This window comes from Blautia sp. An249 (assembly GCF_002159835.1).
In the GTDB taxonomy this organism is placed as follows: Bacteria; Bacillota; Clostridia; order Lachnospirales; family Lachnospiraceae; genus Blautia_A; species Blautia_A avistercoris.
On sequence record NZ_NFJL01000015.1, the window covers coordinates 1 to 87,045 of the forward strand.

Genomic DNA, 87,045 nt, shown 5'->3' on the forward strand with positions numbered 1-87,045 from the left:
GTCAAGAACTTTTTTAACTTTTTTCAAAGCTTTTGTTCTCTGTTTCGCTCAGCAACTTTGTTATCTTACCACAGCTTTCCAAGCTTGTCAACAACTTTTTCAAACTTTTTTCTGTGGTTTTTTATGAAGGATTCTTCATAAAAAACGGAGAAGGAGGGATTTGAACCCTCGCGCCGCGTAAACGACCTATACCCTTAGCAGGGGCACCTCTTCGGCCTCTTGAGTACTTCTCCGGATTCCGAATTCTGAAATTCGTTCTTCAATTTTCATCACGGAAACCCTTGTTTTATCAAGGTTTTCTCACATGACGCAAAAATTATTATACTTAAGAAAGCATAACTTGTCAACGGTTTTTTTTAATTTTTTTCATTTTCTTCTATAACCGTTTCGATTCTTCTTTTTACTTCTTTTGCTATCTCTGTGGACTTCATATCCTTATATTCTTCATAAGGAATCGGCTTCAGAAAATGCACCTGCACCGTAAGCTTCTTAATGGATCCGGTATCAAAGGATTTATAGGAATCAATTAAAGCTACAGGGACGATGGGACACTTTGCTTTGGTGGCAGCTTTAAAGCTTCCTCCCTTAAAATCCAGAAGTTTGTTCCCATTACGACTTCTGGTTCCCTCTGCAAAGATTAAGAAGTTACGTCCGGCCTTTACCTCTTTTGTTACCTTAATAATAACTTCCATAGATTGACGAATATCTTCTCTGTCTATAGAATATGCCTTCATACAGGCAAAAACCTGCTTCAGGAAGGGAATATCCTGAATTTCTTTCTTATTTACCACAGAGAAAGGAACCGGACATGCCTGAATAATTGCCAGCACGTCATAAAGTCCCTGGTGATTGGGATAAAAGATAAAGCCGTTCTCCGGAGGAATATTTTCTACTCCGTGTGCGTCAATTGTAATACTGCCGCCCTTATTGGCTCTTCTGTCTATCATTTTTAGTAATTTATATCTTTGCTCCTCAGTATATTTATCAACATGCGCTGCATAATAATTTAATTTAATCCAGCCGTAAGGAACAAAAATTAAATTTCTTAATACCATCATCAATATTCTTTTCATGAGATCTGTCTCCATTCTTTTACAGCATTTTCATAGAGATTGTTTCCCTGAGAGTCAATTACCACAATAACCGGAAAATTTTCAATTTCCAATTTCCGGATCGCTTCTGTTCCTAAATCTTCGTAGGCAATTACCTGAGAAGAGAGGATCCTTTTGGAAAGTAAGGCTCCTGCTCCTCCAACTGCTGCAAAATAAATCCCCTGATTTCTCACGATTGCATCTGTTACTTCTTTTGTCCGTTTTCCCTTACCTATCATGCCGGCCATCCCCAGGTCCAAAAGCCGGGGAGCATACTTATCCATCCGGCTGGCTGTGGTGGGACCGGCGGATCCAATGGGTCTTCCTTCTCTGGCAGGAGAAGGCCCCATATAGTAAATTGTTGCTCCTTTAATCTCCAACGGCAATTCTTCCCCTTTATCCAGAGCCTCAGCCATCCTTTTATGGGCTGCATCCCTGGCCGTATAGATAGTTCCCGTCAGATATACGTAATCCCCTGCCTTTAAATTCTTAATCTCTTCTTCTTTTAATGGTATCTCCAAATGTTTTTCCATTTTCATTTCCCACCTGTTTAAAGTATTCTACTGATATGTCTGTTTACATGACAGCAAATATTTACAGCCACCGGCAATCCTGCAATATGAGTAGGATAGGTATTAATGTTCACTGCAAAAGCAGTTGTAGTCCCTCCTAAACCTCCTGGGCCAATGCCAAGCTGATTGATCTTAGAGAGCATTTCTTCTTCCAGTTCCTTTACATAAGGAATGGAAGAGCGCTGATCTGCCGGCCTGGTCAGAGCCTGCTTTGCCATAATCGCGCACTTTTCAAAAGTTCCTCCGATTCCTACTCCCACTACCATTGGAGGACATGCATTAGGCCCTGCTTCCTCTACGGCAGACAAGATCGCCTTCTTTACTCCTTCTATTCCATCAGCAGGTTTCAGCATGAATATTTTACTCATATTTTCACTTCCGAATCCTTTGGGAGCCAGGGTAATCTTCACCTTGTCCCCGTCGGTAATGGAATAATGAATAACAGCAGGGGTGTTGTCTTTGGTATTTTCTCTGTAAATCGGATCTTTTACCACGGATTTTCTCAGATACCCTTCCTGGTATCCTCTCCGTACCCCTTCATGAATGGCCTCCTCCAGACTTCCCCCTGTCAGATGAACTTCCTGGCCCACTTCTGCAAAAATGACGGCCATTCCCGTATCCTGGCAGATAGGGATTCTGTCTGTTTCAGCAATCTCTAAATTTTCCTGAAGCTGTGACAGTACCTGTTTTCCTAATTCTGACTTTTCTTCGTTTACTGCCTTTTGGAAAACCCGGCACATATCCTGAGAAAGACTGTGATTAATCTGGATACACATATCACGAACAGCCTCTGTAATTTCTTTTACCTGTATATCTCTCAACTGGATACCCTCCGTTTGCTGACAGGGATCGAAGCATCCCTGCTTATAATTTTTCTGAAATTCTTTCCTCATATCCGGGATTCTGCTTTATGAATTTCTCATAAGCCTTTGAATAGTCCTGATAAGGTTCGGTATTCATAAAAGATGCATACGCTGTGCTTGCCTGTTCGCTTATCTCCTGAGTAATTTCTTTTGAGGACATAATATAATATTTTTTATCCGATTTTTTCACCATATAGGTTCCTATGCACGGATATTCTTTCTTCTTATCCAATACTAAATTATAGGTTATATATACATAGGAATATTTCCCATAATCCTCTATAACCCCGCATTCCAGTAAATCAACCTTATCCGTCTGATGCGCCTGTATGTATTTTATAGATGCCTCAATCTCCGCTTCCGTCTCCTTATCAGACTCTTTACTCCCGAAGCATTTCCTGGCATTTTTTGCACTGTCATCCCCATATGCCTCTATCAATGACTTAACCACACCTTCCGGGGATTTCTGGTTCACACCGCATCCTGAAATCCCCGTCAGTAAGATGAACATTAGAAAAACTGCTGCTATTCTTCGTCCCTTTTTCATAATAATTATTTATCCCCTTGTACTTCTTTTGTTTCTGCAGATTCATTGGGTTCATTTTTATCATCTATTTTTTCCCGTACTTTGGCAATGCTGGCAACGGTAACTCCCTCAGTAAGATTAATCAGTTTTACCCCTGATGTAATTCTTCCTAATATAGATATATCGGAGCACTGCAGACGAATAATAATCCCCTCCGTAGTAATTAACATTACCTCATTTTCTTCGTTTACTGCCTTTACTCCTACTACATTTCCTGTTTTTTCCGTTATTTTATAACATTTTACGCCTTTGCCGCCGCGGTTCTGTACGGTAAATTCTCCTACGGAAGTCCGTTTACCCATGCCGTTTTCGGATACGATTAACAAATAATGTCCCTGGGAATTTAACTGCATTCCCACAACTTCATCCCCGTCGGACAGATTCATTCCCCTAACGCCCATGGAGACTCTTCCTGTTACTCTGACGTCTGTTTCTTTAAACCGGATACACTGGCCGTCTTTCGTTACCAGAATAATATCTTTTTTATTATCCGTACATTTTACTTCAATCAGTTCATCTTCATCCCGAAGAGAGATGGCAGCCAGTCCGGTCTTTCTTACATTGGCATAATCCAGAATCGGCGTCTTCTTAATCAGCCCTTTCTTGGTAGCCATTACCAGATAGCGGTTCTTCTCGAATTTATTAATCGGAATGACAGCCGTAATATTTTCTCCAGGCATAAGCTGAAGCAGATTGATAATGGCGGTACCTCTGGCTGTCCGGCTTGCCTCCGGGATTTCATAGGCCTTCAGCCGGTATACCCGTCCCGTATTGGTAAAGAACATTAAATAATGATGGGTCGTTGTCATCAGAAGTTCTTCGATATAGTCGTCTTCTATGGTCTGCATACCTTTAATGCCTTTGCCGCCGCGGTTCTGGCTGCGGAAGTTATCTACCGTCATACGTTTAATGTATCCCAGTTTCGTCATCGTGATTACCGTATTTTCATCAGGAATCAGATCTTCCATGGAAATATCGTACTCATCAAAGCCTATTGAAGTTTTTCTTTCATCTCCGTATTTATCCGAGATAGCCAGAATTTCTTCTCTGATCACCCGAAGCAACAGATTTCTGTCTGCTAAGATGGCCTTAAACTTTCTGATTTTCTCCATCAGCTCTGCATATTCTGCTTCCAGTTTCTCCCGCTCCAGACCGGTTAAAGCACGAAGACGCATATCAATAATTGCCTGTGCCTGTACTTCATCCAGGCCAAACTGTTTAATCAGTTCTTCTTTCGCAATCTGAGGTGTCTGAGAACCTCTGATAATCTGGATAACTCGATCGATATTATCCAGAGCTTTTAAGAGTCCCTCTAAAATATGAGCTCTTTCCTGCGCCTTGTTTAAGTCATACTGCGTCCTTCTGGTTACTACATCTTCCTGATGGGACAGATAGTTCTCCAGCATTTCTTTCAGATTCATGACCTTTGGCTCATTGTTTACCAGAGCCAGCATAATCACACCAAAAGTGTCCTGAAGCTGAGTGTGTTTATAAAGCTGATTGAGTATTACATTGGCGTTGGCGTCTTTCTTTAAGTCAATGCAGATCCGCATACCCTCCCTGCTGGAGTGGTCATTGAGATCGGTAATCCCTTCAATCTTCTTGTCTCTTACCAGTTCGGCAATTTTTTCTATCAGCCTTGCTTTATTTACCAGGTAAGGAAGCTCTGTTACGATAATCCGGCTCTTTCCGTTTGGAAGGCTTTCAATATTAGTAACTGCTCTTACCCGGATTTTGCCTCTTCCGGTCCGGTAAGCTTCTTCAATCCCTCTGGTTCCTAAAATCGTGGCTCCTGTGGGGAAATCCGGCCCTTTAATCACGCTTAGAAGTTCTTCTATGGCAGTTTCTCTGTCTTCTTCTACAATGTTATCAATGATTTTTACCACTGCCTGAATGACTTCTTTCAAATTGTGAGGAGGAATGTTGGTTGCCATTCCTACTGCAATTCCTGATGTCCCGTTTACAAGTAAGTTGGGGTATCTGGCCGGAAGAACCACAGGTTCTCTCTCTGTCTCATCAAAGTTTGGTACGAAGTCTACCGTATTTTTATTAATATCCGCCAGCATTTCCATTGAAATTTTACTTAAACGGGCTTCTGTATACCTCATGGCCGCCGCTCCGTCCCCGTCCACAGAACCAAAGTTTCCGTGACCGTCTACCAGAGGATAACGGGTGGACCATTCCTGGGCCATATTTACAAGAGCTCCATAGATGGAACTGTCTCCATGGGGATGGTATTTACCCATGGTATCACCCACAATACGCGCACATTTACGGTGTGGTTTATCCGGGCCGTTATTTAATTCTATCATAGAGTACAGCACTCTTCGCTGTACCGGTTTTAATCCGTCTCTTACATCCGGAAGAGCTCGTGCGGCAATAACGCTCATCGCATAATCAATATAAGATGTCTCCATGGTCTTCTTCAGATCGACGTCATGGACTTTATCAAAAACATTATTCTCCATTCTTTCCTCCATCTGCATTCATCTCCGGACAGCACATTCTGCCCAGAGTTAAATATCAAGATTTTTTACATATCTGGCATTTTCTTCGATAAATTCTCTTCTGGGTTCTACTTTATCCCCCATTAAAGTGGTAAAGATCAAATCGATTTCCGAGGTGGCCTCTTCGTCCATAGTCACACGAAGCAGGATTCTCTGCTCCGGATCCATTGTAGTCTCCCAGAGCTGGTCCGCATCCATTTCTCCAAGCCCTTTATACCGCTGAATTTTATTATTGTTGTCTCTTCCGATTTCCGTCAGAATCTGATTCAATTCTTCATCACTGTATGCATACCAGACTTTTTTATTTTTTTCTATTTTATATAACGGAGGCTGTGCCAGATAAACATAGCCCTGTTTAATCAGTTCCGGCATAAAACGATAAAGGAAAGTCAGAAGCAGGGTGGCGATGTGGGCTCCGTCCACATCCGCATCTGTCATAATAATGATTTTATGGTATCTTAACTTTGAAATATCGAAATCTTCATGAATTCCTGTTCCAAAAGCTGTAATCATAGCCTTAATCTCTTTGTTGGCATAAATTTTATCTAACCGGGCTTTCTCCACATTTAATATCTTTCCCCTGAGGGGCAGGATTGCCTGGGTCACGCGGTTTCTGGCAGTTTTCGCAGAACCTCCCGCAGAATCACCCTCTACGATGTAAATTTCACAGTTTTTCGGATCCTTATCGGAGCAGTCTGCCAGTTTGCCGGGAAGGGACATTCCTTCCAGCGCTGATTTTCTTCTGGTTAAATCCCTTGCCTTTCTTGCCGCGTCTCTGGCCCGCTGTGCCAGAACAGATTTTTCAATAATTACTTTGGCAACGCTGGGATTCTGCTCTAAAAAGATTTCCAGCTGATTACTTACAATATTATCCACTGCGCCTCTGGCCTCACTGTTTCCCAGCTTCTGCTTAGTCTGCCCTTCGAACTGAGGCTCTTCTATCTTTACGCTTATAATTGCCGCCAGACCTTCCCGAATATCATCTCCGCTTAAATTGGCTTCGTTATCTTTCAGAAGTTTATTCTTTCTGGCATAATCATTAAATGTTTTTGTAAGTGCATTTCGGAAACCAACGATATGAGTTCCGCCTTCCGGCGTATTAATGTTATTGACAAACCCATAAGAATTTTCTGTATAAGAGTCATTATGCTGCATAGCAACTTCCACAAGTACGCCGTCTTTTTCTCCGCAGCAATAAATCACTTCTGGATAAAGTTCTGTTTTACTTCTGTTAAGATACGAGACGAATTCTTTAATTCCGCCGTCGTAATGAAATACTTTTTCCTTCTTTTCTTCTCTTTCGTCTTTTAAAATAATTCTCAGACCCTTTGTTAAAAAGGCCATTTCTCTCAGACGCTGTTTCAGAATATCATAGTCATAAACCGTCTCTTCAAATACCTCTGCATCGGGTTTAAATATAATGCTGGTACCTGTCTTATCCGGCTCGCATTCCCCCACTACCTTCAGCTTATAGATGGTGTTGCCTCTTTCATAACGCTGACGATATACTTTTCCCTCATGATAGATAGTAACTTCCAGCCATTCTGACAGCGCATTTACTACGGATGCTCCTACCCCATGTAATCCTCCGGACACTTTATATCCGCCGCCGCCGAATTTACCGCCGGCATGCAGAATGGTAAAAACAACTTCTACGGCTGGAATTCCCGCTTTGTGATTAATTCCCACCGGAATACCTCGTCCATTGTCTGTGACTGTGACAGAATTGTCTTCATGAACGGTAACTGTAATTTCATCACAATAGCCTGCCAGTGCCTCGTCTACCGCATTATCTACGATTTCATATACCAGATGATGCAGACCTCTGGATGACGTACTGCCGATATACATTCCCGGTCTTTTACGTACCGCCTCCAGACCTTCCAGGATCTGAATCTGATCCGCACCATACTCTATATTTTCTGCGCCCATAGTTTTCCTCCTGTTTTTCTATGTTCTATCCATGTGAAAATTAAATTTCTATTTATTCAGATTCTGTTTTTAAACAGACTAATACTTATTTAGTATACCATAAAACAGGGCTGTTTTCCATTAAAAAATAAGGATAACTTCTTATTATATTAGCCGTTCTCTCAGGAAACAGACATAAAAATACCGCTGCAGGAAGAAGATGTTTCTTCTCCTTCTGCGGCGGCAAATATTTCTTTACTGACAATTCAGATACTGATAAATTTCTCTTTTTGACAGCCCTCTGTCTTTAGCCACGGATTTCATAGCCTCTTTCTTTTCCAACCCCTGGTCCAGATACAACTGCATATGTTCTTCAATACTCATGGTTTCCCATTTTTTTCGCTTATTTTCCTCAATCTCTTCTCTGCTTCTGCCTTCCACTATCAGAACACATTCCCCCTTCGGTTCCTGGGTTTCATAGAACTGAATACATTCCTCAATGGACGTATGAAAGGCCGTTTCATGCTTCTTGGTCAGTTCCCGGCACAGAGTCATCTTCCTGTTTCCCAGAGCCTCTTTCAGCTCTTTTAACGTGCGTAAAAGGCGATGCGGCGCTTCATAGAGAATAATTGTTCTTGTCTCCTGCTGCAGTTCCTCTAAAATCCGGCTTCTCTCCTTCTTATCCGCAGGCAGAAACGCTTCAAAGGAAAATCTTCTGGACGGAAGTCCCGATAAAGTAAGGGCGGTTATACATGCCGCCGGTCCCGGAAGAGAAGTCACCTCAATTCCGGCCTCATAAGCCATCCTGGCCAGTTCTTCTCCCGGATCGGAAATCCCGGGGGTTCCTGCATCCGTTATAAGGGCAATCTCCTGTCCCTGCTGCATCTTTTCAATCAGCAGCCGGGCTTTCTGAAATTTATTGTGCTCGTGGTAACTGGTCATAGGCGTATGAATATCAAAATGATTCAATAGCTTTCTGCTGTTTCGGGTATCTTCCGCGGCAATTAAATCTGCCTCCTTTAATACCCGGATAACACGAAGAGTAATATCTTCCAGATTTCCGATTGGAGTGGCGCACAGATAAAGTTTTCCGGACATTACAGCTCTCCTTTCTTTCCCGTCCTTATCCCATACGGTAGTGTTCCAGAATTTCCCTGGTATACACCCCGGGACTTTCATAGACAATCAGCGGCTTTTCTGTCTTCAGCCTGGGATTTCCGCCTTTCATAGCTTCAATCAATACCATATTCGGTTCTTTATCCACATAGGGATAAACCAGTCTCATCCGTTTCGGTTCCAAGTGATATTTCATCAATGTGTGAAAGATTTCCGGAAGACGAAACGGCCGGTGTATCATGTAAAATTTTCCCCTGGATTTTAATATTTTAGAGGTTTCCCTTACAATATCTTCCAGGGTACATAAAATTTCATGTCTTGCTATGGCTTTGGGCATCTGTGGGTTCTGCAGCCCATGCTGTCCGATCATGTACGGAGGATTGCAGGTAACCACATCAAAAGAAGCTGCACCAAATAACCCGGCAGCTTCCTTTACATCCCCTGTCACAATCTCAATTTCTGACTGCAGACGATTATACTCCACACTTCTTCTTGCCATATCCGCACATGTTTCCTGTATTTCCAGTCCGGTAAAATGCTTTCCCGGGGTCTTCGCTTTTAAAAGGAGAGGGACAATCCCTGTTCCTGTACAAAGATCCAGGACTTCCTCACCCGGACGAATCCTGGAAAAACAGGATAATAAAACAGCATCCAAACCAAAGCAGAAGTTTTCCGGATTCTGGATGATCCAGTATCCGTTCTGTAAATCATCCAGACGTTCCTTTTCCTGCAGTATGTTATTGATCATCCAGTTTCGACGTCCCTTCTTTATCTTCCAGACCCTCCAGCTCTTTCAGCTCTTCTTTTGAGATTTTCATCTTCTCTTTGCGCTTTCTGGGACGGAATTTTAATTCGTCCACGCTGTACTCCTGGATTTCTTTTTCATCATTGACCTCTACAACGACTTTCACCCTCTGGCGCAGCACGTTTACACTGTGAACAGTTCCGGTCAGTCCGTCGGGTGTGGTTACCGTATCTCCGTTTCCCGGAAGTTTCTTATTGAGTTCTTCATAGGTTTCCTGTTCATTTTTCAGACAGCACATTAAACGGCCGCATACTCCGGAGATCTTAGTCTGATTCAGAGACAGATTCTGTTCTTTTGCCATCTTAATGGATACGGGAGCAAACTCTGACAGATACGTATGACAGCATAACTGTCTTCCGCAGATTCCGATACCCCCAAGGATTTTCGTCTCATCCCGGACTCCAATCTGACGCAGCTCTATCCTTGTTTTAAAGACAGCAGCCAGGTCTTTTACCAATTGCCGGAAATCAATCCTACCATCAGCAGTAAAATAAAACAGTACCTTGTTATTGTCAAAAGTATATTCCGTATCGATCAGCTTCATTTCCAGTCCGTGTTCCTGGATTTTCTTCTGACAGATTTTAAATGCTTCTTTTTCTTTTATGCGGTTTTTTTCTTCCTGCAGATCGTCTTCCTTCGTTGCCACCCGCAATACTTCTTTCAGCGGATGAACCACCTTGGAATCATCCACTTCCCTGGGTTTCAGAACGACTTTTCCGTATTCAATTCCTCTGGCTGTCTCTACAATTACGTGATCATTGGTATTTATCTGATAATCTTTTGGATCAAAATAATAAATTTTTCCCACATTTCGAAATCTCACGCCTACTACTTTTGTCATTCTTATTTCTCCCTGATTGTCAGGAACAGAAGTTCCAGCGCCAACTCTAAATTCACATTTGCATGAAGACGTACCTTTGTTTTCTCAAGAGCTTCTAAAATCTTCTCAATCGTTTCATAAGACTTTTCGCTGGCCTGTTCCTTGATATAATTAATTTCCTGTTTAAATACCAGATTGTCAATTTCCTGTGTAGCCTTAAACATCAGAACATCCCGGAACCAGAACTGGAATATTTCCAGATAATCATCAATAGACTGCTTATCGGATACCATGTTTTTCAATGCTTCTGCCAATTCAAAAGCTCCCAGTTTGCCTGCATATTTTAAAATCTTCAAGGCATTTTCTGTTATTCTTGCAAAATCTTCACTTTCTGCTGCTTCCTGCGCCCTGCCGATACTGCCCTGAGCCAGAGAAGCGTCAACTTCCGCCTGATAATCCGGCACGTGAAGTTTGTCCATTAAATAATTTTTAACAAGGCTGTTGTCAATTATTTTCAGATTCAGTTTCACGCATCTTGACTGAATCGTAGGAAGCAGCTCGTTAATATTCGATGTTAATAAAATAATAACTGCATAAGCCGGGGGCTCCTCAATTGTCTTCAGAAGGGCATTCTGCGCCTGAGGAGTCATTTTCTCTGCATCCGGAATAATATATATCTTATAAGGACTGCAGTAGGGTTTAATGGAAATATCCCCTACCACCTTTTCTCTGATTTCCTCAATACTGATGGATGACTGATTTTCATGGGTCAATACGATTATATCCGGATGATTCTTACCTACGGCTTTTTTACAGGAATCACATTCCATACAAGGTTCAATTCCTTTTTTCTCGCATTGTAAAGTCATGGCGAATGTTGTTGCCAGAAGCTTCTTTCCAGCCCCTGCTTCACCGGTGAATATATAGGAATGAGAGACTTTTCCTGTTTTAATTGCATTTTGCAGATGTTCAATAACTTCTTCATGTCCAATAATGGATTGGAAACCACTCATAAGAATCACCTCCTGTATCTTATTCCTACCTAGTATATCATAAATTAAATCCCTTTAACAGAACAAATGTCCTATTTTTCAGAATTAATATACTCTGCAATTTCTCTTACGCACTTATCCAAATCTATATTTTCAAACCTCTTTCTGATCCCCGCATTTTCTATTTTTTCTTCAGAAAAGTCTTCTTCATCTGCCAGAAATCTGCGGCACATTTCCTGGTATTTAGGCGTCTCCTGTTTCCCTTCTCTTTTTAAAGCCCGTTTCAGACGTTCCCCGTTCTCTACCTCAATGTAGACAGGACAGACCTTCTCTTCCCCATAATAGTCTTTCATTTTTATATAAGACTCCAGCGTTCCGATTGCAATATAATCCTGATTTTCCAAATCCATCTGCCCATCGTCAGCCGTAAAATAGGTCCACACTCCATGCACCGTATCATAAGAACGGGATTCTATGATTTTCCCTTCTCTCTGAAATTTCTGAAATCTCTCTTCATCTACAAAATAATATTGCTTTCCGTCCACTTCCCCATACCGGATAGGCCTGGTAGTATATAGAATCAGCCTGTTCAGCTCCAGTTCTTCCATGGAAGAAAGTATTCCGTAGATTTTATCTTTTCCGGACGCACTTTTTCCCATTATATAGAAAATTTTACTCATGTTTCTAATCCTTCTTTTACTACACGTATTGTCTCATTTTTAAAATCTGATAATCCTTCCAATTGGAATCCCAGCTTTTTGTATCTTCTCATATCCCGGAGAAATTGTAAAGAGATCTTCTCTCCCGGAACTAAAAGAGGAATCCCCGGGGGATACAGGTAAACAAATTCTCCGGAAATTTCCCCCTGACTTTCCAAAAGGGGGATCCTTTCAGAAGGGCTTTCCATAGCTTCCCCGATTTCCATCAGAGAGTTCTCTCTTCTGAACTCATAGAAGTATTCCTTCTCTTTTCTTTCCAAACGGCTGTCGATTTCCAGAAGAGCATGAATAAGGCGATCCATTCCTTCTTTTCGATCTCCCACAGAAGACAGCGCCAGAACGTAATTTTCTGCCTCCATCTCCATTTCCAGATGATAGTTTTCTCTCAAAAGCCGGGACAGCTCTTTTCCTGTAATCGATACTCCTTTTACAGATATAACAAATTTAGAAATATCCATATCTGCCACTGCTGCCTTATTCACCACATCTGTTTTCGTAATCAAATGCAGCCTCTTTAACCCGGAAAGCTTTTTCCTTGTCTCCTGAATCAGGCGAACATATGCAGCGAACTTCTCTTTCCCATGTTCCATTAAATCACAGATACAGGAATCCATACTTGCCATTAAAAGGTAAGAAGGACTGCTGCTCTGATAAATCTCCATAAATTTCTGTAATTTTTCTCTGTTTACTCTTTCGGAATTTCGGTGAAGAACCGCTGTCTGAGTAAAAGAGGGAAGGGTCTTATGAAGACTTTGGATCACCAGATCAGCCCCTGAAAGAACAGCGGAGTCCGGAAACTGATCAGAAAAAGAAAAATGCGCGCCATGGGCTTCATCAACAATCAATACCTTTTTATGAGTATGGACAATTTCTGCAATCTTTTTCACATGGGATACCCTTCCGTCATAAGTAGGAGAGGTAATGACCACCGCTTCGATTTCCGGCTGCTGATCAAGGATCTTATCCACATCTTCCGGTGAAATTCCTCCATTTATCCCGAATGTTTTCTCCACTTGTGGATAAATATAGGAAACTTTCAGTCTTCGTATGGCTGCTGCATGGTAAACGGCCTTGTGGCAGTTCCGGGCAATGAGAATTCTTCCTCCCGGTTTTACTGCGGCTGAGACAGCAGCCAGAAGGGCGCCTGTACTTCCATTGATACTGTAAAAAGTTTCCCTAACATGAAAAAGACGTGCGGCTCGCTCCTGAGCCGCCCGTAAAATTCCTTCACTGTGATGCAGGTTATCAAATCCATGGATCTCTGTAATATCTATGAATTCCCCGCAGTTCTCCATATTCATTGATTCCGGATTTCTTTTATGACCCGGCATGTGGAAAGGATAGTTCTCTTTCTGACTGTACTCTTTCAATTTGTCATACAAAGATTCCATTCTTATAAATTAAATCAAATTTATACTTTAAAGCGGTATCCCACACCCCAGATAGTTTCGATATACTGTGGTTTCGCTGTATTAAATTCGATTTTCTCCCTGATTTTTTTTATATGCACAGTAACGGTTGCAATGTCTCCCACCGATTCCATATCCCAGATTTCCCGGAAAAGTTCTTCTTTGGTAAATACATGGTTGGGGTTCTCAGCCAGGAATGTAAGCAGATCAAATTCTTTAGTAGTAAAAGAAGTCTCTTCTCCATTTACCCATACCCGGCGGGCTGTCTTATCAATCTTAATTCCCCTTATTTCTATAATATCATTTTTCACCGCGTTGGATCCGATCAGACGATTATACCTGTCCAGATGGGCTTTCACTCTGGCTACAAGTTCACTGGGGCTGAATGGTTTCGTCATATAATCATCTGCTCCCAGCCCAAGACCTCTGATTTTATCAATATCGTCTTTCTTGGCAGATACCATAATAATGGGCGTATTCTTTTCTTCTCTTACCTGTCTGCAGATTTCAAATCCATCCACTTCCGGAAGCATTAAATCCAGAATCAGAAGATTATAATCTTCTTCCATGGCTTTTTTCATACCTATATCGCCTCTGTTTGCGATTTCCACTTCAAATCCGGAAAGCTCCAGATAATCTTTTTCCAAATCAGCAATTGCCTCTTCGTCTTCTACGATTAATATTTTATTCATTGATTGGCACCTCCTGGTATTTTCTGATTACAAAGTACATAATTGTACCAATTCCTTCTCTGCTGGTAGCCCAGACTTTTCCTCCGTGATCTTCCAGAATCTTCTTCACTATGGAAAGACCTATTCCGCTTCCCCCTTTTGAGGAATTTCTGGAAAAATCAGTACGGTAGAATCTGTCAAAAATAAGCGGCAGATCTTTTGAGGCAATTCCTTTTCCGTTGTCTTCCACCTCGACCTGAATGAAATCTCCCACATCTTTTACCCGAAGCTGGATAATTCCTCTTTTCTTATCCATATATTTAATGGCGTTGGAAATCAGATTATGTATTACTCTTCTTATCTGCTCTCCATCAGCAATAATAAGAACATTTCCATCCACATAATTGGCGTATACAAGCTCAATATTTCTGGTCTCCAGCTCTGCCTCCAATTCCTCCGCACAGTCGCTGAAATAATCTTCTACATTCAGTTTACTGAAAGTATAGGGAATGCGGTTGGTATCAATTTTTGAATAAAAGGTCAGCTCATTAATCAAATGATCCATCTCATTGGTTTTATTATAAATAATCTTTACATATTTATCCATTTTTTCAGGAGTATCGGCAACTCCGTCCATGATTCCTTCCACATATCCTTTAACAGCGGTTATCGGGGTTTTCAAGTCATGAGAAATATTACTGATAAGCTCCTTACTTTCTCTGTCCATCATAATTTTTTCTTCTGTGGATGCTTTCAGCCGTTTTCTCATGTCTTCAAAATCCTGACATAATTCTGCAAATTCATCGGTTCCTTCTGCTTCGATTGTAAAATCCAGATTTCCCTCTTTTATATTATGGGTAGCTCTTTTCAGTTTTACAAGGGGGGCCGCCACGCTTCTGTAAATCCACAATCCCACTGACAATCCTGTAAAAACTAAAATAACAAAGGCGGAAAAAAACAAGTCCTTTACCATAAGCTGTATTCTGGCCTGTCCGTCCTGTGAGGATTCAATTACGATGTCATAATCTCCGTCTTCTTTGCTTTCGCTGTTAAAATGATTCACCTGTACCTGGCTGATCCCGTAAAATGTTGCAGAAAATAAAAGCAGCGGAACCAGAATTACCATCAGAAATCCCACTACAATTCTTGTCTTTAATTTCATACCATCACACCATTCTTTGCTTCCATAACGTCCTCTTTGAATTTATTATAGCATACGACACTTCTCTTTTCTCTTAATTTTCTATAAAATGTGATAATATTAGTTTATAAATATCAATAAAAAGAAAAGCTGCCGCCAAATTCCGATCAGCAACAGCTTTCCATCCTGATTATAAATACTTCTTTAAAGTTTCTGCCTTGTCAGTTTTTTCCCATGGCAGATCCAGATCGTTTCTTCCAAAATGTCCGTAAGCAGCCGTCTGCTTATAGATTGGTCTTCTTAAATCCAGCATTTTAATAATTCCTGCCGGACGTAAATCGAAGTTCTCACGGATAATTTCTACCAGTTTGGTATCAGAAAGTTTTCCTGTTCCGAAAGTATCCACTCTTACAGAAGTAGGATGCGCTACTCCGATTGCATAGGAAAGCTGGATTTCACATTTCTTTGCAAGGCCGGCAGCTACAATATTTTTCGCTACATAACGCGCCGCATAAGCTGCAGAACGGTCAACCTTTGTACAGTCTTTTCCGGAGAAAGCTCCGCCGCCGTGACGTCCGTATCCGCCGTAGGTGTCTACAATAATTTTTCTTCCTGTTAATCCGCTGTCACCGTGAGGTCCGCCGATTACAAATCTTCCTGTAGGATTAATAAAGAATTTGGTATCTGCGTCTACCATATCCTGAGGAATAACGGGATCAAATACATATTTTTTCACATCTTTATGTATCTGTTCCTGCGTCACATCCGGATCATGCTGGGTAGAGCATACAACGGCATCCAGACGAACAGGTTTTCCCTCTTCATTATATTCTACAGTTACCTGTGTTTTTCCGTCGGGACGAAGGTAATTTAAAGTTCCGTCTTTTCTGACTTTTGTAAGCTGTCTGGCAAGCTTATGAGCCATGGAAATGGCATAAGGCATATATTCTTCCGTTTCGTCTGTTGCATATCCGAACATCATTCCCTGATCTCCGGCGCCGATTGCATCCAGATCCGAGTCATCCATCTGATTTTCCTTTGCTTCCAGGGCTTTATCCACGCCCATAGCAATATCGGAAGACTGTTCGTCAATTGCTGTCAGAACACCGCAGGTATCTGCATCAAAGCCGTATTTTCCTCTGGTATATCCGATCTCACGAACCGTGTCTCTTACAATTTTCTGAATATCTACGTATGCATTTGTTGTAATCTCTCCCATTACCAGAACAAGCCCTGTAGTCGTTGCTGTTTCACAGGCTACACGGCTCATGGGATCCTGTTCCATTAACGCATCTAAAATCGCATCGGATATTGCATCACACATTTTATCCGGATGACCTTCAGTTACAGATTCAGAAGTAAATAAAATTTTCTCCATGTCTATTCTCCTTTATATTTTAATACTTGAACAATTTGCGCGCCGGGCGCGGTCACATTTCCTATTACATAAATAAGTCCGTCATAAGACGGACTTAATACTCATTTTCTCAGTTATTAAATCCTCTTATTGTTCGAATTATCGCTCAGGTTGGCACCTTCCGCTCAGGGGGTTGCCGTGGGTTCACAGGTCCTATGTACCTCCGCCACTCTGAATAAGAGAACTATTTAATTTATGACTTACCCAACTCTCAGACGGAATTTCTGAATTTCCTTCTCGCTGGATACTTTTTCAATTTCAGCTCCAAGGCTTCTTAATTTCTCCTCAAAACTTTCATATCCTCTCTGGATATATACAATATCATCCACAATGGTAATTCCATCGGCAGCCAGTCCTGCAATCACAAGCGCAGCTCCTGCTCTTAAATCCGGCGCGCTTACTCTTGCCCCTGTCAGCTTCTGAACGCCATCAATAATGGCTGTATTGCCTTCTACTTTAATATTTGCTCCCATTCTGGAAAGCTCATCTGCATACTTAAAACGATTTTCAAAAATGCTTTCTGTTACAATACTTGTCCCTTCTGCCAAAGCCAGGGTCACGGCAATCTGGGGCTGCATATCTGTAGGATAACCGGGATACGGAAGTGTTTTCACATGGGTACGGCGAAGACGCTTATTGGCAACCACACGGACTGCATCATCAAATTCTTCTACCTGACATCCGATTTCCTCCAGCTTCGCAGTGGTTGCTTCCAGATGTTTGGGTATTACATTGCGTACCGTTACATCTCCCTGAGTAGCCGCTGCCGCAAACATAAACGTTCCCGCTTCAATCTGATCCGGAATAATGGAATATTCGGTCTTATGGAGCTTTTCTACACCTTTGATACGAATTACATCGGTACCGGCTCCTTTAATATTGGCTCCCATACTGTTTAAAAAGTTGGCCACATCCACTACATGGGGTTCTCTCGCCGCATTTTCAATAATGGTTCGGCCCTGTGCCATGGAAGCTGCCATCATAATGTTAATGGTTGCTCCTACTGAAACCACATCCATAAAGATATGGCTTCCTTTTAATTCTTTTGCTTCCGCTACAATTGCTCCATGCAGAATGCTTACTTTCGCACCTAAAGCCCGAAAACCTTTCAGATGCTGATCAATCGGACGGCTTCCGATATTGCATCCTCCCGGAAGAGGAACCTCTGCATGTTTATACTTTCCAAGTAACGCACCTAATAAATAGTAAGATGCACGAATCTTCTTTATATACTCGTAGTCAACACTGAGTTCTCCAATTGTAGAACCGTTAATTTTTACAACAGATCTGTCAATTCTTTCTACATGTGCTCCTATTTTTGCGATGGCTTCTAATAATACATTAATGTCTCTTACGTCAGGTAAATTTTCAATCAGTATCGTCTCATCTGTCATAATTGCCGCTGCTAAAATAGCTAACGCCGCATTCTTGGCTCCGGCAATATCAACTTCTCCCACAAGCGGGTTGCCGCCTTTGATAACATATTGTTCCATAACACACCTCTATGATTATTTAACTCCTACATCCTAACTGACTGGAAAAAATATTAACTTTCATGACATATTTATTTTATATTATAACATTCTTTTTAAATTTGTAAATAATAATTAATTTTCCCCTGCCAATCCGGGTCCATCTGTTTCTACAGGCGCCATGTAGAATTCCTTTTATTTGTTATTTCTGTTTTCTAGTATCTCCAGAAGCGCCTGCAAACTTTCTTCCAAATCTTTCCCCTCTTCGCTTACTTTAATATCTGCATAAGATTCATACAAAGGCGTTCTCTCATCATATAAATCCTCCAGGGATTGTCCGTCTTTTAATAAAACGCCCCGGCCTTTTAAATTTCCAAGCCTTTTCTGGAGTTCTTCCAGTGAAACATGAAGATAAACAACCGTTCCAATCTTCTTTAAATGTTCCATTGCCTCTTTGCAGTAAACGACGCTGCCGCCTGTGGCAATTACTGTATGTATTACATCAATCGAAGCATTTACTCTGTCTTCGATATTCTGAAATCCTTTGTATCCTTCTTCTTCTATAATTCTGGAAAGTTTTCTTCCTTCTTGTTCCTGAATCAGCAGATCAGAATCTAAGAACTGAAATCCCAGAACCTTAGCCAATACAACTCCAAGAGTGCTTTTCCCCACTCCCGGCATTCCAATAAGTACAATATTATTCTGTTTCTTCATCATTCTGTTATTCTTTCTTTCCTGATTTCAGGCGTTCTCATAATAGCACGCCTTTTTTTATTTTGCAACTGTTACCTTTTATTTTGTTTTTTTCTTCTCTTTTTCTTTCTGACACTATAGCCAAAATCCCCTAATCGTTTGCCGATTCCATAATATTCTCCATGAGAATACACTAAAGGCCTGGACTTATTGAATTCAAACTTATTTTTTTCATTTAAATAAGATTCTTCTGCATGTACAGCCAGAACTTTCGCTATAAACATATGATGAGAACCCAATTTCCTGATTTCTTCTACTTTACATTCAATAGAAACCGGGGATTCTCCGATCATTGGAGCCTTTACAAAAGACCCTTTCTCCTTCGTCAGATGAAGTACTTCAAATTTATCCACGTCTCTGCCGGATTTCACACCGCAGTAATCTGTAGCATATGCCAGTTCTTCCGTAGTTAAATTTATTACAAATTCTCCCGTCTTTTTCAGAAATTCATAAGAATATCGTTCCGGACGCACAGATATGGACACCATGGGCGGGTTTGTACATACTGTTCCCGCCCATGCAACGGTTATAATATTATCTTTTCCCTGTCCGTCTGATACGCTTACCATTACTGCGGGAAGCGGATACAGCATATTTCCTGACTTCCATTCCTGTTTTGCCATCTTGCTGTCCTTTCCTTCTGCTTTATGAATTTAAGATTTGCGCTGCTTCCATCAGGGCAGGAATTAACTGTTTCTTCCTGGATACAACCTTTTCCAGCAGGAAAGATTCTCCTTCCGGTTCTTTGCCAAAGGCAATGGCCGCCATCTTCTGACTGTCTTCTCCGCAATACAGCAGTTCTGTGGATTCATTAATGATATTTGTCAGCATAAAATAAATTTTCGATACCCCGTTATTTCCGCATTCACTTTTCATAAGGGGAAGGATTCTGAGTTTCACTTCTTCCAGTTCTTCTTCGTCCATAGAACTGATCTGGCCTACTCCGAATGTAATATCACCGTCAGCAATAAATTTCTTATAATCCTGATAGAAAATTTCTTCCGGTGCTTTTCCCCTTAAGTTACTTCCGGCCGTAAACATTTCTTTTGCAAATTTCTCAATGTCAATTCCGGCTATCAGCGCCAGAGCTCCTGCAGCCATCTTATCTGCCAGAGTACAGGTTGGAGAACGAAACATCAGGGTATCTGAAATAATAGCGGAACATAATAATCCAGCAATGTGCGCCGGTATTTCCAGTTTCTGTTCCCCATACATCTGATATAAAATCGTAGCGGTACAGCCTACCGGCTGATTGCGAAACATAAGAGGCGCCATAGTTTCCAGACGTCCCAGTTTATGGTGATCAATAATTTCCAGAATATCTGCTTTTTCAATATTATCCACAGCCTGATCTTTTTCATTATGATCCACCAGGATCAGTTTCTTTTTATTCATGCCGAGAAGATTTCTTCTGGAAATCGTTCCCACACACTTTCCTCTTTTATTCACAACAGGGAATGCACGGTGACGATATTTCGCCATCACTTCCTGTATATCATCAGTAAAATCTTCCGTATGGAAACTCACCAGATTCTCTGTTTTCATAATATATCCAATGGGTATACTCTGATTAATCAGCCTGGCAACGGTAAATGTGTCATAGGGCGACATAATTATAACTGTTCCCGTCTCATTTGCCATCTTTTTCACTTCTTCCGATATTTCAGAACCCAGACACACAACAATACATCTGGCTTTACAGTTCATAGCCTGAATCTGTACATCATCCCTGTTTCCAACGATCAGAAGATCTCCTTCTTCAATATAGGCCTCCATAATTTCCAGACTGCCGGCTGCTACCATAACTTTTCCATGTTCAAAGTGTTTATCCTTATCTCCCACAATAATCAGTCCGTCTACCGTATCCGCAATCCAGTAATACTGAGATTTTGCATTGCCCAGAAGGTAACTGTCCGTAGTATCCATATAGGTTTTTGCAATGTCTCCGATTGTGACAATTCCCTCCAGAGCCTCTTTTTCATCTCTTACAGGAAGTGTTACCAGTTCATTTTTCATCATAATATCCCAGGCTCTTTTCAGAGAAATATCTTTATGGGCTTCCGGACTGGTCCTTATATCCATATCTTTTACCTGGGTACCCACATTTGATATATATCCCGGAGGATCCACCTGGAAACGATTCAGTACGTATTCCGTTTCCTGGTTAATCTGCCCTGCACGCTTCGGCACATATTTTTTATCTTTTGGAGCCGTACGGTTTTTAATATCTGCATAAGCAATCGCAGAGCATATAGAATCCGTATCCGGATTTTTATGTCCTATAACAAAAATTTTCTCTGTTTTCATATTCCACAACCTTTTTAATCTAATTTAATATTTGCAAACAAAGATCCCAGAGATGTTGTCGCCTCTTCTGTTTCCGGCAGTTCGAAAACTTCTTCTTCAATTTCTTTTGCCGTAACGTCTTCCAGTGCTTTCATACTCAGGCTGATCTTTCCGTCTTTGATTGCTGTTATCTGGACTTTCACTTTATCGCCCACAGAGAGTACTTCCGAAGGTTTTTTAATTCTTTTCTGGCTAATCTGAGAAATATGCACCAATCCTGACAAACCATTTCCCAGATTCACAAATGCCCCGTATGGCTGAAGGGTTTCCACTGTTCCTTCTGTTACCAGCCCTGTCTCTAAATTGGAGATCTTTTTTCTCTGCTCTTCTTTTTCCTTCTCCAGAAGAAGTTCTCTGGCAGAAAGTATCAGTTTTTTCTTATCTTTGTCTACTTCTAAAACCTGAACCCGGATGTTTTTGTTGAGATAATCTTCCAGCTCTTCCACATAGCTTAAACTCAGTCTGGATGCAGGTATAAATCCTCTGACTCCTTCTACATAGGCAATCACTCCACTCTTTACAATTCCCTTAATGACCACATCCAATACGGTTTCATTTTCCTGAAGATCTTTTAATTTATCCCAGGCCAGAACATCATCTGCTTCCACTTTTGACATTAAAATATTTCCGTTTCCGTCATCTTCACGAATAACCGTTGCTGTGACCTCATCTCCTGCATGAACCTGCTCTCTCACAGAAAATCCAGGTTCACGGCTGTAATCTTCCGCTTTAATAATCCCTTCCGCATAAGATTTCAGATCCAGGATAACTTCTTCCTCTGTGGTTCCGATAACCGTACCTGTTAATATATCTCCCTCTGCAATTTTTTTATATGAGGCTTCCAGTTCCTTTTCGTAGTCTTTCATAGTTTCTGACATTTTATCTTCCTCCTGACCTGTTATTTGTTTTTACACTCAAGATCACATGACTTTCATTTTCCTAAATAAAGTATACAAAAGCTTCTGCCAATGAACAAGAGAAAAAATACAAACTTCTGTATTTTCTAATACAAAAAATGTGATATAATGTTCAAAATGTGAAATCGTATGAATAGATACGGATTTTAAATCTACATTTATAGAAAGACTGAAACAATTAAGGATGTGATTTTATGAAAAAGGAAGCTGTCTCGCTCCAACATATAAAAAAGGCCAACGATTGGGATACTGTGATTTTTTTATACAAATCCGCTTTAAAAGAAATGCGTACGAAAATTGATATTTTAAATGATGAATTCCAGCATTTTCACAGGTATAATCCCATCGAACATATAAAATCCCGTATTAAAACACCTGAAAGCATTGTAAAAAAACTGAAACGCTGCGGACATGAATCCAGCGTTGAAAATATGGTCCGCTACATCAATGATATAGCCGGTATCCGCATCACCTGTTCCTTTACCTCGGATATTTACCGGCTGTCTGAGATGCTTACCAGCCGGGACGATATTACTATTCTTTCTGTAAAAGATTATATTCGCCATCCCAAGGAAAGCGGGTATCAAAGTTATCATTTACTGGTTTCAGTACCTATATTTTCTTCTGATGAGATTGTCAATACAAAGGTGGAAATTCAAATACGGACAGTCGCCCAGGATTTCTGGGCAACGCTGGAACATAAGATGTATTATAAATTCGAGGGAAACGCTCCCTCCCATATCAGTAAGGAATTAAGGGAATGTGCGGAAATCGTTTCCCAGTTGGATCAGAAAATGCTTCAGCTCAATACGGAAATCCAGTCTTATGGAACAACGTCTTAAAATGAGGAGTGCCCCGGTAGTATTACCGGGGCAAATTATTATGAAAAATTTATGTGTAATGAAACCATTACTTTCTTAATTTTAGCTGTTCTTCCGAACATTGTTATCATAACAGAATATTATGAACATTTCATGAACATTTTATTAATTTTCATATATATGCACAATTTTTTCCTATTTTTCTCCTCTTATTCGTGTATTTGCACAAAATCTTTTTAATTTAATTTGTCAGTTTGTCAATAAAACTCTTGATCAAATCAATTAATTTATCTAAAAATCCCTGAACCTGTTCACTGTTAATATCCAGTCCCATGCTGTCCAGTCTGTCATATAAATTGCTAATCTGCTCCTGAAGCTGGTTCACATCCAAATCCAGATCTTTAATTTTCTCCATTAAGTCAATGATTCTCTGTCTGTCTTCCTCTGAGAGATTGATTTCAAACTCAGCAGACGCCTCGTCCACCAGTTCGCCGATTTCTTCTTCTGTCAGGTTCTGGGCCACCACTTCATTTTTTACGAAAGCTACCAGCTCCGCAGCTTTTTCCGGATCTTCCAGATCTTTTCCAATATCGCTGGTAATTACCAGTTCATTCGTCGCTGTATCTGCGCTCTTTTCACTTACTTTCTTACCTGTCATTTCTTCATAAGATTTGATTGCGCCTACCAGACCCGCAGTTCCTGATATACCGAACGGCCCTACCACATTTACTTCCGCATTTTCAATTCCCGCAGTTACAAGGGCATTCTGATACATTTCCGTTGTACAGTATGTAATATTCTTGGTAGAGACTTTCACTCCATATCCGTCTTCTTTTCCTACTATTTTTACAGAAGAAAGGGCCCGGCTTCCGATAATGCTGCTGCTGAGATACCCATCCAGATATTCATGCTCTTCTTTATTGGTAACTTTTGTTACTTTGTAATTACTTAACTCCTGTTCTGTAACCCCTAAAAGATTCAGTACAGTAGCTCTCTCCTGCTGATTTAAATCTGCTCCCAGTGAAATATACGTCTGATTTGCTGAACTGCTGTCAGCCAGTACAGTCAGTGGAGCTGACAGCAATAGAATTCCCGATAAAAATAAAATTGCAAGTTTTTTCATAATTTCCCTTCTTTCTATTTCTTTCTATACATCATATCACAATTTTCAAAGACATTTTCTTAATAAAAAGTGAAATATTATTTTATTCTTTGTTTAAGATCTACAGTTTTTACTTTAGAATTTATTCATATTCACAAATCTTTTCCTATTCGTTCATGATTTCTTTACAAGTTAAACACGCTTTTCTCATAATTTGTGGGTATACTAGCATTGTAATAAAAAATAATTTCTTTTTCATATTTCGATTGTAAGAACAATCGATTCTCCTTCCTTTATAAAAAATAAAATAAAAAAATAGAACGTGTCGACGTTCTATTTTTTTTGGCTTTCTTTTATATAATTGCTTAATCTTGCAAACTCTTCCAGCCCCAGCGCTTCTCCCCTTATGGTAAGAGGAATCCCGCATTTATTTAATGCTTCTTCGATCTCTTCCCTGGATAAGGATAGATTCTGCGAGTTTTTCAGACTGTTTACCAGGGTTTTCCTTCTCTGGGAAAAGGACGCCCGAATCAGGCGAAACATCAGGGCTTCATCGGATACCTCTACCGGCGGCCTGGGATGTCTCTCCAAACGAATCACGGCGCTTCCTACCTTTGGTCTTGGTATAAAACAATTGGGCGGGACATTTGCCACAATCTCCGGTTTTGCATAGTACTGAACTGCCAGAGACAAAGCGCCGTAATCTTTGCTTCCGGGCCCTGTCTGCATTCTCTGTGCCACTTCTTTCTGCACCATGATGGTAATGGACTGCAGCGGAATCTTTTTTTCAAACAGGCCCATTATAATAGGAGTTGTAATATAATAAGGCAGGTTGGCAACTACTTTAATAGGTTTTCCTTCATTTTCCTCTTCTACCATCTGATTGACATCTACTTTTAAGATGTCTCCCTGAAGAATGGAAACATTGGAATAATCTTTTAAAGTTTCTTCTAATATGGGAATCAGAGCAGTATCAATTTCAACCGCCCTGACTTTTCCCGCCGCTTCTGCCAGATACTGTGTCATTGTTCCGATTCCCGGGCCTATTTCCAACACGTAATCTTCCTTTGTGATCCGGGCTGACTGAATGATTTTTTCCAGCACATGAGGATCAATCAGAAAATTCTGACCAAATCTTTTCTGAAAAACAAAATCATACTTTTTTATAATATCAATGGTATGTTTTGGATTTACAAGATAAGATTTGGTCATAATCGTTTTTCCTTTTCTTTAATTAAAATCTTTTTCGTATAAGATGATATTGCCTTCCGCGTCAGTACGTTTCTTGGCAATATTTCTTTTCAGCTTTCTGGCTCCGCTGTCTGCCTTCTCTACGGCGGCGTCAATCAGTTCTTTTACCCTTTCTACTGTCATTGGCTCATCTTCTTTCTGATTATCGCCAATCAGATTATAAAGGGCAAGCATTCCCATCTGATCAATGGTATATCCATTCTCTGCCGTATATACTTTGGCAAAATTCACAAGCTCGTCGTTGGTAAATACCGGAATATTAATCATAGAAGTGAACTTTTCTGCAAACTTGGGATATTTTGCAATTAATTTTCTCATTCCTATTTTTTCATCTTCTATAATGACAGTCAGTCCGTCTGTCCGAAACTCCATAGCTTTGTTTAATTGTTCCACTGTTTCCGGTTCCATTTTATTGGCTTCTTCAATTACCAGGAAACCGCCGGATAACTTGTCTACAATTCTGGCTACGTCTTTTCCATTGATCTGCTCTGCGGTAACATAGGCTACTTTTGCAGCTTCCATATGTAATTCTTTGCACACAGCAGGAACAAAAGATTCAATCAGTCTGGTCTTTCCGGATCCTTTGTTTCCCATAACAATTACATTTCCTACTTTGGAAGTTTTATCCGAAGCAGAAATCTGCACATCATACAGTGCTTCTGCAATCTGCTCCTTCATTCCCGGAATCTTAACAAAATAGGTGAAAATCTTCTCTTCTTCTTCCGTCAGTTTCTTTTCCCTTGGAATAATAGTTTCCACATCTTTTGGTTTTTCTTCCGCTCTGAAATAGTTATCAAGGAATTCTTCTTCTGTCTCTGTTATTCTTTTCAGCTCTTCCGGTTTCTCTTCAACAGGCGCTTCTTCCTGGAAAATTTCTTCTTTTTCCTCTGTTTCCAGATTTTTTTCAATTTCCTGTTTTTCTTCTGTCTGAGGTTTCTCTGCATCTTCTTCAGAAAATGTCCTGCTTATAATTTTCTTCAGATCAATGGTGGAATCCTCTTTCAAACTCTTTTCTTCCAGGGATTCCAGAGTTTCTTCCTGTATTTTCTCTTTCGCTTCTTCAGGATCTTCTGTTTCTGGTTCTTCTGGTTCTTCTGGTTCTTTCTGAATCTCTTCTTCCGGTTCTGATTTAGGAGATTCCTCTTCCATGGGAACTTCAATCCCCTGGGCTGTTGTGGCAGCTAAAATCAAATCTTCCATATTGAAAACTTCGTCGTTTTTCTCATCAGAACTTTCTGTCTCGTCTTCTTCTTCTTCCGGTTCTTCTGATTCCTGTTCTTTTGGTTCTTCCTCAAGATCAGATAATTCTGTTTCTTCCTGTACCGGTTCCTCCTGTACGGATTCTACAGTAACCTCTTCCGGTTCTGACAGCGGTTCCTCATTTTCAATTACTGCCTCTTCTATTGTTTCCGGTTCCAGTTCCGGTACGTCTTCTATTATTTCCCGGCTGTTTTCTGTATTATTAATGGTTCTCTGTTCGTCAGCCTCTTCTTCCACGTTTTTCTCATGGATTGTCTCTGTAGCAGGTTTATTGCCAAAAATTTCTTTAATACTATTGGCTATCTTTTCCTGGAAAGCTTCTGTTGTCTCCATAATAGGAGTCACAATATCTTCAGCCTGGCGATCTTCCCTGTTTATAGGCTGTTCTTTTTCTTCTGTCTCTTCTGAATCAGAGGAAGTTTCTTCCTTTTCTGTTTCCTCTTTTTCTTCAGACTCTTCTTTTTTGTGTTCGATTGGTTCCGGTTTTTTCAGTTCAGGCATAAGCTGCTTTTTATATTTTTCATGCTCTGCAGGAGTTAATTTTCCAAACTTCATCTTTAACTCCATGGCTTTCATTACATATTTGCCTTCACTGAACCATAAAATCAGATCGTTGCAGATTTCGATACATTTATCTTTTTCTCCGGCCTGCTCATATAATCTGGCCAGCTCATAAGACCATCTTTCAGTAAACTCTGTTTCTTTATAGTCTTCCAGTATTTTAATCTGCTCTTCTATGGGTGATTTTCTTGCTTTACTGATTTTATATTCTAAAATGTATCTGGTATTATCGTTGGGCGCGCTTTCTTTGAATTCCTCCAGAAACTCTTCCGCTTCATGAACGTTTCCCATTCTCAGACACACTTCAATTAAGCGATAGAGAATGGATTTTCCAATAGACGCCTTATGGTAAGCCAACAGTAAAATATCTTTACTGTCTTCATACCTTTTATTGGCAGCGTATATTTCACCGACTTTGCAAAGTGTACGAATGCTCTTAACCCGTCTCCATTCAATGCTGTCTACTATATCAAGAGCTCCTTTGTAATCTTTTTTTTCTACCAGGTTATTAATTTCTTCTAATTTTGTCCGAAATTCTTCTTTATCCAATGTATCACCATCTTTCCATAGATATTCCAAGTGTATCATAGGTGCTCTTACTTGACAAGAGTACAATCTTATCTCTTATTGTAAAACGTAACTATTCAGCCATGCATCTCGGATTCTCGCAGCTGCCGCTGCTCTACCGCCGCTTACGCGGCTGAATCCTCGATTACGGCTAAACGCCATATGTCTGCTGATGGCAAAATTCCTCTGCAAGCAAGCTTGCGTTGTATTTTTTGCCATCAGCAGCCGCATGGCTGAATAGTTATTGTAAAACTTTTCCATTGGATTCAATTGTTCCCTTTACCACATGAAAGACTTTATTCATTTCAAATTGATGGCTGATAAAGTCATCCAATCCTGTACAAGTAACTAATGTCTGTATATTATGAATGCTGTCTAATAAGTAATTCTGCCTGTTTCGATCCAACTCTGATAAAACATCATCCAGCAGTAAAACAGGAGAATCTTTGATCTTTTTTTCTACCAGAAAGATTTCTGACAGTTTCAAAGACAGAGCCGCCGTTCTCTGCTGTCCCTGGGAGCCGTATTTCCTAATATCAATGCCATTGACAGAAACACACAGGTCATCTCTGTGAGGACCCGTGGAAGTAGTTCTTACCTTTAAATCTTTCTCTCTGTTTCTGATAAATTCTGCTTCCAGGTTTTCTTCTTCTGTACAGGGCTCATAAAATAACTGCATCTCCTCCTGGCCCCCCGTAAGGCTGCTGTGTATTTCCTTAATGATCTCATTTAAGTCTGCAATAAACTCTTTTCTTTTTTTAATGATTTTTTTCCCATAATCAACGGCCTGAAGATCCCAGATTTCTAACGTATCCATTAATTCCGGCCGAAATGCCAGATCTTTTAAAAGTTTATTTCTCTGATGAATCACATGGTTATAAGTAGAGAGATTCGTCAGATAAATTTTATCCAGTTGACATAATTCAAAATCAAGAAATCTTCGTCTTTCTGCCGGCCCATTTTTTATAATATTTAAATCTTCCGGAGAAAAAAACACAAAATTTACAATTCCAAATAATTCGCTTGCCTTATGGATGGGAATTCCATTGATAGCCACGCCTTTTGCCTTATTTCTTTTCAGATGCATATCAATTTTATAGGAAAGACCGTCCCGGTTTACTTTCATCCGAATATGAGATTCTTCTTCTTCAAAAGCAATGATCTCCCGATCTTTGCTGCCTCTGTGGGATTTGGTTGTTCCGCATAAATAGACGGCCTCCAGCACATTTGTCTTTCCCTGGGCATTATTCCCATATAAGATATTAGTCCCTTGATCAAATTCTATTTCAAGGGACTTATAATTTCTGTAATTTTTAAGTTGTAAGGATTCAATAAACATAGATTCACCTGATTACTTTAATTTCTTCTCCGCGGAAAGAAACTACGTCATTCTCGTAAATTTTTTTGCCTCTTCGTTCTTCTCTTTCACCATTTACAAGAACCAGGCCGTCCTGAATCACATATTTTGCCTCTACACCGTCTTCCACTACGCCTGCCAGTTTTAAAAGCTGGCCCAGTTTAATAAATTCGTCTTTAATTTTAACTTCCATATTTCCTCTCTCTTATGCTCTTGACTGATTGAAGTTTACCGGGAGAATCAGATAGGTATAAAGACCTTCGTCATCTCTGATGAAACAAGGCGCTTTCGGATTTACCAGATAAATGGTAATGATTTCATCATCAATTACTTTTAAAGCGTCAATTAAAAATTTGGGATTAAATCCGATTAATATATCTTTTCCTTCTTTGGTTATATCAATTTCTTCATTCATAGAACCCATAACAGAATCTATTTTTAATTCCATTTTGGTATCCGTAATATTGATAATAATAGGGCGTTTGTCGCCTTCACGAATTAATAAGGTAGCACGGTCAATACAATTTAAAAATTCTTTTTTATTAATCTGCAGCTTCGTTTCATAATCACTGGAAAGCATCTGATCAATTTTAAAATATTCTCCTTCAATCAGCCTGGAAACCACCATAGTCTGATCAAATTCAAATAAAATATGATTCTCCGTAAAGAAAATGCTTACCTGGCTGTCTACTTCTCCGGATAAAATCTTACTGATCTCATTTAATGTTTTTCCCGGTACAATGACCTTTCTGTCAGAATATTCTCTCTTTAATTCCATTTTACGGATAGCAATCCGATGGCCGTCCAGAGAAACCACTTTCAGGAAGTTATCTTTAATTTCAAAAAGCTCTCCTGTCATTAATTTATTATTCTCATTTACAGCAATAGAGAAAATCGTCTGACGGATCATCTCTTTTAATGTAAATTGTGAGATTGTAATAGATTCCTCTCTTTCGATTACCGGAAGGTAAGCAAAGTCTTCTCCTGATTTACCGGGAATATTAAATTTTGCTTTCTCACAGATAATTGTTGTATTGAAATTCTCATCTGTAGAAATCGTAACATCATTATCCGGCAGTCTCCTGATAATTTCATAAAAGATTTTTGCATCCAGGGCAATCATTCCTTTTTCAGAAATCGTTCCGTCTACAATGGTTTCGATTCCCAATTCCATATCATTGGTAGTAAATTTGATCTGACTGGAAGTCGCATCGATTAAAATACATTCCAGGATCGGCATAGTTGTTTTGGATGGTACTGCTTTTAATGAAATGTTTACGCTTTTTAGTAAACTGGATTTGGAACAAATGATTTTCATAATGTGAATAACTCCCTTCTTGAGAAAAAGTGGTTTTCTTTAAAAATAAATATATAAGGAATCCGTAGTACCCGTCTTAGGGGGTGTTAATATGTGAAAAACCTGTTTAAAGCCTGATATTACGTAAAAAACAAAGAGGGATAACTTTGTGAATCGGAATCATTAAAATTGTGAATGAAGTGTGTATAAAGATCAACGTGAAGATAATAAGGTAAGTTGTACACAATTATTCACACAGAATAAACATCTTATACACCAGTAATGTGGACAAGTTGATCAATTATGTGGATTGATCTTTTTCTTGAGTATATCAATGGTGTTTTTCATGGAATCCGACTTCTCCAGTTCCTGTTCAATTTTATTAATACCGTGCATTACTGTGGTATGATCCCGGTTTCCTAAAAATTTTCCGATATTTTTCAGGGGAAGATCAATAACGGAACGGCATAAATACATACAAATCTGCCTTGGCATAACGATTTTGGAACTTCTTTTATTTCCTATAATATCTGCAGTACTTACATCATAATGTTCTGCCACAACCGAAAGGATATATTCCGGTGTAATTACTTTCTGCTGATCAGGGGAAATAATGTCTTTTAACACCTGCTCGGCCAGTTCCAGTGTAACTTCCCGTTTTTCCAGGTTTGCAAATGCCATTACTTTATTTAAAGAGCCTTCCAGCTCCCGGATATTGGATTTAATATTGGTAGCTATGTAGCGGATAACATCTTCACTGATGTTATAGCCGTCCATTTCTTCTTTTTTCCGCAAAATTGCCATTCGGGTTTCATAATCAGGAGATGAAATATCTGCAATAAGGCCCCATTCAAAACGGGAACGAATCCGATCCTCTAAAATTTCCATATCTTTCGGCGGTTTATCAGATGATATGATTATCTGCTTTTTCGCACTGTGCAGAGAGTTAAATGTATGGAAAAATTCTTCCTGTGTTGATTCTTTTCCTATAATAAACTGAACGTCGTCAACTAATAAGACATCAATATTCCGATATTTTTCTCTGAATTTTGTCATGGCTGTATTGTTGCCGTTACGGATTGCTTCAATCAGCTCGTTGGTAAATTCTTCACTGGTAACATAAAGAACTTTGCTGTCTTTATTGTGTTCCAGAATAAAATGAGCCACAGAATGCATTAAATGTGTTTTTCCCAGTCCCACGCCTCCGTAAATAAACAGAGGATTATAGATTTCTCCCGGAGATTCCGCCACTGCCAGGGAAGCTGCATGGGCAAATTTGTTGTTGCTGCCCACAACAAAGGTATCAAAGGTATATTTGGGATTTAAATGGGCTTCTTCTGAGCGGGAATCCTGGTTGTATGGCATGGAGGGGGATTCTTTGATTTCTTCGGGCAGAATAAATTTCACTTCACAGTCATCCATGTCCATAACTTCACTGATAGTAACCTGTAAAGGAAGTTTATAACGCTTGGTAATGTAGTTTAATCCCACTTGCTGCTCGGAAGGAACTATTACAGTTACAGTATTTCCCTCTACTTTATGCAGTTTCAGAGGTTTCAGCCAGGTATTAAAAGAAACATCGGACAGATCGTGTTCAATTTTGACTATCTTTAGGATTTCATCCCATTTTTCGGTTAACTCGTTCATTCTAATTATTCTCCTGATCCAATTATAAGGTAAAATAAGCGTCACTTAATAAAGGGGCAACATCCCCCTAAAGATACTTATCCTTATATATATTATAATAAAACGGGTGTTTACGCAATGCCTAATCATGTGGAAAGTTACCATAATCTAAAATAAAAAGAAAAAAATGTGTATAAGTCAAAAAAACCAGGAAAAAGCATAAAATAAGGAAATTTTAATAGGATTGTGTAGAAAAAGTGGATGTTTTGACAGGTATTCCACAAGTTATCCACAAGTTATCCACATTTTGTGGATAATCTTACGTAAACTTTGTGGGAAATCTGTGAGATACAGCAAAAGCTGCTAATTTATACTTGACGAAAATGGTATTTATGCATATAATTGAAATGATGTTCTAATAAAAAAATAATGGTAAGATAGATAGATAAAGGAGGTGCCCTACCTATGAAAATGACATTTCAGCCAAAGAAGAGACAGAGATCAAAAGTTCATGGTTTTCGTGCAAGAATGAAGACAAAAGGCGGACGTAAAGTATTAGCTGCCAGAAGATTAAAAGGAAGAAAGCAATTATCAGCATAAGACCGCAATTTATGTGGTCTTTTCTTCTCTTATTATTTTTTCTGGAATAAACTGGCGAAGGAGGATGCTATGAAATATGCAGAGTCCTTAAAAAAGAATAAAGATTTTCAAAATGTATATAAAAATGGAACATCCTATGCGAACCGTTATTTGGTCATGTATATGTTAAGAAATCAAGTAAGCAGAAATCGATTGGGCATATCAGTCAGCAAAAAAGTAGGCAACAGTGTTGTACGTCACAGACTGACCAGATTGATAAGAGAAAGTTATCGTTTAAATGAAGAGCAGTTTCTGAGAGATGGATTTGATATTGTAGTAATTGTAAGAAATTCCGCAAGAGGAAAAAATTATCGGGAAATGGAAAAAGCCCTTATGAATCTTGGAAAACGTCATCAGATAATCGGAAAGACGGATGAAAAATGATAAAAAAAGGTTTGATCAGACTAATTCGATTTTATCAGAAATATATCTCCCCTATGAAAACGACAAAATGTCCTTATATCCCTACCTGTTCGCAGTACGGATTAGAGGCGGTTGAAAAATACGGGGCGTTAAAAGGGGGATTGCTGGCCGTCTGGAGAATTTTAAGATGTAATCCTTTTTCGAAAGGCGGGTATGATCCGGTACCATAATTAAAAAATGAAAAGTTTTCGTAAGAGCGCTTGAAACTTTAGGAGGATACGACGTTGTTTGAAATGATAGTGGCAACCAAAAGCTCAGTTCCTATTTTAGGACAGATTGCATCCATTCTGGGATGGATCATGGATGGAATATTCAGAGTGCTGGATGGTGTCTTCGGAATTCAGAATATCGGTTTATGTATTATCATATTTACGATTATTATTTATGTACTTATGACACCGTTACAGATTAAACAGCAGAAATTTTCGAAAATGAGTTCCGTTATGCAGCCGGAGCTGCAGAAAATACAGAAAAAATACCAGGGAAAGACAGATCAGGATTCCCGTTTAAGAATGAACGAGGAAATGCAGCTTGTTTATCAGAAATATGGAGTTTCTCCTACAGGAAGCTGTGTGCAGCTTTTAATTCAGTTCCCGATTCTGATGTCCTTATGGCAGGTTATTTATAAGATTCCTGCATATGTAGGAAGCGTAAAAGAAGTCTTTACTACGGTAGTAGGACAGATTACAAGTGTAAACGGTTATACAGATATTATACAGGATTTTATAAGCGATAATAAAATCACAAGAGTTCAGCTTGTATTAGACAATGGAAAAGCGTCCAGTGATTCTGTAATTGATTTCTTATATGCATTATCCCCGTCCCAGTGGGATAAACTGGCAGATATTAAGGAATTTTCCGGATTTTCCAATGCTATTGACAGTACTGCATCAGAGATTTCCAAGATGCAGACTTTTGGCGTGTTAAATATTGCGGATCAGCCGTGGGAAGTAATTAAAACTGCCATTGCTGCAGGAACTATTTTAATTGCAGTCTGTGCAATTTTAGTTCCGTTATTATCCTGGGCAACCCAGATGATTAATATTAAACTGATGCCGACTGCGCAGCAGTCTAATGATAAAGAAAATACCATGGCAAATTCTATGAGAACGATGAATACAGTTATGCCGCTTATGTCCGCATTTTTCTGTTTCACCTTCCCGGTAGGTCTTGGTATTTACTGGATTTCAGGTTCGGTTGTACGTTCCATACAGCAGTTAATTATTAACCGCCATATGAATAAGATCGATCTTCAGGATTTAATCGATGAGAATATGAAAAAACTGGAGAAGAAGAGAGAGAAAGCAGGCTTACCTCCTCAGAAAATAACAAATCAGGCTCATCAGAATGTAAGAAATATAAATCCAAATCAGGGTAAGAATGATCAAAAACTGGAAGAAGCATATAAAAATGCTTCAAAGGCAAAACCCGGAAGTATTACGGCTAAGGCGAACATGGTTCGGGATTTTGATGAGAGAAACAAGAAGAAAAAGTAATTTCGAGGAATTGGAGGGGATAAGATGGATTTTATCCAGGTATCAGCAAAAACAAAGAGTGAAGCGATTACAAAAGCTGCAATAGAACTGGAGACATCCAGTGATCAGCTTGAAATTGTGGTAATCAGCGAAGGAAGTTCAGGATTTCTGGGATTCGGAAGCAAACCGGCGATTATTAAAGCAAGAAGAAAAGAAGAACCGGCGCTGGAAGAAGAGTATAAAGAAATCGAAAAAGATATAGCAAAAGAAAAAGAACTGGTAAAAACAGTCAGAGAAGAAGTTAAAGTAAAAGAAGAGAAAAAACCGGAAAACAAAAAGCCCAGAAAAGAAAGACCAAACAGACCGGCAAAAGCACCAAGAAAAGAAGCAGCTTCAAAAGAAGAAAATAAAAAAGAAAAAGCTGCAAAAGAGAAACCGGCAAAAGTATCCAAACCAATTGAAGTAATACAGGATCCGGCTGAAATCGAACAGATTCAGGAAACAGCAAAGGAATTCCTTTGTGGCGTATTTAAAGCCATGAATCTGGGAAATGTGGAAATTAAAACTTCCTATAATACAAACGACGGAAGTCTGGAAATCAACTTTGACGGCGACGATATGGGAATCTTAATCGGAAAACGGGGACAGACCCTGGATTCCCTTCAGTATCTTACAAGCCTTGTAGTAAACAAAGGAAAAAACAGCTACATTCGTGTAAAACTGGATACAGAAGATTACAGAAGAAGAAGAAAAGAAACGCTGGAAAATCTGGCAAAAGGCATCGCCTATAAAGTAAGAAAAACCAGAAAACCAGTGGTATTAGAGCCAATGAATCCCTACGAAAGAAGAATCATACACTCAACCTTACAGAGCAATAAATTCGTAGAAACCATCAGCGAAGGAGAAGAACCCTATCGCCATGTAGTAATAAAATTAAAGAGACAGTAAATATAAAGAAATGTTATTCTAGGTGAAAGCGTGAATAACACATGAACCCATGTGCACGCCCCCAGAGTAACATTTTTTTATAGCTACAAGCCATGCAGATAAGTGAAGTGATAGACGGTCGGAAATTTATTTCCGTACCCGGCTATCAACTCGCTTATCTATTTGGCGCCAGCCAAAAAGCGAGAAAACTTTGTTTTCGAGCTTGCATGGCTTGAGCGAGGAGGAGAAATTCGTTTATGCATATAGAGCCAGCCAAAAAGCGAGAAAACTCTGTTTTCGAGCTTGCATGGCTTGGAGAGAGGAGGAAATTATGGATACCACAATCGCTGCCATTGCAACTGCCATGAGTGAATCCGGAATAGGAATCATAAGAATCAGCGGAAAAGAAGCCATGGATGTGATTTCCAGAATCTATCGTTCCAAAGGCGGAAAAAAGAAAATCAAAGAAGTTCCTTCCCATACGATTCACTATGGATACATTTATGATAAAGAAGAAGTCATAGATGAAGTACTGGTTATGATCATGAAAGCCCCCAGAACTTTTACCGGGGAAGATACCGTAGAAATCGACTGCCATGGCGGCGTATACGCCATGAACCGGGTACTGGAAACCGTATTAAAAAACGGGGCGCAGATTGCAGAGCCCGGAGAATTTACAAAGAGGGCATTCTTAAACGGAAGAATTGATTTATCCCAGGCAGAAGCCGTTATCGACGTAATCCAGGCAAAGAATGAATATGCCTTAAAAAGTTCCATGAACCAGCTCAGAGGTTCTGTACTGAAAGCAATCAAAGGAATCCGGGAAGAAATTATCTATCATATTGCCTATATAGAGTCCGCCTTAGACGATCCGGAGCATATCAGCGTAGACGGATATGGAGAAACCTTAGGAAAAGCAGTACAAAAACAAAAAGAACAAATCAAACGTTTACTGGCAAAATCTTCGGAAGGCAAAATGATAAGAGAAGGAATTAAAACTGTAATTTTAGGAAAACCCAACGCAGGAAAATCCTCTCTTTTAAATATGCTGATAGGGGAGAATAAGGCCATTGTCACCAATATTGCAGGAACTACCCGGGATATACTGGAAGAATATATCACCCTGGAGGGAATCTCTTTAAAGCTGATTGATACGGCAGGAATCCGTTCAACAGAAGATATTGTGGAACAGATAGGAGTGGGAAAAGCCAGGGAAACAGCAAAAGACGCGGATTTGATTTTATATGTGGTAGACTCCTCCATGCCCCTGGATGAAAATGATGAAGATATTATGAAAATGCTGGAAGACAAAAAGTGCATTGTCCTTTATAATAAAACTGATTTAAAGGCAGCAATTTCTCAGGAACAGATCAGAGAATCCATAAAGCATCCGGTAATCCCCATATCCGCAAAAGAAGAAACAGGAATGGAAGAACTGGGAAAACAGATTAAAAACATGTTTTTTTCAGGAGAGATATCCTTTAACGACGAAGTTTATATCACAAATGCCCGTCATAAAGCTGCTCTGGAAGAAGCCCTCAGCAGTCTGGAACTGGTGGAAAACAGTATTGAAATGGGAATGCCCGAAGACTTTTACTCCATAGATTTAATGAATGCCTATGAATCCCTGGGCAAAATTTTAGGAGAATCTCTGGGTGAAGATCTGGTAAATGAAATTTTCAGCAAGTTTTGTACAGGTAAATAGAAAGGAAGGAAAGCATGAATCAGCTTATCAAAAACTGTGATATTGTGGTCATTGGAGCCGGCCATGCAGGATGCGAGGCAGCTCTTGCAGGAGCAAGACTCGGGCTGGATACCATCATGTTTACCGTCAGTGTGGACAGTATTGCATTAATGCCCTGTAATCCCAATATCGGCGGAAGTTCAAAAGGACATTTAGTAAAAGAAGTAGATGCCCTTGGAGGAGAAATGGGCAAAAATATTGATAAAACATTTATCCAGTCTAAAATGTTAAATCAGTCAAAAGGCCCGGCGGTTCATTCTTTAAGAGCACAGGCAGATAAACAGGCATACAGCACAGAAATGAGAAAGACTCTGGAAAACACTCCGAATCTTACTATCAAACAGGGAGAAATCACAGAACTATTGGTGGAAGACGGAAAAATCACAGGAGTAAAGACTTTTTCCAATGCAGTTTATTACTGTAAGGCCGTGATTCTCTGCACCGGGACTTATTTAAAGGCACGCTGCATTTACGGAGATGTAAGCAATTATACAGGCCCCAATGGCCTGCAGGCAGCCAATTATCTGACGGATTCCTTAAAAAGCCTTGGAATCGAAATGTTCCGTTTTAAAACAGGAACTCCTGCCAGAATCGACGGAAAAACCATAGATTACAGTAAGATGGAGGAACAATTTGGAGATAAGCGAATTGTGCCCTTTTCCTTTTCTACAGATCCGGAAACCATTCAGATTGATCAGGTTTCCTGCTGGCTGACCTATACGAACGAGAAAACCCATGAAATTATCAGAAACAATCTGGATCGTTCTCCTTTATATTCCGGAATGATTGAAGGGACAGGCCCCAGATATTGTCCCTCCATTGAAGATAAGGTGGTGCGGTTTGCCGATAAGAACCGCCATCAGGTATTTATCGAGCCGGAAGGACTATATACCAATGAAATGTATGTGGGCGGAATGTCCAGCTCCCTTCCGGAAGACGTTCAGGATCAGATGTATCATTCTGTCCCCGGACTGGAAAACGCAACCATAGTAAGAAACGCCTATGCCATTGAATATGACTGCATCAATCCCCGGCAGTTAAATCCCACGCTGGAGTTTAAGAATATCAATGGGCTGTTCAGCGCCGGTCAGTTTAACGGAAGTTCCGGATATGAAGAGGCAGCCGCCCAGGGACTGGTAGCGGGAATCAATGCAGCATTAAAAATACAGGGAAAAGAGATGATGACCCTGGATCGTTCAGAGGCTTATATCGGCGTTTTAATTGACGATTTAGTAACCAAAGAAAATCATGAGCCTTACCGGATGATGACAAGCCGGGCGGAATACAGACTGCTGTTAAGACAGGACAACGCAGATATAAGACTTCGGAAAAAGGGATATGAAGCCGGTCTGATAGACCAGGAAACCTATGAAAAAGTATTAAGAAAAACAGAAGCCATAGAAAAAGAAATAAAAAGAGTGGAACATGTGCATATCGGAGCAAATGAAAAGGTTCAGAAACTTCTGGAATCCTATGGAAGTACCCCATTAAAAAACGGCACCACTCTGGCTGAATTAATCCGCCGTCCGGAATTAAATTATAAAGCCCTGGAACCCATTGATGAAGAAAGGCCAAAACTGGCCTGGGATGTGGAAGAACAGGTAAACATCAATATAAAATATGACGGTTACATCAAACGGCAGTTAAAGCAGGTAGAACAGTTTAAGAAGCTGGAAAGCAGGAAAATACCGGAAGATCTGGATTATAAGCAGATAAAGGGACTTCGTATTGAAGCAATGCAGAAGCTGGAATTATACCAGCCGGTATCCATCGGTCAGGCATCCCGAATCTCGGGCGTATCTCCTGCAGATATTTCTGTATTACTAATTTATATGGAACAATACACAAAGGAGGAGAAACATTGAGAAAAGAGCTTGAAGCACTGAAAAAAGGAGCTGCCTTTTTTGATATTGAATTAAGTGAAAAACAGACGGAACAGTTTTACCGCTTTTATGAACAAATGGTGGAAACCAATAAATATATGAATCTGACAGGGATTACCCAGTTGGATGAAGTAATTGTAAAACATTTCCTGGACAGTCTGGCTGTGAGTAAAGCTGTATCCATGGAAAAGGTAAAAAAGATAATAGATGTGGGAACGGGAGCCGGATTTCCCGGAATTCCTTTAAAGATTGCTTATCCGGATCTGGAAGTCTGCCTTTTAGACTCTCTGAAAAAGAGAATCGGTTTTCTGGAGGAAGTCTGCCGGGAGAATCAGCTTCAGAAAGTGGAAACCCTTCATGGAAGGGCAGAAGATTATGCAAAAAATCCTGCTTACCGGGAAAAATTTGATCTCTGCGTGTCCCGCGCCGTAGCCAATCTGGCAACTTTAGCAGAATATTGCCTTCCCTATGTGGAAGTTGGTGGATACTTCGTGTCTTATAAGTCGGGGAATGTGGATAACGAAAGAAAAGAAGCGGAGAAAGCCATTGAGATTCTGGGCGGAAAGATAAAAGATGTTATCTATTTCACCCTCCCGGAGACGGAAATCGAACGTTCTCTGGTAGTGATTGAAAAGGGAAAAGAAACCCCTGGAAAATATCCCAGAAAGGCCGGAATGCCCGCAAAAGAACCGCTGAAATAAACAGAAAATCAAAAGGAGGTAAATAAAAATATGAAAATCGTTCAGATGGAAAACTGGGAAAGAAGAGATCACTTCGAATTCTATTCCAAATGTTCAACACCTCACTATTGTATAGCTTTTAACATCGAGGTGTCAAAGCTTCTTGCCTTTACACGGGCCAATCATATCTCCTTTTATTATTCACTGATTTATCTTTGCACAAAAGCCATGAATTCTGTGGACGAATTTCTCCTGGAAATACAGGAAGGCGTACTGATGAAAGCAGACAGGAGAATTGCCTGCTTTACTGACCTGAGAAAAGGAGAAACGGTATTTCATATGGTGACCCTTCCCTGTGAGGGAGATATAGTGGAATTTGCTCAAAAGGCCAGAACAGAAAGTGAAAACAATCCACAGCCTGTATACGCCCTTGAAGGATCCGGAGAACCTCAGATTATCTTCTCCTGCGTTCCCTGGGTGGATATGACCGTGTGTACAAATGAAAGAGACTATAACGATCCGAATCTGAAAGATGATACCACGCCTATTCTGGTATGGGGGAAATACACAGAACAGGATGGAAAATATAAAATTAATATGACTCTGGATGTAAACCACAGGCTCATAGACGGCTATTATGTGGGAGAGTTTGTGAAAAAGCTGGAAGAGCTGATTGATGAATTGAATTAAGAGAAATAAGAGTTGTTGGAAATAAAAAGACTGTTTGAAAAGCAGTCTTTTTTTGTGCCTTTTTGTCGGACAGTTTCACAAAATAAACACAATAAAATCCCATTTCCATCACATTTATTTAATAAAATAATAAGCATGGTCTTTTCTGTAAAGGAAATACAGCTGCCGATACAGGCAGCGCCAATCATGAAAAAGGAGGAGAATGAGATTGCTTGAAGTAAGAAACCTGGTAAAAAAGTACGGGAACCATCTGGCCGTGGATAATCTTTCCTTTCAAATTGAAAAAGGAAAGATATACGGCTTCCTCGGGCCAAATGGGGCGGGAAAGTCTACGACAATGAACATAATAACCGGCTATATTGCTTCTACCGAAGGAGAAGTGATTATAGATGGACACAACATCCTGGAAGAACCGGAAAAAGCCAAGAAATGTATAGGATACCTTCCGGAACAGCCGCCTTTATATTTTGATATGACTGTGCTGGAGTATTTAAAATTTGCGGCGGAATTAAAGAAAATACCAAAAGAAAAAAGAGATTCTATGATGGAAGAAGTCATGGAACTGGTAAAAATACAGGACGTGAAGGGGCGGCTTATAAAGAACCTGTCCAAAGGATACCGCCAGAGGGTAGGACTTGCACAGGCCATCTTAGGGTATCCGGAACTGATTATTCTGGATGAGCCGACAGTAGGTCTGGATCCCAAACAGATTATTGAAATAAGGGATTTAATTAAGGGATTAAAAGAAAAACATACGGTTATATTAAGTTCCCATATTTTGTCTGAGGTCAGCGCCGTCTGCGATTATGTGCTGATTCTCTCTCATGGAAAACTGGTAGCAGGCGATACGCCGGAGAATTTAAGTAAACTGGCATACGGAGAGAAAACCTTAAGTCTGGAGATTAAAGGAGAAAGAGAAAAAATCCTTTCCGCTGTTGGTTCTCTGGAAACTGTAGAGAAAACAGAAGAAGTTCCGTCAGAAACAGAGTCTGTGGTATCTCTGAAACTTACATCATCAGAAGATCAGGATATTCGGGAAGAAGTTTTTTATAAAATGGCGGAAATAAAATGTCCTATTTTAAGAATGGATATGACCCGTTTATCCTTAGAAGATATATTCCTGGAATTAACAGAGGATAAGGAACCGGAGGTTCAGGAGAAGAAAAGAAAATTCTTTATGAACCGGAAGGAAAAAAAGGAGAATAAGGAGGAAGAGAACAATGCCGGCGATCTATAAAAAAGAGTTAAAAGGGTATCTGACTTCTATGCTTGGGTATTTATTCATATTTTTTATTCTGCTTTTGGCAGGAATATATTTTACCGCCTATAATCTGGTATCGGCATATCCGAAATTTGAGGCGGTATTAAGTGCGGTAACCTTTGTATTTCTTGTAGCCGTTCCCATTCTTACAATGAAAATTATGGCAGAAGAGAGAAAGCAGAAGACGGATCAGATGTTACTGACAGCCCCGGTATCTGTGGGAAGCATTGTCTGGGGAAAATATCTGGCGCTGATTACCGTGTACCTGATATCTGTTTTGATTTTAAGTTTCTATCCGCTGATCATGTCAAAGTACGGAGATATATCTTATGCTACTGCGTATACAGGAATTCTGGGATTTTATTTACTGGGATGTGCGTACCTTGCCATTGGAGTTTTCCTTTCCAGCGTTACGGAAAGTCAGGTAATAGCGGCGGTATTAACCTTTGTTGTGCTGTTTCTTTTTTATGTTATGGACGGGATTTCCTCCTTTTTCTCACAGAAAGCATTTGTAAGTTTTCTTGCTTTTTCTGTTTTATTAATAGCAGCGGCATTTATTATTTATGGAATGATTAAGAACGGATTTCTTGCAGTCACTATTGGCCTGATTGGAGAAGTGGTATTATTATGCATTTATTTTGTAAAATCCAGCATCTTTGAAGGAGCAATCCAAAGTTTTCTTTCTATATTTGATATAAATAGTCATTACAGCAATTTTTCCAATGGCATTTTGGATATAACAGGAATCATTTATTTTGTTTCTATTATTCTGATTTGTATTTTCCTGACAATACAGTCTGTAGTAAAAAGACGCTGGAATTAGGAGGGCTGAGATGAAACTGAATTTTAAAGGGAAACGAATTAAAAAGAATTTAATCGGTGTGATTAATAAAAAGAAATTGAAATACGGTTCTTACAGCATGTTTTTAACCGTTCTTGTTTTTGCAATTGCTGTGGTTGTAAATCTGCTGGCAGGGGAACTTCCTTCAAAATATACGCAAATTGATGTAAGTGAAGAAAAATTATATACGATTGGAGATCAGACAGAAGAGGTATTAAAGAATCTGGAAGAGGATGTAACCATATATCGGATTGTACAAAGCGGAAATGAAGATGAAACCATCACAAAGCTTCTGGAGAGATATGAAGACGCGTCTTCTCACATTAAAGTGGAGGAAAAAGATCCGGTAGTAAATCCCAGCTTTACAAGCAAATATACGCAGGATACTTTAACAGATAACAGTCTGATTGTAACCTGCCAGGATAAAAATAAGATTGTTGATTACAATTCTCTGTACGAACAAAGCATGGATTATACCAGTTATTCTTACAGTGTGACCGGATTCGACGGAGAAGGACAGATTACCAGTGCGATCGCTTATGTAACCAGTGAAGATCTGCCCAAACTTTATGTACTGGAAGGCCATGGAGAAAGTACTTTAAGTTCAACAATAGAAGAGTCCATTAAAAAGGATAATATAGACATAGAAACATTAAATCTGGTAAATGTAGGTGAAGTGCCGGAAGACACCGATTGTATTTTAATAAATTCTCCTCAGACGGATCTGTCAGAAAGCGAGAAGGAAGCGGTTTTAGACTACCTGGAAAGCGGCGGAAAAGCCCTTATTTTCTCAGACTATACCACATCTGAACTTACAAATTTTGATTCTCTCCTTGCAAATTACGGAGTGGAAAGGGTAGATGGGGTTATTTTCGAGGGGGATAACCAGCACTATGTTGCCCAAATGCCTTATTATCTGCTTCCAGAGATGAATGAATCTGAGATTACAACCAATTTAGTGTCCGATAATCGGTATATTCTTATGCCGGTAGCGCAGGGAATTAAGCAGTCAGAGGATGCGAGAGATACCTTAAATATTGTCAGTCTTCTTTCTACTACAGAGGATGCATATTCCAAGGTAAATACGGATTCCACAACGGTGGAGAAAGAAGAGGGAGATATTGACGGTCCCTTTGATATTGGAGTTTCCATCAGCGAAGAAGTGGATGATGGAAATTCGACACAAATTGTCTACTTTTCTTCTTCTGCTCTGATGCAGGAACAGATAGATCAGATGGTTTCAGGAAGTAATACTCAGTTAATTACAGATTCCTTAAGCTGGATGTGTAAACAGGAAGAGTCTGTATCCATACCGGTAAAAAGTGTAGAAACCTCCTATCTGACAATTACCGGATACGATGTGAGTTTCTGGTCAATAACTGCCATGATACTGATTCCCGGAGTGTTCCTGGTTACGGGATTTGTAATATGGCTGAAAAGGAGAAAAGCGTAGTGAAGAAAAAAGGGATAACTATAGGGATCGGAGTGGCGGTTTTACTTTTATTATTGATTTCTTATTTTATAGTTAAAAACAATGTAAAAGAGGAATCAGAGCAAGAGGAAGAACAGGCAGAGGAAATCGTTTCCATCGATCAGGAAGAGATTACTTCCATAAGTTTTACAATTGATGAATCGGAATATACGTTTGATAAAGGGGAAGGAGGATGGACAAATAAAGAAGATCCGGATTTTCCGGTTAATACAGATAAAATGGGTGAAATAACAGATGTTTTAAGCGCTGTTTCCACAACCAGAACACTGAAAGATGTGGATAACCTGGAAGAATATGGATTAACAGATCCTCTGAACAGGATAATTGTGGAAACTTCCGATGGAAATAAAAAGACATTAGAATTTGGTTCTCTCAATGAGGTTACCAGTGAATATTATATGACTGTGGACAAGGATGAGAGTACGGTCTATTTAGTAGAAGAAAGTGTTTATACGCCGTTTACCGGTGACTTATATGATTATGCGTCAGGAAATACTTATCCAAGTATTTCTTCTGACAGTATTACAGAAGTTCAGGTGGAGAAAACTGAGTCTCCCTATATGCTGAAGGAAGAGGAAGAAGTAACCAGCGGCTGGGTAACAGGAGCCATAGGAAATGAGGAACTGCAGACAGCCGATTCCGGTACAGTGTCTACTCTGTTGGCATCTGTCAGCGGACTTGCTTATCAGGATTTTGTTAATTATAACTGTGAAGATATGAGTGCCTATGGACTGGATCATCCAAATGCAGTTATAACAATAACATATGAAGAAGAGACATCCGGAGAAGATGAAGATTCACGTGAAACAAAGCAGGTAGTTTTAAAAGTTGGCTCACAGGATGAGAACAAAAATTACTATGTAAGCTTAAATGATTCTCAGGAAATTTACACAATGACAGGAACTTCTTTATCAGAAATAATTAATAAAAAACCCGTAGAACTGTACGATTTAACAGTGGCATATGCAGCAGAGAGCCAGCTCTCGAAAATAGATGTAACAGAAGAAGGGGATATGGTCTTTGAATTAAAACTGAAAAAAGAAGAAAACGAAGAATCGGAAGAAGAAACAGTAGAGGAGTATGAGTATTATTATAATGACAGGCAATTGGATAAGGATTTGAGCGATACCTTTTATAATGCTTTGACAAGTCTGACAGGAGAAAAGATTCTGGAAGAAGGCTATACACCTTCTGAGGCGGCAGAGTTTACCGTTTCCTATACGTTTACAGACAATTCCACATTAACGGTCAGCTTTTATCCGTACGATGAAAATTATTATGCAGGCATCAGCAGCAGCGGAAAAGTTTATTTGGTAAATAAGATGTCTTATAAAGATGTAAAAGAAGCCTTCGATAATCTGATAGAATCATAAGAAAGATAAAATAAGGGCTGCCGTATTTTACGGCAGCTCTTATTTTAAAAGAATATTCCCACTTGTTCCAGAAATCCTTCCGGATTCTCAATATGAGGAAGATGTTTTGAACGCTTAATAATGGCAGATTCAATGGCAGGATTGGCAGATGCATAAGAATCTATAATTGATTTGCCGGTTGGTTCTTCCTCGCCTTCAACAATAAAAATACTGTTATCAATAGATTTTAAACCATGAATAATATTAATATTCACATATTTGGATATGAGGCTTGCATAGAGGAACTTCGCACTGTTTCCGTTTCTATGGGCCGCTTCATAATAAGCATCCAGAACATCGGAATCCATGTGAAATGGATTATAATAATATTTTTCAATAAATAAATTATTAATCGAACTTTCACATGTCATCATGTTATAAATTAAAGTTCCGAATACCGGGAATTCAATCATAAATTTTAATAATTTACGACGTTTCGTAGGTGTCTGATTTAAAGAATGGAAAGAAGGTGGATTTACAAGCATTAACTTGTTGAAAATTTCCTTTTCATTGTGACAAGCCATAATTGCAAAGGAAGAAGATAAACCGCAGGCAATTACATCTGTCTTTTCCCCAATCACATTTTTTACGAAATCAGTAATCATCTGTACATAAATAAAATTCGTATATGTAATAGATGGCTTATCAGAACGTCCACATCCTAATAAATCAACACTGTATACTGTATGTTTCATAGATAAATTTTTTTCAATACGCTCCCATTCGTAAGAAGAGCCACCCGGAACTAAATCATGAATCAGTAAAATAGGAGTTCCTGATCCTGATTTGGTATAATAAATATCCCCAAATCTCCAGTTGAAATAGTTCTTTTCAGATACGCGCAGCATATCTTTAAAAATTGCAGAAGCAGCAATGATCTTATTAATTATATGAATAATAACAGTGGCAATTCCGAAAAGTATTGCTAAAGTAATTACACGATACTTATTCTTTTTCATCTTTTTAATACCTCCTTCAAAGATAGGCTACTCTTATTATACGCCAGAAATGAGAGGGATACAATGATTTTTTGCTTTTTTAAAAAATTGGAAAATAGTATTTTATAAAATGTTTCACGTGAAACATTGCCAAATAATTTTTGAAAAATGTCTTTTTTTTCTAATGTTTCACGTGAAACAATTATGGCGATAATGTATGAAAGGTGCTATAATAAAAACATCCTTATAAAAGGGAGGAATTTTAATTGGGAAGAGTTATTGCAATTGCTAATCAAAAGGGTGGAGTAGGAAAATCAACAACAGCAATTAACCTTTCTGCATGTTTGGCCGAAAAAGGTAAAAAAGTTCTGACTATTGACATTGATCCCCAGGGGAATACGACCAGTGGATTAGGAGTTGATAAAAACAATGTTGAAAATACATTGTATGAATTGTTGTTGGAAGAAAAGAAAGTTAAGGAATGCATTATCGGTCAGGTGATTGAAAATGTGGATTTGATTCCATCAAATGTGAATTTGTCAGGTGCGGAAATCGAGTTGATTGGCGTTGAAGACAAAGAGTACATATTAAAAAGGGCTGTTGACAAAGTTAAGAAAAAATATGATTATGTAGTAATGGATTGTCCTCCATCTCTTAGCATGTTGACCATTAACGCTTTATGTGCAGCCAATTCGGTATTGGTTCCGATTCAGTGTGAGTATTATGCACTGGAGGGATTATCACAGTTAATACATACAATTGAACTGGTGAAAGAAAGATTAAACCACAAATTGTTTATTGAAGGGGTAGTCTTTACCATGTATGATGCCAGAACCAATTTATCTCTTGAAGTAGTTGAAAATGTGAAGGAAAATTTGCAGCAAAATATTTATAAAACGATAATACCAAGAAATGTAAGGCTGGCAGAAGCCCCCAGTTACGGAAAACCTATAAATTTGTATGATACAAAATCGTCAGGAGCAGAAAGTTATCGGCTTCTGGCAGAAGAAGTAATGAACAGGGAGGGATGATAAAGAATGGCGCTTGGTAGAGGATTAAACGCACTAATCCCTGAAACTGGTTCCAAATCGGTGAAAGAAAAAGAAAAGAAGAGCAGCAATAGTCAAAAAGTTGTTGCAAAAGAAGAGAGCGAAGCAGCGTCAGGCGTGAAACAGATCAAACTGTCAAAAATTGAACCGAATCGAAATCAGCCCAGAAAGCAATTTGATGAAGACGCTTTGTTAGAGTTGGCAGAGTCCATTAAACAGTACGGAGTTTTACAGCCCCTCTTAGTATCAGACAAGAAAGAATATTATGAAATCATCGCAGGAGAGAGACGTTGGAGAGCCGCTAAAATGGCTGGTTTAAAAGAAGTTCCTGCTTTGATTAAAGAATTTTCCGCCCAGGAAGAAGTGGAGATTTCTTTAATTGAAAATATTCAGAGAGAAGACCTGAATCCGATTGAAGAAGCCCAGGCATACAAAAGACTTTTAGAAGAGTTTCATCTGCGTCAGGACGAGGTGGCAGAAAGAGTCTCTAAGAGCAGAACAGCAGTGACAAACTCTATGCGTTTGCTGAAGCTGGATGAAAAGGTGCAGCAAATGTTGATTGATGAGATGATTTCTTCCGGACATGCCAGGGCGCTTCTGGCAATTACTGACGGAAAGATGCAGGTAACCCTTGCAAACCGTATTTTCGATGAAAAACTGAGTGTGCGCGAAACAGAAAGACTGGTAAAAACTGTTTTAGATCCTAAAGAAAAGAAAAAAGCGCCGGTTAATTCCTCGGAAGACGCTATTTATGAAAGTCTGGAAGAAAAGATGAAGGGGATTATTGGCACAAAGGTATCAATTAACCGGAAAAAGAATCATAAGGGAAAAATAGAAATCGAATACTATTCACAGGAGGAATTAGAGCGTATAATAGATTTGTTTGAATCAATAAGATAAAGGGGCCGTTAATAGTATGATAGATAGTATAGGAATTGATACGGGAATTATCGCTTTTATATTACTGGTATTCGTGGTTATACTTTTAATATGTGTGGTAAGTTGTCATATGAGGCTGGGACGTCTGGAAAAAAGATATAAGATGTTTATGAAAGGAAAGGATGCACAGTCTTTGGAAAAGACTTTTGTGCGTAAATTTGCACAGGTAGACAAACTTTCTGAAATTAGTTCTGTGCAGTCTGAAAACATAATTTCCATACGAAAAGAAATGGATCGCATGTTTACAAAATACGGGGTAATCAAATACGATGCCTTTGATGATATGGGAGGCAAATTAAGTTTTGTTCTGGCATTGCTGGACAGCAGCAACTCAGGACTCATATTAAATGCCATACATAGCAGGGATAACTGTTTCCTTTATTTAAAGGAAATCGTAAAAGGAGAATCCTATGTCATGCTGAGTCAGGAAGAAGTAGAAGCTCTGCGTAAAGCGGTTCAGTTCGGAGTAGAAGAATTGGAAAATTCAGAGGAAAGCGTACAAAGAAGAGCACAGAAAAAAAGAAAAACAAGTAAAAGCGAAAAAACCGTTAAAAACAAAAAAGATGGAAATGATTAAATAATAGGAGGAACAAGATGTTAGATATAAAATTTGTAAGAGAAAATCCAGAGGTAGTAAAACAGAATATAAGAAACAAATTCCAGGACAGCAAATTGGAACTGGTAGATAAAGTTCTGGAACTGGATAAGGAAAATCGCGAGATTAAGCAGGAAGTAGAGGCTCTTCGTGCACAGAGAAATAAAATCTCCAAACAAATCGGAGCTCTGATGGGCCAGGGAAAAAGAGAAGAAGCAGAAGAAGTTAAGAAACAGGTAGCCGCATCTGCACAGCGTATCGAAGAACTGTCACAGAGAGAAAAAGAAGTAGAAGAAGAACTGTTAAAAGACATGATGATCATTCCCAATATTATCGATCCTTCTGTTCCTATCGGAAAAGATGACAGTGAGAATGTTGAGGTGCAGAAATACGGGGAACCAGTTGTTCCTGATTTCGAAATTCCTTATCATACAGAAATTATGGAAAAGTTCAATGGAATTGATTTGGACAGTGCAAGAAGAGTGGCAGGAAACGGATTCTATTATTTAATGGGAGACGTTGCGAGACTTCATTCTGCAATTATTTCTTATGCCCGTGATTTTATGATTAACAGAGGATTTACGTATTGTGTACCTCCTTTTATGATTCGCAGCAATGTAGTAACAGGAGTTATGAGCTTTGCAGAAATGGATGCGATGATGTATAAGATCGAAGGAGAAGACTTATATCTGATTGGAACCAGCGAACATTCTATGATAGGTAAATTCATCGATCAGATTATTCCGGAAGAACAGCTTCCTCAGACTCTGACCAGCTATTCTCCGTGTTTCCGGAAGGAAAAAGGAGCTCATGGAATTGAGGAAAGAGGCGTATACCGGATTCACCAGTTTGAGAAACAGGAAATGATTGTAGTCTGCAAACCGGAAGAAAGCCCCATGTGGTTTGATAAATTATGGCAGAACACCGTTGATTTATTCCGTTCTCTGGATATTCCGGTAAGAACTCTGGAATGCTGTTCCGGCGATTTAGCCGATTTAAAGGTGAAATCAGTGGATGTGGAAGCATGGTCTCCGAGACAGAAGAAATACTTTGAAGTGGGAAGCTGCTCTAATCTGGGTGACGCACAGGCCCGCCGGCTGAAAATCCGCGTAAACGGTGAAAAGGGCAAGTATCTTGCGCATACATTAAATAATACGGTAGTTGCACCGCCGAGAATGCTGATTGCATTTTTAGAGAATAATTTAAATGAGGATGGTACTGTTAATATTCCGGAAGTTCTGCAGCCATATATGGGCGGCATGACAAAAATAGAAACAAAATAATTCTATTTAAGAAGCTGACAATGAGACTGGAAGAAGGTGGCTCTTATGCATAGTTATTTAAAATCTGTGGGATTTTCCAATTTAAGTAAAAATGAACTAAAGGAAATTCTGGAAGATGTGGTAAACACATACGATGAAAAGTTAATAGTAGATACAAATCCGGAAACCCTATTTGCAGAGTTTTCTAAAAATTACGGATGTGACTGTGGAATTACGGTATGTGGAGAATACGATGAAAAGAATCAGTTCCATATGGAATATTATTTCCCATTTTTCAGAGGTACCGGAGTTACCACACAGGAACATATTGTGGTGGAGAAACATGCGGAAAAGGATTCGTATGCAGGAGCATGTGATGATTTAAGAATAGGAGTTACTCTGATATTCTATCTCCAGAATGCGGCTGAATATATGATAGAATATTATAAACAGAACGGAAAAGTTAATTCTTATCCCCTGACTTTATCAGGACTTGCAAAAGAGGGAAAAATACTTCTTCCTCTGCAGAAAGATAAAGAGCAGGTGAAAATTGAACAGGAAGCGTCCCAGAATCGGAATCATCTGATAGCTGCCGCAAGAAGCGGAGATGAAGAGGCTATGGAGAGTCTGACCATGGAAGATATGGATATGTATTCGATGATTTCCAGAAGGATTGCAACGGATGATGTTTTTACAATTGTGGACTCTTATTTTATGCCCTATGGGATTGAATGCGATCAGTATAACGTAATGGGCGAGATACTGGATATGATGAGCTTCAAAAATATTCTGACAGGAGAAGATATTTATCAGCTTACCATTGAAAGCAACGATATGCAGTTTGACATTTGTATTAATAAGAAAGATCTGCTGGGAGAACCGAAAGTGGGAAGAAGATTTAAGGGGATCTTATGGCTTCAGGGACAGCTTCAGATGTAATAGCTGCAAAAATTTGAAAACTGCTGGTGATAAGTCTTTTCACCAGCAGTTTTTTATGCTATAATAAAGACTCGTGAAGAAAGATTCTTCACCTGATAGGAAGTTCCCTTAGTTAAATGGATATAACAAGCGCCTCCTAAGTGTTTGGTAAGCGAACACCTCATGGAAGCAGGGACAGGCAGATTTGAGTACAAATCGGATCTGGTACGGAAACGAATTGAACAGGAGATGAACATGAAAAAGGTGTTCGCTTCACTGTCAAAGAAACAGAAAAAATTGTTGGTTACCAGTCATAAAAAATGGCTGTTACCATAGAATCGGTTATCTGACCGAGAGGCTGAAAACCCAGTGTTTAAGCCAAAAATCAGAGAATGTCTTCGTAGCTCAGCTGGATAGAGCACTCGCCTCCTAAGTGTTTGGTAAGCGAACACCTCATGGAAGCAGGGACAGGCAGATTTGAGTACAAATCGGATCTGGTACGGAAACGAATTGAACAGGAGATGAACATGAAAAAGGTGTTCGCTTCACTGTCAAAGAAACAGAAAAAATTGTTGGTTACCAGTCATAAAAAATGGCTGTTACCATAGAATCGGTTATCTGACCGAGAGGCTGAAAACCCAGTGTTTAAGCCAAAAATCAGAGAATGTCTTCGTAGCTCAGCTGGATAGAGCACTCGCCTCCTAAGCGAGGGGTCAGAGGTTCAAATCCTCCCGGAGACGGCAAATATAAGCGGGAATTATTAGCTGGAACGGCTGAATAATTACCCGCTTATTTCATTTTCTGGAGAGAAAAAAGGGTCTGACAGGAATGAAATCTCAGCTAATACACCGACAAAAATCGGCGGCTCCAGCTAATAAATATGCTCTGTGGCTAATACTTTTTTTCAGAGCGTTTAGCTAATATGAGTGCTCGGTTAGATGTCAGCCTGTGTTTTAGATAGTAAAAAAGAGAAAATGCTGGATAAACAGGCGGTACGTCATTACGGATTATCCGCAGAAAGCTGATACAATATTAATTACATGGATATGTCAAACGAGAAGCTCGTTTGGATCGGATTTATAAAAATCTGATCTGAACGGGCTTTTTGCGTATCAGAAGAAAGAAGGAGGAAGAATTGGAAGAAAAAGAGAAAGTCATTGAAATTGAGATCGAGAGGCTTCGCGATTTTAAGAAGCATCCATTTCAGGTCAGGGACGATAAAGAGATGTCGCTTCTAAAAGAAAGTATTCAAAATTACGGGATACTCAGTCCACTGATCGTTAGACCTGTCCTGGATGGTGTGTATGAGATTGTGGCAGGGCATAGAAGAAAATATGCGGCACAGCAATTGGGATATCGTAAGCTGCCCGTAATCATCCGGGTGATGTCCGATGACGAGGCGATTATTTCCATGGTGGATTCTAATTTGCAGCGGGAGCGGATCAGCTACAGCGAAAAAGCATTTGCCTATATGATGAAAAATGAGGCAATGAAAAGAAAAGGCGGTCGAAAGCGTAGCCAAATTGACCACAAATTCAAAGGGAAAAAGACAGTCGAGATTATTGGAGTGGAAGGCGGTGACAGCCCTAAGCAGGTTCAACGCTATATCAAGATTACAGAATTGATCCCGGAACTGCTCCAACAGTTGGATGATGAAATGATTGGATTTAATCCTGCAGTAGAGATCGCCTCTCTGAAGAAGGAAGAGCAAAAACAGCTTCTCGACGCTATGGATTATGCACAGTCTACGCCTTCACTGTCACAGGCGCAGCGGATGAAAAGGTTAAGCAAAGAAGGAAAGCTCACAAAAGAAAAGATGGAAGATATTATGAGTGAGATTAAGAAGGGAGAAATCTCCAGAGTGATTTTTACAAATGAACAGCTTCACCGATATTTCCCATCCAGTTATACACCGGAGAAAATGAAACGGGAAATCCTGGCAATATTAAAACTCTGGGCAGAACAATACTGGGAACAGTAATTGAGGAGGACAAAAAATGTGTAAGGTTATTTCAATAGCAAATCAGAAAGGCGGAGTCGCAAAGACTACTACTGCTGTAAATCTTGGCATTGGATTAGCAAGGAAAGGGAATAAAGTATTGCTTGTCGATACAGATCCGCAGGGAAGTCTGACTGCAAGCCTTGGATATGTCGAACCGGATGAAATTCCGGTTACTCTGGCAAACATCCTGACGGCTGTTATTAATGAGGAAGAAATCGATATGACAGATGGGATTCTTCATCATGAGGAAAATATAGATATCATGCCCGGCAATATTGAACTTTCTGCGTTGGAAGTGACAATGGGAAATGTTATGAGCAGGGAATTAATACTGAAGGATTATATCGATATGATGAGAGAACGATACGATTATATTTTGATCGATTGTATGCCAAGTCTTGGAATGATGACAATTAATGCTCTGGTGGCATCAGATTCAGTGCTTATCCCGGTTCAGGCTGCTTACCTTCCTGTAAAAGGACTTCAGCAGTTAATTAAAACAATCATGATGGTAAAGAAGAGGTTGAACCGTAAATTGAAAATCCAGGGAATTCTTCTTACTATGGTCGATTACAGAACAAATTATGCGAAAGATATTTCTTCTAAAGTACATGAAACATACGGATCAAGGATTGTTGTCTTTCAGAATACGATTCCTATGTCTGTAAAGGCTGCCGAAACAAGCGCAGAAGGAATAAGTATTTATGCACACTGTCCCAGGAGTAAAGTTGCAGAGGCATACAGAAATCTGACAGAGGAGGTTTTGGAAAATGAAAAATAGAAGCGGGGAAAAAGTTAAACTGACAAGTATTGACGAAATGCTTGGAGTTCTGAATGAAGAGTCGGCTATGGAGATAGAAATCAGCAGGATCCATAGTTTCAAGGATCATCCTTTTAAAGTTCTTGATGATGGAAAAATGCAGGATCTGGTAGACAGTGTAAAGGAAAATGGAGTACTTACTCCTGTATTGATCCGTCCAACGGCGAATGATCAATATGAAATGATATCCGGTCATCGTAGAATGCATGCAGCTGCTATCGCAGGTCTTACTACAATTCCGGCAATCATCAGAGAACTGTCAGATGATGAAGCGGTAATTGCAATGGTAGATGCCAATATTCAGAGGGAAGAACTACTTCCGAGTGAAAAGGCATTTGCTTTTAAAATGAAATTAAATGCAATGAAGAGACAAGCCGGGAGACCAACAAAAAATGCGTCCCAAAATGGGACAAATAAAAGATCGGATGAACTCCTCGCGAGTGAAGTAGGAATCAGTAGAAATCAGATACAGCGTTATATTCGTCTCACGGAACTTATACCGGAAATGCTCGAACTTGTTGATAAAAAGAAACTGCAATTCACGGTAGCTGTTGATATTTCATATCTCGACAGGGAAATCCAGAAATGGATTTATGAATATATCCGGGACAATGGTTTCATCAAGCCTGGACAGATTTCAGCATTGCGGAAACATCTTGAAACGGAAACAATCAGTCAGAATTTTATGATCTCGATATTTAATAATTGTATTGCTCCTAAAACCAAAAATAGAAAGGTGACAATTTCAGAGAAAAAACTCACGAAATATTTTCCGCTTGAATATTCGGAAGAGCAAATGGAACGGATAATCGTCAGTTTATTGGAAAAATGGAAGACGGAACAGGAGGGATGAAAAAATGGCGTTTCGGTATTTTTATGGAAAAGAGGCGGATCAATACTCTTTTATCCGCATTCCTAAACTGTTATTAACAGGCAAGGATTTCTCATCTCTGTCAATTATGGCTAAGATGTTATATGGTCTTCTGTTGGATCGAATGGGAATGGCATCAAAGAATAAATGGCTCGACAGAGAGAACAGAGTATATGTGATCTATCCTATTGCAGAAATCCAGCAGGATATGTGTATTTCAAGAAAAAAGGCGATGGAGATCCTTTCTGAATTGGAGGAAAAGGGACTTGTTGAGAAACAGATCCGAGGATCTGGACTGCCAAACCTTTTATATATTAAACAGTTTACAGCGGCTTGATCAGAGGTGCCGGAAATAGCACCTCTGAAATCCAGAAGAAAGGAGGAACATATGGAACAAAAAGTATCATTTAATTATTTTTACGGATCCCAGGCGGATCAGTATAGTTTTTACCGGATTCCAAAAGCGTTATTTAAGAATGATTACTTCCGCGGACTGTCCAGTGATGCGAAGATATTGTATGGGCTGATGTTGGACAGGATGTCTTTATCTATCAAGAACCAGTGGTTTGATCATGAAAACAGGGCTTATATATACTTTTCTATTGAAGATATTATGGAATTGCTGAATTGTGGCAGAAATAAAGCTGTAAAATCGCTGCAGGAGCTGGACAGTGAAAACGGGATTGGTCTAATCGAGAAGAAACGTCAGGGATTTGGCAAGACCAATATTATCTATGTAAAATCATTTATGATGGCAGACGAGGAAAAAACTGCGGAAGATATTCCATCAGATCAGGAGACAGAGCCACAGAAGTTTACAATTCAAACTTATGAGGGGGAAGAGTCAGATCAAGAAGTTTACAAAACAAACTTCAAGAAGTCCCAAAAACAAACTTCAAGAAGTCCTGAAAATAAACTTCAAGAAGTTTGCAAAACAAACTCTATTTATAATAATTTAAGTTATAATAAAGAGAATGATACTGAATCAGATCTAATCGGATCGTCTCAGATGCGATCCGCAGAAGGGATGACAACTATGCAGGCGTACGGAAGCCTGATCAAAGAGAATATTGACTATGATAATCTTCTGATCACCCATCCTTTTGAGCAGGAGCTGATCAATGGGATCTATGAGCTGATACTGGAGACAGTATTGTGTCAGAATGAAGAAATACTGATTGCCAGTAACCGGTATCCGGTGCAGTTTGTGAAAAGTAAATTTCTGAAACTTAAATATTCACACATCGAATATGTGATCGAATGTCTGAAAAAGAATACTTCAAAAGTCAAGAATATTAAGAAGTATATGCTGGCTGCATTATTTAATGCGCCTGCTACGATTGATGGTTATTATCAGGCTGAGGTAAATCACGATATGCCCCAGTTTGCCTGAGGGAGGAAAGGAGAAATCATGATAATTTTAAAATTAATTGAAAAACTGATATTGCTTCCGGTATGGATCATCTTGGCTCTGATCAGCCTTTGCATTAAGCTGACAGTCAATTTATATGGCTTTATAAAAGGGGTTTTTACTTTCCTGCTTATTCTTTTGATGATCGGAACGATTGTCTGTTATCAGGACTGGGTTCAGGTGGCGGCACTCTTGTGTATTGAAGCGGCAGCATTCTTGATTTTATTCTGTGCATGCTTTATCGAAGTAACGGTAGATATGCTGAGAGGATATGTGAGCGACAGGCTTTTGTCTTAGAAAGAAGGATGAATATGGCGTACATACATGAAATTTTAGGGAAAGCAAATATACGGAGTGTTGCGGATTTTCTGCTGTTTGGTCTGGGACCGGATGAAGATACAAGGAATTATGAGGAGAGAATAGACGAACTGTACGACAAGTTTGAAGATGCAGTAAAAAAGTATGATCCAAATCCCACGTCAGAACTTCTGGACCTTTCCAATGAGATCAGCAGTGAGACGGCTAGCGTATATACAGAAATAGGACTTCAGATGGGAATTCTACTTGTTGTCGATATGGCTGCTAATCTCAGGCGTGAAAAAGGTCAGTACAGGCATAATACGGAAATCGATTATGAGGCAGACGAACTTATAAATAAGCTTTATCAGATACAGGAAGGATCTGTATTTCAGGAAGCTTTGTATGATGATAAAGAATTTCAACAAGCAGATAAAGAGCTAAAAATAGTAGTTGAAAAGATGCAGGAGAACTTATCGGATTGTCGCAGAATGGACGTCATACAGGAACTGTATGATAAATTGGAGTGCATGATCCGGATATGCGGGAAGACGGCATATTGTCAGGGATTTCATGATGCAAACCGGTTATTTAATCTGTAAAAATAAACAGGCTCCACATTCATTGTGAATGGGGAGTCTGTTCATCAGATGATGTGTTCAGAATACATTGTCATCAGGATAATGAGTCATAATATCTTCAACATTGCAATTCAAAATATTACAGAGTTTATCAATCGTATTGACTTCTACATTCTGATTATGCCGTAATCGGTTTAGCTGAGAGCGGTTCATATGATACCGGGTATACAGATCATATTGTGTAATGTTCCGGGCTTTCATAGTTTCCCATAACTTGTCATATTTAATCATTTCAGTAAACTGCTTTCTATAGATTCATATTGCTATACAGATATTATTAGCGTAAAATAAGGGAAACAATAGTGTTCGTATACGGACACTACAGGAGAGTGCGTATATGAGAAAAGTAAAGATAATCCTGCCGATTCTGTTTCTTTTCACCGGCATTCTTTTATATCTGCAGTTTGGCCGGGATGTAGAAGTAATATCCACAACGAGTACAACCAGCGATCAGTTTTATGAACAGGGAATGACAGTAGTTGCCAATAAGCTTATCATTCCTGATAAAGTTGCTTTTGCAGAAAATCTTCTGGATCGGACCAGGCGAAATGATTTCAAAGAAGTTCTTTTTTCTTATGATGTATTAGGATATCCGGACAGGATAAAGATTAAGGTCTATCCTAATAGGATCTGCATGAAATTATGCAGAGGAAGTTGGAATATTGAATATGAAAATGGAGAAATGTGGCTATAAGAATTGTTGGTGGATTGGAGATATACATTGATTGATTTTTAGAAAATAGATATAATCAAACTAACAAATACGAATTTGAATATCAGTAAATTATGACCTCTCAACAGAGGTTACAGTGTTTTAATAAAATCCTCCAAAAGCCTTGAAAACAAAGGATTTATCGCAATGTGTTCGCCTTATCTCTTTATACGGTTACACACAAGTTTACTCTTTCCCTCCTTGCTCATAAGGGCAAATGCAAGGGCAAGAAAATCTCATAACAAAATATAACAGAGTGTGGCAATCGGAGAGCTGTGATGTATGTGCGAATATATTATAACGGAGGATTTTTCAATGGACAAGTACATTTACGATGATAAAAATGGTCTGTGGTATGAACTGCAAGGAGATTATTATATCCCATGTCTTATCTTACCAGCCGAAAAAGAACAGCCTATTGGTTTGTGGGGACAGCGGCACTTGCGGTATCTGAAAGAATACCGCCGAGCCACCTACATAACCTTGTTCACAAGCGGCAGGCTGAACAATTACCTTGCTGACATCGACAGGCAGGCGCAGGAGCGCATGGAAAGGCTCACAGAGCAGATGAAACGGGTGCAGGGTATTACGGAGCAGTTAAAGGCGGAAAACGCTTTGGAATGGACACAGAGAATGAATAACATACGGGCGTGTGCAAAGGAGATTGTGGAAAAAGAAATCATCTTTGCATAAGAAGACAGCGGTAGGATTTAGTTTTCCTACCGCTGTTTCACTTAAATCAAAAAAATATATTGACATTTTTCTATGTGTTGCATATAATAACACATAGACATTTATCTATAGGAGGTGATTGAGAGAGATGGATGAAAAAAGAATTGCGGCAATTTTCAAAGCGTTTTGTGATGAAAACCGCATTAGGATTATAAAACTGCTGCGTTCAGGTGAAAAATGTGCTTGCAAGTTGCTAGAAGAAATCAATGTCACGCAGCCTACGCTTTCCCACCATATGAAAATTCTTTGTGACGCTGAAATAGTTGTCGGGCGCAAAGAGGGAAAATGGACACACTATTCTATTTCAGAAAAAGGTGTGGAGCAGGCAAAAGAATGTTTGCGGCAGTTGACAACACTTGATGTTGAAAGCGAAAACAAGTCGTGCTGTGAAAAGTGAGGAAGTTTATTGATTGCTTTTCCGCACGGCTTATATTCGGGACGATAAATCGACATATTTCAATATAACTATATGAAAGGGGCTTTTTATGGAGACACTAAAAACAATTTGGGACTTTTTTCAAAATGAAGTCCTTGGTATGAACTGGCTGAATCGCCTCATTGAAACATTTTTGAACGCTTGCGGTTTAGATACCACGGGCAAAATAGGAGGAAGTGTTCAGTTTTTCATCTATGATACTGTAAAAATTATGGTACTGCTCGGCGTTTTGATTTTGATTATCTCGTATATTCAAAGTTATTTCCCGCCCGAAAGAACTAAAAAGATACTCGGCAGATTTCACGGAATATGGGCGAATATCATCGCCGCTCTGCTCGGTACGGTAACACCGTTTTGCTCGTGTTCTTCCATTCCGTTGTTTATCGGGTTTACAAGCGCAGGTTTGCCGCTTGGCGTTACATTCTCCTTTTTGATTTCTTCGCCGATGGTTGACCTCGGAAGCCTTGTCTTACTGATGAGTATTTTCGGCTGGAAAGTTGCTGTTTTATATGTAATATTCGGTTTGGTAATCGCTGTGGCTGGCGGAACGCTAATTGAAAAGTTGCACCTCGATAATCAAGTGGAAGAATATATCCGAAACGGTCACTCGATTGATGTTCCGCAGGAGGAACTGCATTTCAAAGACCGTATGAAATTTGCGTGGGAACAGGTTGTTGAAACCGCTAAAAAGGTTGCGCCTTATGTTCTGATCGGCGTGGGCATTGGTGCTTTCATTCACAACTGGATTCCTGAAGAATTTATTGTCAAAGCACTTGGCGAAAATAATCCGTTTGGTGTAATTCTTGCTACGATAGTCGGTATTCCGATGTATGCGGATATTTTCGGTACAATCCCGATTGCAGAAGCCCTGCTTGCAAAAGGAGCTTTGCTCGGCGTTGTTCTTTCCTTTATGATGGGCGTTACAACGCTCTCGCTCCCTTCAATGATTATGCTTCGCAAGGCAGTTAAGCCGAAACTGCTTGGTATTTTCATTGGAATATGTGCTGCTGGTATTATTATTGTAGGCTATCTTTTCAACGCAATACAATATTTAATTGTTTAATTTTAGGAGGTTATTATTATGGCATTATTTAACTTTGGAAAGAAAAAGGAAGAAGAAAAGAAAACACCTGCTTGCGCTTGTAGCTGCGGTTGTGCTGCCAGCGAAGCAGAAAGCATTACAAACGATTGCTGTCCTGATTTGAAAGAGGGAGAAATCTGCTGTATCAAAGTGTTAGGAGCAGGTTGTAAATCCTGTCACGAACAATTTGAATACACAAAGCAGGCGGTAAAGGATATGGGACTTTCCGTAGAGGTCGAATACATTACCGATATGCAGAAAGTAATGGAATACGGTGTTATGAGTATGCCTGCCCTTGTTGTCAACGAAAAGGTTGTTGCTATGGGTAAGGTTTTGAAAGCTGCTGATGTGGTTGCTCTGCTGCACAAGCTGGGGTTTTAACGATGGATAAGAAAAAGGTAGCCTTTATTTGTGTGCATAACTCCTGCCGCAGTCAGATTGCAGAAGCACTTGGAAAACATTTGGCGGGAGATAAGTTTGATTTCTATTCTGCCGGAACAGAAACAAAATCACAAATCAATCAGGACGCTGTGCGGCTTATGAAACAGCTTTATGGGATAGATATGGAGCAAAGCCAATATAGCAAGACGATTGATAAAATCCCTACGCCCGATATTGCGATTTCAATGGGGTGTGATGTCGGTTGTCCCTATATCGGTAGAGCGTTTGATGATAATTGGGGACTTCCCGATCCGACGGGCAAAAGTGATGAATGTTTTATACAGGTCATTGAGAGAATATCTCAAAAAATAAAAGACTTGAAATTAAAAAAGTAACATGAAAGCCACAGAATGGATATATTGCCCTATCTGCGGCAATAAAACTCGCACAATGATACGGGAAGATACAGAATTAAGAAACTTCCCTCTCTACTGTCCGAAGTGCAAAAAGGAAACAATCATCAATGCTCAGGATATGAAAGTCACGCTTGCAGAACACAAATAAGATTTTTATGTATGCCGCCGCATGGGTAATACCATAGCGGCGGTTTTTCGTGCCTATCGGCTGTCTCTGTCAAAGGATTTCTTTCTCTGTCTCGGTTGGTTTCTTTGCTTGCCCTCTGCCTGAAGCTGACGCAGGCGTTTCAGCACGCTCTCCCGTTCAGGCGGCTTTGCCTGCTCTTTTTGGGCAGGTTTCTGTTTTTCCCTGACCTGCCGCTCCCATGCGGCAAGGTCACGGTTGTACTGCTCCACAACAGCCTCTGCCTTGCGGTAGGTTGCCATGAACGCCTGCACATCGGGATAACCGTCCTCTTTCAGAACATCGGGCAGTTTGTCCAGCTTTTCAGCGATTTCCTTTTCTGTCCGCTGTATCTGCTCTGTGAGCGCCTTGCGCTCCTTACCCTTGAAAATCCCTTTTGTATCGGCAAGTTGCTGTTTCAGCTTCGGAAGTACCATATCCTGCAAATGCCGAATTTCTTTCGCCTTATCCTGCGCCTTTATCATCAGCTTTTGCATGGTACGGAATTCTGCCATATCTATTTCAAGGACAGGCTTCGGCGGCATATCGTGTTCACGGATTAAGTTTTGCAGAAAGTCCTTTGCCTTGCTGACGATACTGCGGAACAGACCCGGCAGCCAGCCCTTGGTTTTGATAGACTGGCTTGTTTTTTCGTGTATCTCTGTCCGCTTGACTTCTAAAATCTTTGCTTCGGAGATACCTGATAATAACGCCATATCCGCTGTCCTGTTCCATTCCTGCCTTGCGGCATTGTCGGCTTTGATTTCGTCCTCTTTGGGATTGTTCTTGCCGATTTTCTTGGTCGGCAGATAGACGCTGTTTTTATCAAATACCTTTAAGTGCTGCTCAGGATCAGAGATATGGCGGTTAATAAGTTCCGTATACACTTCCTTTGCTCTATATACATTTGTCTTTGTTTTTGATAATGGTATCGGGTGGAAAATTGCGTTAATTATTATTGGCTTGGGTTGGCTTATATCCGCTGTCTCCGGGTTTATAGAAAATTTGAAGAAATAGACAAAGCCTAAGTTGTTAGACTGACCAAAAAATCAGGGAGCATATCAAATTGATACGCTCCCGTTATTTTGCCAGAAATCTGCTGTTAAGACCTACCGGCATATTATAGTGCTGCCCCCGTTTCATGAGACTGTATAGTTTAAAGCTCATCAGTTCAGGAGTAGCATATAGTGAACTGCAGAAGCTGAAATAGTCCAGTTCCTCATTTTTTGATAGATCAGCCACGTCTTTATCGCTGATCAGAAGGTCGGCTGCGAATAGATTGGCCTGATATTCTGTCTCGTCTGTCATATTATAAAGACGGTTGTCTGACATGGGGGCCATTTTAAGCTGCTTCCGGTGCAGGACGATGTGTCCCAGCTCATGAGCCGCAACAATCCGTTTTTCTTCTTCTGAAAGGAAACTGCTGAACATGGCGTAGATAGTCTGACAGCTCATAAAGCAGTATCCTTTTAATCTAGCGTATGCCGATGTTTCCCCTACCACTGCCCCCAGCGCTTCCAGAAGTTCAATGGGATCCCTCGTCTTATATTTCCGGATCAGGTCATTCACTTTTTTATTAATATAATCGCTTGTCAAATCAATCACCCCGATCTGTTATCCCGTGAATGCGTATGGATATTACTGCGGATATAACAATACCATAAATGGTGTGTTATAAAATGGACTCAGTTTTCCGCGCCGGATGCATCATCCTGGCGGAGATATTTCTTGGGCGTGAATTTCTTTGCACGTTTCTTTGAATCCAGATAGAGCATCTGGATCTCATCCATGAAAGCCGTTTTATCGTCATCAGTCAGCTCCCCGCCGGCAAACATAGCGGCAGCCTGTTCCAGGATCTGCTGTGCCTGTTTTGCTCCTCTGGATCCATACTGTTCTGCGGCTTCTGTAATGAATGCTTCTCCTTCCGTCATCAGGTAGGAAATATCACATTCCAGTGTATCTGCCAGTTTCTGATACAGTTCGTGCTGTTTGGGATAACGTCCTTCTGCTTCCCAGCCGCGGATAGTCCGTGGAGAAACGCCAAGGGCATTTGCCAGTTGGGTTTGGTTCATGCCTTTTGATTTTCTCAGAGATTTGATTTTTTCACCGAACGCCATAACAATACCTCTTTTCTAAGCAATCTTCATGTATTGCACTTTGATTTCCCGACAAAAGAGGAAATCACTTTCCTAAAAAATCATCTTGCCTCTTGACAACCGGATAGTGGTTGCCTATAATGTGAATCACAAGGAAACGGCAAGTACTTGCCCATAATATAATCGAAATTTCCTGTTTTGTCAATTCTAATTATGGGAAATTGCCGGTTTTAAGACAATTTCTGGAAGAGGAAAGACGGAAATATCATATGAGAAAGAACACAGGCAAGTGGAACCGGAAAGGAAGGCGCTTATGGAACGGCAGAATTACTTTATATGCATTGACCTGAAGTCCTTCTACGCATCAGTAGAATGTGTAGAACGGAAGCTGGATCCATTTAAGACGAACCTTGTAGTGGCAGATCCGACAAGATCAAAATCGACTATATGTCTGGCGATCACTCCGGCAATGAAAAAACTGGGGGTGAAAAACAGATGCAGGATTCATGAAATCCCCGACAACATCCAATATATTACGGCAATGCCGAGGATGCAGCTGTATCTGGATTATTCTGCCAGGATCTACAGCATTTATCTTCGCTATGTTTCAAAGGAAGATATCCATGTGTACAGTGTGGATGAATGCTTTCTGGATGTAACAGAGTATCTTCGTCTGTACCAGATGGATCCAAAGGAAATGGCTGTGGAACTGATGCGCGCGGTTATGCAGGAGACAGGGATCACAGCGACTGCCGGGGTGGGAACAAACCTTTACCTGGCGAAAATTGCAATGGATATCCTGGCGAAGCATGCGGAAGATCATATCGGGGTATTGGATGAGTTGTCTTTCCGCGAAAAGTTGTGGGACCATCAGCCGCTTCGTGATTTCTGGATGATCGGTTCCCGTACAGAAAGGAAACTGGCAGGCTATGGAATTCATACGATGGGAGATCTTGCGTTGGCATCCATTACTTCTGAGGATCTACTCTATAAGATCTTTGGCATTGATGCTGAGTTGATGATCGACCACGCCTGGGGGAGAGAGACCTGCAGGATGAAGGATATCAAGAACTACCGGACAGAAGAGCACAGTCTGTCCAACGGACAGGTTCTTATGAGAAATTATGAATTTGAAGAGGGGGCTGTGATCGCCAGGGAAATGACGGATGTGCTGGTGCTGGATCTGGTAGATAAAGGACTGGTGACAAATTCTGTCACTCTCTGGATCGCATACGACCATCGGCTTGAACATGATCCATCAAAGGGAACTGTCAGATTCGCAGAAGCGACTAATAGTTCTGAGCGGATCATTCATGCAGTGGAGAAGTTGTATCAGAGGATCGCGGATCGCCATACTGGGATCCGGAGAGTGGAAATCTGTGCCAACAGAGTAGTTCCGGAGAGCTTTGTTCAGTACGATCTGTTCTCCGATCCGGAACAGCAGGAAAAAGAAAGAAACCTGCAGCTGGCTATACTGGAGATTAAGAGAAGATATGGCAGGAATGCAGTCATGCGTGGCTCCAATCTTCTGGCCTGTTCTACTTACAGGGAAAGAAATAATCAGATTGGCGGCCACCGGGCATAAGGAGGTGATGGCTGTGATGACGGCAGCATACCGTAAAATCATACATTTGCCGCGTCCGACATCCGGGAGAACTCCGATGGCGGTAGAGCGGAGGGCAAAACAGTTTGCTCCATTTGCCGCATTAAAAGGATTTGAGGATGCGGTCAGGGAAAAGGAGATTATCTATGAACCAAGAAGAATTTTATCGGAGGAGAGGAAAAATGAACTGGACATGAAATTAAGGATGCTGAAACCGGGCATGGAGATCCAGGTGGAGTATTTTACCGGGAATCCGTTGCTTCCGGGATTTGGAAGATATCATACAGTGAAAGGGGATGTTGCTTTTTTTGATCCGTCAGTTGGTTTGCGGATCGGAGATACAGAGATAGAGATCCGGGATATCTGTGAGATGTCCGGGGATGTTTTTGAAGTATTGGAAATGCCCTGTTAGAGGGATATCCGCAGAAATCTATGGTACTGTCCGGCGTGTGGGAGCCGGATAAAGGCTGCGGTGGAAGCGGCAGACCGACAAAGCAGGTCTGAAATGAATATCATGTGTGTCCGCGCAGCTTTGGCGCTATTCGGAATGGGCAGCATGAGAGCTCATGAAGCGGATTTGATTTCCCTTGATCCGTTGAGTAATAAATGAAATTCTTATTGCTTGAAGGAGGAACTTATGGGATCAGATAATTATAAATGGCATATTCACTGCCCTGTATGCGGAGCTTTTCTGGAGAAAAGTTCCCAGTGTGATTCGGAGGTGGATTGTAAAAAATGTAAAAGCACACTGGAAGTACTGGTAAAGGAAGATATTGTTTCTGTCCGTCCCATGATCATCAGGGATGAGCAGCTCAAAGCAAGGATGCGGGTCTATGCACAGAGGATCAGATCCGGATCTGGAAAGAAAAAAGAAACAGAATAGAATGAGATATCCGTTAGAGCGGTGAATTTGGCTGGAACCATCAGGACGGCGGCGGATATCAAGAGTTTGTCAAGGAGCTGAACCTGACCAGAATCACTAAGAGCCCGGCAAAACATCTATGGTTGCGACACAGAAAAAGAAATTATTTTGTGTCTGGAAATCAATCATATTTGTTTTGCCGGTTTTTTTATGCAAAAAATAAAAAAATTTAGTTTTCGACACTGTAAAAAGTGCTGTTTTCCTTTCTATTAATGAGGAGGTGAAAAAGGAGCTTCGGACTCCCGTTCAAAAAAAACGGGTGAGTCCGAGGCTGTTTGTGCTGCAGAGAATTGGGAGAAAAGAAACGGTAATGTTTCTTAATCCGGGACCACCCGGAGCCGGAAGGCAGAAAGGTGGTCTATATGATGACATTAAAAGAATTAAAAAACCTGGTGAAACCTGCAGATCCTAAAAAGAGAGTGCCTTGTGCGGTATCGCTGAAACAGTCCGGAGCCCGTATCGTGGTCCGGGAGGCGGTCGGACTTGGTGCAGATATTACTGTTTACGCAAATGGATATGTACTTTATCAGGAGGGGGAAAAGACGACTGTTTTTCCGCTGCATGCATGCAGCGCATATGGTTATCAGTCTGTTACCGGGCAGCAGAAGATATTTCGGTCTGAATTTTTTGACAATGAAAACTGGTATGTACGTCTTCTGATGGAAGCCTCCGATCTGATGGAGAGAAATCAGGAAAAGATACTCTCTAATCATAATGTATGTTCATATAACCCGTTTTCGGAAGAGTGGAAAGAATTAAAGGATCAGGAGCAGGATGTTTTAGAACGGCTTGTGGAAAGAGAAATGTTTCGTGACCTTATGAGTGTTCTGACAGAAAAGCAGAAAAAAGCTGTTACGTTGTATTATCTGGAAAACATGAAGCAGGAAGACGTTTGTGCGGAAATGGGCATCGCTCAGCAGAGCGTTTCTAATATGATCAAAAGAGCTGTATCTGCTATGAAAAAGCGTCTGGAAGAAACAGAAAATAAAAAAATTTGATATTCGACGCTGTAAAAAGGGCTGTTTTCCTTTCTATATGTGAAGGAGTTAAAAAACTCCTGCGCACCTTGAAAAGTGAACAGCCTGCCCAGAGTGATATCTGGCTTGAATGTGCATCCTGCGCGTCCTGTCAGAGGCAACGTCCCGGTTATACGGAAACCGGTACAGGAACGGATCTGGGGAAGAGAACAGGAAAACCTTAAATAAAAATCATTGTCTGATTTCATCATATTGATGACAGTAGAAACAGTGTGGCGGTATGGATTTCTGATTGAAATGGATACCGCCATATTTTTGTGCTGTTATCCCGGCCGGGAAGAAACGGCCGACTGTCCCAGACAGTACAAATGATCAAGAAAAGGAGGATGCGGATGAAGAAAACATAAAAATTGACAGAGGAAATGAAATGCTTTACTCATAAACCAGATTTCAGAAAGGACGAAAAAGATGAGAAAGAAAAGAAAAGCAGCAAGGCTGATCTCTGGCTGCATGGCGCTGGTGTCACTTTTATCAGCGGTTGTATCTCCGATGATGGTTTCTGCGGCAGAATCTCCGACTGAGAGGGTCCCCTATTATGAGGAAGTAAAGGATCAATTGGATATGGATGAAGTCGTGACTGCTCATGATTATGAAGTTACAGTAGGGGCCTCGTTTGATATCAATTGTGACTTTTCCGGAATTGAGATCCCGGACAACAAGAAAGTAAAGGTCACTTTCCAGGAGGCGCTGAATGAGGACGGGGATCCTTTTGCGACAGATCATGAAGATACCTATCAGGCGGTCTATTATGTGGAACCGCAGACGACCAGTCATCCGATGTATCAGATCAGCAGGAACATTACGGTGAAGGAAGCGGCAGCTTCTGAAGAAGTGAAGGATTCCGGAACAGAGGCTTCACCGGGTCAGGATAAGAAAGAGTCGGAACCGGAAAGCTCTGATGAGGAAGGAGAGTCGGAAACACCGGCTGAGATGCATTCAGAAGAGGAATTTGACAAAGCACTGGAGAGGTCAGAAGATCAGAAGACAGTGGATGAAGACAGTGGACTGACGCTGGGCGAAGTCCTTTTGCAGGCGGCGGACCAGGGAGTGGATATCCAGAGCCTGGAGGTCGGGGAAAGCGTGACTTTTACAGCACAGGCTCCTCGGGCACGGGCAGCCAGAGCAACGCAGTCTGTGACCATTACCCAGGGAAGTTATTATTACTATGCAGATTACGGGCTTGGATCCTATGTGACTGCTCCATTTACGGTGAAATTTGGGAACGTGTCTGCAACGGCATACTGCATTCAGCCGTCAAAGCCTGGCCCGGGAAGCGGAACATATCAGATCACAAAACTGGAAGGCAAGCAGGAACTGGCCAAGACGATTTATTATGGAACAGAAGCTTCGGGGGCGGCGTATTTCTTTAACAGCCACCATAAGGACTTTTCCGCAGGAAAGAGGTTTATTGTAACACATCTGGCAGCTTCCTATGCGAATGACAGCAGCGATGCATTTTACGGAACCAACAGTACAGGAGAAGCGCTGGCGATGGAGCTTTATCATTACGCGGTAAGCCAGCCGGAAATTCCCAATGTGGAAATGTCATTTTCCAATTCTAACGTAACCGCCTATGTGGACGGCGGCCAGCAGCGGACAGAAGATATTACGTTTAAGGCGTCGAGCCAGCAGACGATCACAATGGATCTGCCGGATGGCGTGAAACTTCATAATATCAGCACAGGAAAGACCAGTGCTGCCGGGGCAAAGGTAACGATTTCCGGCGGTACAAAATTTTATCTGACGGCACCGCTGACACAGACGAAAGATGTGTCAGGATCGTGGTCCGCAAAAATGCAGGGAAGCATTACCAAGGATTACTCCGCTTATAAGATCACGACCGGAAGTTCTTATCAGGATATTGCCCTGGTATTCGGAGAAGGCGTAGAAGACGAAAAGTATGTGAGCTTTTCTGTGAAATGGCTGGAACTGGCCAAGGTAGAGATCATCAAGGTGGATTCCAGGCATGAGAATGCAAAGCTGTCAGGCGCGGTGTTTGGTATTTACAGTGATCCTGATTGCACAAAGCTGATCACAGAGATGCCGGCAACAGATGAAAATGGATCTTCCATTGCGGAGATCGTAAAGACTCAGGATACGGTATATCTGAAAGAAATTCAGGCTCCGGAAGGATACCGGCTGAATACGGCAGGTTATAATGTAAAACTGATTGCAAATGATACGGCTTCTGTTACAGTACCGGATCAGGAGCAAATGGGAGAACTGACCATTTACAAAGAAGGCCAGGTTCTGACCGGTGCAGATGTGACAGAAGAAGGAGTGACGTTCCGTTACGAAGACCGCCGTCAGGAAGGCGCTGTTTATAACGTCTATGCCGGAGAAGATATTGTAACGGCCTATGGTGCAAAGATCTACAGTAAAGGCGATCTTGTGAAAGGGAACCTGACGACGGACGATAATGGTTCGGCGGTTCTTAAAAATCTGCACCTGGGGACTTATGTGATCCGTGAAGTGCAGGCCCCGGAGAACTTTTACAATGCCGGTGAAGAAAAAACCGTGACACTTTCCTATGCCGGACAGAACGTGGAGACGGTATTCAGCGAGAGTACCTTCCATAATGACAGGCAGAAAGCGGAAGTTTCTGTATTAAAAAAGGACAAGGACACCTTAAATCCTCTGGATGGCGGCGTGTTTGGCCTGTATGCAGGAAGCGATATTAAAAATGCGGATGGAAGTGTTGTGGTATCGAAGGGAACGCTGATTGAAAAAGCGGTGACTGGAGAAGATGGGAAAGCGGTCTTTACAGCAGATCTTCCGATAGGATTTCCTTATGATGTGAAAGAAATCCAGGCTCCGGATGGGTATGTGAGGAATCAGGAGGATGTATATTCCTTTACTTTCTCTTATACCAATGACAGCGAAGCGAAAGTAACATTTACCCATACCTTTACCAATGAAAGGGTAAATGCCACGATCCGCCTGCAGAAAAAAGACACAGAGACGAGCCAGGCAATCCCCCAGGGAGACGCTTCACTGGAAAATGCAGTCTATGGTCTGTATGCCCGGAAAGATATTGTCCATCCGGACGGGGCAACCGGGGTAATCTACAAAGCCGGTGACAGGGTGGCTACGCTGACCACCGATGAAAACGGGAAAGCCTCCATAGAAAATCTGTATCTTGGGGAGTATTTTATCAAAGAGATCACGCCTCCGGTGGGGTATCTGGCAGATGAGAGTGAATATGATCTTGTGTGTGATTATGAAGGTGATCTGACCGCAACAGTGGAGCGGGAGTGCGTTTCACTGGAACAGGTAAAGAAGCAGCCCTTTGAGATCATCAAGGCAGCCAACAACGGGGAGACGGACGCCGATCTGCTTTCCGGTGCAGGGTTCACCGCATATCTGCTTTCTGATCTTACAGTAAAAGAAGATGGCAGCTATGATTTTGATTCCGCAGAACCAGTGGTGATCGGGGAAAATGGAGCCACAGAGATGTTTACCGACGAGAAAGGTCATGCCTGCAGTATTGCCCTTTCTTATGGTACATACCTTGTCCGTGAGACTACCACGCCCCACAATTACAAACCGGTGGATGATTTTATCGTCCGGATCACCGAGCATCATCCTAACACACCACAGGTGTGGAGAGTGCTTTTGGATAAGGAATTTGAGGCAAAGCTGAAAATCATCAAGCAGGATGACGAGACGAAAAAACCGGTGCTTCACAAAGGTACAGAGTTCAGGATCTATGATCTGGACAATAAAGAATACGTTGAGCAGGTAACAACGTATCCTACGACGACAGTTCACAAGACATTTTTTACCGACGAGGACGGCTACCTTATCCTGCCGCAGAACCTGAAGATCGGGCATTACCGGATCGAGGAAGTGACAGCGCCTTACGGCTATACGCTGAATGAGAATTATTTTGAGATTGCAGTGGATTCCGATACTGCTTACCAGATCGACCCGGTGTCAGAGGATGTGGTGATCGAAGCGGTCTATGAGAACCATCCGGTGAAAGGAAAGCTGAAAATCGTAAAACAGGGAGAAGTGCTGGACAGTTTCAGCAAGGATTTTGTCTACGAAGTGGAGAACCTGGCGGGCGCAGTCTTTGAGGTGTACGCTGGGGAGGATATTTATACCGCTGACTTCCAGAAAGACGCAGAAGGAAATCGTATTTTAGAGTACGCTGCCGGCGAGCTGGTTGGAACGGTGACTACGGATGAAAACGGGGAGGCATATCTTTCTGATCTTCCTCTTGGCAGTTACAAGGTTGTGGAAGTTACCGCTCCCGAAGGCTTTGTGCTGAACGGGGAAGCGCAGACAGTGACTTTTACTTACAAGGATCAGGAGACGCCTGTGATTGAACAGGAAGCTGTTTTCCAGAATGAACGCCAGAAGGTGGAAGTATCCGTGGTGAAAAGGGATGCGGAAACGCAGGCGACTGTGGAAGGCGCAGCCTTTGGGCTGTATGCCAAAGAGGATATTCTGGCACATGGCGAAGTGATTGTGAAAGCGGACACGCTGATCGGCAAGGCACTGTCTGATGAAAACGGGAAAGCTGTCTTTATGAATGATCTGCCGTTTGGACGATACTATATCAAAGAAGAAGCCGCACCGGACGGATATGTTTCTTCCGATCAAGTGGTAGAAGTGACGGCAGAGTACCAGGGGCAGGAGATCCCGGTGGTGGAACTGTCCTCTGAATATGAAAATGAGCCGACAAAGATTACTGTGACTAAGACAGACCTGACCACCGGCGTGGAGCTGGAGGGTGCAAAGCTGACCGTCCTGGATCAAGACGGGAATACCGTAGACAGTTGGACTTCCGTGAAAGGGGAGGAACACCTGATTGAGCGGCTGACGGTGGGCGAGACTTATACTCTCCGGGAGGAGCTGGCCCCGTATGGGTATCTGAAAGCGGAAGAAATCACTTTTACTGTAGAGGATACAGCGGAAATCCAGAAAGTGGAAATGAAAGACGACGTGCCGACGGGAACGCTGATCATCAATAAGAAAGGCGAGTTTCTGGAGGATGTGACACTTGCCGATACCATTGGCGGCTGGATCAGCCACCTTTTTGAATATATCACCGGCGCATTAAAAGACGTAACCTTTGAGGTATACGCCCTGGAGGACATCCAGGCGGCTGACGGCGAGAGTGAGGATTATTACAAAAAGGACGAACTGATCGCCACGATCACCACGGATGAGACAGGGATTGCGAAGCTCTCTGATCTTCCTCTTGGAAGATACTATGTGAAAGAAAAAGAGACAGCGGAAGGCTATGTGCTGGACGAGGAGATCCGGGAGATTGACCTGACCTATGTGGATCAGGACACGGCGGAAGTCACCTGGAATGGGGACTGGCAGAATAACCGTCAGAAGGTGGAAGTCTCTGTCCTGAAAAAAGAAAAGGATACTGACCGGGTGCTGGAGGGCGCTGTATTTGCCCTTTCTGCAAAAGACGACATTACAAATAGAGACGGGGATGTGGTTCTGGAAGCGGGAACCGTGATCGAGGAAAAGGCAACCGGGGAGGACGGGACACTCCTCTTCGAAGCAGACCTGCCTATTGGTTTTTCCTATACGGTGAAAGAAACTTCCCCGGCTCCGGGATTTGCCACCACAGATGAGGTACAGGAGTTTATCTTTACGGCGGAATCTTCTGACAAAGCCACAGTTTCCTATGAATTTACCTTTGAGGACGAACCGACCGTCTTTGAATTTACTAAAACCTCCCTGACAGATGGAAAAGAAGTGGAGGGGGCGAAGTTGACGGTAACGGATGAAAACGGCGAAGTTGTAGAGGAATGGGTATCCGGCAAAGAGCCGCATATCATCAAGGAGCTGGTTGTCGGACAGACTTACATGATGACGGAAGTGCTTCCGGCTCCGGGGTATGTGACGGCGGAGAGCATCCAGTTTACCGTGGAGGACACTGCTGAAGTCCAGAAGGTCGAAATGAAAGACGATGTGACTAAGGTGGAGATCTCTAAGACGGATATTGCCGGAGAGGAACTGCCGGGGGCGAAGCTGACAATCCTCGATGAGAATGGCGAGGTGATGGAAAGCTGGACCTCCTCAGAAGAGCCGCATTATATCGAAATGCTTCCGATTGGCCGTTACATTCTCCATGAGGAGTCTGCGCCAGAGGGATATCTGGTGGCTGAGGATATAGAGTTTGAGGTGAAAGATACTGGTGAAATCCAGAAAGTCGTGATGAAAGATGAGGCGGCTCCAGAGGAAACACCGGAAGAACCGCAAAATCCGGTTGGGACAGATGCTCCGAAGACAGGAGATGATACGAATCTTTTATTCTGGACGGCACTGCTTGGAATTGGACTTTGCGGAACCGGCGCAGCATTTGTGATGAGAAGAAAAAGAAGATAACGGGAAGAGAGCAGGCGTTTACCGTATCGGTAGGCGCCTGCGGCTGTTTTTGGAAAGGATGCAGGGATTATGGAAAAAACAAAGTATGTGATCGATCCGAAGGCGGCACTTCCAGGACGCATCTACCAGAAGGACAAACCATGGTCCTGTGCATATTGTTACTGGTGGGGAAAAGCCGGATGCACAAAGAGCGAGTGCTGGTACCTGGAGCCGGTGAAACCAGAGAAGCCGAAGTCTGATGTATCGAAAAACTGTAAGGATTGTCCTTACGGGAAGCATCTGCCGTGTATCGGATATTGTATCGCAGAAATCTATCGGGAATTGAAATCTACAGGAAGGAAGGTGGTTGATTGCAGGATGAAGTAAATGAAAAAACAATTGCGCTGTGTGTACAGTGCGGCCGTATGACGGCTGGTGTTCTGAAAGCTGCTATGCGGAAATATCTGAATGAGAAAGAACGACATAAGCAAAAAAAGGTCCAGAGACGCCAGGCGGTGAAGAATGGCCGTGCTCAGGAGCGGAGTAGGGCAAAAGAACGCCGAAAGCTGGAAAAAAAGCAGCCTCACGGGAAGCAGACGATGAAGCAGCTGATGGCGAAAGGCGCCCAGCTTACGAATATCCTGATCACGGATGATAATATAAAATCTTTTGACCGGGTTGCCAGAAAATATGGGATTGATTACAGCCTGAAACGTGACAGCAGCGTCAGCCCGCCAAAGTATATGGTGTTCTTTAAGGCAAAAGACGTGGATGTGATGACAGCAGCTTTTAAAGAATATACAGGAATTACGCTGAAAAAATCAAGAAAACCATCTGTCCGGAAGAAACTGCAGAAAGCCATGCAGAGGCTGGCAAAGCACCGTGAGCGTGTAAAAACCCGGCAGAAGGACCGGGGGCAGGAACGATGAAGGAAAAGTGGACCAGGATCCTGGTACTCAATCTTCCTTATTTCATCATATTTTACCTGGTCAACCGGGGTGCCTGGCTGTTCCGGCATTGTATCGGGGACAGTCAGATAGAAAGACTTGGCGTTATGCTGATAAATTTTTCGCTGGCGTTCACGCATTTTCTGCCGAGCATTTATTTTACGGATCTTCTTGCGGGAACTGCAGCTGCAGTGTTTTTGAAACTTGCAGTTGTGTACCGGGGAAAAAATGCAAAAAAGTTCCGGCACGGAGAAGAATATGGCTCCGCCCGCTGGGGGACTGCGGAAGATATCAAACCGTTTATGGATCCGATTTTTGAGAATAACATCCTCCTGACGCAGACGGAACGGCTGACGATGAACAGCCGGCCGAAGCTTCCAAAGTACGCCAGGAATAAAAATGTGATCGTGATCGGTGGATCCGGATCCGGAAAGACCAGATTCTACGTAAAACCGAACCTGATGCAGATGACCCGGAAAGTTTCCTATGTAGTGACAGATCCGAAGGGAACCATCATTGTGGAATGCGGACGGATGCTGGTCCGGCATGGGTATCGGATCAAGGTGTTCAATACGATCAATTTTAATAAGTCCATGCATTATAACCCGTTCCGATATATCCGCTCAGAAAAAGATATCCTGAAGCTGGTCAATACCATTATCGCCAATACAAAAGGCGAAGGCGAAAAGTCAACCGAAGATTTCTGGGTGAAAGCAGAGCGTTTGCTCTATACAGCACTGATCGGATATATCTGGTACGAAGCCCCGGAGGAAGAAAAAAATTTTTCTACATTGCTGGAATTCATTAATGCCAGTGAGACCAGAGAGGATGACGAGGAGTTTAAGAATGCGGTGGACGAACTGTTTGAGGAATTGGAAGCAGAAAACCCGGAACATTTTGCTGTCCGGCAGTATCGCAAATATAAGCTGGCGGCCGGCAAGACAGCTAAGAGTATTCTGATCAGCTGCGGAGCGAGGCTGGCACCTTTTGATATTGCTGAAATCAGGGAACTGACCAGTTACGATGAGATGGAACTGGATCTTCTTGGAGACAGGAGGACGGCAATGTTCGTAATCATTTCTGATACCGACGACACGTTTAATTTTCTTGTCGCGATCATGTATTCACAGTTGTTCAACCTGTTATGTGACAGGGCGGATGACTTATACGGCGGGAGACTTCCGTATCATGTGCGGCTTTTGCTGGACGAGTTCAGTAATATCGGGCAGATTCCGAAATTTGACAAACTGATCGCCACGATCCGAAGCAGAGAAATCTCTGCTTCGATCATCCTGCAGTCACAGAGTCAGCTGAAGACGATCTACCGGGATGCGGCAGAAACAATACTTGGCAACTGCGATACTGTCTTGTTCCTTGGCGGGAAAGAGAGCAGTACATTGAAAGAAATCTCAGAGACACTGGGGAAAGAGACGATTGATCTTTATAATACCTCTGATACGAGAGGACAGAATCCGTCTTACGGGATGAATTACCAGAAGACCGGTCATGAACTGATGAGCCGGGACGAACTGGCAGTAATGCCGGGAGATAAGTGCATCCTGCAGCTGCGTGGGGTGCGCCCGTTTTACAGTGATAAGTTTGATATCACGAAACACAGGCGTTACCGGGAGCTGTTGGATTTTGATAAAAACAACGAGTTCCATATCGAAGAGTATCTGGAACACAGGCTTGTGCTTCCGCAGGAGGAAGCATTTGAACTTTATGAGTATGAACTGTCGCCGGAAGAGATTGAGGCGGCAGAGAAGGAGGTGATGGAAGATGTAGGATGATGTGCGTATAGCTGACGAAAGAATAAACTTTCGTCTGGATGCGTAGTATTCTGCCCCTGAAATTCAGGCCGGAAGAATAAATCAGATATCGATTTTTAGGTTTGGGACCGTCCGTATGGACGGGTTTTTTTATGGAGGAAAACCATGGAAATTCATATCAGGTCCCCGACCAGGGGATACCGATTTATGGCCTGAATAAGAGGGAAAGGAGAGAAAAAGCGCTGACAGGCTGAAAAAAAGGCGCTTTTGTCAGTTGTGCGTATATGGGTTTTTTTACAAGCGCTGTTAATATCCTTCAGACATTAGTGGTCGCGATCGGCGCCGGTCTTGGCGTATGGGGCGTGATAAATTTGATGGAAGGATATGGAAATGATAACCCGGGCGCTAAGAGCCAGGGAATCAAACAGCTGATGAGCGGCGGCGGGGTAATCCTGATTGGAACCCAGCTGATCCCGCTTCTCAGCAGCTTATTTTAGAGGAAGGAGTAATTATCCATGTTCGATCAGATCTTTGATGCGATTGAAGAGTGGATGAGGGGACTCCTCACAGGGATCATTCATTCCAACCTGGACCGGATGTTTACCGATGTCAATGAAAAGACCAGTGAGATTGCCGTTCAGGTTGGACAGACCCCGCAGGGCTGGAACAGCAGCATATTCAGTATGATCGAAAACTTATCGGAAACGGTGATCCTGCCGATTGCAGGGATCATCATCACATTTGTGCTCTGCTATGAACTGATCAGTATGATCACAGAGAAAAACAACATGCATGATGTCGATACATGGATGTTCTTCAAGTACTTTGTAAAGATGTGGATCGCGGTCTATCTGGTCAGCAATACATTTACCATTACGATGGCCGTATTTGATGTAGGGCAAAGTGTGGTCAATTCTGCGGCAGGTGTGATCACCGGAAGTACAGAGATAGATATCAGTTCTGTGCTGACAGACCTGGACACAGCACTGGAAGCTATGGAGATCGGGGAACTGGTCGTTCTGGTGCTGGAAACGCTGATTGTCAGCTTTGGCATGAAGATCATGAGTGTTCTGATCACGGTAATCCTGTATGGTCGAATGATCGAGATTTATCTGTATACTTCAATCGCCCCGATTCCATTTGCTACTATGACCAACCGCGAATGGGGACAGATCGGGACCAATTATTTCCGGGGCCTTTTTGCCCTGGCGTTCCAGGCATTCCTGATGATGGTATGCGTGGCAATCTATTCCATACTGGTGGCGGGCATCCAGTATTCGGATAACTTAAGTTCCTCTCTCTTCGGAGTGATGGCTTACACGGTTGTGCTGTGTTTCAGCCTGTTCAAGACGGGAGCACTCAGCAAATCAATTTTTAATGCCCATTAAATTTCAGGAAGGAGGATTTGGACGATGGCTTATGTCAGTGTTCCAAAAGATTTAACAAAAGTAAAGAATAAGGTGGCGTTTAACCTGACTAAGCGGCAGCTGATCTGTATCGCGGCGGGAGCGGCGGCAGGAATTCCTTTTTATTTCCTTACAAGAGGCGTTCTGGGGAACAGCAATGCTGCTACAATTATGGTCCTGCTGATGCTGCCGGCCTTTCTTTTCGCTATGTACGAAAAGGACGGCATGCATCTGGAAGAGGTGCTGATCCATATGATCCGTGTCAAATGGCTGCGTCCGGCAGTCAGAAAATATGAAACGGAAAATTATTTTGAGACAGATCCGGGAAAGTCCGTGTCTGTGACAGTAAAAAAATCGGAGAAGGGAGGAAAGAACCTTGGCAGAAAGAAGCGGTAAGAAACGGCGTCTGGAAAAGCGCCGGGCTAAAGAAGAGAAGAAAGCTGCGAAACAGCAGGCGGCTTTGAAAGCCGCGAAAAAAGGCAGCCGTAAAGCTCCCCGCGGGAAGGCAGATCAGAAGGAGAAGCAGAAAGAAGAGAAAAGGATATCTGCACAGAGGACGATTGCTTATAAGGAAATGGCAAAGGACGGGATCTGCAGGGTGCATGATAAATGTTATTCCAAAACAATCCGGTTTTCGGATATCAATTATCAGCTGGCTCAAAACGATGACAAAAATGCGATCTTTGAAAACTGGTGCGATTTTCTGAATTATTTTGACAGCAGTATCCATTTTCAGCTTAGCTTTATCAATCAGAAGAGCAACATGAAGGAATTTGAAAAGGTGATCCGGATCCGCCGGAGGCATGATGAATTTGATGAGATCCGGAGAGAATACGCTCGGATGCTGCATCGGCAGCTTGCAAAAGGGAATAACGGTCTGGTGAAATCCAAGTATATCACTTTTTCCATAGAGGCGGATAATATCCGGGAGGCAAAGCCAAAACTGGAGCGTATAGAGACTGATATCCTGAATAATTTTAAAATCCTGGGTGTTCCCGCAGAACCGTTAAATGGAGCGGAACGATTGAAGATCCTGCGTCAGATACTGAATCCGGACGAGCTGGGGGATATCCCGTTCGATTATGGATCTATGGCCCATAGTGGGCTCTCTACAAAAGATTATGTGGCGCCTACCAGTTTTGTGTTCAAGGACGGAAAGACGTTCCAGATGGGAAATACCATCGGCGCAGTTTCGTACCTGCAGATCCTGGCGCCGGAACTTACCGATAAGATGTTGGCGGAGTTTTTGGACCTGGATAAAAATCTGATCGTCAATCTGCATGTGCAGTCTGTGGATCAGGTAAAGGCAATTAAGCTGGTGAAAGGAAAAATGACGGATATCAACCGGATGAAGATCGAAGAGCAGAAAAAGGCGGTCCGTTCCGGCTACGATATGGATATTATACCGTCGGATCTGAACACTTACGGCGGTGAGGCAAAACGACTGCTGGAAGATCTGCAGAGCAGAAACGAAAGGATGTTTCTTGTAACGGTATTGTTCCTGAACACTGCGAAGACAAAGCAGGCACTGGATAATGCCATCCTGCAGACGGCAGGAATCGCACAAAAATATAACTGTATCTTAAGAAGGCTGGATTATCAGCAGGAAGAAGGGTTGATGAGCAGCCTTCCTCTGGGAGTGGGCCATGTGCCGATCAAGAGGGCTCTGACAACTACGAGTACAGCAATTTTCGTTCCTTTTACAAGTCAGGAGCTTTTTATGGAAGGGGAGTCGTTATACTACGGTTTAAATGCCTTGTCCAACAACATGATTATGGTGGACAGAAAAAAATTGAAGAATCCTAATGGGCTGATCCTTGGTACGCCTGGATCCGGAAAATCATTTGCCGCGAAGCGTGAGATCACCAACGCCTTCTGTATCACGCAGGATGATATCATCATCGGAGATCCGGAGGGGGAGTATTATCCTCTTGTGCACGCCTTAGGAGGGCAGGTGATCCATATTTCACCTACCAGTAAAGACTACATTAATCCTATGGATATCAACATGGATTATTCTGATGATGATAACCCGCTGGGTGTAAAATCAGATTTTGTCCTGTCGCTGTGTGAATTGATCATGGGAAGCAGAAATGGCATCGAGGCAGAGGAAAAATCGGTAATCGACCGCTGTCTCCCGCTTGTATATCAGAAGTATTTTTCTGATCCAAGGCCGGAGAATATGCCTGTGCTGGGCGACCTTTACGATTGTCTCCGGAAGCAGAAAGAACCCCAGGCGCAGAGGATCGCCACAGCACTTGAGATCTATGTGAATGGATCATTGAATGTCTTTAATCACAGGACCAATGTGGAACTTAACAACCGGATCGTATGCTATGACGTGAAAGATCTGGGAAAACAGCTGAAGAAGCTGGGAATGCTGATCGTCCAGGATCAGGTCTGGAACCGGGTGACGGTCAACCGGGCCAGCCATAAGGCAACGCGATATTATATAGATGAATTCCATCTTCTTTTGAAGGAAGAACAGACAGCGGCTTACAGTATAGAAATCTGGAAAAGGTTCAGGAAATGGGGAGGCATCCCGACCGGAATCACTCAGAATATCAAAGACCTGCTGGCAAGCCGTGAGATTGAAAATATCTTTGAGAACAGTGATTTTATCCTGATGCTCAACCAGGCCGCCGGCGACCGGCAGATCCTGGCAAAACAGCTGAATATTTCGCCGTATCAGCTGTCCTATGTGACCAATTCAGGAGAAGGCGAAGGGCTTTTGTTTTATGGCAGTACGATCATCCCGTTTAAGGATAAGTTTGATAAGAGCCTGAAACTGTATTCCCTGATGACGACAAAACCAGAAGAAGTTAAAGATTAACCGACCATTTACCGTTTCCAGTAAATGGTCTTTCTTTTTGCAAAGGAGGTGGAAAGTCTGGCAGGAGTGAAATATACCGCCAAAGAAAAAACGGTACAGAAGATGACCAGGGATGGTCTGACGGAAGAACATATCGGAGATGGTCAGAAAAAAGATATGCCGGATAAAACCAGGGGGCGTCCGTCCGCCAGATTTGAAAAACAGATCCGGGAGGCATCTCTTCGACAGGAGGAGGTGTCTGCAGGAGAAAGCGTTGATGGCTCCAAATTGGAGCGGCGCATATCAGTGGATGGAGATCCGCAAAGCAGACAGCGGATAACTGCAGACAGTGAAAAGGTAAGGAACCGGTCAGAAAAAATCCGGGATCATGAGACGGTTCCAGACACAGACGGACTGGATGGTCAGAAATCCCAGATCAAAACCAGACAGAAAAAGGCCCGTCTGAAAGAAGAACAGGCAAAATCCGGGCGACTGGCTTTTGATGATGAAGGAAGCCAAATGGTCCGGGGAGCCGGAATGGGAGTAGGACACAAGGCCGCAGGAACAGCGGCATCTGCCGCTTCGGTATATGTTCATGTGAAAGCATCAGAGGAAGCGGATGATAACGCTGCTGTAGATGCTGCTTCGGCTGGGGAGCTGATGACAGAACGGGCTGCGGTGAGCTTGAAACGTACTCAGGACCGGAGTAAAAGAGCGGACGTCCGCGCCAGCCGGCGGGGGATCCATATGGAGAGTACTTCGGAAAGCAGATTGAAATTCACGCAGGGAGGGCAGGAAGGGACAGGAAGTACCTCTTTTAATAAGAAGAAGCAGGAAGACCGCCAGACTGTTATGAACCGTTTTTTTCAGCGGAAACGCTATAAAGAGGCTTATCAGTCTGCGAGAAGCGGGGCGGCCTCAGGAAAAGCAGGAGCCTCAAAAGCGGCTGCCGCGACCGAGACTATGACCACTAAGGCAAAGAACGCCTTAAAAGAAGTGGCAAGAAGGAACCATGCAGTATTTGCCGTCCTGGGAATTTTTGGACTTCTCTTCCTATTGATCGCCGTGGCCTTTTCCAGCTGCAGCGCTTCGGTACAGGGGAGCGGATCTGTCATCGGGATTACTACATATCCAAGCTCAGACGAAGATATTTATGCGGCAGAGAACGCCTATGCTGCGTTGGAAGCGGCACTGAATGAACAGATTAACCAGATGGAGTCCACGCATCCCGATTATGACGAATACAACTATAACGTGAGTGAGATTTCTCATAATCCTTATCATCTGATATCATACCTGACTGCGAAATACGGAGACTGGACCTATGCCGATGTAGAGGCGGAGATTGAAGCTTTGTTTTCGGAGCAGTATTCCCTCCATACAGAAGGACGGACAGAGACCGTGACGGAGACCCGGACGGTGCGTGTAGGAGAGTCATTAGGACAGGTAGTCACGAGCGGCTACTGCAGCTGTTCCATCTGCTGCGGTCAATGGTCCGGCGGACCGACCGCCAGCGGAGTTTATCCCACGGCCAATCATACCCTGGCGGTGGATGCCTCTAACCCAATCGTCCCGATGGGAACAAAAGTTGTAATGAATGGTGTGGAATACACCGTAGAAGACACCGGGGCTTTTGACCGGTACGGTGTAGATTTTGATGTTTATTATGACGATCATGCATCCGCTTCCGCTCATGGACACAAGACCTGGGAATGTTATCTGGCCGATGATAACGGGAGTAATGAGGTAACTGTAACCGATACCAGGACAGTCAAAATCCTGTATGTGACGCTCACAAACCAGGGGCTTGACGCTATAGCGCGGGAAAACCTGGATGAGGAACAGCTGATTCTTTACAATGCGCTGAATACAACGCTTGGAAACCGGGATTATCTCTGGGACAGCGGAGCAATTTCCGGAGGGTCCGGGGGCATGGACTACGATATCCCGCCGGAAGCACTGGAAGATGAAGAGTTCGCTCGGATGATCCACGAAGCGGAAAAATATCTGGGCGTTCCTTATGTATGGGGCGGATATTCCCCGTCAGGATTTGACTGTTCCGGATTTGTTTCCTATGTAGTAAACAACTGCGGAAACGGCTGGAATTACGGACGACTGACAGCAGAAGGGCTGCGGGGACAGTGTACTTACGTGGCACCGGGAGAAGCAAAACCTGGAGATCTGATTTTCTTCCAGGGAACGTACAATACGTCCGGAGCATCTCACATCGGTATCTATGTAGGTAATGGAATGATGATCCACTGCGGGGATCCGGTCCAGTATGCAAATATCAACAGCAGTTACTGGCAGCAGCATTTTATGTGTTACGGCAGGCTGCCATAGAATGGAGGTGAGGATTTGAATAAAAAGATCAGACGGTATCTAGAAGAGATTGAGAAGACGGAGAAAAAGATCGCAGATCTCCAACAGTATCTGAAAGGGATCAAAAGCGCCTTGAAAGAGGAAGAAAATAATGAAATGATCCGGGCAATCCGGGGCATGAAGCTGGAGGGGGAAGAACTCCTCCAGTTCCTGGACGGGCTGAAAGACGGAAATGTTCGCTTTGAAGTCGGAAAGAAGACGGATGGGAGCGGAAAAGGCTCTTTCGTCCGGCAGGATTCAAATAAAGAAAGAGAGGATGAGAATGATGAGAAAGAAATGGAATAAGCGGGTACTGGCTGCGGTCATGGCTGTGGCCATGATCCTGGGAACGTCAACAACAGCATTTGCCAATGCTTCTCCTCCGGAAGGGCAGGAGGCAGCACAGGAACAGTCTGCTTCGGCCGGGGAAAACGGTCAGACGGAAAATGTCCCGGCAGATGCAGCAACTGAGACACCTCAGACAGAACCGGTGCTGGAAGAAGACGGGACCGGAGGCACGGCATTTACCACTCCCGGGAACGCACAGGTGCAGGATGATATTACAGAAGATGGAAGTAAGGAGTTCCTGACAATCACGACCAAAAATAATAATACATTTTATCTTGTGATCGACAGGAGCGCATCGACTGAAAATGTCTATCTGCTTTCTCAGATCGATGAAAACGATCTGCAGGAATTTCTGAAAGACGGTGCTGTATCTGTATCAGAAAAACAGGAACCGGCTGTTGTGCTGGAAGAAGAATCCCAGACAGGAGCGTCTGCGGAAACCGGTCAGGAAAAAGAGCCGGCCGTTGAGGAGGAGCCAGAAGAGGAAGTCTCCGGCAATGCTGCAGGATTGATCGTGATTTTCCTTGCGGCGGGAGCCGGTATCGCGGCTTATTACTTCCTTAAGATCCGGAAAAAGAAAGCGATAGAGGAAGAAGAGGATGAGGAAGGGCTTGAGCTGGACGATGGCCTGGAAACTGTGGATGAACGGGAAGAAACCAGATAAAAGATTTTATGGAGAGGGATTGCACAAAGATCTCTCTCTTTTTTCATTGAAGGAGGAATAGACGTATGTATCTTGTGATTGCAGAAAAACCAAGCGTATCAAGAGCGATCGCCCGTGTGATCGGGGCAGAGAACAGGGAGGAAGGATTTCTTTCCGGAAAGGACTGTATCGTGAGCTGGTGCATGGGGCATCTGGCAGAATATCTGCCGCCGGATGGTTATGATAAAAAATATGAAAGCTGGAAGTATGAAGATCTTCCTATCATCCCGGATGAGTGGAAACTGGCGGTATCCCAGGAGAAAAAAGAACAGTTTTATACACTGAAACGGTTGCTGAACAGTCCGGATGTGGAGTATGTGGTAAATGCCTGTGATGCGGGAAGAGAAGGGGAACTGATCTTCCGGCGGGTGTACCAGCTTTCCGGAAGCAGAAAGCCGGTGAAACGTCTCTGGGTCAGCTCCATGGAAGACAGTGCGATCCGGGCGGGCATGGAACAGTTGAAAGATGCGGAAGAATACCGGAATCTGGCGGAGGCGGCTGTCTGCCGTGCAAAAGCGGACTGGCTGGTAGGAATGAACGCAACCAGGGCTTTTACAACCAAGTATTACAAGAAACTTACAGTAGGAAGGGTTCAGACCCCGACACTTGCCATGCTGGTAGACCGGATGGAACAGATCAAAAAGTTCCGGAAGGAGAAGTATTTCAACGTGGAACTGGATTGTGACGGCATGAAAGCGGAACGGCAGAAGATCTTTGATCCGGAGGAAGCTGAAAAACTCCAGAACCTGTGCGACGGGAAAGATGCTCATGTGATGTCCTGTGAGAGTGTAGAGAAGAAGGTGAAACCGCCCAGACTCTACGACTTAACTACCCTGCAAAGAGAGGCAAACCGCATCTATGGCTTTACGGCGCAGCAGACTCTTACGGCTGCCCAGAGCCTTTATGAAGAAAAACTGATCACTTACCCGAGGACAGACAGTAATTTCCTGACGGAAGATATGGAGACAACTGCCAGACAGGTGATCCGTGTGATTCATGAGAAATATCAGCTGATGGGGCCTTTTGATAAACCGGAAAAACCGGATCTTGGCCGGGTCGTGAACAATAAAAAAGTGTCCGATCACCATGCAATCATCCCCACCATAGAGCTTGCGGATGCTCATCTGGACGATCTGAAGGAAACGGAGCAGAAGATTCTGTTTCTGATTGCCGTACACATGGTGGAGGCTGTCAGCAGGGAGCATGTTTTCCGTGAGATTTCTGTGGAAGTTGAATGCGAGGGTGAGCATTTCCATGCGAAAGGGAAAGAGATTATGGAACAGGGCTGGAAGATTTACGAAGCTTGTTTCCGAAATCCTGACGGAATTGCTATAGAGGATCCGAAAGAGGCTGCAAAGGAGACGATTCCAAAGGTGAAAAAAGGGAAGACCTTCTATCATGTGGAAGCGAAGGTGACGGAACATTTCACTTCTCCGCCGAAACCCTATACGGAGGATACGCTGCTTGCAGCAATGGAGACGGCAGGAAATAAGGAATTTGATGCAGATACAGAGAAAAAGGGCTTGGGGACTCCGGCAACCAGGGCATCGATCATTGAAAAACTGGTCCATTCCCAGTACGCCTGCAGGAAAGGGAAACAGATCGTGGCTACAGATGACGGGCAGTCCCTGATCGAGATCCTTCCGGATTATCTGAAATCGGCATCTATGACGGCTGAATGGGAGAATCAGCTGCTGGAAATGGAGCACGGAAAGATCCAGTCGGAACAGTTCCTGACCGGGATCCGGAATCTGATCACAATGATGCTGAACGGATGTGATCAGATCAGTGAGGAGGAATCCAGGAAGTTCCAGACGAGGGAAAGCATTGGCACCTGTCCTTTTTGCGGAAGTCTGGTATATGCAGGGAAACGAAATTATTATTGCAGCAACCGGGAATGCAGCTTTGTGCTCTGGAAAGAAACCCGGTATCTGCAGAATATGCGAAAAGTGATTGACAATAATATGGCGGCGGAACTGCTGAAAAATGGAAGTACGCACGTCAAAGATCTGTATTCTTCCAAAACGGGAAGATATTTTGAAGCAGATCTGCTTATGAAGGGAGAAGACGGAAAGATTGTCTTCTCTCTTTCTTTTCCAAAGAATAACAAGAAATCAAAGAGAAAATAGGAGGACATAGAGTATGAATTTTGAAGAATTTGTAAACAGAATAAAGGAATCTATCAGGGACTATCTTCCCAGAGAATATGAAAACGCAGAAGTGCTGGTGCAGGAACAGCAAAAACTGAATAATCGTTATACCGGGCTTCTGGTGCTGCAGGAAGGGGGAACTATGACTCCAACCGTTAATATGGAGCAGTTATTTGATTATTATAATGCTCATCCGGAAATGAGCATTTATGATGTCATGGAGAAGATTTCAGCCATCATCCAAAGAGATCAGCCTGGCTTAAATATAGGAAGTATCTTGCAGTATGACCTGGCAAAAGAAAAACTGTTTATGCGGGTATCCTCGGCTGAAAAGAATCAGGAGCTTTTACAGAATGTTCCTTATGAATTAAAAGAAGACCTTGCGATCACTTTCCATTTGGCGGTAGATCTTGGTGAAGAGGGACTGGCTTCCACTATGATCACCAACAACATCATGGAGCAGTACGGTATTACGAAAGAACAGCTATATCAGGATGCTCTTGTAAGCAGTCCTAAAGTGCTTCCAGCCACAGTAGAAAACATGGACAAACTGCTTCGACGTATGATGCTGGATGATATGAAAGCATCCGGTATGGGGGCTGAAGAACTGAAAGCAATGGAAGAAGAAATGGATCAGATGATTTCAGCTAACCCCAACCCTATGACGGTTGTTTCAAATGAACAAACCGTAGATGGGGCGTCTGCCCTCTTCTATCCCGGAATGCTGGATCAGATCGGTGAGTCCATGAAGGGAGATTATTTTATTCTTCCTTCTTCAATAAATGAAGTGATCGTTGTTCCGGATGATGGTTCTCTGGACCACAAGGAACTGAAAGAAATGGTCAATGAGATCAACCATACACAGGTTGCACCGGAAGAACGTTTGACAGATGAAGTATATCATTATGATACCAAAGAACGTGTTTTTGAAAAGGCGGACCGTTTCCAGCAGCGGAAGCTGGATCAGGCAATAGACGGTGTAAAAGATGCAGTCAAAGAACGTCTTCAGACGCCAAAACATAAAGCCACAGAAATATCACTGTAATTTAAGGGAAGCATATGGCCTCTCCCGTCACTTTCATTAGTGGCGGGCGGGGCTTTTTTACTTTATAGGAAAATGCGTGATTGAGGAAATTTGAGAAAAAGAAAACCCGCTGAAAAGCGGGCATGGCAATTAGACGGTTCAGGGTCAGAAGATGTAAAAACCTTCCTCACCGAAATCGTCATCATCCAGATCATCAAATTCATGTAAGAAATAATCCATGTCCAAAAGGTCGTCATCACTCATGTTGCGGACTTCATCAGAGGTCATGCCTTCTGGAGGATTTTTCATATACTGTTCCCGAAGTTCCTTTGCAAGTTCTGCCTCAGTGACTCGTTTCATATTGACCGCCTCCGTTTCTGTATCAGATACCTTGATTGTACCATGCAGCAGGAGACTATGGAAGAGAAGAAAAAGAGGCAGGGGACCGGC

General features: G+C 41.9%; 84 protein-coding genes, 2 tRNA genes, 1 pseudogene and 1 riboswitch. Of the genes and pseudogenes, 53 read left to right on the forward strand and 34 right to left on the reverse strand.

The features are described from left to right. Positions 1 to 145: 145 nt before the first annotated feature. The 21 genes from B5F53_RS13565 to B5F53_RS13665 form a co-directional block, all read right to left on the reverse strand. Positions 146 to 233: transfer RNA gene (locus B5F53_RS13565), tRNA-Ser, on the reverse strand. 123 nt (positions 234 to 356) lie between these two features. Further along, entirely contained in the window at positions 357 to 1,073 is a 717-nt protein-coding gene (locus B5F53_RS13570) for a lysophospholipid acyltransferase family protein (protein ID WP_087224310.1), read from the reverse strand. Continuing rightward, a complete protein-coding gene (locus tag B5F53_RS13575; protein WP_087224312.1) occupies positions 1,070 to 1,624 on the reverse strand; it encodes a Fe-S-containing hydro-lyase in 555 nt (184 codons plus the stop codon). The genes B5F53_RS13570 and B5F53_RS13575 overlap by 4 nt, the downstream gene beginning before the upstream one ends. 17 nt (positions 1,625 to 1,641) lie before the next feature. Continuing rightward, positions 1,642 to 2,484 (reverse strand): fumarate hydratase, encoded by an 843-nt coding sequence (locus tag B5F53_RS13580; protein WP_242970324.1) that lies wholly within the window; start codon positions 2,482 to 2,484, stop codon positions 1,642 to 1,644. Positions 2,485 to 2,527: 43 nt separating this feature from the next. Continuing rightward, positions 2,528 to 3,073 (reverse strand): hypothetical protein, encoded by a 546-nt coding sequence (locus B5F53_RS13585; RefSeq protein ID WP_087224315.1) that lies wholly within the window; start codon positions 3,071 to 3,073, stop codon positions 2,528 to 2,530. A 5-nt stretch (positions 3,074 to 3,078) separates the two neighbouring features. Then, entirely contained in the window at positions 3,079 to 5,580 is a 2,502-nt protein-coding gene (gyrA, locus tag B5F53_RS13590; RefSeq protein WP_087224449.1) for a DNA gyrase subunit A, read from the reverse strand. A gap of 48 nt (positions 5,581 to 5,628) precedes the next feature. Then, a complete protein-coding gene (gene gyrB, locus B5F53_RS13595; protein ID WP_087224317.1) occupies positions 5,629 to 7,551 on the reverse strand; it encodes a DNA topoisomerase (ATP-hydrolyzing) subunit B in 1,923 nt (640 codons plus the stop codon). A 234-nt stretch (positions 7,552 to 7,785) separates the two neighbouring features. Further along, positions 7,786 to 8,628 (reverse strand): 16S rRNA (cytidine(1402)-2'-O)-methyltransferase, encoded by an 843-nt coding sequence (gene rsmI, locus B5F53_RS13600; RefSeq protein WP_087224319.1) that lies wholly within the window; start codon positions 8,626 to 8,628, stop codon positions 7,786 to 7,788. A 25-nt stretch (positions 8,629 to 8,653) separates the two neighbouring features. Next, positions 8,654 to 9,394, reverse strand: a complete 741-nt coding sequence (locus B5F53_RS13605) for a tRNA1(Val) (adenine(37)-N6)-methyltransferase (RefSeq protein ID WP_087224321.1) — start codon at positions 9,392 to 9,394, stop codon at positions 8,654 to 8,656. Further along, a complete protein-coding gene (locus B5F53_RS13610; protein ID WP_087224323.1) occupies positions 9,384 to 10,292 on the reverse strand; it encodes a PSP1 domain-containing protein in 909 nt (302 codons plus the stop codon). The genes B5F53_RS13605 and B5F53_RS13610 overlap by 11 nt, the downstream gene beginning before the upstream one ends. Before the next feature lie 2 nt (positions 10,293 to 10,294). Next, positions 10,295 to 11,284, reverse strand: a complete 990-nt coding sequence (gene holB / locus B5F53_RS13615; protein WP_087224325.1) for a DNA polymerase III subunit delta' — start codon at positions 11,282 to 11,284, stop codon at positions 10,295 to 10,297. A gap of 71 nt (positions 11,285 to 11,355) precedes the next feature. Beyond that, positions 11,356 to 11,943 carry a guanylate kinase gene (locus B5F53_RS13620; protein WP_087224327.1) on the reverse strand — a complete coding sequence of 196 codons (588 nt, stop codon included), beginning with the start codon at positions 11,941 to 11,943 and terminating at the stop codon, positions 11,356 to 11,358. Further along, positions 11,940 to 13,373: an aminotransferase class I/II-fold pyridoxal phosphate-dependent enzyme gene (locus B5F53_RS13625; RefSeq protein WP_087224329.1), complete on the reverse strand. Its 1,434-nt coding sequence runs from the start codon at positions 13,371 to 13,373 to the stop codon at positions 11,940 to 11,942. The genes B5F53_RS13620 and B5F53_RS13625 overlap by 4 nt, the downstream gene beginning before the upstream one ends. 20 nt (positions 13,374 to 13,393) lie before the next feature. Continuing rightward, positions 13,394 to 14,083: a response regulator transcription factor gene (locus B5F53_RS13630; protein WP_087224331.1), complete on the reverse strand. Its 690-nt coding sequence runs from the start codon at positions 14,081 to 14,083 to the stop codon at positions 13,394 to 13,396. Further along, on the reverse strand, positions 14,076 to 15,224 hold the full coding sequence (locus B5F53_RS13635; RefSeq protein ID WP_087224333.1) for a sensor histidine kinase: 1,149 nt from the start codon (positions 15,222 to 15,224) through the stop codon (positions 14,076 to 14,078). The genes B5F53_RS13630 and B5F53_RS13635 overlap by 8 nt, the downstream gene beginning before the upstream one ends. 169 nt (positions 15,225 to 15,393) lie before the next feature. Continuing rightward, the gene (gene metK / locus B5F53_RS13640) at positions 15,394 to 16,581 is read right to left on the reverse strand and encodes a methionine adenosyltransferase (protein ID WP_087224335.1); all 1,188 of its coding nucleotides are present in this window, start codon (positions 16,579 to 16,581) and stop codon (positions 15,394 to 15,396) included. 123 nt (positions 16,582 to 16,704) lie between these two features. Continuing rightward, positions 16,705 to 16,802, reverse strand: a riboswitch (SAM riboswitch). 18 nt (positions 16,803 to 16,820) lie between these two features. Continuing rightward, positions 16,821 to 18,113: a UDP-N-acetylglucosamine 1-carboxyvinyltransferase gene (locus B5F53_RS13645; protein ID WP_087224337.1), complete on the reverse strand. Its 1,293-nt coding sequence runs from the start codon at positions 18,111 to 18,113 to the stop codon at positions 16,821 to 16,823. A gap of 174 nt (positions 18,114 to 18,287) precedes the next feature. After that, the gene (locus tag B5F53_RS13650; RefSeq protein ID WP_087224451.1) at positions 18,288 to 18,806 is read right to left on the reverse strand and encodes a shikimate kinase; all 519 of its coding nucleotides are present in this window, start codon (positions 18,804 to 18,806) and stop codon (positions 18,288 to 18,290) included. Positions 18,807 to 18,877: 71 nt separating this feature from the next. Beyond that, positions 18,878 to 19,468 carry a flavin reductase family protein gene (locus B5F53_RS13655; RefSeq protein WP_087224339.1) on the reverse strand — a complete coding sequence of 197 codons (591 nt, stop codon included), beginning with the start codon at positions 19,466 to 19,468 and terminating at the stop codon, positions 18,878 to 18,880. Positions 19,469 to 19,490: 22 nt separating this feature from the next. Beyond that, complete coding sequence (locus B5F53_RS13660) at positions 19,491 to 21,152, reverse strand: putative manganese-dependent inorganic diphosphatase (RefSeq protein ID WP_087224341.1); 1,662 nt, start codon at positions 21,150 to 21,152, stop codon at positions 19,491 to 19,493. 14 nt (positions 21,153 to 21,166) lie between these two features. Further along, positions 21,167 to 22,069 (reverse strand): S1 RNA-binding domain-containing protein, encoded by a 903-nt coding sequence (locus B5F53_RS13665; RefSeq protein ID WP_087224343.1) that lies wholly within the window; start codon positions 22,067 to 22,069, stop codon positions 21,167 to 21,169. Between the two features lie 233 nt (positions 22,070 to 22,302). On the opposite strand from B5F53_RS13665, the gene B5F53_RS13670 reads away from it, so the two are divergent. After that, positions 22,303 to 22,950, forward strand: coding sequence for a GTP pyrophosphokinase (locus B5F53_RS13670; protein WP_087224345.1), 648 nt, complete (start codon positions 22,303 to 22,305; stop codon positions 22,948 to 22,950). 220 nt (positions 22,951 to 23,170) lie between these two features. Here the strand turns inward: B5F53_RS13670 and B5F53_RS13675 are convergent, their stop codons facing one another. The 7 genes from B5F53_RS13675 to dnaA form a co-directional block, all read right to left on the reverse strand. Further along, entirely contained in the window at positions 23,171 to 24,052 is an 882-nt protein-coding gene (locus B5F53_RS13675) for a DUF1002 domain-containing protein (protein WP_087224347.1), read from the reverse strand. 312 nt (positions 24,053 to 24,364) lie between these two features. Next, positions 24,365 to 25,243, reverse strand: a complete 879-nt coding sequence (gene rsmA, locus B5F53_RS13680; RefSeq protein WP_087224349.1) for a 16S rRNA (adenine(1518)-N(6)/adenine(1519)-N(6))-dimethyltransferase RsmA — start codon at positions 25,241 to 25,243, stop codon at positions 24,365 to 24,367. A gap of 18 nt (positions 25,244 to 25,261) precedes the next feature. After that, entirely contained in the window at positions 25,262 to 27,691 is a 2,430-nt protein-coding gene (locus B5F53_RS13685; RefSeq protein ID WP_087224351.1) for an ATP-binding protein, read from the reverse strand. Positions 27,692 to 27,911: 220 nt separating this feature from the next. Further along, complete coding sequence (recF, locus tag B5F53_RS13690; RefSeq protein ID WP_087224353.1) at positions 27,912 to 29,009, reverse strand: DNA replication/repair protein RecF; 1,098 nt, start codon at positions 29,007 to 29,009, stop codon at positions 27,912 to 27,914. Positions 29,010 to 29,013: 4 nt separating this feature from the next. Beyond that, positions 29,014 to 29,220: an RNA-binding S4 domain-containing protein gene (locus B5F53_RS13695; RefSeq protein WP_087224355.1), complete on the reverse strand. Its 207-nt coding sequence runs from the start codon at positions 29,218 to 29,220 to the stop codon at positions 29,014 to 29,016. A 12-nt stretch (positions 29,221 to 29,232) separates the two neighbouring features. Then, a complete protein-coding gene (gene dnaN / locus B5F53_RS13700; protein ID WP_087224357.1) occupies positions 29,233 to 30,345 on the reverse strand; it encodes a DNA polymerase III subunit beta in 1,113 nt (370 codons plus the stop codon). Between the two features lie 276 nt (positions 30,346 to 30,621). Then, complete coding sequence (gene dnaA / locus B5F53_RS13705; protein WP_087224359.1) at positions 30,622 to 31,971, reverse strand: chromosomal replication initiator protein DnaA; 1,350 nt, start codon at positions 31,969 to 31,971, stop codon at positions 30,622 to 30,624. Positions 31,972 to 32,415: 444 nt separating this feature from the next. Here dnaA and rpmH point away from each other — a divergent pair, with 444 nt between their 5' ends. The 13 genes from rpmH (at position 32,416) to B5F53_RS13775 (ending at position 45,378) form a co-directional block, all read left to right on the forward strand. After that, complete coding sequence (gene rpmH / locus B5F53_RS13710; RefSeq protein ID WP_087224361.1) at positions 32,416 to 32,550, forward strand: 50S ribosomal protein L34; 135 nt, start codon at positions 32,416 to 32,418, stop codon at positions 32,548 to 32,550. Between the two features lie 69 nt (positions 32,551 to 32,619). After that, positions 32,620 to 32,973 carry a ribonuclease P protein component gene (gene rnpA, locus B5F53_RS13715; RefSeq protein WP_087224363.1) on the forward strand — a complete coding sequence of 118 codons (354 nt, stop codon included), beginning with the start codon at positions 32,620 to 32,622 and terminating at the stop codon, positions 32,971 to 32,973. Beyond that, positions 32,970 to 33,182 carry a membrane protein insertion efficiency factor YidD gene (gene yidD / locus B5F53_RS13720; protein ID WP_204246941.1) on the forward strand — a complete coding sequence of 71 codons (213 nt, stop codon included), beginning with the start codon at positions 32,970 to 32,972 and terminating at the stop codon, positions 33,180 to 33,182. Before rnpA ends, yidD begins: the two co-directional genes overlap by 4 nt. A gap of 63 nt (positions 33,183 to 33,245) precedes the next feature. Next, positions 33,246 to 34,508 (forward strand): YidC/Oxa1 family membrane protein insertase, encoded by a 1,263-nt coding sequence (locus tag B5F53_RS13725; RefSeq protein ID WP_087224455.1) that lies wholly within the window; start codon positions 33,246 to 33,248, stop codon positions 34,506 to 34,508. Positions 34,509 to 34,532: 24 nt separating this feature from the next. Further along, entirely contained in the window at positions 34,533 to 35,435 is a 903-nt protein-coding gene (gene jag / locus B5F53_RS13730) for an RNA-binding cell elongation regulator Jag/EloR (protein ID WP_087224365.1), read from the forward strand. A 310-nt stretch (positions 35,436 to 35,745) separates the two neighbouring features. Beyond that, positions 35,746 to 37,119, forward strand: a complete 1,374-nt coding sequence (mnmE, locus tag B5F53_RS13735) for a tRNA uridine-5-carboxymethylaminomethyl(34) synthesis GTPase MnmE (RefSeq protein ID WP_087224367.1) — start codon at positions 35,746 to 35,748, stop codon at positions 37,117 to 37,119. Positions 37,120 to 37,133: 14 nt separating this feature from the next. Next, on the forward strand, positions 37,134 to 39,023 hold the full coding sequence (mnmG, locus tag B5F53_RS13740; protein ID WP_087224369.1) for a tRNA uridine-5-carboxymethylaminomethyl(34) synthesis enzyme MnmG: 1,890 nt from the start codon (positions 37,134 to 37,136) through the stop codon (positions 39,021 to 39,023). Next, positions 39,020 to 39,742 carry a 16S rRNA (guanine(527)-N(7))-methyltransferase RsmG gene (gene rsmG / locus B5F53_RS13745; protein WP_242970325.1) on the forward strand — a complete coding sequence of 241 codons (723 nt, stop codon included), beginning with the start codon at positions 39,020 to 39,022 and terminating at the stop codon, positions 39,740 to 39,742. The genes mnmG and rsmG overlap by 4 nt, the downstream gene beginning before the upstream one ends. Before the next feature lie 30 nt (positions 39,743 to 39,772). Continuing rightward, a complete protein-coding gene (locus B5F53_RS13750) occupies positions 39,773 to 40,411 on the forward strand; it encodes a CatA-like O-acetyltransferase (protein WP_087224371.1) in 639 nt (212 codons plus the stop codon). A 208-nt stretch (positions 40,412 to 40,619) separates the two neighbouring features. Next, positions 40,620 to 41,648 (forward strand): ABC transporter ATP-binding protein, encoded by a 1,029-nt coding sequence (locus B5F53_RS13760; RefSeq protein ID WP_087224375.1) that lies wholly within the window; start codon positions 40,620 to 40,622, stop codon positions 41,646 to 41,648. Beyond that, a complete protein-coding gene (locus B5F53_RS13765; protein ID WP_087224377.1) occupies positions 41,632 to 42,495 on the forward strand; it encodes an ABC transporter permease in 864 nt (287 codons plus the stop codon). Before B5F53_RS13760 ends, B5F53_RS13765 begins: the two co-directional genes overlap by 17 nt. 10 nt (positions 42,496 to 42,505) lie before the next feature. After that, complete coding sequence (locus B5F53_RS13770; RefSeq protein WP_087224379.1) at positions 42,506 to 43,966, forward strand: GldG family protein; 1,461 nt, start codon at positions 42,506 to 42,508, stop codon at positions 43,964 to 43,966. Then, positions 43,966 to 45,378 carry a DUF4340 domain-containing protein gene (locus B5F53_RS13775; RefSeq protein ID WP_162610613.1) on the forward strand — a complete coding sequence of 471 codons (1,413 nt, stop codon included), beginning with the start codon at positions 43,966 to 43,968 and terminating at the stop codon, positions 45,376 to 45,378. The genes B5F53_RS13770 and B5F53_RS13775 overlap by 1 nt, the downstream gene beginning before the upstream one ends. Positions 45,379 to 45,422: 44 nt before the next feature. Here the strand turns inward: B5F53_RS13775 and B5F53_RS13780 are convergent, their stop codons facing one another. Next, complete coding sequence (locus B5F53_RS13780; RefSeq protein ID WP_087224383.1) at positions 45,423 to 46,376, reverse strand: alpha/beta fold hydrolase; 954 nt, start codon at positions 46,374 to 46,376, stop codon at positions 45,423 to 45,425. Between the two features lie 245 nt (positions 46,377 to 46,621). On the opposite strand from B5F53_RS13780, the gene B5F53_RS13785 reads away from it, so the two are divergent. The 15 genes from B5F53_RS13785 to B5F53_RS13845 all read left to right on the forward strand — a co-directional run bounded on the left by B5F53_RS13785 (position 46,622) and on the right by B5F53_RS13845 (position 57,121). Further along, entirely contained in the window at positions 46,622 to 47,386 is a 765-nt protein-coding gene (locus B5F53_RS13785; protein WP_087224385.1) for a ParA family protein, read from the forward strand. A 6-nt stretch (positions 47,387 to 47,392) separates the two neighbouring features. After that, complete coding sequence (locus tag B5F53_RS13790) at positions 47,393 to 48,304, forward strand: ParB/RepB/Spo0J family partition protein (protein ID WP_087224387.1); 912 nt, start codon at positions 47,393 to 47,395, stop codon at positions 48,302 to 48,304. 16 nt (positions 48,305 to 48,320) lie between these two features. Continuing rightward, entirely contained in the window at positions 48,321 to 48,920 is a 600-nt protein-coding gene (locus tag B5F53_RS13795; protein ID WP_087224389.1) for a DUF4446 family protein, read from the forward strand. A gap of 17 nt (positions 48,921 to 48,937) precedes the next feature. Next, complete coding sequence (gene serS, locus B5F53_RS13800) at positions 48,938 to 50,221, forward strand: serine--tRNA ligase (protein WP_087224391.1); 1,284 nt, start codon at positions 48,938 to 48,940, stop codon at positions 50,219 to 50,221. Positions 50,222 to 50,266: 45 nt separating this feature from the next. After that, positions 50,267 to 51,139, forward strand: a complete 873-nt coding sequence (locus B5F53_RS13805; protein ID WP_087224392.1) for a DUF3881 family protein — start codon at positions 50,267 to 50,269, stop codon at positions 51,137 to 51,139. A gap of 162 nt (positions 51,140 to 51,301) precedes the next feature. Then, the gene (locus B5F53_RS19930) at positions 51,302 to 51,454 is read left to right on the forward strand and encodes a hypothetical protein (protein ID WP_162610614.1); all 153 of its coding nucleotides are present in this window, start codon (positions 51,302 to 51,304) and stop codon (positions 51,452 to 51,454) included. A 119-nt stretch (positions 51,455 to 51,573) separates the two neighbouring features. After that, positions 51,574 to 51,726: a hypothetical protein gene (locus B5F53_RS19935; RefSeq protein ID WP_162610614.1), complete on the forward strand. Its 153-nt coding sequence runs from the start codon at positions 51,574 to 51,576 to the stop codon at positions 51,724 to 51,726. 58 nt (positions 51,727 to 51,784) lie between these two features. Further along, positions 51,785 to 51,858, forward strand: a tRNA-Arg gene (locus B5F53_RS13810). Positions 51,859 to 52,253: 395 nt separating this feature from the next. Beyond that, positions 52,254 to 53,099, forward strand: a complete 846-nt coding sequence (locus B5F53_RS13815; RefSeq protein WP_242970326.1) for a ParB/RepB/Spo0J family partition protein — start codon at positions 52,254 to 52,256, stop codon at positions 53,097 to 53,099. Between the two features lie 16 nt (positions 53,100 to 53,115). Beyond that, positions 53,116 to 53,901 (forward strand): ParA family protein, encoded by a 786-nt coding sequence (locus B5F53_RS13820; RefSeq protein WP_087224394.1) that lies wholly within the window; start codon positions 53,116 to 53,118, stop codon positions 53,899 to 53,901. Continuing rightward, the gene (locus B5F53_RS13825; protein ID WP_087224396.1) at positions 53,891 to 54,793 is read left to right on the forward strand and encodes a ParB/RepB/Spo0J family partition protein; all 903 of its coding nucleotides are present in this window, start codon (positions 53,891 to 53,893) and stop codon (positions 54,791 to 54,793) included. Before B5F53_RS13820 ends, B5F53_RS13825 begins: the two co-directional genes overlap by 11 nt. Before the next feature lie 4 nt (positions 54,794 to 54,797). After that, positions 54,798 to 55,148, forward strand: coding sequence for a replication initiator protein A (locus B5F53_RS13830; RefSeq protein ID WP_087224398.1), 351 nt, complete (start codon positions 54,798 to 54,800; stop codon positions 55,146 to 55,148). A 51-nt stretch (positions 55,149 to 55,199) separates the two neighbouring features. Further along, positions 55,200 to 56,204, forward strand: coding sequence for a DUF6017 domain-containing protein (locus B5F53_RS13835; RefSeq protein WP_087224400.1), 1,005 nt, complete (start codon positions 55,200 to 55,202; stop codon positions 56,202 to 56,204). 18 nt (positions 56,205 to 56,222) lie between these two features. Then, positions 56,223 to 56,519, forward strand: coding sequence for a hypothetical protein (locus tag B5F53_RS13840; protein WP_087224402.1), 297 nt, complete (start codon positions 56,223 to 56,225; stop codon positions 56,517 to 56,519). A 14-nt stretch (positions 56,520 to 56,533) separates the two neighbouring features. Next, entirely contained in the window at positions 56,534 to 57,121 is a 588-nt protein-coding gene (locus B5F53_RS13845) for a hypothetical protein (RefSeq protein WP_087224404.1), read from the forward strand. Between the two features lie 57 nt (positions 57,122 to 57,178). Here B5F53_RS13845 and B5F53_RS13850 read toward each other — a convergent pair whose 3' ends face one another. After that, a complete protein-coding gene (locus B5F53_RS13850) occupies positions 57,179 to 57,391 on the reverse strand; it encodes a helix-turn-helix domain-containing protein (RefSeq protein WP_087224406.1) in 213 nt (70 codons plus the stop codon). Between the two features lie 106 nt (positions 57,392 to 57,497). On the opposite strand from B5F53_RS13850, the gene B5F53_RS13855 reads away from it, so the two are divergent. The 7 genes from B5F53_RS13855 (at position 57,498) to B5F53_RS13885 (ending at position 61,066) form a co-directional block, all read left to right on the forward strand. Continuing rightward, entirely contained in the window at positions 57,498 to 57,854 is a 357-nt protein-coding gene (locus B5F53_RS13855; RefSeq protein ID WP_087224408.1) for a hypothetical protein, read from the forward strand. A gap of 333 nt (positions 57,855 to 58,187) precedes the next feature. Continuing rightward, positions 58,188 to 58,565 (forward strand): TnpV protein, encoded by a 378-nt coding sequence (locus B5F53_RS13860; RefSeq protein WP_002586617.1) that lies wholly within the window; start codon positions 58,188 to 58,190, stop codon positions 58,563 to 58,565. A gap of 127 nt (positions 58,566 to 58,692) precedes the next feature. Next, on the forward strand, positions 58,693 to 59,001 hold the full coding sequence (locus tag B5F53_RS13865) for an ArsR/SmtB family transcription factor (protein WP_002586618.1): 309 nt from the start codon (positions 58,693 to 58,695) through the stop codon (positions 58,999 to 59,001). Between the two features lie 88 nt (positions 59,002 to 59,089). Next, the gene (locus B5F53_RS13870; RefSeq protein WP_087224410.1) at positions 59,090 to 60,103 is read left to right on the forward strand and encodes a permease; all 1,014 of its coding nucleotides are present in this window, start codon (positions 59,090 to 59,092) and stop codon (positions 60,101 to 60,103) included. 18 nt (positions 60,104 to 60,121) lie between these two features. Further along, the gene (locus tag B5F53_RS13875; RefSeq protein ID WP_074141146.1) at positions 60,122 to 60,502 is read left to right on the forward strand and encodes a thioredoxin family protein; all 381 of its coding nucleotides are present in this window, start codon (positions 60,122 to 60,124) and stop codon (positions 60,500 to 60,502) included. 2 nt (positions 60,503 to 60,504) lie between these two features. After that, positions 60,505 to 60,897, forward strand: a complete 393-nt coding sequence (locus B5F53_RS13880; RefSeq protein WP_087224412.1) for an arsenate reductase ArsC — start codon at positions 60,505 to 60,507, stop codon at positions 60,895 to 60,897. Position 60,898: 1 nt separating this feature from the next. Continuing rightward, complete coding sequence (locus B5F53_RS13885; protein ID WP_076776066.1) at positions 60,899 to 61,066, forward strand: cysteine-rich KTR domain-containing protein; 168 nt, start codon at positions 60,899 to 60,901, stop codon at positions 61,064 to 61,066. A gap of 53 nt (positions 61,067 to 61,119) precedes the next feature. On the opposite strand, the gene B5F53_RS13890 is transcribed toward B5F53_RS13885, so the two are convergent. From B5F53_RS13890 to B5F53_RS13900, 3 genes are all read right to left on the reverse strand, one after another. Continuing rightward, positions 61,120 to 61,968 (reverse strand): hypothetical protein, encoded by an 849-nt coding sequence (locus tag B5F53_RS13890; RefSeq protein ID WP_330396212.1) that lies wholly within the window; start codon positions 61,966 to 61,968, stop codon positions 61,120 to 61,122. Between the two features lie 193 nt (positions 61,969 to 62,161). Next, the gene (locus tag B5F53_RS13895) at positions 62,162 to 62,686 is read right to left on the reverse strand and encodes an ImmA/IrrE family metallo-endopeptidase (protein ID WP_242970327.1); all 525 of its coding nucleotides are present in this window, start codon (positions 62,684 to 62,686) and stop codon (positions 62,162 to 62,164) included. A gap of 80 nt (positions 62,687 to 62,766) precedes the next feature. Beyond that, complete coding sequence (locus tag B5F53_RS13900; RefSeq protein WP_087224414.1) at positions 62,767 to 63,198, reverse strand: helix-turn-helix domain-containing protein; 432 nt, start codon at positions 63,196 to 63,198, stop codon at positions 62,767 to 62,769. 292 nt (positions 63,199 to 63,490) lie between these two features. Between B5F53_RS13900 and B5F53_RS13905 the strand changes: the two genes are divergently transcribed. The 17 genes and pseudogenes from B5F53_RS13905 (at position 63,491) to B5F53_RS13990 (ending at position 86,616) form a co-directional block, all read left to right on the forward strand. Continuing rightward, complete coding sequence (locus B5F53_RS13905) at positions 63,491 to 64,762, forward strand: Y-family DNA polymerase (RefSeq protein WP_087224416.1); 1,272 nt, start codon at positions 63,491 to 63,493, stop codon at positions 64,760 to 64,762. A 16-nt stretch (positions 64,763 to 64,778) separates the two neighbouring features. Further along, positions 64,779 to 65,192: a hypothetical protein gene (locus B5F53_RS13910; RefSeq protein ID WP_242970328.1), complete on the forward strand. Its 414-nt coding sequence runs from the start codon at positions 64,779 to 64,781 to the stop codon at positions 65,190 to 65,192. Positions 65,193 to 65,417: 225 nt separating this feature from the next. Next, positions 65,418 to 65,663 carry a hypothetical protein gene (locus tag B5F53_RS13915; protein ID WP_087224418.1) on the forward strand — a complete coding sequence of 82 codons (246 nt, stop codon included), beginning with the start codon at positions 65,418 to 65,420 and terminating at the stop codon, positions 65,661 to 65,663. A 401-nt stretch (positions 65,664 to 66,064) separates the two neighbouring features. Further along, a complete protein-coding gene (locus B5F53_RS13920) occupies positions 66,065 to 66,700 on the forward strand; it encodes a sigma-70 family RNA polymerase sigma factor (RefSeq protein ID WP_087224421.1) in 636 nt (211 codons plus the stop codon). A gap of 447 nt (positions 66,701 to 67,147) precedes the next feature. Then, positions 67,148 to 73,096 (forward strand): SpaA isopeptide-forming pilin-related protein, encoded by a 5,949-nt coding sequence (locus B5F53_RS13930; RefSeq protein ID WP_087224426.1) that lies wholly within the window; start codon positions 67,148 to 67,150, stop codon positions 73,094 to 73,096. Between the two features lie 69 nt (positions 73,097 to 73,165). Then, positions 73,166 to 73,462 (forward strand): hypothetical protein, encoded by a 297-nt coding sequence (locus B5F53_RS13935; protein ID WP_087224428.1) that lies wholly within the window; start codon positions 73,166 to 73,168, stop codon positions 73,460 to 73,462. Next, positions 73,447 to 74,004, forward strand: coding sequence for a PcfB family protein (locus tag B5F53_RS13940; protein WP_087224429.1), 558 nt, complete (start codon positions 73,447 to 73,449; stop codon positions 74,002 to 74,004). Before B5F53_RS13935 ends, B5F53_RS13940 begins: the two co-directional genes overlap by 16 nt. Before the next feature lie 14 nt (positions 74,005 to 74,018). Further along, positions 74,019 to 75,812, forward strand: a pseudogene (locus B5F53_RS13945) (VirD4-like conjugal transfer protein, CD1115 family); the annotation flags it as partial. 263 nt (positions 75,813 to 76,075) lie between these two features. After that, on the forward strand, positions 76,076 to 76,288 hold the full coding sequence (locus tag B5F53_RS13950) for a Maff2 family mobile element protein (protein WP_087224433.1): 213 nt from the start codon (positions 76,076 to 76,078) through the stop codon (positions 76,286 to 76,288). 18 nt (positions 76,289 to 76,306) lie between these two features. Then, positions 76,307 to 77,179 (forward strand): VirB6/TrbL-like conjugal transfer protein, CD1112 family, encoded by an 873-nt coding sequence (locus tag B5F53_RS13955; RefSeq protein WP_087224435.1) that lies wholly within the window; start codon positions 76,307 to 76,309, stop codon positions 77,177 to 77,179. A gap of 24 nt (positions 77,180 to 77,203) precedes the next feature. Beyond that, positions 77,204 to 77,593 carry a PrgI family protein gene (locus B5F53_RS13960; RefSeq protein WP_087224437.1) on the forward strand — a complete coding sequence of 130 codons (390 nt, stop codon included), beginning with the start codon at positions 77,204 to 77,206 and terminating at the stop codon, positions 77,591 to 77,593. Positions 77,594 to 77,657: 64 nt separating this feature from the next. After that, positions 77,658 to 80,030 (forward strand): VirB4-like conjugal transfer ATPase, CD1110 family, encoded by a 2,373-nt coding sequence (locus B5F53_RS13965; protein ID WP_242970329.1) that lies wholly within the window; start codon positions 77,658 to 77,660, stop codon positions 80,028 to 80,030. 102 nt (positions 80,031 to 80,132) lie between these two features. Then, positions 80,133 to 82,352 (forward strand): C40 family peptidase, encoded by a 2,220-nt coding sequence (locus B5F53_RS13970; protein WP_087224465.1) that lies wholly within the window; start codon positions 80,133 to 80,135, stop codon positions 82,350 to 82,352. Positions 82,353 to 82,367: 15 nt separating this feature from the next. Beyond that, positions 82,368 to 82,676, forward strand: a complete 309-nt coding sequence (locus B5F53_RS13975) for a DUF4315 family protein (protein WP_087224439.1) — start codon at positions 82,368 to 82,370, stop codon at positions 82,674 to 82,676. Next, entirely contained in the window at positions 82,654 to 83,382 is a 729-nt protein-coding gene (locus tag B5F53_RS13980) for a CD1107 family mobile element protein (protein ID WP_162610615.1), read from the forward strand. Before B5F53_RS13975 ends, B5F53_RS13980 begins: the two co-directional genes overlap by 23 nt. Positions 83,383 to 83,447: 65 nt before the next feature. After that, entirely contained in the window at positions 83,448 to 85,550 is a 2,103-nt protein-coding gene (locus B5F53_RS13985) for a DNA topoisomerase 3 (protein WP_087224443.1), read from the forward strand. Between the two features lie 13 nt (positions 85,551 to 85,563). Further along, on the forward strand, positions 85,564 to 86,616 hold the full coding sequence (locus tag B5F53_RS13990; protein WP_087224445.1) for a DUF5688 family protein: 1,053 nt from the start codon (positions 85,564 to 85,566) through the stop codon (positions 86,614 to 86,616). A gap of 144 nt (positions 86,617 to 86,760) precedes the next feature. On the opposite strand, the gene B5F53_RS13995 is transcribed toward B5F53_RS13990, so the two are convergent. Beyond that, a complete protein-coding gene (locus B5F53_RS13995) occupies positions 86,761 to 86,955 on the reverse strand; it encodes a hypothetical protein (RefSeq protein ID WP_087224447.1) in 195 nt (64 codons plus the stop codon). Between the last annotated feature and the right edge of the window lie 90 nt (positions 86,956 to 87,045).

Bases quoted from the DNA above. Each gene is read 5' to 3' on its own strand.
- rsmI (WP_087224319.1), bottom strand. From the start codon at position 8,628: ATGTCCGGAAAACTTTATCTGTGCGCCACTCCAATCGGAAATCTGGAA.
- B5F53_RS13910 (WP_242970328.1), top strand. From the start codon at position 64,779: ATGACGGCAGCATACCGTAAAATCATACATTTGCCGCGTCCGACATCC.
- jag (WP_087224365.1), top strand. From the start codon at position 34,533: ATGGATTTTATCCAGGTATCAGCAAAAACAAAGAGTGAAGCGATTACA.
- B5F53_RS13980 (WP_162610615.1), top strand. From the start codon at position 82,654: ATGATGAGAAAGAAATGGAATAAGCGGGTACTGGCTGCGGTCATGGCT.
- B5F53_RS13860 (WP_002586617.1), top strand. From the start codon at position 58,188: ATGGACAAGTACATTTACGATGATAAAAATGGTCTGTGGTATGAACTG.
- yidD (WP_204246941.1), top strand. From the start codon at position 32,970: ATGATAAAAAAAGGTTTGATCAGACTAATTCGATTTTATCAGAAATAT.
- B5F53_RS13655 (WP_087224339.1), bottom strand. From the start codon at position 19,468: ATGGCAAAACAGGAATGGAAGTCAGGAAATATGCTGTATCCGCTTCCC.
- B5F53_RS13870 (WP_087224410.1), top strand. From the start codon at position 59,090: ATGGAGACACTAAAAACAATTTGGGACTTTTTTCAAAATGAAGTCCTT.
- B5F53_RS13635 (WP_087224333.1), bottom strand. From the start codon at position 15,224: ATGAAATTAAAGACAAGAATTGTAGTGGGATTTCTGATGGTAATTCTG.
- B5F53_RS13670 (WP_087224345.1), top strand. From the start codon at position 22,303: ATGAAAAAGGAAGCTGTCTCGCTCCAACATATAAAAAAGGCCAACGAT.
- B5F53_RS13695 (WP_087224355.1), bottom strand. From the start codon at position 29,220: ATGGAAGTTAAAATTAAAGACGAATTTATTAAACTGGGCCAGCTTTTA.
- metK (WP_087224335.1), bottom strand. From the start codon at position 16,581: ATGGAGAAAATTTTATTTACTTCTGAATCTGTAACTGAAGGTCATCCG.
- B5F53_RS13725 (WP_087224455.1), top strand. From the start codon at position 33,246: ATGATAGTGGCAACCAAAAGCTCAGTTCCTATTTTAGGACAGATTGCA.
- mnmG (WP_087224369.1), top strand. From the start codon at position 37,134: ATGAATCAGCTTATCAAAAACTGTGATATTGTGGTCATTGGAGCCGGC.
- B5F53_RS13960 (WP_087224437.1), top strand. From the start codon at position 77,204: ATGGCTTATGTCAGTGTTCCAAAAGATTTAACAAAAGTAAAGAATAAG.
- B5F53_RS13885 (WP_076776066.1), top strand. From the start codon at position 60,899: ATGAAAGCCACAGAATGGATATATTGCCCTATCTGCGGCAATAAAACT.
- B5F53_RS13780 (WP_087224383.1), bottom strand. From the start codon at position 46,376: ATGAAAAAGAATAAGTATCGTGTAATTACTTTAGCAATACTTTTCGGA.
- B5F53_RS13830 (WP_087224398.1), top strand. From the start codon at position 54,798: ATGGCGTTTCGGTATTTTTATGGAAAAGAGGCGGATCAATACTCTTTT.
- B5F53_RS13950 (WP_087224433.1), top strand. From the start codon at position 76,076: ATGGGTTTTTTTACAAGCGCTGTTAATATCCTTCAGACATTAGTGGTC.
- rsmA (WP_087224349.1), bottom strand. From the start codon at position 25,243: ATGACCAAATCTTATCTTGTAAATCCAAAACATACCATTGATATTATA.
- B5F53_RS13840 (WP_087224402.1), top strand. From the start codon at position 56,223: ATGATAATTTTAAAATTAATTGAAAAACTGATATTGCTTCCGGTATGG.
- B5F53_RS13850 (WP_087224406.1), bottom strand. From the start codon at position 57,391: ATGATTAAATATGACAAGTTATGGGAAACTATGAAAGCCCGGAACATT.
- B5F53_RS13880 (WP_087224412.1), top strand. From the start codon at position 60,505: ATGGATAAGAAAAAGGTAGCCTTTATTTGTGTGCATAACTCCTGCCGC.
- B5F53_RS13985 (WP_087224443.1), top strand. From the start codon at position 83,448: ATGTATCTTGTGATTGCAGAAAAACCAAGCGTATCAAGAGCGATCGCC.
- B5F53_RS13610 (WP_087224323.1), bottom strand. From the start codon at position 10,292: ATGACAAAAGTAGTAGGCGTGAGATTTCGAAATGTGGGAAAAATTTAT.
- B5F53_RS13995 (WP_087224447.1), bottom strand. From the start codon at position 86,955: ATGAAACGAGTCACTGAGGCAGAACTTGCAAAGGAACTTCGGGAACAG.
- B5F53_RS13645 (WP_087224337.1), bottom strand. From the start codon at position 18,113: ATGGAACAATATGTTATCAAAGGCGGCAACCCGCTTGTGGGAGAAGTT.
- B5F53_RS13845 (WP_087224404.1), top strand. From the start codon at position 56,534: ATGGCGTACATACATGAAATTTTAGGGAAAGCAAATATACGGAGTGTT.
- B5F53_RS13930 (WP_087224426.1), top strand. From the start codon at position 67,148: ATGAGAAAGAAAAGAAAAGCAGCAAGGCTGATCTCTGGCTGCATGGCG.
- B5F53_RS13620 (WP_087224327.1), bottom strand. From the start codon at position 11,943: ATGAGTAAAATTTTCTATATAATGGGAAAAAGTGCGTCCGGAAAAGAT.
- B5F53_RS13955 (WP_087224435.1), top strand. From the start codon at position 76,307: ATGTTCGATCAGATCTTTGATGCGATTGAAGAGTGGATGAGGGGACTC.
- B5F53_RS13665 (WP_087224343.1), bottom strand. From the start codon at position 22,069: ATGTCAGAAACTATGAAAGACTACGAAAAGGAACTGGAAGCCTCATAT.
- B5F53_RS13685 (WP_087224351.1), bottom strand. From the start codon at position 27,691: ATGATACACTTGGAATATCTATGGAAAGATGGTGATACATTGGATAAA.
- B5F53_RS13835 (WP_087224400.1), top strand. From the start codon at position 55,200: ATGGAACAAAAAGTATCATTTAATTATTTTTACGGATCCCAGGCGGAT.
- B5F53_RS13570 (WP_087224310.1), bottom strand. From the start codon at position 1,073: ATGAAAAGAATATTGATGATGGTATTAAGAAATTTAATTTTTGTTCCT.
- B5F53_RS13920 (WP_087224421.1), top strand. From the start codon at position 66,065: ATGATGACATTAAAAGAATTAAAAAACCTGGTGAAACCTGCAGATCCT.
- B5F53_RS13660 (WP_087224341.1), bottom strand. From the start codon at position 21,152: ATGAAAACAGAGAAAATTTTTGTTATAGGACATAAAAATCCGGATACG.
- B5F53_RS13790 (WP_087224387.1), top strand. From the start codon at position 47,393: ATGGCGCTTGGTAGAGGATTAAACGCACTAATCCCTGAAACTGGTTCC.
- B5F53_RS13750 (WP_087224371.1), top strand. From the start codon at position 39,773: ATGAAAATCGTTCAGATGGAAAACTGGGAAAGAAGAGATCACTTCGAA.
- B5F53_RS13770 (WP_087224379.1), top strand. From the start codon at position 42,506: ATGAAACTGAATTTTAAAGGGAAACGAATTAAAAAGAATTTAATCGGT.
- B5F53_RS13585 (WP_087224315.1), bottom strand. From the start codon at position 3,073: ATGAAAAAGGGACGAAGAATAGCAGCAGTTTTTCTAATGTTCATCTTA.
- B5F53_RS13825 (WP_087224396.1), top strand. From the start codon at position 53,891: ATGAAAAATAGAAGCGGGGAAAAAGTTAAACTGACAAGTATTGACGAA.
- B5F53_RS13805 (WP_087224392.1), top strand. From the start codon at position 50,267: ATGCATAGTTATTTAAAATCTGTGGGATTTTCCAATTTAAGTAAAAAT.
- dnaN (WP_087224357.1), bottom strand. From the start codon at position 30,345: ATGAAAATCATTTGTTCCAAATCCAGTTTACTAAAAAGCGTAAACATT.
- B5F53_RS13865 (WP_002586618.1), top strand. From the start codon at position 58,693: ATGGATGAAAAAAGAATTGCGGCAATTTTCAAAGCGTTTTGTGATGAA.
- B5F53_RS13900 (WP_087224414.1), bottom strand. From the start codon at position 63,198: ATGGCGTTCGGTGAAAAAATCAAATCTCTGAGAAAATCAAAAGGCATG.
- B5F53_RS13970 (WP_087224465.1), top strand. From the start codon at position 80,133: ATGACCAGGGATGGTCTGACGGAAGAACATATCGGAGATGGTCAGAAA.
- B5F53_RS13650 (WP_087224451.1), bottom strand. From the start codon at position 18,806: ATGAAGAAACAGAATAATATTGTACTTATTGGAATGCCGGGAGTGGGG.
- B5F53_RS19935 (WP_162610614.1), top strand. From the start codon at position 51,574: ATGGAAGCAGGGACAGGCAGATTTGAGTACAAATCGGATCTGGTACGG.
- serS (WP_087224391.1), top strand. From the start codon at position 48,938: ATGTTAGATATAAAATTTGTAAGAGAAAATCCAGAGGTAGTAAAACAG.
- B5F53_RS13990 (WP_087224445.1), top strand. From the start codon at position 85,564: ATGAATTTTGAAGAATTTGTAAACAGAATAAAGGAATCTATCAGGGAC.
- B5F53_RS13855 (WP_087224408.1), top strand. From the start codon at position 57,498: ATGAGAAAAGTAAAGATAATCCTGCCGATTCTGTTTCTTTTCACCGGC.
- mnmE (WP_087224367.1), top strand. From the start codon at position 35,746: ATGGATACCACAATCGCTGCCATTGCAACTGCCATGAGTGAATCCGGA.
- B5F53_RS13915 (WP_087224418.1), top strand. From the start codon at position 65,418: ATGGGATCAGATAATTATAAATGGCATATTCACTGCCCTGTATGCGGA.
- B5F53_RS13605 (WP_087224321.1), bottom strand. From the start codon at position 9,394: ATGATCAATAACATACTGCAGGAAAAGGAACGTCTGGATGATTTACAG.
- holB (WP_087224325.1), bottom strand. From the start codon at position 11,284: ATGAGTGGTTTCCAATCCATTATTGGACATGAAGAAGTTATTGAACAT.
- B5F53_RS13935 (WP_087224428.1), top strand. From the start codon at position 73,166: ATGGAAAAAACAAAGTATGTGATCGATCCGAAGGCGGCACTTCCAGGA.
- dnaA (WP_087224359.1), bottom strand. From the start codon at position 31,971: ATGAACGAGTTAACCGAAAAATGGGATGAAATCCTAAAGATAGTCAAA.
- B5F53_RS13575 (WP_087224312.1), bottom strand. From the start codon at position 1,624: ATGGAAAAACATTTGGAGATACCATTAAAAGAAGAAGAGATTAAGAAT.
- B5F53_RS19930 (WP_162610614.1), top strand. From the start codon at position 51,302: ATGGAAGCAGGGACAGGCAGATTTGAGTACAAATCGGATCTGGTACGG.
- recF (WP_087224353.1), bottom strand. From the start codon at position 29,009: ATGTTTATTGAATCCTTACAACTTAAAAATTACAGAAATTATAAGTCC.
- B5F53_RS13675 (WP_087224347.1), bottom strand. From the start codon at position 24,052: ATGAAAAAACTTGCAATTTTATTTTTATCGGGAATTCTATTGCTGTCA.
- B5F53_RS13625 (WP_087224329.1), bottom strand. From the start codon at position 13,373: ATGGAATCTTTGTATGACAAATTGAAAGAGTACAGTCAGAAAGAGAAC.
- rpmH (WP_087224361.1), top strand. From the start codon at position 32,416: ATGAAAATGACATTTCAGCCAAAGAAGAGACAGAGATCAAAAGTTCAT.
- B5F53_RS13795 (WP_087224389.1), top strand. From the start codon at position 48,321: ATGATAGATAGTATAGGAATTGATACGGGAATTATCGCTTTTATATTA.
- gyrA (WP_087224449.1), bottom strand. From the start codon at position 5,580: ATGGAGAATAATGTTTTTGATAAAGTCCATGACGTCGATCTGAAGAAG.
- B5F53_RS13905 (WP_087224416.1), top strand. From the start codon at position 63,491: ATGGAACGGCAGAATTACTTTATATGCATTGACCTGAAGTCCTTCTAC.
- B5F53_RS13630 (WP_087224331.1), bottom strand. From the start codon at position 14,083: ATGAATAAAATATTAATCGTAGAAGACGAAGAGGCAATTGCTGATTTG.
- rnpA (WP_087224363.1), top strand. From the start codon at position 32,620: ATGAAATATGCAGAGTCCTTAAAAAAGAATAAAGATTTTCAAAATGTA.
- B5F53_RS13765 (WP_087224377.1), top strand. From the start codon at position 41,632: ATGCCGGCGATCTATAAAAAAGAGTTAAAAGGGTATCTGACTTCTATG.
- B5F53_RS13820 (WP_087224394.1), top strand. From the start codon at position 53,116: ATGTGTAAGGTTATTTCAATAGCAAATCAGAAAGGCGGAGTCGCAAAG.
- B5F53_RS13875 (WP_074141146.1), top strand. From the start codon at position 60,122: ATGGCATTATTTAACTTTGGAAAGAAAAAGGAAGAAGAAAAGAAAACA.
- gyrB (WP_087224317.1), bottom strand. From the start codon at position 7,551: ATGGGCGCAGAAAATATAGAGTATGGTGCGGATCAGATTCAGATCCTG.